Source organism: Colwellia sp. M166 (genome assembly GCF_024585285.1).
Classification (GTDB): Bacteria; Pseudomonadota; Gammaproteobacteria; order Enterobacterales; family Alteromonadaceae; genus Cognaticolwellia.
The window spans coordinates 634,385-749,727 of the sequence record NZ_CP040755.1 but is presented as its reverse complement, the minus strand read 5'-3'; the positions used below and the strand labels follow the sequence as shown (position 1 = coordinate 749,727).

Sequence of the window (115,343 nt, the reverse complement as noted above, 5' to 3'; positions counted from 1 at the left end):
AATTTCGAGATCAGTTTTGATTCTACTTTTTCGGCAGGTACAAGCTGGCGAGTAGAAGATCGTAATTGGAATGATAATGTTGGTAAATCCAATAATATCAATAATGGCTTTGATTTTAGTCAATACCATCCGATATTAAATGTTAATCCAGATGCTGGCACAGTATGGAATGGTGCGGGTAGTTATTCTACTAATGGTGACAACGCTAACTTAAACTATGATGCAGGCGAAAGTTTCTCAAAGTTAATTAAAGGCTCCCACGAGCTTGATATACGTTATGACAACATCGGCTATTTTGGCCGCGCTATGTATTTTTATGATTTTGAAATGGTCGACGGTGATCGAGCTTGGACAAACCCAAGTTCAGGCAGGGTTAATGATCCATGTCGAGATGATGAAGCCAAAGATCAAGTGTGTCGTGATGTTCGTATGCTAGATTCTTTTGTTTACGGTGACTTTGATTTTGGTGACATGCCATTCTCGGTACGTGTCGGTCAGCAAGTGATTGGTTGGGGTGAAAGTACGTTAATATCTCATGGTATTAGTGAGATTAACCCAGTAGATATCGCACGATTAAGAGCACCAGGTGCTGAACTAAAAGAAGCCTTCATTCCCTTTGGCGCAGTATGGGCATCATTGGGCGTAACAGAAAATTTTAACATTGAAATGTTTTATCAATACAGTTGGGAAGAAACAGTATTACCTGCACCCGGTAGTTATTTCTCGACCAATGATTTTGCTGGTGATGGCGGTCAGTTTAACAATGTACAGTTAAACTTTGCCAGTAATCCTGATATGGACTTAGATTCGTTAATCACTAATTTGAACGTCTTAAGAGCTAAAATATTAGATGGTACTGTCGCAATGGCTGATGCCGGTGGTGCTTATGTTGGTGGTTTTCCAACCAAGGTAACACTACGTCAAGCCGATGCTAATAATGATCCTGAAGATGGCGGTCAGTACGGTTTAAAACTATCGTGGTTTTTACCTGAGCTCAATGATACTGAAATTAGCTTGTACCATATGAATTACCATAGCCGTCGCCCGGTTTTTTCAGGAATAACGGCTGATTTTACTCAAGCTGCTTTAGCTCACGATGTTGGGATGTTAGCTTCTACTGAAATTACTTATGACAACTACACAGATTTAAAAGCTTTTTCACGAGTAGAACTCGATTACATTGAAGATATTAAGCTGTATGCCTTAAGCTTTAACACTGCGATTGGCACCACATCCGTTGCTGGTGAAGTGACTTATCGTCAAGATGAGCCATTGCAAATAGATGATGTAGAGCTTCTATTTGCGGCGATGCCACAACAATTAGCTAATGACTTAAATCGACCTGAGTTAGATGGTATTTCTCAAATGCCTGTTTTTGCTGGTGGTTCACGTGCTAATGGTTACATCCTCTCTGATACCTTACAAGCACAAGTCACGCTAACAAATTTATGGGGGCCGTCATTTGGTGCCAGCCAAATGACAACTTTATTTGAAATCGGCGGTATTGATATTCGTGATATGCCTGATCAAGACGTATTACGTCTCAATGGTCCAGGTACTGGCAGAAATGGTGGTGTTGCAGGCAAAGAAGGCTTAGAACTGGCTTTACAAGATGGTGTTGAAACCAACCCATTCCCTAGTGCATTTGCATGGGGCTATCGTTTTATCGGAAAATTAGATTATAACGATGTTTTTGCCGGTATTAACATATCACCAAAAATTGTTTTTTCACATGATGTTAACGGTATTACGCCAGATCCATTATTTTTGTTTGTTGAAGACAGAAAGTCGATGTCACTAGGTTTAGGTTTCGATTACCAAAATCGTTGGTCGGCTGATTTCAGTTATAACAGCTTTTTTGGTGGCGTAGGTACGACTAATCAAATGGAAGATCGCGATTACGTGTCTTTTAACATCAAGTATTCAATTTAAGGCCGTATGAGGACTATTTTCATGAGAAATATTTTAAAAAATACATTTAAAAAGGCAACGCTAGTATCAATAGCGGTGACGGTAGCTTTAGCATCTACAAGCGCTAGCGCAAAAATTACGGAGCAAGAGGCTGCTAAATTACAAAAAGAATTAACGCCTTTGGGTGCTGTTCGTGCAGCGAATGCAGATGGTTCTATTCCAACGTGGACTGGGGGGATCACTTCAGCTCCAGCGGGTTATAAAGTCGGTGATCATCATGTTGATCCTTTTGCTGAAGATAAAGCACTCTATACCATTACTCACAAAAATCTTGGACAATACAAAGATTTACTTACACCCGGTCAGGTTAAGTTATTTGAAACTTATCCTGACACTTATAAAATGATGGTTTACCAGTCACGTCGTTCAGCCTCTTACCCTGAGCATGTTTATCAGGCAACATTTGACAATGCAACGAGAGCAGAATTAGTTGAAGGCGGTAATGGTATTGTTCAAGCAGCAATTGGTATTCCATTTCCGGTACCTAAAGATGGTTTAGAGGCTATTTGGAATCATATTTTACGCTATCGTGGTGAAAAAATTACTCGTGAAGGTGGTCAAGCTGCTCCAACATCATCAGGTGATTACACTTACATGGGCTTTGATGATCAGTTATTGATCCCTTACGGTGTTAAAGGCGTTAAAGCTGAAGAACTGCAACGCACCAATATTTTATTTAAATTTAAACAAAAAGTAACTGAGCCAGCTCGTTTAGCCGGTACGGCTTTATTAGTTCATGAAACTATGGACCAAATAAAAACACCTCGCCAAGCATGGACTTATAACACAGGCCAACGACGCGTTCGTCGTGCACCAAATGTTGCTTATGATGCACCAGGTACAGCGTCAGATGGTTTAAGAACTACCGATGATTTTGATATGTTTAACGGTGCACCTAATCGTTATAATTGGACGTTAAAAGGTAAACAAGAATTACTGATCCCTTATAACGATTATCGTTTACATAGTGATAATTTAAAATACGACCAAATCTTACAACCGGGTCATATTAACCCTGAACTTGTACGTTACGAAAAACATCGTGTATGGGTGGTTGAAGCTAACTTAAAGTCTGATACTCGACATACTTATAAAAAACGTGTCTTCTATATTGATGAAGATAGTTGGCAGGTAGCGGTTACCGATATTTATGATAACCGAGATGAATTATATCGTGTGGGTGTTGCTCATGGCATTAATTACTATGAAGTGCCAACGCAGTGGTCAACACTTGAAGTATTTCACGATTTACAATCTCGTCGTTATATCGCTATGGGCTTAGATAACGAAGCGAGCATGTATGACTTTTCAGCCGAATTAAATGATGTTGATTTTACTTCTTCAGCATTACGTCGAGAAGGTCGAAGATAGACAGATACTTTGATAAAACGGCTGGCCGATGGCTAGCCGTTTTTATTTCAAAGCTTTAAACGGTTATTTATAACCACCTAATTAATGTTAATTCCTCTGCTTTTAGCTAAACTCAAAGTAGAGGGTTGTATGGTATCGATGTGCATTTCATGCTCAACCCCTCTTTAACATCGTTATCTAATATGAGGTTTGCTACCTCTATTATTTAAATAAATGGAGCTAATATAGTAATTATGCGTCTTCTCGTTATTTTACTCAGTTTTCTTACTATCCCTATTATCAACGCGCAACCGCTAGACGCGAGACTTGCTCCACTAGCGAGTAAATCGCTGTTACTCGATATAATTGAAATTAATCAATCAAAATTAGTTGCCGTTGGCGAACGCGGTCATATTCTTCTTTCAAGTGATGGTGTCGATTGGCAACAAGCGCAAGTGCCCGTGCAAGTGACATTAACTGCGGTGTATTTTATTGATGAAATGCATGGCTGGGCCGTTGGTCATGATGCAACAATTTTGTCATCAAAAGATGGTGGAGTGTCTTGGCAAGTGCAACAACACCTACCTGAAGTTGAAAAACCACTTTTAGATGTCTTATTTTTTGATAGAAATACCGGGGTTGCTGTTGGCGCTTACGGCTTATTTTATCGCACTAATGACGGTGGACAACATTGGACTATTGAATATCATAATGAGTTTCTTTATCCGGAAGACCAAGCATATTTAGCGGAATTAAAGCTAGATGACGAAGTTGCCTATTTAGACGAACAAAGTAGTATTTTACCTCACTTTAACCGAGTTGTAGCTGATGGGAGAACATTATATTTAGCTGGAGAATTAGGCCTAATTGCAAAAAGTAATAATTTTGGCGTCAGTTGGCAAAGGCTTGATGAGATATACCCAGGCTCATTTTATGATATTGATCGTACGCAAGAAGGCAATTTAGTGGTTGTAGGTTTAAGAGGCCATATTTTTCGCAGTTTAAAAAATGGTACACCATGGCAAGCAAGCGATAGCCATGTTACCGCTTTACTAAGCAGTATTGTGTTGAGTGATGACCAACGGGTTTTTATCTTAGGTAATAACGGTGTGTTGTTAGAAAGTCGTGATGATGGTGCTACTTTTACTAAGCATGTGCAAAAGGATGGTAAAGCACTTATTGCAGGGGTTTGGTATAAAAATAAAATAATCGCTGTCTCTGATGTTGGCATCAAAACTATTAACATAACGAAGTAACTGTCATGAAATTTAATTCTATTATCAATGTTGTTGAAGCAACACTTTTCCGCCGTCGGTTAGCCGTCTTGGTATTTTTTATTCTTGCCAGTATATTTCTGTTGTTTCAAGCGACACAAATTAAACTTGATGCTGCTTTTACCAAACATATTCCGTTAAATCATAGTTATATGAAAACTTATCTCAAGCATCAAGAAAACTTTGGTGGTGCGAATAATGTGTTAATTTCCGTCTGTGACAGTAGTGGCGATATTTTTAACCCTGAGTTTTTTACCGCGCTAAAAGGCGTGCATGATAAGTTGTTTTTTATTCCAGGTGTTGATCGCATTCAGGTTAAGTCATTATTTTCACCTAGTACACGCTTTGTTGAAATAGTTGAAGACGGTTTTGCTGGTGGGCCCGTGATCCCGGCAAACTTTCAACCTAATGAAGCGGGTTTAGCGATTGTTAAAGGTAATATAGAAAAAGCCGGTATCGTGGGTAGTATTGTAGCCGACGATTATAGCTGTTCAATGGTCAAAACCTCGTTGATGGAAATTGACCCTAATACCGGTAAGAAACTCGATAGTATTGTCCTTGCCGAACAATTAGAAAATGAAATCCGTGGTGAATTTGAGCAAGGTAATATCTCAGTACACATCATTGGTTTTACTAAAATGGTTGGCGACGTTGCAAAAGGTGCGAAAGGGGTTGTTACCTTTTTTGCTATCGCTATTGCTATTACCACCTTGATGGTATTTTGGTTCTGTCGTTCACTTGCGCTAACTATTTTACCTATTTCTTGTTCTTTAATTGCTGTGGTTTGGCAGTTAGGTATGCTATCAACGCTTGGTTTTGGCTTAGATCCGATGTCGATATTGGTACCATTTTTAGTCTTTGCGATTGGTGTCAGCCATGGGGTACAGATGATTAACTCTGTCTCCAAAATGGTCAATAGCGGCAAAACAAGCAAACAAGCAGCGCAATTAAGTTTTCGCGTGTTGTTGGTGCCTGGCGGCATAGCGTTATTATCAGACACCGTTGGCTTTATGACTTTATTATCGATAGATATTGGTATTATTCGTGAGTTAGCTATTACCGCATCACTGGGTGTTGCAATGATTATCTTAACTAACTTAGTGCTACTGCCATTGTTAGTTTCTTATATTCATGTGCCGAGAAATAAAGCTAATAATGACGGCAAAAAAAGTTCGTCATCGGATGGTTTATGGCACTTTATGTCAGCATTCGCTACACGTAAGGTGGCAATATTTATTTTAGCTATCACGGCTGTACTTTATATTGTCGGTTACCAAAATGCACAGAATATGAAAATAGGTGAGTTGCATGCTGGTGCACCTTCGCTACATGAGGCATCACGTTATAACCAAGACACTTTTTTAATTACTGATAAATATGCCATTAGTGTCGATTATATGTCGGTTATCGTTGAAACCACGGCAGATGCTTGTACTTATTATGAACATATGGATGTTATTGATAGGTTCCAATGGCGGATGGAAAATGTTGCTGGTGTGCAATCAGCGGTTAGCTTAGCGTCTATCGCTAAAATTGTTAACTCGGGTTATAACGAAGGTAATCCTAAGTGGCGAGTTTTATCACGCAACCAACAAACATTAGTGCAGTCAATTGCACGCGTACCATCATCGAGTGGTTTGCTCAATAGTGACTGTAGTGCCATGCCGGTGATTTTGTTTTTAGAAGATCATAAGGCTGAAACTATCAATCGCGTGGTGGATGCGGCTAAACTGGTTGCTAATGAACTAGCGACTGATAGCTTATCGTTTAAACTTGCTTCTGGTCCTGTTGGCGTTATGGCGGCAACGAATGAAGCAGTAGAGGCGGCTCAAATACCTATGATGCTATACGTCTATGGTGCAGTTATCATTTTATGTTTATTAAGCTTTAGAAGTTTAAGAGCAACCATTGCCGTTGTTGTACCACTTTATGTAGTGTCAACATTAGCGCAATGGTTAATGACCGAACTTAATATCGGCTTAACAGTATCAACGCTACCGGTTATTGCATTAGGTGTTGGTATTGGTGTTGATTATGGTATTTATATCTTATCGACCATGAGTGTTAAACTTCGTAATGGTGCCACAGTACAAAGTGCTTATTTTGATGCTTTGAAAGAGCGCGGAAGTGCGGTGTTAATCACCGGTGTCACTTTAGCTATTGGGGTTTCAACGTGGTTTTTCTCTGATTTAAAATTCCAAGTCGATATGGGTATACTATTAACGTTCATGTTTTTAGTTAATATGATTGCCGCCATACTGGTACTACCAGCGATAGCCGCATTTTTATGGCGAGAGCGAAAATAAATGCTAATTAAATCAAAAAATAATAGTGCATAAATAAACAAGAAAATGACCGAAAGGTCATTTTCTATTTATAACTAATGAATAAATAAAAAATGTCCTCAAGCCAGTTACATAAATGCACAATTTTTAAAGTAATATATCTAAAATAGTGCTCGCAATCCCTTAAGATAGTTAATATGATCGCCCCATAGTCTATTCTTAGTAAAAAGAATCAAAAGACTAAAAATATAATAATCATTTCAAGCGTTTTATCCAAAAAGGAAAAAGGCATGGCGTTAGTAGACGGTTTACCCTCTGTGATACTTTCGAACGTAGCACAGTTAATACAACAAAAAGTTCCTGCGGCAACAGCTCCTCTTGTGAAACAATTTGCTGAGCTGCTTTATAAGAATATTTCAACCTTAGATTTAGATCATAGAAATGACAGCGACATGTACGGTGCCACACTAAGTCTTTGGAACACATTAAACGATCATCAAGATGATAAACCTGTGATCAAGGTATTTAACCCACAGGTATCAAAAAACGGTTGGAAATCAAGCCATACAATTATTGAAATAATTGTCCGAGACATGCCTTTTTTAGTTGACTCTGTACGCATTGCGTTAAGTCGACTAAATCTTACGCCACACTTAATGCTCAATTCGCCAATAAAAATTATTCGTGATCGTAGTAAAAATATTAAACAGCTTTCCGCCGCTGCTGATCAGTCATTTAAATCAACGTCTGTTGAAACGGTATTTTTTATTGAAATAGATCGTCAAAATGACGCGAAAGTATTATCGAATATTACTAAAGAACTACATTCAGTGGTGAGTGATATTGCCGTGACGGTTAATGACTGGCAGCCAATGCAAGCGCGTTTACGTAGTGTCATCAAAGAAGTTAAACAAGCGAAAGCGCTACCTTGTTCAAAAGCAGAGCATCAAGATAGCATTAGCTTTTTAGAATGGATGTTGGCAGACAACTTTACCTTGCTTGGCTATCGCTCTTACCATATTAAAATCTTAGAAGGCGATATGGCCTTGTCGACTGACGTTGAATCTAGCTTAGGTCTAATGAATCAGTATGACGGTAGTAAAGAACGTCTTATTTCTAGTTTAAGTGAATCGGCGCGAAAAATTGCTTTAGGCAGCAACTTACTTATTTTAACCAAAACCAATGCTAAATCACGTGTTCATCGTCCAGCGCATCTTGATTATATTGGCGTTAAACGTTTTGATGAAAAAGGCAATGTGATTGGTGAAGAACGCTTTGTTGGTTTATTTGGCTCAGCTTATTACACCAATAGCGCATTAGATTTACCATTAATTAAATCTAAAGTTATCGGTGTTTGCAACGACTCAGGCTTTGCTAAGGGTACGCATGCTTATAAAGCCTTAATCAATATTTTAGAAACTTACCCAAGAGATGAAATTTTACAAAGTTCGCCGAATGAGCTATTGAAAAATGTTATGGGTATATTTCAAATGCAAGAGCGAGATTATTCTGGCTTGTTTATGCGCCGAGATGCCTTTGATCGTTTTTATTCTTGTATGGTTTATGTGCCACGTGAGCGCTATAACACGGCATTACGTATTAACACTCAAAAGTTACTACAAGAGGCGTTAGGTAGTAAAGAAGAAGTAGAGTTTACCACTTACTTTTCAGAATCAGCGCAAGCACGTACACACTATATCGTTAGAGTTAACTCGACAAAAGCAGACATTAATGTGAAAGAAATAGAAAAGAACTTAAATCATGCAGCGCGCAGTTGGGATGATAATCTGGCCGACGCCTTAAATTCGCATAAAGGTGAAGCGAAAGGCAAGGCATTAAGCCGTAAATATGCGAGTTTTCCACAAGCTTACAAAGATGAAGTACTTCCAGGTACTGCCATTGTAGATATTGAAAAATTTGAAGCTTTATCTGCAGATAACCAATTAGAAATGTTGTTTTATCAGCCACAAGAAGAAGATGCTGATAGCCGCTTTGTAAAATTAAAGCTATTTCACTCAGGTGAGCCATTACATTTATCTGATGTTTTACCGATGTTGGAAAACTTCGGCCTACGTGTTATCGGTGAAAGTCCTTATGCAGTTAAAACTGAAAATGGTGAAGTTTATTGGATTTTAGACTTCTCGATGTTACTAACTGGTAAAGGTAAGTTTAACTTAGAAATAGTACAAAGTTTATTTCAAGATGCTTTTGCAAAAGTATGGTCTGGACGATTAGAAGATGATGGTTTTAACCGACTTATTCTAGGTGCTGAGCTTGGTGGTCGTGAGGTATCTATAGTACGTGCTTATGCTAAATATGAGCGTCAAATTGGTGGTACTTTTAGCCAAAACTACATTGAAGATACGTTTGCACGCTACCCGAGTATTGCTAAATTATTAATTAAATTATTTAATTTACGTTTCTCTCCGGCTAAAAAAATCAATGAAAAAGCGATAGAGAAAGTACTTACCAGCGTTGAATCTTCACTTGATAGTGTTGCCAACTTAGATGACGATCGCATTATTCGTCGCTTTGTTGAAATGATAAACGCGACTATCCGTACTAACTACTTTCAACCGCATCCTGAAACAGGTGAGAAGTCTTATATTTCATTTAAGATTTTACCAGCGCAAATTACAGATGTGCCTTTGCCGCTGCCTAAGTTTGAAATATTTGTTTATTCACCGCAAGTTGAAGGTGTACATTTACGTGGTGGTAAAGTTGCTCGTGGTGGCTTGCGTTGGTCTGACCGCCGTGAAGACTTCCGCACTGAAGTATTAGGTCTAGTTAAAGCACAACAAGTTAAAAACACGGTTATTGTGCCCGTTGGCGCAAAAGGTGGTTTTGTTTGTAAGCAGTTACCTAATGGCGATAGAAATGCAATTTTTGAAGCGGGCAAAGAGTGTTACCGCACCTTTATTCGTGGCTTATTAGATATTACTGATAATATTGTTGCCGGTGAAATTGTACCACCGGTAAATGTTGTGCGTCATGATGAAGATGACCCGTATTTAGTGGTAGCAGCTGATAAAGGCACGGCAACTTTTTCTGATATTGCCAACAGTATTTCCGATGAATTTAATTTTTGGTTAGGCGATGCTTTTGCCTCAGGTGGCAGTGTAGGCTACGACCATAAAGGTATGGGCATTACTGCTCGAGGTGCTTGGGAATCTGTTAAACGCCATTTCCGTGAAATGGATATTGATTGCCAAACCACTGACTTTACCGTTGTTGGTATCGGCGATATGGCAGGCGATGTGTTTGGTAATGGTATGTTGTTATCAAAACATATTCGTTTACAAGCTGCGTTTAACCACTTACATATCTTTATTGATCCAACGCCAGATGCCGCGACTACTTATGTCGAACGTGAACGTTTATTTAATCTTCCAGGTTGTTCTTGGGAAGACTTTGATATGTCATTAGTATCTGAAGGCGGTGGTTTATTCAATCGCTCTGCTAAGTCAATCAAGTTGACGCCGCAAATTAAGAAAATGATTGGCACGCAAAAACAATCCATGGCGCCTAATGACTTAATTCAGGCTTTATTGAAGATGAAAGTTGATTTGTTGTGGAATGGTGGCATCGGCACATACGTTAAAGGCTCTAAAGAGACTCATTTAGAAGTCGGAGATCGCGCTAACGATTCACTGCGTATTAATGGTGTAGAGCTACAAGCTAAAGTGGTTGGTGAAGGCGGTAACTTAGGCTTAACGCATTTAGGTCGTATTGAATTTGCTGCGAAAGGCGGCAGAATTAATGCTGATTTCGTTGATAATGCCGGTGGTGTCGATTGCTCTGATAATGAAGTAAATATTAAAGTTTTACTGAACGGTTTAGTGCAAAATGGTGACTTAACGGTTAAACAGCGTAATAAAATTCTTTATGATATGACTGATGAAGTCGGTGATATTGTTATTGAAGATTGTTATCGTCAAACGCATTCGCTTTCAATCACAGAATTACGTGGCGGTAGCGCATTAAAAGAGCAAGCACAATTTATTACTGAATTAGAGCGTGCAGGTAAGTTAGATAGAGCATTAGAATTTATTCCAAGTGATGAAGAAATTGCCGAACGTTTGGCTTTAGGTAAAGGTTTAACACGTCCAGAGCTTTCGGTCTTACTTGCTTATAGTAAAATGGTGTTAAAAGAAGAGCTTGTTTGCCCTGAAATTACTGATAATGAATTTCATCAAAGCTTGTTAATTGAAGCGTTTCCAAAGCAGTTGCAAGATAACTACAGTGCGCAAATGCAAGATCATCCACTACGAGCTGAGATTATTGCCACTAAATTAGCCAATAACATTGGTAATGATATGGGCTTTAACTTTGTTAATCGCATGAGGGAAGAAACGGGGGCCACAACCTCTGAAATTGCTAATTGTTATGCGATGGCAAGTGCAGTGTTTGAATTATCAGACATTTGGAAACAGATCAGCGATTTAGATAATAAAATCTCTACTGCAATTCAAACTGAAATGTTATTTCAATTACGCAGAACAGTACGTCGTGCAACGCGTTGGTTCTTACGTCACCGTAATAAGTCGTTAAACATTGCAGAGTCAATTGAATTTTATCATGCAACATTTGCTGAGCTTTCAAACAATATAACTAGCTATATGGTTGAAGATGAAGCCACGCAAATTAAACGTGTGGAAGATGATTTAATTAAAGCCGGTGCGCCTAAGTCGGTAGCCTTGAGAATTTCACTGCTGAGTACATTATTCTCAGTGATGGATTTAGCTGAAATTACAAAATCTGAAGATGTGTCAACTGAACTTGCGACCGATCTATATTTTAAATTGGGTGCAAGATTGGAATTACATTGGTTCTTAGACCAAATTACTTCTCAACCTGTCTCTAATCACTGGCAAGCGCTTGCCAGAGCGTCATTCAGAGAAGAGCTTGATTGGCAGCAACGTTCATTAACGTCAGTGATATTACGTGGTAATAAAGGCTCAACTGATGTTGATGAAATGTTAGAAACTTGGTTTGCTGATAGTGCTCAGCCACTTGAGCGTTGGCAGCATATTTTGGCTGATTTTAGAATTGGTCAAACTCATGAGTTTGCTAAATTCTCGGTAGCACTACGAGAACTAATGTTGTTAAGTTTACACTGCGACCCAGTGAATTAAGTGTTAAGATCCCCGCTATGAGCGGGGATTTTTTTGTCTTCAAATTGATGTTCATATGATCTCTATGAACGTTCAGTATTTAATTAAGTTAAAGAGGTACTATGTTTTATTCAGCTATTCGTAAAGTGTTTTTTAAATTTGATCCAGAAGCAATTCACGAGTTGTCGATTAAAGGTTTTAAAGCAACCGGCGCTACACCGCTTAATATGCTTTATAAGCAAACAATACCTGATAAACCGGTCGAAGTTATGGGTATTAAGTTTCCTAACCCTGTTGGTCTTGCTGCTGGTTTGGATAAAAATGGTGAATGTATTAAAGCCTTTGAAGCATTAGGTTTTGGTTTTATTGAAATAGGTACCGTAACACCAAGACCTCAACCGGGTAATGATAAACCTAGAATTTTCAGACTGCCCGAAGCGAATGCCATCATTAACCGTATGGGCTTTAACAATAAAGGTGTTGATTATCTAGTTGATCAAGTTATTAAAGCAAAATACCAAGGTGTTTTAGGTATTAACATCGGTAAAAATAAAGACACACCAGATGAGAATGCTAAAGATGACTATATACACTGCATGCGTAAGGTTTATGATTTTGCTAGTTATATTACGGTGAATATCTCATCACCGAACACCCCAGGTTTACGTTCATTACAATATGGTGAAGCATTAAATGAATTATTATCGGCATTAAAAGCTGAGCAAAGGTCATTAGCAGATAAATTTGGTAAATATATTCCTGTTGCGGTAAAAATAGCACCAGATTTAAATGCTGATGAAGTCGAATCAATTGCTGAGAGTTTAATTGCTAATAATATTGATGGTGTTATTGCGACTAACACGACATTAGCTCGAGATAAGGTTGCCCATTTAGCCTTTGGCAATGAGCAAGGCGGCTTGAGTGGCGCGCCAGTAAAAGATAAAAGTACTGAGGTTATTAAATTGCTTTCGAAAGCACTTGATAATAACTTGCCTATTATTGGCGTTGGTGGCATTGCTTCTGGTGCTGATGCAGAAGAAAAAATAGCAGCGGGTGCAAAGCTAGTGCAAGTGTATACGGGTTTTATTTACCAAGGCCCTAAATTAATTAAAGAAATTGTTCATACATTGAAGTAATACCAAGCGCTTCCGCCATCATTAAACACGATAACAAGTCATGTCTAATGCTATGATGATTTAAGGTCTTTCTGTTGAAAGGCCTTTTTTGTTTTTCATTATTTGCTTAACTGACTTAATAATATCAACACCTTGGCTGGTGTTTGATAGTATATTCGTTGGGTTTATACATTTATAATATGAAGATAGGCTAGTACTAAAAACATCAGCTTTATCATTCATATTTGAGCAAGAGTAAAATATAATGACACAAACAAGAGCATATTTGAGAGACTTTCTATTAGCTTGGTTTGAACAGTATTTACCCGGTAGTTCTATATTGTGGTATGACATATTAGTACTTTTATGGATTGCCATTTTTGCCGTAGCGCTGCATTTTATATTAAAAGCATTAGCCAAGCAGTTCCTCAAAGGCCATTTTTTGACTTTAGAAAGTGATCAGCCTGAGAAAAGTTACACCGCTAAGTTAGTGCTATGCTTGGTAAGACGAATTTCCTTTGCCTTTCAGGGCGCTGTTATTGTGATTCAAGCTAATCTTTGGCTGGTAAAAGAAGCGTTTTTTTTACATGTTGTTAAAGTGGTAACTGATCAATGGATCATTATATTTTCGTTATTGTCATTATTTACGCTACTAGATATCTTCCAAGCTATATCCGATAAACGCTCCAATCGGGTGCCGTTTCCTCTCAGGGGGCTTTTACAAACCATTAAACTTATTGCCAGTGTATTAACCGGTATTCTTGCAGTGTCGCTGCTGATGGACAAATCACCGTTAATCTTACTCAGTGGTTTAGGTGCTTTATCTGCCGTGCTGTTGTTGGTATTTAAAGATCCTATTTTAGGCTTAGTTGCCGGTATACAGTTATCAGCTAATAACATGCTTGCAGTCGGTGATTGGCTTGAAATGCCTAAATATGGCGCGGATGGCGATGTGGTAGATATAGCACTAACCACCGTAAAAGTAAGAAACTGGGATAAAACAATCACCACTATTCCGACTTATGCGCTTATTTCTGATTCATTTAAAAATTGGCGGGGCATGTCTGAATCAGGAGGCAGAAGAATTAAGCGCAGTATTCATTTAGAAATGAGTAGCGTTTGTTTTTTAGATAACCAGCAGCTTGGGGAACTGAAAAAAGCACACTTATTAAGTGACTATCTCGCGAGCAAAGTATCAGTTATTGAAAAAGACAATATCGATAAAAAAGTTGATATGAGTGTTCTACAAAATGGTCGACGGTTAACTAATGTCGGAACCTTCAGGCAATATTTAGTATCATTCTTGAAAAACCATCCCGATATTCATCAAGGTATGACCTTGATAGTGAGACAATTAGAGCCGACTTGCAATGGCTTACCTATGCAAGTTTATGCTTTCACGAATACTACCAGTTGGAATGCTTATGAGGATATTCAATCTGATATTTTTGACCACATTATTGCCGTACTACCAGCATTCTCACTGAGAGTTCATGAATCACCTACGGGTAATGATATTAGGTTGTTAGCTAAATAATAGAATTACCAGCTACAGTCGCGTGAATATATGCTGATATAGTATTACGCTGAGTGCTCACTTAGCTGTTTAGATAGAAAAAACCATATGCAAATGCAGTAAAATCTGGGGGGAAGCAGCGGAGCGTTAAGTCAGCATAGTTTGATATACTTTGTGATGGTATTATTAATAATGACTTGAATTTTAATTAATTAGTCTCAATAAAGAAGGTATACCGAGGCTTAATCATTGTTGGAAACAATAATGGTCTATGTTACGATTATTGGATGTTAATTATGTCATATATTCAAATTACTAACTTAGTTGCGAAGTTGTCCATTATATGGATGATGCCTGTTCGCGCCTTTCCCATTTAAGGACGACTAAGCGCTACTTTTACTTAGTCGTCCATCCCCAGCAAATAACGCTTGAACTAATACCATCATCACAAATATAGCTTACTTTATTACTGTTAACTTGGCTTGATTTTGATACCTCAGTTCGAGATTGAGAGAATGATATGCATAATAATTTTTGGGATTATCTCTATCAAACCTTTGAGTTAATCGAAAATATGAATAATGAAAACCAAGACCTGCTTTTGCAAGTTAATGCTAGATTGGAAACAATAGAATTGTTATATGCTCGACACTTTGATCCAGTCGATTCATATGAAGAGTTCGTTGCTGTTAAACTCATTAATGCAATTTCACAGGCGATAAAAAGGCAATAGCATGGCGGATTCACCTATTAATGTATTGTTTAGTCGAGAATATTCAAAACTTAAAAGTGCTGTTAATGTTTTGCCCTTAGAGCGATTCACGGTTATTGCTTGTCCGGTATTTGATATAACAGCGGTTGAAAAAAATCAACAACTGCAAGCTGACTTTACACAGGTGTTAAGCAGTGACTATTTAATTTTTACTTCTCAATATGCAGTAATTGAAACTATTGCATATCTGAAAACGTTGGGCATAAGCAGTGCACAACTAAAAGCCATAAAAACCTGTGCAGTAGGCCCCGTAGTTGCTCGACAATTGGCTGAGCATGGCTTAACTGTTGATTTGTTGCCTGAGTTATATACGGCAGAATCATTAGCTGATTTATTCCCTGTGGTTACGGGCAAGAGATTAAAAATATTCTTTCCTAAAGGTGATAGAGCGGCACGAAAGTTAGAGCATGTACTGAGTGAGAAAGGTTATAACGTAGTTGCGCCTATTATTTATAAAACGGAGTTGCGTAGCAGCCTTGATAGGCAATCTCAAGCATTATTTAATGCCAAAACTGTTGACTGTTTTGCCTTTACATCGCCATCATCAGTAATGGCTTTAACGGCAATTTTAGATAGTGCTAATAACCGTAAAGCTTTAAAAAATTCAGTTATTTGTGCCATTGGAACAACAACTTATCAGGCGTGTTTAGAAGCCGGATTAACCGTTAGCATTATGCCAAATGAGTATACTATTGAAGGATTGGCACGAGCGATAGATAGCTTCTATTTGACAGCTAATTGTCATTAATTTGAAGATGAGTTTTTCACTAATTACTGCTGTTACCTCAACGAGCAATAAGGTGTTTTTAGCGGATAAAGGTCAAAATAAAGGCTGAAATTTGCCATTGAATAAGATTTAACAAGGACATGCAAACTTGAAAAGCGGTAATAGCCCAATTTAAACATCAAGTTAAGTAAATTGACAGTAATGAATTTTTTAAATGTAATTAATTTACAAAAGGAAAGGTATATATGATTAAACCTAAAATAATTATAAGTGATAATGATTACGACGGCTTACATTCGATGCTAGAAAAAGAAGTTTACGCACCATCACATGATTTACTGATTGATGAATTAGAGCGGGCAAAGATCGTTGATAAAGCAAAGTTGCCTGAAAATGTGGTACGAATGAATTCAACCGTGACATTTACTATACTTGCTTCACAAAAAACCTTTGCGCTGAAACTTGTTTACCCGAAAGATACTGCTGAAAGTGGCACTTTATCTATTCTTACGCCAGTTGGAAGTGCCTTGATTGGCCTTTCTATTGGACAAGAAATAGAGTGGCCGCTAGATAAAAATAGATCGACCATTGTTCATATCGACTCTATTACCTAACAGACAGCTAGATTATTATTTTAATCGATAATATCAAATTTATACCTTCGATATGTTTTTTGCCGTTTATCGCCTTTAGGGCTTTACGTTAACTGTATTTAACGGACGTTATTAAAAACCGCTATCGAAGGTCATATCAGACGATGTTCACCGCAGCTATTCACTTCTACTTAACTTCAATAATGATTTTTTCGCTACTATCAGGCGACATTACCTACTCAATGGCTGACTATTATACCAATTATACTAAGTTTCTTCCCATTCAGTGACGTTTAAAAGGTTTAGCGGCAAGGCATTGATTAAAGATAAGGGTTATTCTCGACAACTGCTCCTGCGTTGTTCTAATGACTGACATCCCTGTGAGAACCTTTTCGAAATCAACAACATGGCCTGTAAGCCTTTTAAAATCAGCCTTTGGGGCTTACTAGCGATTCGATAGCCGCCGATAATTTCTTTTATATAAATAACGATATTCAAAAACATGATCGCTGTTCTCAAACTGCTGGTAAGCGCTGAGAGAGGACAAACTTAACAGCTTGGGTATTAGATATATCCCTGCTTTTGGCGATTTATTTTTTGTATGTAATAGATCACTAATGGAAAGCGTCTTACTGGGCGTTATTTGTTGTAATAAGCACTATAAAAGTTATTACAACGTCAGCACAAATCATCCTAATTGCCAACACTTAAGTTACATGATACAAATATAGTGGCTTATTAAATAAGCAATTAACAATAAAACTACAAGGATTTCAGGATGAGACAAGTAATTGCATTTTCACCTAGTATTATTGTGAGCGCAACACTCGCATTATCAGCCGGCTTTACAGCAACAACTTATGCTGCTGAAGAAGCTCAAAAAATTGAACGCATTGAAGTGACAGGTTCTCGTATTAAGCGTACCGATATGGAAGGACCTTCTCCGGTTCAGTCAATCGGTAGAGAAGATATCGAAAATAAAATATGGGCTATGACAACCTTCAACAATTACTCGAAAGAATGCCGGTCGCAGGTAGCGGTACTTTCTCTACACGTGGTAACAACCAAGATTCAACCGCCAATGGCTCTGCTGCTGTTAGTTTACGAGGCTTAGGTGCCGATGCAACCTTGGTACTGATTAATGGCCGTCGTGTTTCGGTCAGTGCATTTGCTGAAGGTATTACTAATTCATTTGTTGATATTAATAGTATTCCAGTTTCTGCAATTGAACGTATTGATATTCTAAAAGATGGAGCTTCTGCTATTTATGGCTCTGATGCCGTAGCTGGGGTAGTTAATGTCATTTTGAAAAAAGACATTGATGGTGTCGAGCTTAACTTGGGCTATGGCGGTACCGATGGACCTAATTATGAAGAAACAACCGCAAGTCTTGTCTGGGGTACTACGAGTGAAAAAAGCAGTGCCTCTATTATTATTGATTACTTTAAAAATACCTCACTTTCGTCAAATGAAATGGGCCGTTTAGGGACTGCAAACCAAGCACCTTATGGGGGCGAAGATTTTCGTTCATCTCGTGGCTTTCCAGGTTACTTCTATGTTGATGAGGTTAAAACAATCGATCCAGATTGTCCCGCTGATAAAGCAACGGCTAGTGGTAGTTGCTTATTTGATTACGGCTCATATGGCTATATTGCCCCAGCTTCAGAGCGTATTGGCGCTATTTCACAATTTGAATATCGTTTTGACAACGGTATAACAAGCTTTTTAGAAATGGCTATTCAGCATAATAGCTCTGTGGCAGCGGGTGCCCCAACACCACTTGATGAAGATGCTGGCTTAACTGTTCCAGGCAGTCATCCAGATAACCCTTTCGGTGAAGATATTGCCATTGGTCGATACCGAACCGTAGATGCGGGGGCACGTCAATGGGATATAGAGTCAGACACCTTACGTTTGGTTGCTGGTTTAAGAGGTGAAATTAACGATTGGAGTTGGGAAACTGCAGTACAGAAAGGCCGCAGTAGATCCATGCAAACAGGCGATCGCACGCAAGGTTGGGTTCGAACTGACTTTTTACAGCAAGAAATTAATGCCGGTAACTATAACCCGTTTGGTGGCACCTTTAATGATCCTGAGGTTATCGACAGAATAACAACAAGCTTAGTACGCCGTGGTGAGTCGCACATGACATCATTTGATGCCAATATTACTGGTGAGGCTTTTAATTTTGGCGATGGTGTCGTTATGATGGCTGCCGGGATTGAATATCGTGAAGAAGATGTCAATGATATTCCGGATGATCAGTTTCAACGCGGTTTAATTTTTGGCACTGAATCAGTGTCGGCATCGGCTGATCGTGACCAATATGCCGCCTATGTAGAATTCTCTATTCCTCTTTCTGATAGCTTAGAGTTGCAACTAGCAGGACGCTATGATGATTATAGTGATTTTGGTACGACAACCAATCCTAAAGTAGCGTTTCGTTGGGCTCCAAGTGATGAGATAACCGTACGTGCTTCCTGGGCACAAGGGTTTAGAGCGCCTTCATTAGCTCAAATAGGCCTAGGTCCATCACAGAAGAGTCAATTTTTTGTTGATACCGAGCGTTGTGAGCAAACGGGATTAGATTGCCAAGCATTAGATTATAATATTGAATTTTCAGGTAACCCAGACTTACAAGCGGAAGAATCTGAGTCGTGGAATGTCGGTTTTATCTGGGCTCCTGAGGCTGATTTTGGCATAAGTGTTGATATTTGGAGCATTACTCAAGACAACAAAATTGATGAAGAAGAGTTTGGTCCTATTTATGCTGCAGAATGTGGCAACCAAAACAGTACCATATGTGTTCGCTTGCCTGCTACCGGTGGTGCAAGTTTAGGCACAATACAGAAAGTACACAGCACCTTTAAAAACTTATCATCACAAGAAGTGTCAGGTATTGATATTTCAACGAATTACAATCACTCACTTGATGATTTAGGTTTACTAAAATTCAATTTAGAGTGGGCCTATCAAGATAAGTTTGAAAAAGACGGTCGTGACTACACTGGTGAATATGGTTATCCTGAACATCGTTGGATTTTCTCAACAAACTGGGAGATTGGTCAATTTAATACCAATATAAATATTAGTTATGTTGGCGAGTTTGAAGATACACCCGACATCGATTTCGATGGTAATTTAGATTTTGATAGCAACACATCTCGGATGATTGATTCACAAGTCTTGGTAGATTTACAAACTTCTTACCATGTTACTGAATTTACTAAAGTGTCATTAGGTGTAAATAACTTATTTGATGAAGAGCCACCGTTTGCTATCGGTGATGGTGATGGTGATTTGTACGGTTATGCCTCGGGTGTACATAACCCTCGTGGTCGCTACCTCTATACTAAAGTCAGTCTTTTATTCTAAACCTAAGCTATAAGAATGCTTATTTATTCAATGCCGTTCATGTCAAATGAACGGCATTTTTTATCGAATATTTTGGCTTTTAAGTTAAAATTTTTCTGTTGATAGATTAATTGAACAATTTTATATTAGGGGTTTTGCGCAAAAGCCCTATTAGGGGGATTGCCAAAATCAGGGGTGATAAATCATCAAGAATTTGTTTTATAAGATTAATATTGAATTGGTAAGTGATTTAAATTGCGGGGAATCTTCATTGTTGAGTGAATTAATCTATTTCAATAACAATATCGGAAGTAGGGTATGCACAGCAAGTCAGAATTTCTCCAGCACCAATAAATGCCAGCGGGTACTCATTATATTCCACCGTGCCTTTTTTCAATGTACAACGACAAGCACCACAAAAACCATCTCGACAATGAAAGTGTGATTCGACGTTTTCTCGTTCTAAGCTATTGAGGATATTTTTGTCTTCATCGAGGAACGCAATTTTGCGTTCCTCGATCGTAATACTAAACGACATAGGAATTAAAAATCGAAGTCTTCAAAGTCGTCACTCGAAACCGATGAGTCTACTTGACCGACTAAGTAGCTAGAGATCTCAGTTTCTTGTGGGGCAACTTGTACGTTGTCACTGACAAGGTATGAGTTCATCCAAGGTAGTGGGTTACTTTTGATATCAAACGGTGCTTCAAAGCCTATTGCCGCCATACGTTGATTACTGATGTACTCAATGTATTGTTTTAAAATGGCCGCATTAAGGCCAATCATAGAACCGTCTTTAAATAAGTAGTCAGCCCATTCTTTTTCTTGCTCAACCACATCCATGAAAATTTGTTTGCCTTGCTGACGTAATTCTGTGGCAATTTCTTGCATTTCAGGGTCGTCTTTACCTGACATCCAGTTGTTAAGAATGTGCTGGGTACCGGTTAAATGCAATGCTTCATCACGGGCAATAAGCTTGATTATTTTTGCATTACCTTCAAGTAATTCACGTTCAGCGAAAGCGAATGAACAGGCAAAACTGACATAAAAGCGAATAGCTTCTAAAGCATTTACCGAACATATCGCTAAAAATAAGCGCTCTTTAAGTTTACGTTCGCTAACTGCAATGGTGTTACCGTCAACTTCGTAGCTGCCAGGACCTTGTGATTGCAACAACTGTGTGGTGATAATGACAGAATCGAAGTACTTAGCGATGCTTGATGCGCGTTTTAATATCGCTGGATTTACCATGATATCGTCAAATACTTCACTCGGATCTGAAAATAGATTACGTAAAATGTGCGTATATGAACGCGAATGAATAGTCTCACTAAATGCCCACGTTTCGACCCAAGTTTCTACTTCAGGAAGTGAAACAAGTGGCAATAAAACCGCATTCACCGAACGTGCTGCCATTGAATCAAGTAGCGTTTGATATTTTAAATTAGAAATAAAAATGTGTTTTTCAGAGTCTGTTAAGCTCTGCCAATCAGCGCGATCTTTTGAGACATCAATTTCTTCAGGGCGCCAAAAGAACGATAATTGCTTTTCAATCAACTTTTCAAACGCCATAAAACGTTGTTGATCGTATCGTGCAACATTAACACTGTTTCCCAAAAACATTGGCTCTAACAAGGCATTGTTAGGTGTTTGGTTAAACGTAGTGTACGACATTTATTTCTCCTTGAAATAGCACCGAGTCATGGTGATATTTCGTCACTTAATGGGTATTAATCTAGTTTTATACGGGTTATCACTATTTAAATCAGCAGGCAAAAAAAGAGGAAAACTTGGTGTTTCCCTCTTCGTTGTGCACTAGATTTTACAAGCGCCGCCTGCACAATCATCGTCTTCAACTTCGATTTGACTGTCAGCTGCACCATCACGCGTGTTGTGGTAGTACATGGTTTTAACGCCTAACTTATATGCCGTTAAAATATCTTTTAACACTTGTTTGATCGGCACTTTTCCACCTTCGAAACGAGCAGGATCATAATTAGTATTAGCTGAAATAGTTTGGTCAACAAATTTTTGCATAATACCCACGAGTTGTAAGTAGCCTTCATTACTTGGAATATTCCACAGTAATTCGTAGTTATCTTTTAAACGTTGATATTCAGGTACTACTTGCTTTAATACCCCGTCTTTACTGGCTTTAATGCTGATCAAACCACGAGGTGGCTCGATACCATTAGTAGCATTAGAAATCTGTGAAGATGTTTCTGATGGCATTAGTGCTGAAACCGTTGAGTTTCTCACGCCGTGCTCTTTAATACTGGCACGTAGCGCTTCCCAGTCTAAGTGTAATGGCTCACCGGTAATGTTATCGATTTCTTTTTTATAAGTATCGATAGGTAATATACCTTGAGATAAGCGAGTTTCATTAAACTTAGGGCAAGCACCTTGTTCAATAGCTAATTGGTTTGACGCTTTTAGCAAATAGTATTGAATCGCTTCAAAGGTACGGTGAGTTAAGTTGTTCGCACTACCGTTTGAATAATAAACGCCATTTTTCGCTAAATAATAAGCGTAGTTAATAACACCGATACCTAAGGTACGACGGCCCATCGTTGCGGTATGTGCAGCAGGTACTGGGTAGTCTTGATAATCTAACAAGTTATCTAAAGCACGTACCGCTAAATCAGCTAAGCTGTCTAATTCGTCAAGGCTATCAATAGCACCTAAGTTAAATGCTGATAACGTACATAGGGCAATTTCACCATTAGGATCATTAACATCTTCCATTGGCTTCGTCGGTAACGCAATTTCTAAACATAAATTACTTTGACGGATTGGCGCAACAGTAGGATCAAACGGTGAATGGGTATTACAGTGATCGACGTTTTGTAAATAAATACGACCAGTGCTTGCACGTTCTTGAGCAAACAAGGTAAATAATTCAATGGCTTTAATACGCTTCTTACGAATTGAATCGTCAGCTTCGTATTTAACATACAGTGCTTCAAACTTGTCTTGATCTTCAAAGAATGCATCGTACAAACCAGGCACATCGCTTGGGCTAAACAAGGTGATAGATTGACCTTTGATCAAACGTTGATACATCACTTTGTTAAATTGTACACCGTAATCTAAATGCCGAACGCGGTTTTCTTCAACACCACGGTTATTTTTAAGTACTAATAAGCTTTCAACTTCCAAGTGCCATAGTGGATAGAATAGGGTAGCTGCGCCGCCACGAACTCCACCTTGAGAACAACTTTTCACTGCTGTTTGGAATAGCTTGTAAAACGGAATACAACCGGTATGAAATGCTTCACCGTTACGTATAGTACTGCCTAATGCACGAATACGACCGGCATTGATGCCAATACCTGCACGTTGAGAAACATATTTCACAATAGAGCTAGATGTTGCATTGATAGAGTCTAAGCTATCGCCACACTCAATTAATACACATGAAGAGAATTGACGTGTCGGCGTACGTACACCTGCCATGATAGGCGTTGGCAATGACAACTTAAAGGTTGAAATAGCGTTATAAAAACCTTTTACATAGTCTAAGCGAGTTTCTTTAGGGTATTTCGCAAATAAACACGCGGCTACTAAAATATAAAGAAACTGGGCACTTTCATAGATTTCACCGGTAACACGGTTTTGAACCAGATATTTACCTTCAAGTTGCTTAACCGCAGCGTAGCTGAAGTCTAAATCACGGCTGTGCTCAATAAAACTCTCTAATTGCTCGAACTCTTCAGCGCTATAATCGCTCAGTAAATGCTGATCGTATTTACCGGCAGTAACTAAAGCTTGAACATGAGGATAAAGCTTAGGTGGTTCAAATTGGCCGTAAGCTTTTTTGCGGAGATGAAAAATCGCAAGTCGAGCTGATAAATATTGGTAATCAGGCGTTTCTTCAGAAATTAAGTCTGCGGCTGACTTAATGATGGTTTCATGAATGTCTGCGGTTTTAATACCATCGTAAAACTGAATATGAGACTTAAGCTCAACCTGAGACACAGAAACATTGTCTAGCCCTTCAGCAGCCCAGGCAATAACCTTATGAATTTTTTCTAAGTCGATGGGTTCTTTTGAACCATTGCGTTTTGTAACAAAAAGTTTGTTATTCATGAATGACCTGTAAATCTATTTATTGTTTTAATCACCCGACAATGGGGGTGAATTATGATAATTGCCTCAAGCAGACATTATTACGAGATAAATCGTATATCATTCAAACATCAGTGAATGAAAAATGCACTATATCTTGGGGTTTTAAAAAAACTAATCACAAGATAGTGAGGTTTGCATGACAATGCAAGCGATATAAATTTTCGTTTTTTGGTTGATTTTTTTAGAGTAAAAGTTATGTTAGTAACAACTAACTTAGTAAGGCTTTTTAATTTTGATTTTTCTAAAACGCAATGCTTATTTTAGATTTTTTTTTAACATTAAATTATTTTTATTTAATTTTTATGGTTTATATGTCAAAAGGATATATAAAAATATATTTACATACTATTCAATGGTTTATGTTTTTAGTTTAAATCTTGAACGCTTTAATTGACGACTGATTATTTTATCAACGCTTAAAGATCAAATTAAGATCCTAAATAGAATAAATACACTAAGTTGATGATGTTTTTAATGACAAACCGTAAATTTTTAACAGATGGCGTTATTTGGGTGAATATGGATTTTTATTGCTAAAGTCCAATCTAATATCATCAGCTTATTAAGCTATTGAAAGGTTAATAATCGGGGGTATACGCTAGGTAAATTAGCACGACGGGTAATGGGATAGGCGTGCTAGCTGTTAAAGACTACTTTATAAAGGCGAGTAAATCGGTTGGCGATTCGATAATGTGATCGGCTTGCCAAGTTTGACAGTCCTCATCAGCCAGAATATAGCCCCAATTAGCGACAAAGGTTTTCATTAGCGCGCTATTACCGGCCTGAATATCACGCAGGGCATCACCAACGTAGAAACACTGTTGATTGTTGACATTGATTTGCTGACAGGCATGTAAGATTGGCTCAGGATCTGGTTTGCGTTTTACTAAGGTGTCGCCACCGACCATCACGGCGCAGTTTGCAAACTCAGGGTAATATGGCATTAGTGTTTTGGTTAAGCCTTCAGGCTTATTAGTAATGATGCCCCAAGGAATATTGTTGTCTTCTAATTGTTGCAATAATTCAGCGACACCAGGATAAAGACAAGTATGTTCTGCAATATTTTGCTCGTAGTGATCTAGAAACTGTTGGCGTAAGCTTTCATAGTTATATTGTGCAATGTCGTCGCCAAACCCTAAGTTTAATAACCCTAGCGCGCCGTCTGAGGCGATGGGACGATAATCTTTGGCCGCTACGTTCGGTTTTTTATAGGTGTTAAGGACGTGATTTAGCGCCGCACCTAAGTCATCAGCAGTATCTAGCAAGGTTCCGTCTAAATCAAAAAGTACCGCAGCTATTGAGTTTGCTGAATTTTCATTGGTTGACATAACATCACTCTATTTTATTATTATTTAAATGGGGAAAAATAACACCAATGTTGAAGAATGAACGTCGGCGCATAAATAGTTTACTATCGTGATTAAACGCGTTGACAACAAAGTATGTAGTTAACATCAAGTGAAGATGTTAGCTTATGATTCTCAGTGATTGGATTGTAATGAATTCCCGCGGCATCAATACATTTTAGCTCAAATGACTCAGCCCATGAAATGAGGGTTGAAGGGCGAATAAAGCTGTTGTGATCGTGGGTGCCATTTGGCACAAGTTTAAATACTTTTTCGGCAGCAACTATCGCTAACAGATAAGCTTTTAACGACTTATTTAAGGTCGAGAAGAACACGTAGCCGCCAGGTTTTACCATGTCTGCACAAGCATTAACGATTGAAGCAGGGTCTGGCACATGCTCAAGCATTTCCATACAAGTGACGACATCGTAGTGCTCTGGCTGCTGTTGAGCTTGTTCTTCGGCAGTAATTTTAACATAGTCAACCTTAACACCCGCTTCTAAAGCATGCAGTTTAGCGACGTTTAAAGGCTCTTGCCCCATATCAATGCCAGTAACCTGTGCCCCCAATTGCGCTAAGCTTTCGGCTAAAATACCGCCACCACAGCCAACATCGATAATTTTTTTATCGAAGATGTCACCAACATGTTGGCAAATGAATTGACGACGTAAAGGGTTAATTTGATGTAGCGGTTTAAAGTCACCATCAAGTTCCCACCATTGGCTGGCAACTTGTTCAAATTTAGCTATTTCATCTTGATTAACATTTAAAGGCTTGGACATGGCTACTACTATTATTTGTCTTGTCGATATTGGCGATTCTAAACCAATAATTACGGCAAGCCTAGCGTGAAAATTGATTCAGCTTAAATAAAGTTAAAATGATATTGTTTTTATCCATTGTATATTTATAAGTAACCTGAGTTCGGGATAATAAATGCTTCTCTAGCAGCTGTTTCTCCTAATTTTTACACTTAATTCACTTACAATTGACGCGCGAACTAAGAAGAATGATCAAAGTATAAATTTAACTCACTGTTTTGAATTGTAATTAATTTTTATAAAATAATGCTTATCCCAAATTCAAGTTAAGTAGATGAATACCCTTCCCATCAGTATATTAATGTCGGTGTTAAAGGGGCAATGACGATAAAATATACGCTTGAGCATGATATGTGCCTAAAATGCGAACAATGGCGAGAATAAAAGTCATTTTTAAGCTAATAATTGATGAAAAAAATCTTTGAAATCAGATTGGTATTGGCAATATAGCGAATATCTAGCATTTACTTGAAACTTTAGTGTTTTAACGGCAGAATTAAGCAAAATAAAGCGGTAGGGCATGAGAAATATTTATGCTAGTATGCCGTGTTAATTAAAAATAATAATTTCGAAATTTTCTGAATTAGATTTACGTTAAGGGATACCATCAATTTATGACCGATTTGGCGAATAATATTGCTCCTGTCAATATTGAGGATGAGCTAAAAAGCTCCTATTTAGATTACGCAATGAGCGTTATCGTAGGTCGTGCACTACCAGATGTGCGTGATGGATTAAAACCAGTGCATCGTCGCGTTCTTTTTGCGATGAATGTTTTAGGTAACGACTTTAACAAGCCGTATAAAAAGTCAGCACGTGTTGTTGGTGATGTTATCGGTAAGTATCACCCGCATGGTGATACGGCTGTGTACGATACCATTGTACGTATGGCCCAAGATTTCTCATTACGCTATATGCTGGTTGATGGTCAAGGTAACTTTGGTTCTGTTGATGGTGATTCAGCAGCAGCAATGCGTTATACCGAAATTAGAATGTCGAAAATCGCTCATTCAATTTTAGCCGACTTAGATAAAGAAACTGTTGATTACGTGCCTAACTACGACGGTACGGAAATGATACCAGCAGTTATGCCAACACGTATTCCTAACCTATTGGTTAATGGTACTTCTGGTATTGCCGTTGGTATGGCGACAAACATTCCGCCACATAACTTAACAGAGGTTATTAATGGCTGTTTAGCGGTAATAGAGAATGGCGATATAAGCTTTGAAGAGCTTTTAGAGTTAATTCCAGGACCTGATTTCCCAACGGCTGGTATTATCAGTGGTCGTGCAGGTATACAAGAAGCTTATCTTACCGGTCGTGGTAAAATTAAAATTCGTGCGCGCGCTAGAATTGAAGTCGATGAAAAATCGGGTAAAGAAACCATTGTTGTGTTCGAATTGCCTTATCAAGTTAACAAAGCCCGTTTGATTGAAAAAATGGCTGACTTGGTAAAAGAAAAACGCTTAGAAGGCATTTCTGCCTTACGTGATGAGTCTGATAAAGACGGCATGCGTATGGTAATTGAAGTGAAACGTGGCGAAGTAGGCGAGGTTATTTTAAATAACTTGTATAAGCTGACGCAAATGCAAGTTTCGTTTGGTTTGAATATGGTGGCATTAACTAACGGCCAACCTAAATTATTCAGCTTACGTGAAATGCTTGATGCCTTTATATTGCATCGCCGTGAAGTTGTAACACGCAGAACCATCTTTGAATTACGTAAAGCACGTGAACGCGCACATTTACTTGAAGGTTTGTCGATTGCACTTTCTAATATTGACCCAATTATTGCGTTAATTAAGAACTCACCAACGCCAAGTGAAGCAAAAGAGCAATTACTAGCAAGAGGCTGGGACTTAGGTCTTGTGTCTGACATGCTAGCTGCTGCTGGTGACGATGCTGCTCGCCCTGAATGGGTAGAAGAAGAGTTTGGTATTCGTGATGGACAATATTTCTTAACACCACCACAAGCACAAGCTATTCTAGATTTACGTTTACATAAGTTAACGGGTCTAGAACACGAAAAAATCTTAAGTGAATACAAAGCATTATTAGAAGTTATTGCTGAATTACTTCATATTTTAGCGACACCTGCACGTTTAATGGAAGTGATTCGTGAAGAGCTTGAAGCGATTCGTGATGAATTTGGTGATGAGCGTCGTACTGAAATTACTAATGCTTCACATGATTTATCAATGGAAGATTTGATCACTGAAGAAGATGTCGTAGTAACACTTTCACATGAAGGTTATGTTAAGTATCAGATATTAAGTGATTACCAAGCACAACGACGTGGTGGTAAAGGTAAAGCCGCAACTAAGATGAAAGAAGAAGATTTCATTGAGCGTTTACTTATTGCTAATACCCACGATACCATTTTATGTTTCTCAGACCGCGGTAAACTTTATTGGTTGAAAGTATTCCAATTACCATTAGCCAGTCGTACTGCGCGTGGTCGTCCAATTGTTAATATTTTACCGCTTGAAGAAGGTGAACGTATTACGGCAATTTTACCTGTACGTGAATATGAAGAAGATAAATTCATTATTATGGCAACAGCCTCTGGTACTGTGAAGAAAACAGCGTTAACCGCTTATAAAAATCAACGTGCAAACGGTATTATTGCCTTGAACTTACGTGATGACGATACCTTAATTGGTGTTGATATTACGAATGGCGATAATGACATTATGTTGTTCTCTGATGCCGGTAAAGTCGTCCGTTTTAACGAGAAAAAACGTGATAGTGAAACGGGTGAAATAAAAGTTGATCCCGAAACTGGTGAACAACAATGGGCATTAAAACCTATCGGTCGTACCGGTACAGGTGTACGTGGTATCAAGTTAGAAGGCGATCAAAAAGTAGTATCATTGATAGTGCCTAAAAACGATGGTCCGATCATGACTATCACTGAAAATGGCTTTGGTAAGCGTACGGCACTTGATGAGTATCCGGCTAAGAGTCGTGCTACTAAAGGGGTTGTTTCAATTAAAGTTAGTGAGCGTAATGGTCCTGTTGTTGGCGCTGTACAAGTTGAAGAGCAAGATGAGATCATGCTGATCACTGATAACGGTACGCTAGTTCGTACCCGTGTTGATGAAGTTAGTGTTATTGGTCGTAATACCCAAGGTGTTCGTATTATTCGTACGATTGAAGGGGAACATGTTGTTGCCTTACAACGTATCGACGAAATAGAAGAAGTTGAAGTCTTCGACACAACTGAAGAGGGTGAAGAACTTTCAGCTCAATCAGTCGAAGGGGAAACAGTTGATACACCGGAAGCAAAGATTGAGGGTGAGAACCAAGACTCAGCACTCAATAATGACGATACTCCAGAGTAACCGTTGTTAACATAGAAAAGGCGGTATTTACCGCCTTTTTTTATGGGTAAATTTTACTTAACTGGGCAAATTTGTTGATTTAATTAACATAAAATAGTTATATCAAAGTTTAATTAAGAATTGATGCCAGAAACCAATAATGTATGCTGTGTAAGCAATGCGTTAAGGGTTTAAAAGTTAACATATAATAATAAAAGTCATTTTATGGCGGTGTGCTATTAGCGAAAAATTCAGTGGTTAGTTTGGCTTTCATTGAGTCAAATAAACAAAGCAAATTACTTAGAGAAGGGTGTAGTGTTTAATGTCTAGTGTTTACAATTTTTGCGCAGGTCCTGCGATGTTACCTGTAGATGTCATGAAAAAAGCGCAAAGTGAGTTTTTAAACTTTGCTAGGACCGGTAGCTCTGTAATGGAACTCAGTCATCGAAGTAAAGAGTTTATTGCTGTTGCGGAAAAAGCCGAAGCTGATTTACGTAAGCTAATGGCGATACCTGAAAATTATAAAGTATTGTTTTGTCATGGCGGTGGCCGTGGTCAATTTTCGGCCGTGGCATTGAATTTATTAGGTACGTCTAAAAAAGCTGATTATATTGTTACTGGGGCTTGGTCTAAATCTGCCGCAGAAGAAGCCAGCCATTATGGTGATATCAACGTGATTAATGTCATGGATAATGTCGATGATGTTCAACGTGTAAGACCAAGCAGTGAATGGCCAATTAGTCAGGATGCAGCTTATGTGCACTATTGCCCGAATGAAACCGTTGATGGCATTGAGATTTTTGATGTACCAAACACCGGAGATATTCCGCTTATTGCTGATATGTCATCGACTATTTTATCGCGTGAATTTGATGTCAGTAAATTTGGGCTCATTTATGCTGGTGCGCAAAAAAACATTGGTCCTTCAGGCTTAACCTTAGTGATTGTTCGTGAAGATTTACTGGGCAACGCTCATATCGATACACCTTCAATCATGAATTACCAAGTATTAGCGAAAAATGGTTCTATGTATAACACGCCACCGACTTATGCATGGTATTTAGCGGGGCTTGTATTTGAATGGTTACTCGCTAAAGGCGGTGTTAGTGCTATTGCTGAAATTAATGCACAAAAAGCACAATTACTTTATCAATATATTGATGAAAGTGAATTTTATAGCAACTCAATTACTCCTGAAAATAGAAGTTTAATGAATGTGCCTTTTTGGCTAGTTGATGATGACTTATCTAATGAGTTTTTAGTGCAAGCACAAGAACAAGGATTATCGGCGCTGAAAGGCCACCGAATGGTTGGCGGTATGCGGGCAAGTATTTATAACGCGATGCCTATAGAGGGTGTAGAGGCGTTAATTGATTTTATGAAAAAATTTGCAGCAGGAGTTAAGTAATATGGAGCAACTAACCTTACAGCCCATTGGCAAAATACATGGTGAAGTATTTTTGCCAGGCTCAAAGAGTTTATCTAATCGTGCATTACTGATAGCCGCGCTTGCTAATGGCGAAACTAAAATTACCAATTTGTTAGTCAGTGACGATATCAACTATATGCTGACGGCATTAAAAACATTGGGTGTTCAATATAGCTTAAGTGACTGTGGCACAGAGTGCACAGTCATTGGTAATAACGGCTTTTTTAGTGCTAATGAAATTTTAGAGTTATATCTTGGCAATGCAGGTACAGCTATGCGTCCATTATGTGCAGCACTTGCTGCTAGTGAAGGCGAATTTATTTTAACTGGTGAGCCCAGAATGAAAGAACGACCTATTGGTCATTTAGTCGATGCGTTAACTCAGCTTAATGCCGATATTGAATACATGGAAAACAAAGATTATCCACCGATAAAAATTAACGGTCGAGAGTTAGCTGGAAGTACAGTAAAAATTGATGGTTCGATTTCAAGTCAGTTTTTAACCGCTATTTTGATGGTATCTCCATTACTTAAAACCAATACCCATATTGAAATCAACGGTGAGTTAGTCTCTAAACCGTATATTGATATTACCCTCGATATTATGGCTAGATTTGGCGTAACAGTGCAAAACAACGACTACCAATCTTTTACAGTCAAAGGTAATCAATCTTATCAAGCGATTGAAAAATATATGGTTGAAGGTGATGCGTCATCGGCTTCCTATTTCTTAGCGGCTGGCGCTATAAAGGGTGGAGAGATCACAGTCCACGGCGTGGGTAAGCTCAGTGTTCAAGGTGATAAGTATTTCGCTGATGTACTTGAAAAAATGGGTGCAGAAGTCATTTGGCATGATGAGTCGATAACTGTTATTGGCAAGCCTCTTATTGCTGTGGATATGGATATGAACCATATACCTGATGCAGCAATGACGATAGCAACAACAGCACTGTTTGCCAAAGGCACAACAACAATTCGAAATATTTATAATTGGCGAGTAAAAGAAACCGATCGTTTAACGGCAATGGCCACAGAGTTAAGAAAAGTTGGCGCGACAGTTATCGAGGGCGAAGATTACATTACTATAACACCACCAGTGACGTTACAGCATGCCAATATTGATACTTATAATGATCACCGTGTTGCTATGTGTTTTTCGCTAGTGGCATTAAGTGATACGCCGGTAACCATTAATGATCCCAAGTGTACGGCTAAAACATTTCCCGATTATTTTGATAAGTTATCCCAAGTCTCTTTTTAAAGTGTCAGAGAATAACTTTTTTAGGCGATTTTGTATGATAAATCCCGTATAATGCCGCCGATTTTCGACTTTAGGAGATAAATATATGCAGGAAAGCATACCAGTCATTACTATTGATGGGCCCAGTGGGGCAGGTAAAGGAACGGTTGCGCGTATTGTCGCTGAACAATTAGGTTGGCACTTATTAGACAGTGGTGCAATTTATCGTGTGCTAGCGGTTGCCGCACAGCATCATCATATCAGTGTTGATGATGAGGACTCTTTATTACCCGTAGCTGCGCATTTAGATGTACAGTTTCAAATTTGTAGTGAAGGAGAAGGTAAAGTTATTTTAGAAGGCGAAGATGTTTCGAATGCAATTCGTACTGAAGAAATTGGTGCTTTAGCATCCAAGGTTGCCGCATTTCCTCGTGTTCGAGAAGCGCTGTTAAGGCGTCAACGTGCTTTTAAAGTTGCCCCTGGATTAGTTGCCGATGGTCGTGATATGGGCACAGTAGTTTTTACACAAGCGCCAGTAAAAGTATTCTTAACGGCCAGTGCTGAAGAAAGGGCACAAAGAAGATTTAATCAGTTGAATGCAAAAGGCTTTGATGTTAAAATCGGGCGCCTTTTGGATGACATACGTCAAAGAGATGAGCGAGATCAAAACCGTAAGGTGGCGCCGCTTGTTCCTGCAGAAGGAGCATTAATTATTGATTCTACTAAACTTTCTATTGATGAAGTGGTTAGTAAAATCTTGTCATTTAGTAATGATAAATTAATGTAAACGAAGTAATAATGCTTCAAAATAACCTAAGGTAAGGATGCGTTAGGTCTTATTAACAACCCCATGAGACATGTATGTTGATTGGATTAACTCTGAGTTCATAGACAAATTATGACTGAAAATTTTGCACAACTTTTTGAAGAAAGTTTAAAAACAATCGAAACACGCCCTGGTTCAATCATTAAAGGGACTGTAGTAGCCATTACTAAAGACAACGTTTTAGTTGACGCTGGCTTAAAATCTGAATCTGTTATTTCAATTGACCAATTTAAAAGTCTTACTGGTGAAGTTGAAGTTTCTGTAGGTGATGAAGTTGATGTATCACTAAAAGCTACAGATGATGGTTTCGGTGAGACTATTCTTTCTCGTGATGACGCAAAACGCCATGAAGCTTGGCAAGTGCTTGAAAAAGCATATGAAGAAAAAGAAACTATTATCGGTGTTATCAACGGTAAAGTTAAAGGTGGTTTCACAGTTGAAGTTAGCAACATCCGTGCTTTCTTACCTGGTTCATTAGTAGATGTACGTCCTATTCGTGACACTACTCACCTTGAAGGTAAAGATTTAGAATTTAAAGTTATTAAGCTTGATCAAAAGCGTAATAACGTTGTTGTATCTCGTCGTGCTGTTATCGAATCAGAAAGCAGTGTTGAACGTGATGAACTTCTTGCTTCTCTTGCTGAAGGCATTGAAGTTAAAGGTATCGTTAAGAACCTTACTGACTACGGTGCATTCGTAGACTTAGGCGGCATTGATGGCCTACTTCACATCACAGATATGGCTTGGAAACGTGTTAAGCACCCAAGCGAAATCGTAAATGTTGGTGATGAAATTCAAGTTAAAGTATTGAAATTCGATCGTGAGCGTACTCGTGTATCTCTAGGTATGAAGCAGTTAGGCGAAGATCCATGGGTTGCTATCGCTAAACGTTACCCTGAAGGCGCTAAGCTTACAGGTCGCGTAACTAACTTAACAGACTACGGTTGTTTCGTTGAGATCCAAGAAGGCGTTGAAGGTTTAGTTCACGTTTCTGAAATGGATTGGACTAACAAAAACATCCACCCATCTAAAGTTGTTAACTTAGGTGATACGGTTGAAGTTATGGTACTTGAAATTGACGAAGAACGTCGTCGTATTTCTCTTGGCCTTAAACAATGTATCCCGAACCCTTGGGAAGAGTTTGCTAAAAACTTCAACAAAGGTGATAAAGTATCAGGTAAGATCAAGTCAATCACTGACTTTGGTATCTTTATTGGTCTTGACGGCGGCATTGATGGTCTTGTTCACTTATCTGATATCTCATGGGCTGGCGGTGAAGAAGCTGTTCGTGAATATAAGAAAGGTGATGAAATCTCAGCTGTGGTACTTCAAGTTGACCCAGAGCGCGAGCGTATCTCTTTAGGTGTTAAACAAACTGAAGATGATCCGTTTAATCAATATCTTGCAGATAACAAAAAAGGTGCTATTGTTACAGGTAAGGTTATTGAAGTAGACGCTAAAGGCGCTAAAATTGAATTAGCTGAAGGCGTTGAAGGTTACCTTCGTGTTGCTGATATTTCACGTGAGCGTATCGAAGATGCGACGACTGAATTATCTGTTGATGACAGCGTTGAAACTAAGTTTGTTGGTGTTGATCGTAAGAACCGCACTATCAGCTTATCAATCAAAGCTAAAGATCAAGCAGACGAGCGTGAAGCTATGGATACATTGAACCAAGCTCCAGAAGATACTTCTGGTCTAAGTGCAATGGCTGAAGCGTTTAAAAACGCTAAACTTTAATTCCTAGCAATACCAAGCGAAGAAGAGCTGCTTTAAAGTAGTTCTTCTTATTGTTTAAATCCGATGGCGCGAAGCTATAGTGAACACTGGAGGTCAAATGACCAAATCAGAACTCATTGAAAGATTAGCAGAAAAATTAAATCATTTAGCTGCGAAAGATGTAGAACAAGCTATTAAAGAAATTCTTGAAATGATGGCGCACACTTTGTCAAAAGGTGAACGTATCGAAATTAGAGGTTTTGGCAGCTTTTCGTTGCATTATCGTGCTCCTCGCGTGGGACGGAACCCAAAAACTGGCGAGTCTGTAGACCTTGACGGTAAATATGTTCCACATTTTAAACCTGGTAAAGAATTACGTGAAAGAGTAAATCTTTCAATCGCGTAATTGCAGAATTGATGAATAAACGGCATGCTATCAGCATGCCTTTTTTTTATGTTGTTTTGGACAAACTATCATGCGCCTATATATCACCGTTATCCTTTTTCTTCTTTTGTTAGCCATTGCCTTTATTTTTGGCAGTCAGAATGACCAAGTACTGACCTTAAATTATTTAATTGCTAAAACGAATCTTTCAGTCGCTGCTGCAGTAAGCTTATTTACCACGATAGGTTTTGTGCTCGGATTATTGTTTGCTCTATTTTGGAAATTATTGCGAATGATAAAGCCAAAGAAAAACACTGAGCTACCTATAGGGAAGAAGTCTTAGTATGCTAGGGTTATTATTTTTATTGCTACCTGTAGCTATGGGATATGGCTGGTTTATGGGGCGTAATAGCGTTAAGCAAAACGATCATAGTGCTCAACAAGAACTCTCGATTAAATATTCTACAGGCTTAAATTACTTATTTTCTAATCAACAAGATAAAGCCATTGATTATCTACTTGAAGCCTTAAAAGTTGAAGATGATACCGTTGAAGCTCACTTTGCCATGGCCAATTTGTTTAGGCGTCGCGGCGAGCTCGATAGAGCATTAAAAGTACATGAGCATTTAGTGCATCAAAAGCATTTACCCAACAGTGCTAAACAACAAGCGGTGTTTGAACTTGCGAAAGATTTTCTCAGTGCAGGGCTATATGATCGTGCTGAATCGATGTTTCATAAGCTGCTAAAATCAAAAAACTATGGTTTGAAATCTTTAACTTCCCTAATGCAGATTTATCAATCGACTAAAGATTGGCAGCAAGGCATTGCACTTAAAAAAGCAATTTCGAAAACTCGTGATAGCAAACTGTTACATGCTTTAGCGAATTTTTATTGTGAGTTGGCGACTTTAGCCTTAGAAAAAGATCAGTTTATTGAAGTTATTGAGCTGCTTGATAATGCCTTGAGCCATGATCCCAACTCTTCTCGAGCGAATTGGTTGATGGCACAGATTTATGAAAATCATCAACAGTATAATGAAGCTTGCCAATGTTATAAAGCTATTTATGAACAAGATAAAGAGTTTTTTCCTGATGTAATTGAAAAAATGTATCTTTGTTATCAAGCACTTGATGCAGAAGATGATTTTTTTCTATTTATTAAAAAGGTTTACGAAGAAACCGGTAGTACATCTGCGCTTATAAAGTATTTAACTCATATCGAACATGTTAAAGGCGTTAATTCGGCGAAAAAATTTATTTTATCAGCATTAAAGCGTCGTCCTACTATTCGTGGTTTTAAGCATTTTGTCAAAATGCAAATGACAGGCAATGAATCTGTCAATACCTCAGAAAATCTTGAGGTTATTCGTGAGTTGGTATCCGCTTATTTAAATGTTAAACATCGTTATAGTTGCAGAACTTGCGGTTTTAATTCCAGTACCCATTATTGGTCATGCCCATCATGTCATGATTGGGAGCAACTAAAACCTGTACGTGGTTTAGATGGTGAATAATCCCATACTTTATAAAAATGGCCTTAGATAATCATTAGTTGAACAGTACTAATGCCAAGGCGTAAGAGTTATCGTAAAAATAGTTACCTATTGAGGAAAATAGCATGATAGATGCAAAAGTTGTCGTAGCCTTAGATTTTGATAATAAAGATGAGGCATTGTCTTTTGTAGATAAGATACAACCGAGTGATTGTCGGTTGAAAGTGGGCAAAGAAATGTTTACTCACTTTGGGCCTGAATTTGTCAGAGAACTTGTTAACCGAGGCTTCGACGTTTTTCTTGATTTAAAATTTCATGATATTCCTAATACCGTTGCAAAAGCGGTTGCCGCGGCTGCCGATTTAGGTGTTTGGATGGTGAATGTTCACGCCTCTGGTGGCCTTAAAATGATGGAAAAAGCTAAAGAAGCATTATTGCCTTATGGCGATAAAGCACCACTATTGATTGCTGTTACGGTGTTAACCAGTATGAGTGAGGAAGATCTTGCCGGCATAGGCATCACGCGCTCACCAGCAGAGCAAGTACAACATTTAGCTATCTTAACTAAAAAAGCGGGTTTAGATGGTGTGGTTTGTTCTGCAATGGAGGCTGAATCATTAAAGCAATTGCTAGGGCAAGAATTTAAGCTTGTTACTCCTGGCATACGACCAGCAGGTGCTAATGCCGATGATCAAAAGCGGATTATGACGCCTGAACAAGCGCTAGCTGTTGGTGTTGATTATTTAGTGATTGGTCGTCCGATCACCAAAACGGAAAATCCGCATACGGTATTACAAGCAATCAACTTATCAATTAGCCAGCTTTAGCCCATCAACGACTATTTTTATATCGGCTATTTGACAAATTACCTTAAGACTTCTAAACCTAATAAAGCGAATTATTATCTATGATAATTTGCTTATATGGATATTAACTATTAGAAGGAGAATACAATGAAAAAGCACATCTATTATTTTCTCATCATCTTAATTACCGTAATATCATTGCCACTTCGAGCTACCGACATTAATGGTGCGTCAGAGACGATTTCCACTCAAGAAGTACAAGTTGTAGATATTAATAAAGCTGATATTGATACTTTGGTTTTATTGAAAGGTATTGGAAAAAAGCGAGCCAAAGCAATTGTTGCCTATCGTGAGTTACATGGTGAGTTTAATGCTATTGATGATTTACTGAATGTTAAAGGTATAGGCCAGAGAGTGTTGGATAAAAATAAAGCAAGGATAAAATTATAAAGTATTAGTCTGATTTAGACGAGAATGCGTGTCACTTATATAGATACGCATTTTTTATCTTTTTTTTAGGGTAGTTATATCCTATTTCCCTGGTCGCTTTAGATATTTTTTGGTACATAGATGAAAGCAAAGGCATATTTACTTTACATAGAAGGAAGTTTTACCAAGCAATAGCGAGCTATTGGGCGTAAAATAACGCTGATAGGCGCTTAAATAGTATGGTTGAGTAAAGTAGCTTAACCCGAACTGGGGTTAATACCAATGCTAATAAATTTCTTCCCACTCAGTGAAATTTAACAGGCTTAGCGGCACCAGTTCACTGTTCCGAACTGAACCTAAGTACCTACATTCATGTAGGCAAGATATTGAATTGAAGATAATGGTTATTCTTGACAACTGCTCCGGCGTTGTTCTAATGACTGACATCCCTGTGAGAACCTTATCGACATCAATAACGCGGCCTGTAAGTCTTTTAAAATCACCCTTGGGGAGCTTGCCAGCGATTCGATAACCGCCGATAATTTCTTCCATATAGAATAACTATATTCAAAAAATGATCGTTGTTCTCAAACCGCTGGTAAGCGCTGAGAGAGAACAAACTTAATAGCTTTGGTATAAGTATTGAGTTCTTTGTATGGTTAACGGTATGAGTTAGGTTGAGGTGTCTATTTGTCAGCTCTTTTTACAGTTGTAAAGTATTAATATATTAAAATATTTTTAACCTTTGAATTTTAAGGGTATTTGTTTATTGGTATTATATTTGCTTAACTCAAGCATAGGATATAGAGAATAGTCGTTATATTCTATCAATTTACTGACCCATTAAGGGCTTAAGGATGTAGTATGAGTTCTAAAATTTTGAATGTTATTTTATTTTGCCTATTGTCACTTTTTATCGCTGAAAAAGGAAATGCAGGATTGATTGTTGATGACTTCTATTCTGACAATAAGGGTATTCAATGGCAGTATATTGGAAGTTTTGATTTAGCCATGGGCCCTAAACTTTATGGCTCAACTACACCTACACCTGTGCCTTATAATGGTATTGAAGCTGCAGTGTTAAATTTTGGTCCTTTATTAGCAGGCGAAGAGTATGCGCTAAGTTCTAATAACGTTGCTAGTTATGCTAATAACATAGGTAGTTTTATTGTAAATCATAAAGCTTGGTATGATTCTTATGACTTTACTATGGGTTTACATGAAGCAAATGAATCTTTGCTAGCAAATAATGCTGGCGGTCTAGCATATGATGAAATTGGTGATATATCTGCCTTTATTAAGGATAGAGCACTTTTAGGAGATAATATTAATCACGTTTTTAAATCTGTTGCAGTACCTGAACCTTCTTCTTTTACTATCTTACTTTTAGCGTTAGCCGCATTGACAATACGTCGTTTAAAAAGTTAATTAATAAGGTCCTAATAACGTTATTGCTCAATGCTGTTATTAGGACTTGATTATTTATAATATAATGTGTGTAAATTATATTTATTACTTACTCATTTTACCGCGCTGAAGAATAAAATTGTCCATCCAATCTATCACTATTGTATTAAATAGTATTAAATGCTATATGTGATAATTTACTTCTTATCCAACCGCTTCAATGTTTTTCATATCACTTTATATGTGATAAATCAGATTATTAGGGATATTGTTTATGAAAATTTATACGAACCCAAAAAGTGGCCAAATTATTAATGTCAAAGGTGAAGTTCGCATAGATTCAGTTGATAATAATTTATTGAAAATAGGTGAGGTAGTTGATCCCGGCACTGTGCTTATATTCGAAGAGAATAGCGAAGTCACTTTGTCCTATAGTGATGGTAGTCAGCAACGCGTGTCTAACCAGAATATTGACCTAGCTGAAGACGTCCTTGTTGATACTATATCCAAACAAGAAAATGTAGGCATTTTAAATAATTCTGATGTAAATAGTATTCAAGATGAAATATCAGCAATTCAAGCATTAATTGCTTCAGGCGAAGATGTTGAGTTGCCTGAAACTGCAGCAGGTTTAGTTGCAAATGAAGGTACAGATTTTGTTTCGCTCGACAGGACAGGTGATGAAACACTGGCTCAAGCAGGCTATGAGACGACTGAAATTAATAACAACTTCCTTTTTGTCAACAGTACAGATCCTGAAGATAATGGTCTGAATACTACTGATAGCGTAATAACATCTCCTTCTATACTTGACGATAATGAAGTGGTTAGTACAGCAGAAGATACCCCGATTTCAGGCAATGTCTTGGACAACGCGACCAGTACCGATGCGCCTCTGTCGGTAACCGGCTTTACTATTGCTGGTGTGACTTATGCCATTGGCTCTACGGCGGTCTTAGCCGAAGGTGAGTTAACCTTAAATGCCGATGGCAGTTACAGCTTTGTGCCCAATGCTGATTACAACGGTCCAGTGCCGGTGATCAGCTATACCGTGGTAGACGCTGTTGGTGATGTTAATAATTCAACGTTGACTATCTCAGTGACACCTGTGTCTGATTTACTTGACGATAATGAAGTGGTCAGCACAGCAGAAGATACCTCGGTTTCAGGCAATGTCTTGGACAACGCGACCAGCACCGATGCGCCTCTGTCGGTAACCGGCTTTACTATTGCTGGTGTGACTTATGCCATCGGCTCTACGGCGGTCTTAGCCGAAGGTGAGTTAACCTTAAATGCCGATGGCAGTTACAGCTTTGTACCCAATGCTGATTACAACGGTCCAGTGCCGGTGATCAGCTATACCGTGGTAGACGCTGTTGGTGATGTTAATAATTCAACGTTGACTATCTCAGTGACACCGGTGTCGGATTTAGTTGATGATAATGAAGTGGTCAGTACAGCAGAAGATACCCCGATTTCAGGCAATGTCTTGGACAACGCGACCAGCACCGATGCGCCTCTGTCGGTAACCGGCTTTACTATTGCTGGTGTGACTTATGCCATTGGCTCTACGGCGGTCTTAGCCGAAGGTGAGTTAACCTTAAATGCCGATGGCAGTTACAGCTTTGTGCCCAATGCTGATTACAACGGTCCAGTGCCGGTGATCAGCTATACCGTGGTAGACGCTGTCGGTGATGTTAATAATTCAACGTTGACTATCTCAGTGACACCGGTGTCGGATTTAGTTGACGATAATGAAGTGGTTAGTACAGCAGAAGATACCTCGGTTTCAGGCAATGTCTTGGACAACGCGACCAGTACCGATGCGCCTCTGTCGGTAACCGGCTTTACTATTGCTGGTGTGACTTATGCCATTGGCTCTACGGCGGTCTTAGCCGAAGGTCAGTTAACCTTAAATGCCGATGGCAGTTACAGCTTTGTGCCCAATGCTGATTACAACGGTCCAGTGCCGGTGATCAGCTATACCGTGGTAGACGCTGTTGGTGATGTTAATAATTCAACGTTGACTATCTCAGTGACACCGGTGTCGGATTTAGTTGACGATAATGAAGTGGTTAGTACAGCAGAAGATACCTCGGTTTCAGGCAATGTCTTGGACAACGCGACCAGTACCGATGCGCCTCTGTCGGTAACCGGCTTTACTATTGCTGGTGTGACTTATGCCATTGGCTCTACGGCGGTCTTAGCCGAAGGTGAGTTAACCTTAAATGCCGATGGCAGTTACAGCTTTGTGCCCAATGCTGATTACAACGGTCCAGTGCCGGTGATCAGCTATACCGTGGTAGACGCTGTTGGTGATGTTAATAATTCAACGCTGACTATCTCAGTGACACCTGTGTCGGATTTACTTGACGATAACGAAGTGGTTAGTACAGCAGAAGATACCCCGATTTCAGGCAATGTCTTGGACAACGCGACCAGTACCGATGCGCCTCTGTCGGTGACCGGCTTTACTATTGCTGGTGTGACTTATGCCATTGGCTCTACGGCGGTCTTAGCCGAAGGTGAGTTAACCTTAAATGCCGATGGCAGTTACAGCTTTGTGCCCAATGCTGATTACAACGGTCCAGTGCCGGTGATCAGCTATACCGTGGTAGACGCTGTCGGTGATGTTAATAATTCAACGTTGACTATCTCAGTGACACCGGTGTCGGATTTAGTTGACGATAATGAAGTGGTTAGTACAGCAGAAGATACCTCGGTTTCAGGCAATGTCTTGGACAACGCGACCAGCACCGATGCGCCTCTGTCGGTAACCGGCTTTACTATTGCTGGTGTGACTTATGCCATTGGCTCTACGGCGGTCTTAGCCGAAGGTCAGTTAACCTTAAATGCCGATGGCAGTTACAGCTTTGTGCCCAATGCTGATTACAACGGTCCAGTGCCGGTTGTGACGTATACCGTGGTAGACGCTGTTGGTGATGTCACCGATTCAACGCTGACTATCTCAGTGACACCGGTGTCTGATTTACTTGATGATAACGAAGTGGTTAGTACAGCAGAAGATACCCCGATTTCAGGCAATGTCTTGGACAACGCGACCAGTACCGATGCGCCTCTGTCGGTGACCGGCTTTACTATTGCTGGTGTGACTTATGCCATTGGCTCTACGGCGGTCTTAGCCGAAGGTGAGTTAACCTTAAATGCCGATGGCAGTTACAGCTTTGTGCCCAATGCTGATTACAACGGTCCAGTGCCGGTGATCAGCTATACCGTGGTAGACGCTATCGGTGATGTTAATAATTCAACGTTGACTATCTCAGTGACACCGGTGTCGGATTTAGTTGACGATAATGAAGTGGTTAGTACAGCAGAAGATACCTCGGTTTCAGGCAATGTCTTGGACAACGCGACCAGCACCGATGCGCCTCTGTCGGTAACCGGCTTTACTATTGCTGGTGTGACTTATGCCATTGGCTCTACGGCGGTCTTAGCCGAAGGTCAGTTAACCTTAAATGCCGATGGCAGTTACAGCTTTGTGCCCAATGCTGATTACAACGGTCCAGTGCCGGTTGTGACGTATACCGTGGTAGACGCTGTTGGTGATGTCACCGATTCAACGCTGACTATCTCAGTGACACCGGTGTCTGATTTACTTGATGATAACGAAGTGGTTAGTACAGCAGAAGATACCCCGATTTCAGGCAATGTCTTGGACAACGCGACCAGTACCGATGCGCCTCTGTCGGTAACCGGCTTTACTATTGCTGGTGTGACTTATGCCATTGGCTCTACGGCGGTCTTAGCCGAAGGTCAGTTAACCTTAAATGCCGATGGCAGTTACAGCTTTGTGCCCAATGCTGATTACAACGGTCCAGTGCCGGTGATCAGCTATACCGTGGTAGACGCTGTCGGTGATGTTAATAATTCAACGTTGACTATCTCAGTGACACCGGTGTCGGATTTACTTGACGATAATGAAGTGGTCAGTACAGCAGAAGATACCCCAGTATCAGGCAATGTCTTGGATAACGCGACCAGCACCGATGCGCCTCTGTCGGTGACCGGCTTTACTATTGCTGGTGTGACTTATGCCATTGGCTCTACGGCGGTCTTAGCCGAAGGTGAGTTAACCTTAAATGCCGATGGCAGTTACAGCTTTGTGCCCAATGCTGATTACAACGGTCCAGTGCCGGTGATCAGCTATACCGTGGTAGACGCTATCGGTGATGTTAATAATTCAACGTTGACTATCTCAGTGACACCTGTGTCTGATTTACTTGATGATAACGAAGTGGTTAGTACAGCAGAAGATACCTCGGTTTCAGGCAATGTCTTGGACAACGCGACCAGCACCGATGCGCCTCTGTCGGTAACCGGCTTTACTATTGCTGGTGTGACTTATGCCATTGGCTCTACGGCGGTCTTAGCCGAAGGTGAGTTAACCTTAAATGCCGATGGCAGTTACAGCTTTGTGCCCAATGCTGATTACAACGGTCCAGTGCCGGTGATCAGCTATACCGTGGTAGACGCTGTCGGTGATGTTAATAATTCAACGTTGACTATCTCAGTGACACCGGTGTCGGATTTAGTTGATGATAATGAAGTGGTCAGTGTCGCTGAAGACGGGCTATTAAATGGCAATGTCTTGGACAACGCGACCAGCACCGATGCGCCTCTGTCGGTGACCGGCTTTACTATTGCTGGTGTGACTTATGCCATTGGCTCTACGGCGGTCTTAGCCGAAGGTGAGTTAACCTTAAATGCCGATGGCAGTTACAGCTTTGTGCCCAATGCTGATTACAACGGTCCAGTGCCGGTGATCAGCTATACCGTGGTAGACGCTGTCGGTGATGTTAATAATTCAACGTTGACTATCTCAGTGACACCTGTGTCGGATTTAGTTGATGATAATGAAGTGGTTAGTACAGCAGAAGATACCCCGATTTCAGGCAATGTCTTGGACAACGCGACCAGTACCGATGCGCCTCTGTCGGTAACCGGCTTTACTATTGCTGGTGTGACTTATGCCATTGGCTCTACGGCGGTCTTAGCCGAAGGTGAGTTAACCTTAAATGCCGATGGCAGTTACAGCTTTGTGCCCAATGCTGATTACAACGGTCCAGTGCCGGTTGTGACGTATACCGTGGTAGACGCTGTTGGTGATGTTAATAATTCAACGTTGACTATCTCAGTGACGCCAGTTAATGATGCTCCACTAGCAACCGATGATAGTTTTTCTGTTGAAGAAGGAGGTATCGTAACGGGTAATATTATCAGCCATGATGATGGCGATGGCGCTTCAGATCATGATGGTGGCGATGGTTCGATATTATTAATAACGCAAATTAATGGAATAGACCTAGTATTTGATGTTGATGGTAATGCAACAGTAAGTATTGATGGTGGCATTTTAATTATTAATGCTCAAGGTGATTTTACATATGAGAATAGCGAAGGTTTTGTTATTGGCTCTGGTTACCCAAGTTTTGACTACACCTTAAGTGATGGAACAGATATTGATATTGCTACAGTGACTATCACTGTAGATGATACTTCACCTGTTGCGGTAGATGATAATAATTATATTTCATATTACGACAATAACGGATTAAGTATTGGGCGTGGAGTTCAAGGCAATATTATTAATCGTGCTAGCTCTGGTGATAGATCTGATTCATCCGCCGACGGTACTATCATCTTGACACAAATCGAATATGCTGGGCAGGTGTATGCATTTGATGCAAGCCATACGTCTTTCACTATAGTGACTGATTTCGGTACGCTAGTCATTAATGATTCCGGCGCTTATATCTTTAGAATACCATCAGGTATAGACATCAATACTTTTCCTCCAATGCTAGAATTTACTTATACTATTCAGGATGGAGATACGCTGAATCCTGAAACTGATGATGCAACATTAACGATAAACCTCAATCATAGAGCGTCAAGCAATAGTCTAGAAGACTCTACATCATCTGATGGTGAGCTTATTGATTTATCTTATAGCGAACAAAGTGCCGATGTAATGTCCAATCCGGAGTTAACATTAGCCCAGACAAATTATCAGTCAGTAATTGAGTACGACTTAAGTGATTTATTAGTCGAAGAAAATAATATCAGCTTTGAAGAGTCTATAGCAACTGCGGAAGGCCCAGAAAGCAGTGCGTTAAATTTAGGTAAGGGCAACGAAAATATAGATTTTCCGGTTGATGATTTACTGACAGCTGAGAATGTAGAACCCATAAAAGGGGAATTTGATATTGTACCCATCGTAACTAATGGTTTCTTAGATGAAGGTGCAATACTCATTAGTGATGCTGCCCCAGAGAATACACCATTACCAATTGATCTTGACTCTACGGATACTTTATAATTAAGTAGAGAATATTTGTAAATGATTACAATGGCCTAATGATATAGTATGTAAATATATCATTAGGCTATCGGTTTGTATTAAAGGATCAAATAATTCGTGCAATCAACTGTATCACCATCAAGTCAATGGAAAATTCACGCTTCGCAAAAGTTAAGTGCCGATCCGTTATTAGATAGCCTTGTGCTACTTACTGAGCATTTTGGTAATCCATGTTCTGCTGATGCACTTTCCGCTGGTTTGCCCCTGACAAGTACAAATTTAACACCTGAGCTTTTACCGCAAGCAGCCTCACGTGCTGGTTTGAGTGCTAAATTAGTGCGTAAAGGTTTGAATGAATTACCTTCAATGCTACTTCCTTGCATTCTGATGCTAAAAAATAAAAAAGCTTTAGTCTTACAAGAACTGGATATTGAAAAAAATGAAGCGATTGTTTCTCTGCCTGAAACGGGCGGAAAAGCACAACTAACTATTGAAGAATTAGAATCAAACTTTGTTGGTTATTTATTTCTAATTAAACAGCAATACAGAGGTGATAGAAACTTTGACGTCCATATCGATAATAGCAATGAGCATTGGTTATGGCAAAAAATTAAAAATACATCATCAATTTACCGAGACGTAATTATTGCATCAGTGATGGTAAACTTATTTGCGTTAGTTTCACCACTTTTTATCATGAACATCTATGACAAAGTAGTGCCAAATTTAGCCTTTGAATCCCTTTGGGTTTTAGCTATAGGCGCAACAGTTGCTTATATATTTGATTTGGTTTTAAAACAATTACGTGCTTATTTGATTGATGTTGCAGGAAAGAAAATTGATATTGAAGTATCTTCAAAACTGTTTGCCAAAGTCATTGGGGCTCCACTTGAAAAACGCTCATTAAGTGTTGGAGGTATGGCCAAACAACTCAGCGAATTTGATAATATCAGAGAATTTTTGTCTTCAGCGACAATAAGTGCATTGGTTGACTTACCCTTCGCTATTCTTTTCATGTTATGTATTTGGTTAGTTGCAGGTGATCTGGTGATGTTTCCACTGATTGCTTCAGTATTGATTATAGGTTATACCTTGTTAAATCAATCTAAATTGCGTAAAGCTATTGATGAAAGTAATCGCTTTTCTAGTCTCCGACATGGGCACCTAATTGAATGTTTAAGCTCTTTAGAGTCCATTAAAGCTAATGGTGCTGAAGGTGTTGTGCAAAATGCATGGCAACAAATGATTGGGCATACAGCAACTTGGTTACTTAAATCTAAAATGATCACTAATTCAGTGCTAAATTTTGCCAGCTTTATTGTGCAAATATCTGTCATTGCTGTTGTAGTGTTGGGAGTTTATCGAGTATCAGAAAACTTAATTTCGATGGGCGGAATTATTGCAGCAGTGATGTTAACCGGTAGAGCGATATCTCCTATTGCCAAACTTGCAGGCCTAATGACTCGCTCCAATCAAACATTAAGTGCATTAAAACAACTTGATACCTTAATGGCGCAAGAAGGTGAATTTGAAGATAAAGCGCATTTGGTTAGCCGTACGACGCTTTCGGGCAGTATCAATGCTGATAACATTAGTTTTACTTACCCCAATAGCGATCAGCGCTCTTTACAATCAATATCATTAAACATTAAAGCGGGAGAAAAAATAGCGATTGTTGGCCATAATGGCTCAGGTAAGACTACCTTGGCAAAATTACTGTTGGGTCTATATCAACCGACGAAAGGCACCATACAATTTGACGGTTTGAATCATCACCAAATACATCCAAGTGATTTACGCCGCAATGTCGGTTATTTACCGCAAGACATAACATTATTTCATGGCACTATTCGTGATAATATTCTTTTTGGTACTCGACAAGTAACAGAATATCAACTGATCAGAGCTGTACAGCTTTCAGGTGTCAATGTATTTACTGACAATGATAGCCAAGGACTCGATCAACAAGTAGGAGAAAGTGGCAGTTCATTATCTCGCGGTCAAAGACAATCGATTGTTTTAGCAAGAGCGATACTTAACTCACCACAAATTTTATTATTAGATGAACCAACAGCAAGCCTCGATGCTCGGGCGGAAAAACAATTTATTCAATCGATCAATGCGACAGCCCAAAATCGAACCATGTTACTCATTACTCATAAAATGGATCTATTAAAGTTAGTTGACCGTATACTTGTTTTGGATAAAGGAAAACTAATCATAGATGGCCCCAAAGATGCGGTAATAACGCAATTAAAAGCCGGTAAATTTAATCAAGAGTCAAATTCATGAAAGTTAGTCAACAAGATTTAGAAATGGCTGATGATGTTTATGGCGCGATGTTAACTGAGGTGCCAAGTTTACATCGCTTAACAATTTGGGCAATGGCCACTTTAATTTGTAGTTTTTTGATTTGGGCATACTTTTCAGCATTACAGCAAGTCACTTCAGGTACAGGCAAAGTTATCCCTTCAACACAAGTGCAAATTATTCAAAGTCTAGATGGCGGTGTATTACAAAAACTTTTTGTACAAGAAGGTATGCAGGTTAAGAAAAACCAGCCAATAGCCAGTATCGATGACACGCGTTTTCGATCAGACTTTGCTGAGCAAAAGCAAGAAGTCGATAGCTTAAGAGCTAATGTTATTCGTCTTAGAGCTGAACTATCGAGTATTTTAATTGGTAATAATACCCAATGGCAGCGACAAATAGAAATTAATAAAAACATTCCAGTTTATCCGAAAGACTTAGAGCAGAATGCGCAATTGATGGTGGCAAGACAAAAAGAAGAGTACTCGGAAAGGCTTGATAATTTAATTAATCAACTCGCTATTCAAGAGCAAAAAATCCAGCAAAGAGAGCAAGAAGTTGCAGAACTAAATTCAAAAATTAGCACACTACAAATTAGTTATAAAATAGCCAATAAAGAACTTGATTTGACTAAACCGTTAGCCGAAAAAAATATAGTTTCCAAGATTGAACTTTATAAATTAGAACGGAGTGTAAATGATCTTAAAGGCGAGTTAAGTGCTGTTCGATTGCTATCTCCTAAGTTAAAATCAGCTTTACAAGAGTCGATATTAAATCGACGAGAAACCGTACTGGTTTACAGAGCGGAAACCAGAGCTGAGCTGAATGAATTACAGAACAAATTATCGCGAATTAATGAGTCACAAGTCGGTGCACAAGATAAGGTTACTAAAGCTCTCATATTATCCCCTGTTGTAGGAACAATTAAAACAATAAAAATAAATACCTTAGGCGGGGTTATAAAACCTGGTGAAACAATAGCTGAAATTGTTCCGACAGAAGACAAACTGATGATTGAAGCAAAAATAAAACCGCGTGATATTGGTTTTATTTACCCAGGTCTACCTGCGGTTGTTAAAATTACAGCTTATGATTTTGCCCGTTATGGTGGCTTAACGGGTAAAGTAGAACATATAAGCGCAGATACTACGCTCGATGAAGACGGTAACAGTTTTTATCTGATAAGGGTTCGTACACAAGCATCGAGCATTAAAAATAAGCAAGGGGACGAAATGCCCATTATTCCTGGCATGTTAACACAGGTTGATGTTATCACAGGTGAACGAACCATTTTGGAGTATATCTTAAATCCTATATTACGGGCCAATGAAGCAGCATTAAGGGAGCGATAGCGCTTAATTAATAATTAATAATAAGACAAGTATGGAATATTTATGAATAGCCTTATGTTTATTTTAAACAAAAAAACAATGCTGAGTGTATTAGCTTTATCCTCATTGTACTCTGTTAACCTCAATGCGCAGAGTTTAGAACAAGCCGTTGCCAGTGCCCTTGATAGCCATCCTGACATTCGCCAATCTTTTGCTCGTTTTAAAGCAAAGGAAGAAGATGTTAATCGAGCCTCTGCAGGTTATTTACCGACTATTGATCTAACCGCAGGCTATGGATATGAGTATACAGATACCCCCGCGAATAGAAGAACCTATGGTGATGGAAAAACAGAATTAGCCCGTGGTGAATTTGGTATCAGTATAAAACAAATATTGTTTGACGGTATGTATACCAGCAGTGAGGTAAACCGAACTCTATTCGAAGCAAGTGCAGAGCAATGGACATTAGTTGCTAATGCTGAAGATCTTGCGTTACAAGTAAGTAAAGCCTATTTGAACTATCTCAAAACAAACCAGTTGATTAAGCTATCAGAAAATAACATCGCATCGCATCAAGAAATTTATGAACAAATAAAAGAACGCACTGACTCAGGCTTAGGAAATATTGCCGATTTATCTCAAGTAACAGGGCGTTTAGCACGAGCACAATCAAATATGATATCCGCTCGTAATAATCATCTTGATGCCAGAACGCAATTTATCCGTTTAACCAACGTACAACCAGACAATCTTGTACTACCAGTACCAGATGCCGACATGTTACCAAAAGATAAAACAACGGGCTTAAATGTCGCGATTAAGTCTCATCCTGTGATCAAATCAGCACAACAAGATATTAAGGCCGCACGCTCATTTAAAAATGCAGTACAATCTAATTATTTTCCAAAATTATCACTAGAGTTAGCCGCTAATTCTGATAATGATATTGCCGGTGAAAGTGGTATTAATCGACTTGGAGCTGATGTTGGAGGTCATAGAAATGATGTCACCGCGATGGTGCGATTAAGATACAACTTCTACTCTGGCGGTAAAGATATCGCTAATGAACGTAGTGCAGCTTATAAAGTATCAGAAGCACAAGAAATTAATTATAGCGCTCATCGTCAAGTCACCGAAAGCTTCGGTTTAGCATGGAATGCTTTTGAAATGTTAGCATTACAAAAAAAATATATTAAACAACATGTTATTACAGCAAAAGATACCCAGGTAGCCTATAAACAGCAGTTTAACATTGGTCAACGAAATCTACTCGACTTGCTTGATACAGAAAACGAACTGTTTCAAGCACGTAAAGATTATTTAGATGCCAGTTTTAACGAATTAAGTGCAAGGTATCGTTTATTAAATGCTACCGGGCAGTTACTTGATTCCTTAAGAGTAACACGTTCATCAGCTTGGAAAGGCGAACATGAATATGGGCAAGGAGCATATCATGACTAATTTACCATTGATCCACTTTATACCGAGGTCAAAATATTTACCTATTCTGTTCAGTGCAATGTTTATTATTGGTTGTGCTGATACTCATATCGTGACATTAAATGCACCTGTTGAGCAATTACATAACTTACATGATTATGATAGTGATGGTGTTATTAAAGTGCGTGATAAATGTGCTGAAACCATCTTTGGTGCAAGCATTGATAATTATGGTTGTGGTATAAAAAGCACTAAAATTACCGCTTTTGAAGTCGACATTAAGTTTGCTAACAATTCTGCGGTGATCCCAAGTTCTGCTTATGCAGAGATAGAAAAATTAGCTAAAATCCTAGACGAACATCAAGAAGTACATGTGTTAATTGAAGGGCATAGTAGTAAAGTAGGCAGTGCCTTGTTCAATAAAGCTTTGTCTGATGAGCGTGCGAAAGCCGTTGCTTATGTTTTGATAAATGACTTTAATATTGATAAAAATCGTATTTCTTCAATTGGTTATGGTTCTGAGCGTTTGAAAGAAACAGAAAACAGTGAATACGCCCATGCTGAAAATCGTCGCATCATAGCTGATTTACTGTATACGCAAAATGTTGATGAACTTAAATGGACTATTTATACGGTAGATGAAGTCAATTAACCTTTAATGAGTAATATAAAAGCAAAAGCTACCTTCAGGTGGAGATTACCCGGCCAGATACTTCTGATAACATTGTTGTGCTCGTCGGATATTTTTGCTCAAGCAACGCCAGCCCTCGATGAAAACAAAATCGTCGCATCATTAGAAGAAAACTACGGTAAGAGAGCAGGTAAAAGAGGGCAAGCTTGGTTTAAGTTAATGCGAAAAAATACTGATAAATCCACGCAAGAAAATTTAACTAAAGTAAATCAATTCTTTAATATGTTTAGGTTTATTGAAGATAGCAAACTCTGGGGCGTGAGTAATTATTGGGCAACGCCTATTGAGTTTATTGGTGTCAATGGCGGAGATTGTGAAGATTACTCTATTGCCAAGTACTTCACCTTATTAGAACTTGGTATACCAGATGAAAAAATGAGGATCACTATGGTCAAAGCGGTACAACTTAATCAATACCATATGGTGCTAGCGTACTACGAAACGCCTAGTGCTATGCCATTAATTTTAGACAATCTCGATGGTAATATTAAACCAGCAAGTGAGCGTAACGATTTGATCCCTATCTATAGTTTTAATGCAAGTCAGCTTTGGTTAAATAAAGAAAAAGGTCGTGGGATCCTTAGCGGAAAATCTTCACGACTTAAGCTTTGGCAAGACTTAAGACAGCGTTTGTCGACTGCCAAACTGAAACAACCTAAGCTAAAAATGGAGTTTTAAGAATATGACCCTCTCTAGAGAAATAAACTCATTACTATTTGGACTTTTTTTATTAGTAATGTCGAGTTTAGTTTATTTTCAATTTGCACAAACCCGTGATTTTATGAATCAGCAAATGGCATCTGATTTAAATAACACAATGACATCGTTAGGATTAATGCTGAAACCACATATAGAAACTGGTGATATGGCTACCGCTGAAACCTTAGTTAATGTTATTTTTGAAGGTGGATTTTATCGCAAAGTTACTCTGAAATGGTTGGTTGATGGTAAAGAACAAATTTGGGAAAATCCTGTCGTTATTCAAGGAGTGCCTCAATGGTTTATTAATCTAGATTTATTCGAAGAGCAATCTAGGCAAAGTTTAATCACCTCTGGTTGGATGCAACTGGCAACATTGGAAGTTGCAGGACACCCTGCACTCGGCTATCGAGAATTATGGCGAGTGATGAATGATACGATAATGGTATTATCATTACTTTTTATCAGCTCAATTATTATTCTTAGAATTCGATTAAACCGTATCTTAAAACCTTTACATAAAGTTGCGCTGCAAGCGAAAGAAATAGCACAACGTAAATTTGGACATGATATTGAGCTGCCAAAAACCACGGAATTAAGAGATGTTGTCGGTGCTATAAACTCGATGTCAAGACAACTAAAACAGATATTTACTAGGTTAGATGAAGAAGTACATGAATTAAAAGAAGATAAATTTATTGATCAAGTTTCTACTTTACCTAACCGTCAATACTTATCTGGGCAAATTAATAACTGGTTAAATGAACCAGGTTTTGGTGGCCTTATTTTAGCGAAATTTGACTGGCTTGATGACATTCACAGCAAATATGGTTACCAAGGTCGTGATGAGATCATCCGAGTGTTATCTAATAGAATGACCGCAGAATTACCTGAGATTGCTGAAAGTATTATCGCGCGTATTTCCAACGCTGAATTTGCCTTTTTGATCACTAAAGCAGAACATCATAAAATTGGCCTTTATTTACAATCATTAATTAGAATAGTTAATCAGGAACTTATAAAAGCCGGTTGCCCAGCAAATACTGGTTTTGCTTTGGGGGTGAGTCAGCGAATCGACAACATGAACAGTTCTGATTTATTATCACAGTCAGATAACGCCTTACAACAAGCACAGCGAGAACATAAAATAAGTCATTGGATTGATGCCGATCAACCACAAAAATATAGTCGTGAACAATGGCGTAGTAAACTTGTTGATGCTATTCATAACAACCATTTTCTTTTTCAATGGCAAGCCATTTTAAGTATGAACAGCAAAAGGGTGTTACAACGTGAAATATATTGTCGTTTAAATATTGATGATCAAATTGTTACAGCGTCTGAATTTATGCCTTTTATTGAGTTGTTATCCTTAGGTTCACAGCTTGATCGCTGTTTATTGAACACTATAGAACAAAAAGAAATTCTTGCATTAGCTAAAGAAGGTGTAGCGATAAACTTAACGCATGACAGTCTCCAAGATCCTGAATTTATTCATTGGCTAGGTGATTTCTTAAAGCGCTCTGCATATGCAGAACGAATTTTATTTGAAATTCCAGAGTCTGCGGCAATAAGTTCGTTTGAACATTGCTATCAATTAGCCGAAATAGTTCGCTCGGCAGGTGCCAAAATGGGTATTGATCAATGTGGTCGTCAAATTGGCTCTTTGGAATATTTACAAAAACTACAGCCGAATTATATTAAATTAGATCAGTCCTTTGCTTACTATGAAAAATTAAATCAAAGCAAAGAATTATGTCGGGCATTATTAAATGTTGCGAAAGGTTTAAAAATTGAAGTGATAATTACGGGTATAGAAGATAAAGAACAATTGGTGAATTTTAGTTCATTAAAAGCTGATGGTTATCAAGGCTACATTTCACCAGTTGAAGATGTTTAAGTAACACATAGGGGGCGGATGATTTTGTTGTAACCCCCCATAAGGTTTAAATTTATAATCCTTCCAAATATGATGAATTTTAGTTATAAAAAAGCCAGTTAATTTACTGGCTTTTTAGGTGTTTTAGCTGACACACTTTAAATATCTGGGAAAAGATTTATAACAAACTATCCAAAGTTAATTCCATCATATCTTTAAAGGTTGTTTCGCGTTCATCTGCAGTTGTTTGCTCTCCGGTTTTGATATGATCGCTTACAGTAAGTACCGTTAATGCTTTTTTACCATATTCGGCAGCAACACCGTATAAACCTGCTGCTTCCATTTCAACCGCTAGAATGCCGTATTTTTCCATTAAGGCAAACATTTCGGCTTGTGGTGTGTAAAATAAATCCGCAGTAAAAATATTACCTACGCGAATTTTTTTGCCGGTTTTTTCTGCAGTTTTTACTACTTTATGTAGCAAGTCAAAATCAGCGGTGGCGGCAAAATCATAACCATTTAAGCGTGAGCGGTTAACGTTTGAGTCTGTGCTTGCTGCCATACCAATAATAATATCACGTACTTTTATATCATCACGTACTGCGCCACAAGAGCCAATACGAATAATACTTTCTACGCTATAATCTTTATATAGTTCAGTTGCGTAGATTGAAATAGAGGGGACGCCCATTCCTGAGCCCATTACCGAAACAGGCTTACCTTTGTAGGTACCGGTATAGCCAAACATATTACGTACGCGTGTGACACACTTTGCGTCATCAAGAAAATTTTCGGCAATATATTTTGCGCGTAATGGATCGCCTGGCATAAGTACCGTTTTGGCGAAATCGCCGTCGTTTGCTTCTATGTGTGCTGTTGCCATGAGTGTTAACCTTTGTTAATGGTGTTTCAATCACAGTAAGTTTCTAGCCATTGCTGATATTTGATATTATGCAGCCGCTATCAAGGGTGTTTTACTGATATGTCTTTTAAATATTTAAAGTCGAATTCTAACTGAAAAAGCGTTCGATGATCCAGTGATAACCTACACTACCGATATAAATGCCGAAAATTCCAGCAATACCTGATAAAACAGGCGGTGCAGGGATAGGCAATTTGAGTAATGAAAATACTAAACCGACAACGATACCTGTTATTGTCGCAATAATAACTTCAAACACGTGTTCTCCTAGTTGATTGTCAATCGCATATTTTAACCTGATATTAACAAGAGCAACAACGGGTACTAGCTGTTATTTAATACTTTCTGTTTTAATGCTGTTTTTTCACTGTTTGATAAAAAGGCCGCTTTCAAAGCATTTTCTTGTAACTGCTGTATATCTTTGTCGGTAAATCCTAGAGTATTGCGCGCTACAAGGTATTCATTTTTTAGTTCTATCCCTTGTACGCCAGGATCATCAGTATTTAAACAAACCAATAAACCTTTTGCTAAAAAGTGTTTAATTGGGTGTTGTGATAAGTCCTTTATAGTGCCGGTTTGAAAATTTGACGTTAAACAAGATTCAATCACAATATCATGCTTTTGCATATAATCCATTAGCTTCTCATCTTGATGACAAGCAACGCCATGGCCAATCCGTGTCGCGTGTAAGTGGTTTATTGCCTGCCAGATACTTTCAGGACCAGCAGCTTCACCGGCATGTACGGTAACATTGAGATCTGCTTGTCGAACTTGTTTAAAGTGTTCGACAAACATCTCACCAGGAAAGTTGTATTCATCGCCAGCTAAATCAATAGCAATCAAATGTTGTTTATGAGTCAGTAGGGCATCTAACTCAGCTTGGCACTTTTCAACGCCAAAAGTTCGGCTCAAAATACCAATTAGATTAATTTTAACATCATATATTTTACATGCAGCATTTACACCATCGACAACAGCGGCAACAACATCAGCAACCACTAGATTATTCTTCATGGCCATATAATAAGGCGAAAAGCGTAATTCGGCATAATGAATACCGGCGTTAAAGGCATCTTCAACATTTTCAAAAGCTATACGCTTACAATCATCTAGATTTTTAAGTACGGCAACGCCCCAATCAAGTTTACTGAGAAAAGCTAATAAGTCGCTTTCACTGCCTTGAATTTGTACATGAGGGATAAATGCTTGAAAATTAGTTTCTGGTAAAACAATGTTATGTTCATGTGCTAATGCCCAAATGGTTTCCGGGCGAATATTACCGTCTAAATGGCGGTGTAAATCAATTAATGGTAGGTGAGAATGCGTCATAGTTATTGGTAACCTATATGAATGTGTTTGATGAAAAATAGACAAAAGTATTATAGAACTAAACTGAGTTACTTTGCTTGCTTGTCGAATAAATTTATTATACTGCTTTTTTCGTATTTTAGGTTGCTATTAGCCGGAGAACACTGATAAATTATCTCTGGGACTAATCATCTAGGTGTCTAGACGTAAATATAAAATAGCATTTCAGTATAAAGAGAAATAATTATGGTTGAGCAAACCGACGACGTTCGTATTAATAAAATCAAAGAACTTTTACCTCCTATCGCGTTACTTGAGCGATTTCCTTCATCAGAACAAGCAACAAAGTCGGTGTTTGCTGGCAGAAATGCCATCAATAGAATTTTCAATAACCAAGATGACCGCTTACTGGTGGTCATTGGTCCTTGTTCGATACATGATCCTGAAGCGGCACTGGAATATGGTCAGCGCTTAGTTAAATTACGGGAAAATTATCAAGGCACTCTCGAAATTGTCATGCGTGTATATTTTGAAAAGCCAAGAACCACTGTTGGTTGGAAGGGACTGATTAACGACCCTTATATGGATAATAGCTTCAAACTTAACGACGGTTTACGTATCGGTCGTAAGTTATTACTGGATTTAAATAATCTAGGTTTACCTACCGCGGGTGAGTTTTTAGATATGATCACCCCGCAGTACATGGCTGACTTTATGTGTTGGGGCGCTATTGGCGCACGCACCACAGAAAGCCAAGTACACCGCGAGTTAGCGTCAGGTTTATCTTGTCCTGTCGGTTTTAAAAATGGTACCGACGGAACCATTAAAGTCGCGATAGATGCTATTGGCGCTGCCAGTGCTTCACATCATTTTCTCTCAGTCACAAAATACGGTCATTCTGCTATCGTGGAAACGACGGGTAATGAAGATTGTCATATTATTTTACGTGGCGGTAAAACCACAAATTATGATGCTGAAAGTGTTAACACCGTTACCGAACAATTAACTAAATCAGCCTTAAATACTAATATCATGATTGACTTTAGCCATGCTAATAGCAGTAAGAAATTTGCAAACCAAATGCTAGTTTGTCGTGATGTTTGCCAACAAATGGCCAATGGTAATCAAGATATTTTTGGTGTTATGGTGGAGAGTCATTTAGTTGAAGGCCGTCAAGATCTTGTTGAAGGTAAAGTACCTACTTATGGTCAAAGTATCACAGATGCTTGTATTGGTTGGCAAGATACTGAAACCTTATTAGCTGAACTGGCTCAGGCAGTCGTTCAGCGTCGAGAGAAGTCGTCATAGTTATTAACTGATAGTTGACATTAACATTGAGCTTAATATGAGAAAAATAGTAAAAGTAGCTAGAGTCTCTGCTTTTACTATTCTTAAACTTAGCTGACAGTCATGCTGTTTAAGTGAGGCTTTATACTACTTAGACTGAACTATTTAGCTGTTGCTTCAAGCAGACCATTTTAGACCTTATCTGAGTTGGTTTTTCTGCCAATAACCCCATTATTAAATATACAACTTCATTTATTGAGCAAAACTATTTTTAATGACTTGAGGTTAATTATACCAAGTCTATTAAGTTTGTTCCCACTCAGCGCTTACCGTCGTTTTGAGAACAACGATCATTTTGTGAATATAGTTATTCTATATGAAGGAAATGATCGGCGGTTATCGAACTGCTGGCAAGCTCCAGAAGGGTAGTTTTAAAAGGCTTACAGACCATGTTATTGATTTTGACAAGAGAATAACCATTACCTTCAATCAATGCCTTGCCTGCATGGATGTAGGTACAGAGGTTCAGTCTGGGACGGTAAGCTGTGCCGCTAAAGCTTTTAAATTTCACTGAGTGGGAAGAAACTTAGTAAAATTGGTATTATTACTCTTAATCAAATCACCATTTATCGCGAGAAAGTAACCACTCGTCGTTGTTTAGCGGTGATAATGTAAAGCAGTGTAAAGAACATTGTTTGCCTCAATGTCGAGTCATATTATAGTTAAGCAAAGCTCAGAATAAGTTATATACGTCAATGTCACGAGTTTTGCTCGTATCAACATTGCCTGTATGCAGGTTATTGATTTTTATCTAGAATAAAAAAGCGTAAGTTTGTCACTAATAACCCGTAATTAAGGACATAAACTTACCTTGATTTAGTCAAACTTATGATATTGATAAATAAAATGTATTAACACTTTAATAGTTTTTTAATTTTAGATTGTAATATAAGTTTTTTTTTTGCTTTTTTGCACGTCTATTATGCTGAGTTATGGCCTAATTAAAATGATGTTAATTGTATTTGTGAGGGAAGATTTTGAGAGTTCGTTCAAATAGAGCTATAAACGAGTTAGATAACGTAAGAAAATCTAGTCAAAGGTTAAGGAAAATAGCACCTATAAAATTCAATTCTATTGCTGTCGCTTTACTTACCGTCTTGCTCAGCGCTTGTAGTACACCCAGTGGTTTAGCCGACAATAAGGCAAAAAATACTATCGGGCGAAATATGCCCGCGCAATGGCAAGCACAACCAACACAATTTTCGACAGCAAGTGCAGTTTCAGACGGTTGGTTAAAAAGCTTTAATGATCAGGCTTTAGAGCAAATTATCGCACACGCATTAGGGCATAATTTTCAATTAAATGCCGATCGCCTTAATGTCCAACTTGCTAAAGAGCGCTTAAAAGTGACTACAGCAACAGATTTTCCTGAATTATCTCTGTCATTAGACAGTTCAAGGCGTAAACAAGTGGATGATAATACAACAAGTTATCAAAGCAGCGCTGATCTCAGTCTCGACTTACGTTATGAGCTGGATTTATGGGGTAAGTTGTCTGATCAGCAAAACCAGAGTCGATTGAATTACGCTGCAGCCCAAGCAAATTTTCAACAAAACCAACTCAATCTAGTGGCCAGTATTAGCCAAGCGTGGTTTGATTTAATCCAAGCTCAGCAACTACTTAATTTATATCAAGAACGTGCAGATAATTTGCAACATCATTTAGCCATGATCCAATCATCGTATCAACTGGGATTAAATGATGCGCTTGATGTATACCTAACTAAGAATACAGTTAATCAAGAGCTTGCGCGTGTTGCTGAGCAGCAACAAACACTTAAAGTTAGCAGTAGGGCACTTGAACTTCTGCTGGGTGACTATCCGCTAGCGAAAAAATTGAGTAAGCAACGTCTGCCATTAATTAATGATGAAATTAAACTTGGCTTACCTGCTCAACTATTAACTCGTCGTGCTGATATACAAGCAAATTGGTTAGAGCTTTTAGCCTTAGATGCCGGCTTAGCTGTCGCGCATAAGCAACGCTTTCCAAGTTTTAATTTAAATGCCAGTGTCAGTGATAACGGTGATCAACTCAGTAATCTACTTGATAGTGGTGCATTAGCCTGGTCACTCATTGGTAGTATAACAAGCCCTTTATTTAATGCAGGTCGTCTTGAATCGCTTGAACAACAAGCAAAACTAACGGTTGAACAAAAAGAGCAGCAATATTTACAACAGGTTTATCAAGCCTTTGCTGAAGTTGAAAATAGCATCAGTGAACGAGATTCTCTGAATCAACGTTATGCTTATTATTTAACCGCACAAGACAATGCTTTAGCGGCGGAAAAACTATCATTTGATCAATATCTACGTGGTTTAGTGACTTACACCACAGTGCTCGAATCGCAACGCCGCTCTTTTGACGCACAAACTATCGTGATCCAATTAACTAACCAGTTACTGCAAAATCGCATTGAAATTTACCGTGCTTTAGGTGGCAATTATCTTAATAACAGCTATCAAGCACAGCAACAGTCTAAGAGTGTAAAGAGCTTATTACCAGCATCGTTCACTCACCAAAAAAGCATGGATAAATGATGACAATAAAAATAAAAAAACTACTCCCTATTATGGTTTTATCTGCATTGGTATTCGCAGCGTATATTGTCAGCAGTAACCCACCAACAGCAAAACGCGGGCGACCAAGTGCTACACCACAATTGAGTGTGCAAGTGCAAAAATTAACCCGTAGCGATTTAGCGCTCACCATTGATAGCTATGGCACCATTCAACCGCGCACGCAAAGTAAGCTTTTACCGCAAGTTTCAGGGCAAATTATTAGTATTAGTCCAAAATTTCGTGCCGGTGGTTTTTTTGAGCAAGGTGATATTTTAGTACAATTAGATCAACGAGATTTACTCGCCGAAGTAAAAATTTCTCAAGCAAGTTTATTCAGCGCTAAACAAAACTTAAGTGAAGAGCAAGCGCGTGTTGAACAAGCAAAACAAGACTGGCAGCGTTTGGGAAATAGTGAACAAGCACCTGATCTTGTGTTGCGTAAGCCACAATTGTTAGCAGCACAAGCAACTGTTTTATCAGCACAAGCGAGTTTAGCGAAAGCTAAGCTTGCGCTTGAGCGTAGTGATATTGTTGCGCCATATACTGGCCGAATTTTAAATAAATCAGTCGATGTCGGGCAAGTAGTAAGTGTCGGCACTGAATTAGCTGAAATTTATGCGGTTGATTATGTTGAAATTCGCTTACCACTGAAAAATAAAGATCTACCTTACATGATATTACCTGAGAACAGCCGCTTTGAAGATGAAACTACTCAGGATCAACCAGCAGTAACTATATATTCCGATCTTGCTACTCGTCAAAGTTGGTTCGGTAAAGTGGTTCGAACTGAAGGTGCTTTTGATGAAGCATCACAACAGTTATTTGTTGTCGCCCAAATTGATGACCCTTATGGCAAAAATGATAGTGACAGCATGCCATTAAAAATTGGTCAATATGTCAGTGCAAAAATTGCTGGTAAGGTTATCAAAAAAGCGTTAACCATCCCTAATAGAGCTATTTATCAAGGTAGCTATGTTTATGTCGTTGAAGATAACTTATTAAAAAGAAAAAATATTACTATTGCATGGCAAAATGATGAAGTGGCGATGATCAAAACAGGCGTAGAGACAAATCAACTGTTGGTACTAACGCCACTAGGACAGGTAACCTCGGGCACTATTGTTAATGTTAGTAGTATTGATGGCCAAGATATTACCACTCAGAGTAAGCCTAAAAAGCGAATGAATCAAAGCAATAAAGCCGAAGGGAAAAACAAGGGGGCTGACAAGCGTAAGGATCGAGTTGAAAAAACTCAAGGAGCTGAGTCATGATAGCTTGGTTTGCAAAAAATCATGTCGCGGCGAACTTGTTGATGATAAGCATTTTATTGGCCGGTATATTTTCAGTAAAAAGCAGTATTCCATTAGAAGTTTTTCCTTCATTTGAATCAGAAATTGTCAATGTTACCGTAGTATTGCGGGGCTCAACACCTGAAGATGCTGAGCAAGGTGTTGCTATTCGTATTGAAGAAGCTGTGCAAGACTTACAAGGCATTGAAGAAATTACTAGCACTTCAGTTGAGGGGGCTGCAACGGTGCGTATTGAAGCTGACTCATCAACCGATGTTCGTGATTTACTCGCGGATATTAAAAGTCGAGTTGATGCCATCAACACCTTTCCAGTAGATGCAGAAAAACCGGTTATTGCTATCGCCCAGCGTATTCGTGATGTGATCTCAGTGACCATATCGTCTGAATATGGTGAAAAAGAAATACGCGAATTTGCTGAACAAGTTCGTGATGACTTATTGCGCTTACCGCAAGTAACACAAGTGGCACTTGATGCTGTGCGTGATTATGAAATAAGTATCGATGTTAATCAAAGCAAGCTTGAGCAATACCAACTAACCCTTGCTGAAATTTCCACCGCTATCAGTAACAGCTCTGTTGATATTTCAGCGGGTAACGTTCGTACTGACGGTGGTGATGTTTTAGTACGTAATATTGGTCAAGCTTATCGACGTGATGAATTTGAAAAAGTGGTGATCAAAACTAATACCGACGGTACTTTTCTATATTTAGAAGATATTGCGCAAGTGAATGATGGTTTTGAAGAAACACCTTTACGGGCGCGCTTTAATGGCCAACAAGGAGCACTAATTGATGTTTTTCGCATCGGCAATCAAAGTGCTATTGATGTCGCTGATGCGGTAAAAAACTATATTGATGAACGCCAAGACACCTTGCCACAAGGCTTTGTGTTAAGTTACTGGGATGATGATTCTGAGATTGTCAAAAGCCGTCTTAATACTTTGATCACTAATGCCCTACAGGGTGGCTTTTTAGTTTTATTATTACTGACCTTATTTTTACGTCCTTCAATTGCATTTTGGGTATCTATCGGTATTCCTGTGAGCTTTATGGGTGCGTTTATTGTTATGCCATTTTTTGATATTTCAATTAATATCATGAGTTTATTCGGTTTTATATTGGTACTTGGTATTGTTGTCGATGATGCCATAGTCACCGGTGAAAATATTTATCGTCATACCCAGACCGCCTCTAGTGGTCTTGAAGCCGCAATCAAAGGCACTGAAGAAGTGGCAACGCCGGTCACCTTTGGTATTTTGACTACGGTAGCCGCTTTCTTACCTTTAGCTTTTATCGAAGGGCAACGTGGAGCGTTATTTGCGCAAATTCCGGTAATTGTTATTCCAGTCCTGTTGTTTAGCTTAATAGAGTCCAAATTTGTTTTACCTTCACATTTAAAGTCATTACGTTTACGTAGCGAAAGCACTAAACAATCAAAGTTTAGCGTTTGGCAGCAAGGTTTCGCCGACGGTTTTGAAAATGCGATCTTAAAATATTACAAACCCTTATTAGCGTTGGCAATTAAAAATCGATTAACCACTATAGCGTTATTTGTTGGCGTGTTTATTTTGATCCTTGCGTTTATTATGAGTGGTTGGACACGCTTTGTGTTCTTTCCTCGTATAGCCAGTGAAACAGCCCGTGGCAATATTACGATGCCGGTAGGCACTAGCTTTGATGTGGTTGATGCCTACGTTGATAAAATGTCTAAAGCAGCAAAAATATTACAAGATAAATATCGTGATGAAAATGGTGAAAGTATTATCTTAAATACTTTAGCGATCACCAGCGAAGAGAAAGGTCGAGTGCGTTTTGAGATCGTACCAGCAGATGAAAATGACAGTGGTATCGGTACCGCACAATTAGTTAAAGAGTGGCGAGAGCTCATAGGTCCGCTGCCAGGTGCTGAAAGTGTTACCTTCAGGGCTGAACTTGGACGAGGTGGTGATCCTATCGATATTCAACTTTCAGCGACAGATTTAAAAACCCTAGAAAAAGTAGCGGAAGAAGTTAAAGCACGAATACGCACTTATCCAACGGCATTTGAAATCGCGGATAGTTTATCTAACGGTAAAGAAGAGTTACAAATAGAGCTCACGGCACAAGGTTACGCTATGGGTATGAGCAATGCTTGGGTAACTCGACAAGTCAGGGATGCTTATTTTGGTTCACAAATACAACGTATTCAGCGCGGACGTGATGATGTACGTGTGATGTTACGTTTTCCATTATCAGAACGGCAGTCGATTTCAAAACTCAATGATATGTTGATTAATACACCGACTGGCGGCAAAGTTCCTCTGTCACATGTGGCGACATTAAAACCGGGTAAAAGTGCTTCGGCCATTAAACGTATTGATCGCTATCGAACTGTTAATGTCACGGCTGATATTGATAAAAACACTACTAATATGACGATACTAAATGCCGATCTTAAACAATTTCTAACAGAATTAATGAACAAATACCCTGGGGTGTCGTATAGCCTTGAAGGTGAAGCACGAGAACAAGCCGATTCTTTTAGTAGCCTTGCATGGGGTTTGGTATTTGTGTTTTTCATTATTTATTGTTTGTTGGCGATACCATTTAAATCTTATGTACAGCCACTTATCGTAATGTCAGTGATCCCGTTCGGCGCTATTGGCGCGATTGTTGGCCACTGGATCATGGGTATGGATTTAACCATTATGAGCTTATTGGGCTTAATGGCCTTAATAGGGGTGGTGGTTAATGACAGTTTAGTTTTAGTGGATTTTATTAATGCTAAAGTACGTTTAGGAGAGAAAGCACATGATGCGGTATTAATGGCAGCTCAATCACGTTTTCGGCCTGTTATGTTGACCTCATTAACCACCTTTATTGGTTTAATGCCACTATTGTTTGAAAAAGCGACACAAGCACAGTTTTTAATACCTATGGCGGTTTCACTGGGTTTTGGTATTATCTTCGCAACGTTTATCACCTTGATACTGGTGCCAGTAAATTACTTACTGGTTGAAGACATGAAAAGCTTAACTTCTCGTAGTAAAGAAAAGTTAGTTAATCAGTTAAGTTAGCCAATACGTAACTTAGTTTAAATAATATTACTCAAGCGGATGACATTTTACTTTGTCATTCGCTTCACAATCGTTAAACTATCAAGAAAATACAACCACAGCATAAGGCTAAATCATGGCTGATAATAAAGCGCCAGAAGAAACCATATTTTCCAAAATTATTCGCCAAGAAATTCCAGCTCCGTTACTTTTTCAAGATGAACTCGTGACAGCATTTCGTGATATTACTCCACAAGCAAAAAGTCACATTTTAATTGTCCCTAACAAACTTATACCAACGGTTAATGATATCGAGCCAGAAGATGAGTTAACTATTGGCCGAATGTTCACAGTTGCAAAAAAATTGGCAAAAGCAGAGGGCATAGCTGAAAATGGTTATCGTTTGATCATGAACTGTAACCAAGATGGCGGCCAAGAAATTTATCATATTCATATGCATTTAGTGGGTGGTCAACCGCTAGGGCGAATGTTAGCGCCTAAGTAAGCTTTAATTTAGCGTAGATAATTTAACGCTGACAGTAATTAAGTTAATGATAATCAAATCTAACTTATAGCGTAAAATTCAGCTTTTACACTGTACATTTAAATAAATATTGTTAGTATGCATATCGAACCAAGGGGTGCCTGGAAATCGTTAACGATTTTTAATGGCTGAGATGCGAAGCGAACCCTTAGAACCTGAACCGGATAGTACCGGCGTAGGAATGGTTACGCTAATCGCCTATCATTCTGTAAAATTACACTTTGCTGTTAGCATAGCTGCAAGCAATGATAATTCTACAGTTTGTTACTGAGCAGCTCTCTAACTTCCCACATGCCGGATCCCATAACATATTCTTAATCGAATTTATGAGATCATAATGAACATTTCTAAATCTTCTATATCGATAGCAATTACAACAGCTTTAATATCTTTATCGAGCGTAGCTCAAAGCAACTCAGTGGATGACATTGAACGCATAACAGTCACTTCTAGTTTTAATAACCAACCTTTAGCGCAAGCTCCAACCAGTGTGGCTATTATTGGTGAACAACAAATTAACGATCAAGCAATTCAACATTTTGAAGAATTAATTAATAGTGTTGCCAACTTAAACTTTTCTGGCGGAACTTCTCGTCCAAAATACTTACAAATCCGCGGTGTCGGGGAGCGTTCAGAATATCGTGGTGCGCCAAATTCATCTGTTGGTTTTATCGTTGATGATATTAACCTCTCCGGTTTGGGAATGGCTGCGTCAATGTACGACGTGCAGCAAGTTGAAGTCTTAAGAGGGCCACAAGGTGCTCGATATGGCGCCAACGCACTGGCGGGACTGATATATATCAAATCAAACGATCCTACTCAAACACCAGAGCATGGTTTTAAAGCCACAGCAGGTAATGACGATTTATTTAACCTAGCGGGTTATAGCGCTGGTGCCATTACTGACAAGCTGAGTTATCGAGTTTCAGTAGAGCAGCATCAACAAAATGGCTATCGAGATAACGTTTATCTTAATAAAGATGATACCAATGCAATTGATGAGTTCTCTGGTAAGTTTAAACTGCGTTACATTGCCAGTGATGATCTTAATATCGATTTTACCTATCTATTTGCTGATAACGACAATGGTTTTGATGCCTGGACACTCGATAATAATGGCTTTGATACCACTACTGACGATCCTGGTGTTGATAAACAAAAATCTCACGGTGCAGCGTTAAAGTTTAGTTATAACGGTTTATCTTTTGCTAGCTTTGATGCTATCACTAGTTACACCACGACTGAACATCAACACGGTTATGACGGTGACTGGGCTAATGATGATTACTGGGCTAGTAAGTCGTGTATCGATGACGATGTTGCTGCTCCTTGTGAATATAACTATCTCTGGAACAAAACGGCAAAAAGAGATGTATGGTCGCAAGAATTTAGGTTGACCTCAAATGAATCGTCTCGTATTTTTGATAATACAACAGCATGGCTGGTAGGCGCTTATATCAGTGAGCTTGATGAAAGTAACGATTTAGACTCGTCATATAATGGTTGGCCAGATGAGGTTGTTGACTCTGAATACTCAGCCAGTAACTATGCTGTATTCACTCAACTAGATAGTATTTTATCTTATGGGCATCAGCTGTCTGTAGGTTTACGTATTGAAAATCGCTCAGCAGACTATTCAGATAGCGTGGGTGACAAGTTTGACCCTTCTGAAACTATGTGGGGTGGTCATATTGCTTTAAGTAAAGCGATAAACAGCGAACAATCTGCTTATATCCGTATCGCGCAAGGCTATAAAGCGGGAGGCTTTAATATGGGCTTACCAGCGCAATTAAGCCAATATAAAGAATTTGATACAGAAACTTTGGTTAACTACGAGTTTGGTGTGCAATCAACTTTATTAGAAAATACCTTAAGCAGTCGTCTAGCGGTATTTTATATGGACCGTAAAGACCAACAAGTTAACGCTTCTCAACAAAATCCAGATAAGCCTCAGCAGTTTACTATTTACACAGCTAATGCGACAAGCTCAAGCAGCTATGGTTTAGAGCTTGAACTAAAATACCAAGTTAGCAATAATTTATCGATTGATTCTACTATCGGCTATTTAAAAGCAACTTATGATGACTATGCTTATCAAGATAAGTATGGCGCAAATATCGATATCTCAGGTCGAGAGCTTGCACATGCACCTAACTATACTTTTAGTTTGGGTGCCACTTATCGTAATGATGACGGTCTGATGGCAAATATAAACTGGACAGGTAAAGACGAATTTTATTTCTCAGATAGTCACAGTGAAAAGGCGGCAAGTTCAAACTTACTGAATGCTAAAATAGCTTATGAATTTTCTGATTGGTCCGTTTCACTTTGGGCGAGAAACTTAACTGATGAAAAAGTAGCAACGCGCGGCTTTTTCTTTGGTAATGAACCTGACCTAGACTGGACTGCAAAGAAATATGTCCGTTACGGCGCGCCAAGACAAGTTGGTGTAACCGTAGATTATAATTTTTAATTTGCTAAGTTAAGCCATAACTTAACGTATTTAGTGAACTTATTTTAAATTAAAAATGTGTGTTTTGTTGAACGCTGGCCTCAGCAAAGCACGCTAAATGATTAAGAGCAATGTGAAGGAAAGAGTAAAACCATGAAAGTATCAATTGAAATTAGTCTATATCCGCTTGCAGAAGAAAAATTTAAAACTGAAATTTGGACCTTTATTAAACGTTTACGCTTGGTTGAAGGACTGAATGTAATTACCAATGGCATGAGTACACAAGTATTTGGCGACTACGACTTGGCCACTAACCATGTTATGGCGGAAATTAAACATGTTCATCAAACACTTAATGCTGCAGTATTTGTTTGTAAGTTTATTGGTGGTGACCGATCTGTTGTTGAAGCCGAGTCATAATGGCAAGTTCCATCAGTGCAGCCAATGAAATAGTAAATTATTTTACCACCTTGCCAATATTAGAGCTGATTGCTGTTGCAGCATCTTTGTTGTATGTGCTGCTGGCAGCAAAAGGCAATATATGGTGTTGGCCCGCGGCTATCTTGAGCACTGTGTTATATACCGTCATTTTCTATGATGTCTATTTATTGATGGACAGTGCTTTACAACTCTATTATTTATTGATGGCGGTGTATGGTTGGTTTTGTTGGCAGAAAAATATCAAAAGTAAAAAAAACACCGCTAAAGCACTGCTTTATAGCCAATGGACGATACAACGACATAGCAGCATTATTCTAGCTTTAACGCTACTATCTTTAGCTTTAGGCTGGTTAATAGCAAACTATACACCGGCACATTTCCCTTATCTTGATAGTGCAACAACCGTTTTTGCGGTATTTGCTACCTATTTAGTGACGCAAAAAGTACTAGAGAATTGGTTATATTTCATTGTCATTGATTTTGTTTCAATTTATCTCTATATCGAAAAATCACTTGTGCCTACGGCAGCACTATTTAGCGTTTATGTTGTGCTGGCGGGTTATGGTTATTGGCAATGGCGTAAGCAATATAAATTACAATTTAACCAAGATCAGTCTGAACTCTATAGTCGCCATTCTGTGACCGGATAAGTGGCAGCTTTAGTTTAATTTAATCGAGTTTGACAGGAAATTGTTTTGAGCCTTGACCATGAGAATATGCCGATATTAGATGAAACGCACAAAAAACTCGCGCTAGAGCTATGCCAGTTACCTTGCTTTAATTCACTAACAATCGATAACATTGCTGTTATTGACGTAGGATTAAGCCAATCCTGCTTTCAAGTTGATGATACAAACCAGCGCTATTTTGCCAAATATCTCACTGGTAGCTATGTTGAAACCACGGCTAGTCAGATAGCTGCATTTTATGGCATTGCACCCAAGGTAGTTTATGCCGGTAATAACTGGTTAGTTACTGAATTTAAAGTTGCTCAGGAGCTTAATACAGCTGACTTATCTGAAAATGAAAAGATAACACTCATGCTCACCATGTTAGCTCAATGTCATCAAATTGATGAGCACAGTGATAGTCAGCATCACAATGAGCAACTTGATAGCGTCTTTTATAAAGCAAGTCATTTGACTTTCAACTCAGCAGTTAGCTCGGCAGGGGCTACGTCACTCAAGCCGATAAGAAAGCAGAAAGATAAGTTATCAGCCTTACCTAAACTTAATGTTACAGCAGTGATAGATGATTTATTGCAGCAGCTTGAACTCAGCGACCAGCAAAACCAACAACTGAAACAGCTATCTAAAAAATTAATGCAAAACCTTAACAAAGCTAATGAGCAAGCGGGTAATATCAGGCAAGTATTTTGTCATGGTGACGCTAATTTTAGTAATGTTTTGCTCGTTAAAAATAACCTTAGTTCACCCAATACTCATGACTATTTATTGGTGGATTTTGAATGTGCTTGTATTGCACCTATCGAATATGATTTAGCAATGATGATGGCGGTAAACGGCATTGAAGCCAATAAAATTGAGATCATTTATCAGCTTTATCTGCAGGGATTAACCGCGTTAAATAAACAGGGGAATGCCCATGAAATTGTCGACAATTCTTCCGTTGAGCTGATGAATGTTAAGAGCTTATCATCTAAGTTGGTTACGTGTTACTATGACTTGTCTATTTTAATCAATGGCTTATGGTACTTTGTAGCGTATCAGTCTCGACAGCAACTAAAATACAAAAACTTGGCACTTAAGCAACTGCAGCTGCTGGCAAAAAGCTATCCTGAGTTATACCAATTCTAATAAGTTTCTTCCCACTCAGTGAAATGAGATAAGGTGCCTAGATCCTACGACTAGTGGTAGTGCTAGAATAGCGTGCTTAGCGCATAATTAACCTAAGATTATTAAATGGTTATATTGTGTGAATTGGAAAGAGTTTATTGAAAACAGAAATCGCTTATTTTGGTTGGTACATACTGCTGGCTGGTGTGGTTTTGCCTTGGTGCATTACTTAGGTTCTTTACTGCACGATTTACGTGATATTTTTCTGATCATCATTTTACTAAATGCCTACGCTGGTTGGCTATTCACCGTACCGCTAAGATATATTTATCGCCGTATTTGGAATTTTACCCCGTTAAAAATTGCCATTGTGGTTATATTAACTTCCTATTGCACCGGCGTGTTATGGCAAGTAGTTAAAAATATCAATTATTGGGAAATATATAAACATGGCTACCGACCTGATTTTTGGTTGTTTTATACAAAAAATAGCCTGTTATCATTCTTCATTATTTTAAGTTGGAGCGGCCTATATTTTGGTACTAAATATTACCAAATGCTGCAAAAAGAAAAACAAAATGTCTTACGTGCGAATACTGTTGCTCATCAAGCGCAGCTAAAAATGTTGCGTTATCAACTTAACCCGCATTTTTTGTTCAATACCTTGAACGCAATTTCAACTTTAATCTTAGTAAAAGAGAATAAAACCGCGAATGCTATGGTAACTAAATTAAGTGAGTTTTTACGTTACTCTTTAGATAAAGACCCAATGAAGCGGGTAACACTGAACAGTGAGTTGCAGGCATTAAGGCTTTATTTAGATATAGAGCAAGTGCGCTTTGAAGAACGTTTACAGGTTAATTTTGATATTGCTGGCGATTGTAAATTGGCATTAGTGCCTAGCATGATCTTGCAGCCGTTAGCTGAAAATGCTATTAAACATGCGGTAGCGGTACAAGAACAAGGCGGAGAAATTAAGGTTGCTGTCTATCGTTTTGCAAATGATTTACTAATTGAATTATCGGATAATGGCCCCGGCGCAGAAATTAAAAATGGTAATTTATTTCGTGAAAATGGTGTTGGTTTAGTCAATACCCGTGAACGCTTGCAAGCATTATATCAGAATGATTTTTCTTTAGTTGTTGCCAACAATGTACCAACTGGTGTTAAAATCAGTATACGAATTCCCTATGAAGTTGGCCATCCAGTATGAGCAAGCAGCTCTCTACCATTATTGTTGATGATGAACCCTTAGCAAGAAAAGGCCTTGCGGTGCGTTTGGAAGATCATAAAGATATCGACATTATTGCGCAGTGCACCAATGGTCGAGAAGCCGTTGAAGCTGTAAGGGCTTATCAACCGGATCTGATGTTTCTTGATATTCAAATGCCAGGCTTAAACGGTTTTGAAGTTGTTGAGGCGATTATCGAGCAGGGCTTATCATTGCCTATGGTGGTATTTGTTAGCGCTTTTGACCAATATGCGATGCAAGCTTTTGAAGTCCATGCTCAGGACTATTTGCTCAAACCAGCCGACGAGCAGCGTTTGGCACAAACCTTAGACAAAATACGTTTGAGCATTAATAGTGAAGTCAATGCGATACATAAATCGAAACTGATACGTTTAGTCAGTGATGTTACTGGTAATGACTGTGATAAAATTTTGCAGGAATTAGAAAATAACGAGCCGGTTAGCATTTCAAGTTACTCTGACGTTTTAGCGATTAAAGATGCAGGTGAAGTCAGTAGAGTACCGGTCAAAGATATTTTATGGATAGATGCTGCTGGTGATTATATGTGTGTACATACCCACGATAATACCCATATTTTGCGAAAAACCATGAAACAACTTGAAGAAATTTTAGATCCTCGGCGTTTTTTACGTAGTCATCGCTCAACTATTGTCAACAAAAGTTACATTGATAAGTTTTGCAGCCAACTCAATGGCGAATATTATTTAGTGATGACCAATGGCAAAGAGTTAAAAGTTAGTCGCAGTTATAAAGAAAAAGTCAAAAAAGCGGTAGTGGCTTAACGCAGCGTTACGCTATTCTACCCATTAATTCAGTATCAGTACTTTTCTTAAATAAACCTTTTCTTTAACAGACCCACGCGTTTGGAGTTTTCTCAATGAACAGTATTGATCTCTTTGTAAAAAACTGGGCCAACAAGCAAGTGATGAGCCCGATAGCACGTGCTGATATTTCAGCGCTTGAAGCACGATTAGCGGCAACATTACCAGAATCGTATAAATATCTATTATTGCATTATGGCTTAGTACATTCACCGAACGTACTGACTAAAATATGTGATTTGGGTGTCGATATCAGCGAAGTACAAGACTTTTTAAGTCTCGAAGATGTTTACTCATTATCTAAGCTTTATGAAATGACTGGGATGCCGAAAGGGCATATTTTGTTTGCCTCAGATTGTAAAGGCAATATGTTCTGTTTCAAACTAAGTGATTGTGGAACGAACAACCAAGAGGTTCCTGTGTGGTTTTATAATCATGACTTACGTACAGTTAGCCTAGTGGCAGATACTTTTAGTGCTTGGCTCGATCGTTTTAACACGCTTTAATTTATTCAGAATAACCTACATTTAAATCGTTGTTAATTATACACATAAGACCGTAATCTGATAATCATAAATGATGATTGGTATAAAATGATACTCGGTATAAGTGATGTTATACCAAATGTAATAAGTTATCGATCAATTTTAAGCGAGGGTAAATTTTCAAGAATAAGGCGCTTGATTGAGTAATAGCTAGCTATTGTGATTGAAAGCAACGCAGTTATTGGAGATTTAAACCGCCTTAAAATGATCAATTGTTTATTTCAATTGGTATTATATAGTTAAAAAAATAGTCGAACACGCTTTCTTATGTGTCGACTATTTTTCAACTATGTAATATTAATACTAATTTCAGTAAAGCTTCAGTATGTAGCTTTAGCCGCTACCTTTACTCATTCACCTCGACTAAAAGCAATGCTGTTAGCTTAACTTGATAATTAAACGTGCTGCAGCTTCACTTGAACTTGCTGGATTCTGCCCACTGATAATATCGCCATCTTCAACCACAAAAGAAGCCCAGTCGTCACTTTTTTGGTAGTTAGCCCCTAGTTTAATTAATTCATCTTCAAGTAAAAAAGGCACAATATCAGTTAGCTGTACGGCTGCTTCTTCACTATTAGTAAAACCAGCGATTTTTTTACCTTTGACGATGGCATCACCATTAGCATCCTTAACATTAAGCAATACAGCAGTTGCATGACAAACCACTGCTACAGGTTTATTTTGTTTAATAAATGCTGAAATCAAAGCAATTGAGTGCTGATCGTTGGTTAAATCCCACATTGGGCCATGGCCACCAGGATAGAAAACAGCGGCATAGTCATTGGCATCAATCAAATTGAGCTTTTTAGTATTTGCTAATACTGCTTGGCTAGCGCTGTCTTGCTCAAAGCGACGAGTAGCATCAGTTTGAAAGTCAACTTCTGCACTTTTTGGATCTAGTGGTGGTTGTCCACCTAAAGGTGATGCCAGTGTAACATTGAAGCCAGCGTCGACTAATTGATAATAAGGCGAAGCAAATTCTTCTAACCAAAATCCGGTTTTTTCTCCGGTATCGCCCAATTTGTCATGTGAGGTTAATACCATTAATACTGCTGTTGAAAGTGCTGAATTCTTTGTAGTCATGTTAATTATCCTACGCTTTTATAAGCGACTTGTCGGTGAGCATGAAATAGTGAAACGACCTTATTTGCCGTTTCAGCTGGTACTTATTTGTTGATGTAAACGAGTATATGCTCAATCAATATTTATACAATGCTGATAAAATTGATAACTTTGTTTTAATAATTGATACAATGGCTTTTCCGCTACGTAATATCCGGCAAGTAGCCCATGCTTTGTTTTTTTGGTAGCAATATTTTACGAGTATCGTAGTGCTGTTAATCGGTAGTCGGTGTGTTAAAGCAAGTGGCAAGTCATTAAACAAGTAGGAGACGTGAGTGGATATTTCTTTCGAGCAGTTGAAAAGCATGGTGGTTTTTTCCCATGTCGTTGAACAAGGTAGTTTTAGTGCGGCAGCAAAGCATATTGGCCTCTCTAGGGCTGTAGTAAGCTACCATATTAAAAAACTTGAGCGACAGCTTGGCATTACGCTTTTAAATCGTTCTACACGCTCTATTGCCCTGACAGAAGCAGGAAGTAATTATTATCAACGTTGCCGTATTATTGCTCAACAGGCGAGTGCTGCGAATCAACAAATTGAAAATATTAAAAATGAACCAGAAGGCCTGTTAAAAATCACTTGTCCGGTGAGTGTTGGACTACATACCATTGTGCCCGCGCTAGATAAGTTTCGTAAAATCTATCCAAAAATTGAACTTGATCTGATGTTAACAGATGAAGTGGTTAATATTGTTAAAGAAGGTATTGATCTGGCCATCAGAGGAGCACCTTTATCGGATTCTGGTTTACAAGCGCGTAAACTTGCCGTGCTTGCAACCTGCCTTTGTGGCTCTCCTGCATATTTTCAACAATATGGCCGTCCCGAACAGCTCAATGAATTAAGCCAACATCATTGGATTATTTATAAACTGACCAGTAATAAAATAAGCTTAGAAAAAGCCGGACGAAGTTACTCATTCGAGGTGAAAGGTACAATCGCGACGAATAATGCGACAGCAAGAACGGCTTTCGTTGAAGGCGGACATGGCTTAGCACGCATCCCTATGTATGACGCTTGGCCAAAGATTAAAGCTGGACGTTTGCAAACCATATTAGATGACTATCAAGCAAAGCCGATAGACGTTTATGGAGTTTTTCCGCCAGGTGCGGCTAACTCTAAAAAGTTGCGGTTATTAATCGATTTTCTTAGCCAATTTTTTACCCAGCAACAGGCTAATTTAGCGACAAGCTGAGGTAATGAGCTTATAGAAGCTAACTTGCGATAGCTAAGATAAGTGCTGTGCAGTTAAGGCTAAAATATTCTCTTGTGCTTGTACTAAACTTTCGCTGACGCCTTGTTGATGCATAATGGCGATTGGTAAGGCAACATGGGCTATGGTATTGCTTTGTTCGGCAATCATGATATTGGATTGTCCAGATATAATGGCCTGTACGGCAGCAACGCCCATCTTGGTCGCTAAAATTCTATCCTTAGCAACTGGTGAGCCACCGCGCTGTACATGACCAAGAATACATGGCGTACAATCGATTTTAGCTATGGTTTGTAATTGTTGAGCGAGCGCTGAAGCGCCACCTCGCCATAAATTTTCGGCAAGCACGATAATATAACTCGCGTGACGATTCGCTTGTGCTTGTTTAATTTCCTTGGCAAGTGCTTTTAGCTTCTCAGCTTCATTATGATTAGCATTTTTATCAAATGAAAAGTTCTCAAATGAAATGATTTGTTCAGCGGCACAGGCAATACCAACATTAAAAGCGATATGACCACTGTGCCGGCCCATTAATTCAACAATAAAAATTCGCTCAAATGCTTCTGCTGTGTCGCGGATTTTATCAATAGCTTCGATAGCGGTATTAATCGCCGTAGAAAATCCTATAGTAAAATCAGTACCATCAATATCATTATCTATGGTACCGGGGATACCGATAACTTGCCCAGACCACTGTTTTTGTAAAGCAATTAAACCGGTAAATGAACCGTCGCCTCCAATGACAATTAAGGCATCTATTTGTGCTTTTAATAGTGTACTAGTGGCTTGTGCTATGCCTAATGTTGTTTCCATCGCCGGGCAGCGAGCACTTTTTAAGATAGTGCCGCCGCGATGGATAATATGACTAACATCTTTTAGGCCTAGCGGCACTGAAACATCGTCAATCAAGCCATTAAAGCCGGCATAAAAACCAGTCACCTCTAGGTGATAATGCTGTGCAGCGATAACAATAGCTCGAATAGCCGCATTCATGCCTGGAGCATCACCACCACTGGTTAAAATGGCAATTTTTTTTACTGTTTGAATATTTTTTTGCATAACTTCCTGCTGATGACTAACCGATAACTAAAATTTAACAAGCTTATCTAAACTAACAATTGTTGAGCAAAAGTAAAAATAGTTTTCTTTTAAAGCACGCTTATCTTAATGTAAGTCAATAACAGTTTTATCATTTTATATAATTAAGCGACATAAAGTGTGTAAAATTTACCATATAGGACTTTGATGAATAATTTCAGAACTAATTTACTGGCGTGTGTACTGGCAATTCTTGTCTCTGGTTGTGGTTTTCGTTTTATCTATAATCATTTAGATTGGTGGGCAAATTGGTATCTTGATGACTATGTCACCTTGACTGAATTACAACAGCAAGCTTTTGATACGTCTTTCGAAGCGTTACACGACTGGCATCGTACAACACAACTACCTCTTTATGTTAAACAGCTAAAGGCACTACAATTTTCGATCAATAATGACCTAGGTGAACAGCAAGTAGCAGAAAACTTAACCCAATTACTTGAGCATTGGCAAAATATTTTAATTGCTGTTGAACCTAAACTACAACCTTTAGCTTTTAGTTTATCAGCTAAACAAAAACAACAATTACTCTTGGCATTAAAAGCCGCACAGCAAGAGCAGATCGACGATAATGAAATGCTTACTCAACAACAATGGTTTGAAGTACGAGCTGAGCAGCAAATAGATCAACTTAAAGCCTGGTTTGGTAGGTTAACACCAAGACAGAAAGAACAAGTTAGCTTGCTGAGTCAATCTTATCAGCGTTCGTTCGAACCTAGAATGAACTATCGTCAACATTGGACTAATCAATTTGCTGAACTGCTAAATGCGGAGCTACCAGAGCACCAATTCAAGTTTGAGTTCTATCGCTTGTTCGTTAATGGTCGCAGTTTACGAGATGATAATTTAAATGCTATTACTAAAAATAATAATCAGCTATTTGCCCGCATTTTTGTTTACATGGCCACCTCAGCAACAGACAAACAACGTAAACGTATTAATAAAAAAATTAATACGGTTGTAGGTGATTTAAATTACTTGATTGCTAATGACTGACTTAGTCAGTAGTAAAGTGTCTGTTGAAAGTATTTATTCTGAGGTTAAAAATCGAAAAATAAAAGGTAACATTTACGCTCAATGCCAGTCAGTTAAGCTGACTGGCATTTTCTTTTTTATGGGGGTACTTAGATGGTTTTGGCTTCACCCATCGGGGATATCTTCTCGTCTAGTTGGAAGCTTAAATAAGACCAGTGTATTGAGTAAGTGCTGCCAGTGTATTGGAATGTTCCCTGGACTCATTATAGATATTGATGAGAAATACTGAATGACAGCCATCGAACTGCTAGAGAAACTTAGCTGGTTAGGCCATATCCCTGTGACTGTTGCTGCCATCGTCATTATTCTTCGTATTAAATTATAGGCGAGTAACACACCCCATAGCTCCTGACGTACCATGTCTGGACGCTTACTTCTCAAATGGTATGCGCTATCAAGCATGGTTTTTTTGATTTCTCGAAATCCAAGTTCTATCTCCCAACGATGACAGTATAATTCAACAATTTCATTGCATGGAAAACGCAATCTATCCGTCATCGAGGTCAATATACGGTAGCTTTTGCCCTTGATTGTTTTACTGATTAATCTCGCTTTAATCGTTTCAGGAACATCGGGAAAGTTTTTTTGTGCATGCTTGGTTGTTTTCAATTCAATGATATGATCATTTTTACCCGCGCTAGAGATGATTTCATACTGTAAGTCGGGCCTTGCTGGTATCAGCCAGTGCCTCATACTCCCAGTTTGGTGCCAACGATTTAACAGGCCTAAAGAATAATATCCTTTATCAAACATAGTTAGTGAATTATCTGGTGTACGTTCAATTAAACGCTCAGCTAATTTCATCTCGTTGGTTTTATAGTTATCAAACTCGCTACTGAGTAGTTGATGGCTGGTCAATTCCATATGACAGACCATGCGTATTTGAGGAAAGGCTGTATCACCATATTGGTTGCTACCAGAAGAGAATGCTTTACGATTGTCAGGCGTGTCGGCTGTTCGCCACACAACACCGTCAACCGCTAATAGATTCAAACCATTCCATGTTTCGAATGACTGTTGCTTATACATTGATTGAGCAGATTTATTGAAAACCTGTTTAACGGCGTCATCACCTAACCTTTGTCTCGCTTGTACCATTGCACTTGGAGCAACGAGTTGGTTTTTGCCAGGTAGCATGATATCTAGCTTATTGGCGATATTCCAAACCGATTCTTTTCGAAATAATGCCATGCCAATAACTGACCACAAAACAGCCTCAAGCGGTAACCTTCGCTTACGAACGGTAGCAATCCCTGCTTGTTGAAAGCCTTGTTCAATGATTTCAGGGTCAAGAATTTCTGATAATTTTTCAAAGGTATGGTATCGGTTGCTTTCTTCAAGTGTTGCTTGCAGTGCTTGTTCTATATTCACAAAAAAAATCCGTAGTTAGTTTCCTAACTACGGATTTTGCATGATCGTTTGGATCGGTCAACAGGTCATTTTCTTAACTGATCGGCATTGAACATTTACGCTACCTTTTTAATTACATTGCTTGGTATAGAACGGTTTGATATTAGACCATTAGGCAAAATGTTTTTTCGCTAAAGTTAAAATCTTTAAAGTATTGGTTGCACCAACCGTTTCCATCAAATCACCATGGGTTAATATCACTTTATCACCGGTTTTTAATTCAGAGCCTTTAGCGACAAGCGCTAACACGTCTTGAGCCAATTTATCATCATTATCACAACTAGTAGAGTCATAAGAAACCGGGTAAACGCCACGATAAATCGCTGTTTTAGTCAACGTTTTACTGTGACGTGATAGTGAATAAATAGGTAAGCCTGATGAAATACGTGACATGATTTTGCTAGTTTGGCCTGATTCGGTTAAAGCGATAATCGCTTTAACGCCATCTAAATGGTTTGCCGCATACATTGCAGACATAGCAATAGTTTCAGAAACTTCAGCAAAGGTCATTTCAACGCGATGTTTAGAGGTAGTAATCGAGCTTTCCTTCTCGGCACCAATACATACAGCGGCCATAGCCTTAACAGTTTCAACAGGATATTTACCTGCGGCTGTTTCTGCAGAAAGCATTACGGCATCAGTACCATCTAGTACGGCGTTAGCCACATCCATGACTTCGGCACGTGTTGGCATAGGTTGCTCAATCATGGTTTCCATCATTTGTGTCGCCGTGATCACTACGCGGTTCAATTGACGGCTACGTGCAATGATGTGCTTTTGTTTACCAACTAAAGCAGCATCGCCAATTTCAACACCAAGATCGCCACGTGCAACCATAACAACATCAGAGGCTAAAATAATACCATCGAGTACTTTATCGTCGTTTACCGCTTCAGCACGTTCAATTTTTGAAACTAAGCGGGCGTCACAGCCGGCTTCTTGAGCCAATAAACGCGCTTCGCGCATATCAGCTGCGTCACGTGGAAATGATACGGCAAGAAAATCGACATTAATTTTTGCGGCTAATTTGATATCTTCTTTATCTTTGTCTGTTAAAGCAGGGGCTGTAAGACCACCACCTTGTCGGTTGATACCTTTGTTGTTTGATAAAGGTCCACCAACCGTGACTTCAGTAAAAACGGATTGGTCTTTGGTTTCAAGTACACGTAGTTGCACACGGCCATCATCAAGCAATAAAATATCACCAGGGATGACATCTTGCGGAAGTTTCTTGTAATCAATGCCGACTTTTTCTTGGTTACCTTCACCTTTCCCTAAGGCGGCGTCTAATTCAAACTTATCGCCAATGGCAAGTCTGATCGGACCATCTTTAAAGGTTGAAACACGAATTTTAGGCCCTTGTAAGTCACCTAAAATACCAACATAAATGCCAAGCTCTTTTGCTAATTCACGTACGGTATTGGCACGGTTGATATGATCTTGTGGAATGCCGTGAGAGAAATTCAATCTAACAACATTTACACCAGCAGCAAGCACTTCTTTTAATACAGCTCTTTCGTCAGTTGCCGGACCTAAGGTCGCGACAATTTTGGTTCTTCTAGGCATGATAATCCTTAAATTTATGCAATATTTTACTTTAAAACCACTATAGATAAGCTACCAATAGCAGAAAATTAATCTTTACGTTCAAAACGAGAACTACGCAAACTGTCTTTAACTTTCTTCAAATTATCTCTAAATTTTGTGCCACGGCGCAAAGTAAAGCCGGTAGCCAAACAATCAATTAAGGTGAGTTGAGCAATACGTGATGCCATGGGCATATATAAGTCGGTATCTTCGGCAACATCAACTGATAGTACAATATTACACTCTTTCGCTAATGGTGTTCCTGCGGTGGTAATACCAATAACAGTGGCATCATTTTCACGGGCTAAACTGGCAACATCAACCAATGATTTAGTGCGACCAGTGTGGGAGATAACGACCACAACATCACCTTGACGACTATTTATAGCACTCATACGTTGCATTAATATGTCATCAAAATAAACCACAGGGACATTAAAGCGAAAAAATTTGTTTTGTGCATCATGAGCAACAACCGCTGAAGCACCTAAACCAAAAAAGGAAATTTTATTGGCTTGGGTAAGTAGGTCAACGGAACGGTTGATTGTTGATGTATCAAGACTTTTACGGGCAAGTTCAAGGTTGGCCATAGTCGATTCGAAAATCTTTGAGGTGTATTCTTCCGCCGAATCATTTTCATCTACATGGCGATTAACGTAAGGTGTACCATTAGCTAAGCTTTGTGCTAAATGCAGCTTAAAATCTGGATAACCTTTAGTGTCTAGTCGTCGACAAAAGCGATTCACTGTCGGTTCACTGATATTAGCTTGTTTAGCCAATGCCGCGATACTGGCATGAATGACGGTACTTGGCGATGATAATATAACTTCAGCCACCTTACGCTCAGACTTACTGAAAGTATCTAACTCGTTGGCGATCTTTTCTAATATATTCATTGCGTTTAAGCCTTAACGGATTACTTAACTGGTACTATACTAACCAAATCTAGTGTAACTGTAATTTATTTTCTGCTTTAATAACAGAAATTATGAAAATTTATTTCATATTTAAGGCTAATATAAAGCAAAAGTGTCAAAATTAGCAAATATTTAATCAATTTTCAGCTCGTAACCGTACTTAAGCACGCTATTTTCTATTGAAATACGATAAATGTAGTAAAATTACATAAAATGCTTTACTACTGACGCTATAGTCGATAAATTAACTTTAAATGTAGTTTAGTTACAATAAAACTAATATAGATAAAATAATTGAGAACAGATGCTATGAAAAACATAGATTGCCCGTTAGCAAACGAAATTGTTATTTTTGGAGCGCTTGGAGATTTATCTCGTCGTAAACTTCTACCTTCTTTATATCAATTAGAATTAGCCGGCTTGTTGAGTGACGATACCCGTATTATCGCTGTTGCACGAGATGATCTCACCCTTGCGCAATTTAGCCAACAAATTGACGAAAGCTTAAATGAATTCATCACTGAAGCATTAGATAGCAATACAGTGACCAAGTTTCTAGCTAAATTGGTGTATCAGCAGCTTGATTTTAAAGAGACAAAATCTTACAGCAAACTAGCAAAAACCTTAGTTTCAGCAAATGCTGCACGTGTTTACTACTTTTCAACACCACCGGCTATTTATGGTGATATTAGTGAAGGCTTAAAGTCAGCCAAATTAATTAATGATGTCGATAGAGTGGTCATGGAAAAACCTATTGGTCATTGTTTAGAATCATCAAAAGTGATTAATGATCAGGTGTCTCGTTACTTTAACGAAAATCAAATTTACCGCATTGATCACTACTTAGGCAAAGAAACGGTGTTAAATCTGTTGGTATTACGTTTTGCTAATACACTTTTCACCAATAACTGGGATCGAAACTGTATTGACCATGTACAAATTACCGTCGCTGAAAGCGTTGGTATTGAAGGCCGTTGGGGCTTTTATGATGAAGCAGGGCAAATGCGTGATATGGTGCAAAACCACTTATTGCAAGTGCTGTCGTTATTAGCGATGGAGCCACCGGCAGACTTAAGTGCTGATAGTATTCGTGATGAAAAGTTAAAAGTCATTAAAGCGCTTAAACCTATTACTCGCCAAAACGTTAAAGAAAAAACTGTGCGAGGTCAGTATGCAGATGGTTACCTAAATGGTGTTGCAGTACCTGGTTATTTGAATGAAGAGGGCGCTAAAGCCAATAGCGCTACGGAAACTTTTGTTGCGATAAAAGCTGAAATTGATAATTGGCGTTGGGCTGGCGTGCCATTTTACCTTCGTACAGGTAAGCGTATGCCACAAAAACACAGTGAAATTGTTGTGCATTTTAAGCAGCAAGCTCATAATATTTTTAGCGAAAGTTATACCGATTTACCATCAAATAAGTTGACCATCCGCTTACAACCCGATGAAGGTGTAGAGCTTGAAATGATGAATAAAATTCCGGGTATTTCATCGCAAATGCAAATTCACGAAAATAAATTAGATTTAAGTTTCTCGCAAGCTTACGATAACCAACGCGTTGTTGATGCTTATGAGCGCTTAATTCTGGAAGTGATTAATGGCAACCAGTCGCTATTTGTTCGCCGTGATGAAGTTGAAGCTGCTTGGCAATGGGCGGACAGCATTATTGCCGCGTGGAAAGCAACTCATGATGCCCCTAAACCCTATGCAGCTGGTTCTTGGGGGCCTGTTTCATCAATTTCTTTAATTGCACGCGATGATCGCCAATGGGTGGAATAATGTATCAATTTAATGAATTTGAACAACGCGAGCTACTTGATAGTGCGCTTGCAGAGCAGGTTGCCAACTTACTTTCTGCAGCTGTAAAAATCAAAGGTAAAGCCAGCCTAGCCGTTTCTGGTGGTTCAACACCGAAAGGCTTTTTTCAAGCCTTATCGAAGAAAAAAATTGCTTGGCATGCCATTACTATCACTTTAGCAGATGAACGTTGGGTTGATATTGACTCTACTGACAGTAACACTAAGTTAGTACATGAGTATTTATTACAAAATGAAGCAATCAAAGCTAAGTTTTTCCATTTGAAGCAGGGTGAGGCGCTCACCGAGGAAACCTTAGCAGATTTAAATCTAGCGGCTGAGCAACAGTTATTGCCTTTAGATGTGCTTATCTTAGGTATGGGCGAAGACGGTCATACCGCCTCGTTGTTTCCTTGTAGTGATGAAATAGTGCAATGCTTAGCACTTGATAGCGAAGCACTCTTAAAAGTTGTACCAAAAACGGCGCCATATCAGCGTATTAGTTTTAGTTTTGCTGCCTTAGCTAAAAGTAAAACTACCTTTTTACATATTAGTGGCGTCAGCAAAAAGCAGGTGTTAGCTAAAGCTATTGCCGGACAGGAATGTAAAGAAATGCCAATTAGGGCTTTTCTACAAGCGCCAGACGTTAATACACAAGTTTATTGGGCGGAATAATGATGAATAAAAATGTTATGAATGAAAATGTTTTACGGATCACACAACGCATTATCGACCGAAGTAAAGCCACTCGTGCTGCTTACCTTGATAAAATTGCGGGTGAAAAATCAACGACTGTGCATCGCGCTAACTTGTCTTGTGGCAACTTAGCTCATGGTTTTGCCGCGTGTGGTAAAGATGACAAAGCAACATTACGTGGTGTTAACCATTCTGATGTCGCTATTGTTTCGGCTTATAATGACATGCTTTCTGCACATCAACCGTATCAGACTTACCCTGACATTATTAAAGCGGCAGTTAAAGAAACTGGTGGTGTAGCACAATTTGCCGGTGGTGTACCGGCGATGTGTGATGGTGTTACACAAGGGCAACCGGGTATGGATTTAAGCCTGATGAGCCGTGATGTTATTGCGATGTCGACGGCTGTTGCGTTGTCACATAATATGTTTGACGGCGCACTTATGTTAGGTATTTGCGACAAAATAGTCCCAGGACTAATGATCGCCAGTATGACATTTGGTCACTTACCAACGGTATTTGTACCTGCGGGTCCTATGCCCTCTGGTTTACCAAACAAAGATAAAGCTCGTGTACGTCAACAATATGCTCAAGGCGAAGTGGGCGAAGAAGAGTTATTAGCAGCTGAGTCTGCGTCTTATCACAGTGCCGGTACTTGTACTTTCTTTGGTACGGCAAATTCTAATCAGTTAGTGGTTGAGGTGATGGGTTTACATTTACCTGGTGCTTCATTTATCGCACCAAATACAGCTTTACGTGAGGAATTAACGAAAGCTGCGGCAAGACAAGTTACACGTTTGACACAGCAATCGGGTAATTATATGCCAATTGGTAAAATGATTGATGAGCGTTCATTCGTTAATGCCATTGTTGCCTTGTTAGCAACAGGGGGTTCAACGAACTTAACCATGCATATCATCGCTTTTGCTAAAGCTGCAGGGGTTATTATTAACTTCCAAGATTTTAATGATTTATCTGACGCAGTGCCGTTATTAACGCGTATTTACCCGAATGGACATGCTGATATAAACCAATTTCAAGAAGCGGGTGGCATGGCATTGTTATTCAAAGAACTTATTGATGCTGGTTTGGTACATGAAGACGTTGAAACTATTTGTGGTCGTGGCTTAACGCGTTATACCCAAAAACCTATTTTAGAAAATGGCAAATTACTCTGGGTTGACGGCGCAACAAGTTCAGGCGATAGCGAAATCATTGCAACAACAGCAAATCCTTTCAGTAGCCACGGCGGCTTAAAAGTTATGAAGGGTAATTTAGGGGTTTCAGTATTAAAAACCTCATCATTGCGTGAAGGTAGTTTTGTTATTAAAGCACCTGCTGTTGTTTTTGAAGATCAACATGAACTTGATATTGCCTTTAATGCCGGTGAGCTAGATAAAGACTTTATTGCCGTGGTTCGTTTTCAAGGGCCAAAAGCTCGAGGTATGCCTGAATTACATAAACTCACGCCGCCATTAGGTGTGTTACAAGATAAAGGCTTTAAAGTTGCCTTAGTGACGGACGGTCGCATGTCAGGTGCGTCAGGTAAAGTTCCTGCGGCAATTCACTTATGCCCTGAAGCCTTAGATGGTGGTTTGATCGCAAAAATACAAACGGGTGACATGATTTTACTTGATGGTGAAAGTGGCGAGTTAACCTTGTTAGTTGAAGAAAGCGAATTATCAAAGCGCGAAAACTCAGTATTTAAGGTTAATGGCCATCATCAAGGCATGGGCCGTGAATTGTTTGGTTTCATGCGACGTAATCTTAGCTCTGCTGAAACCGGTGCTTGTTCACTATTCGACGATGGCATAGAGAGTGAGATCTAACCATGATAGGTAATGAAATCAACATTATTGCTGACATTGGTGGCACCAATATGCGTGTTGCGCAGATCAATGAACAGGGCAATATCTCAAATATTGAAATATACGCATGTGCTGATTATGCAGGGCTAGCAGAAGTGCTAACAAATTTTTTGACCCAACATCAATTGCTTGGTAAAAAAATTAATGCTTGTTTAGCCATTGCATGTCCGGTTGATAAAGATTTAATTGTCATGACTAACTTGCCTTGGCAGTTTTCTCAGCAAGCGTTAAAAGCACAATTACACTTGCATCAACTGGTGTTGATTAACGACTTTACAGCCATTGCTCATGCTATACCGCAATTATCGGTTAAGCAAAAAGTGCAAATTGGTGTTGGTGACGTTATTAACGGTAAACCAATCTCAATTTGTGGTCCAGGTACGGGTTTAGGTGTTGCCAATTTAGTTGCGATAGATACTGCTTGGCATAGCTTGAGCGGTGAGGGCGGACATGTCGACTTTGCGCCTGTTGATCAACAGGAAATAGAAATTTTAAAATTCTTAATGACCAAGTATGCACGAGTTTCATATGAACAGTTACTCTCTGGACTAGGTTTAGAACAAATATATCAAGCACTGAGTTTCATTAAAAACGGTATGGCTTCGCAGTTATCAGCAAAAGAAATCACCACTAACGGTTTAGCCAATCATTGTGAACTATGTGCTGAAACTCTTGCACAATTTTGCCGTGTGTTGGGCAGTTTTGCCGGTAATCTTGCTTTAACGCTCGGTAGTTATGGCGGCGTTTACATTGCAGGCGGAATTGTCCCTCGTTTTATTGATTACTTCCAAACCAGTGATTTTAGAATGAGATTTGAAGCAAAAGGGCGTATGTCGGGCTCTAATCAACCTATTCCGACCTTTGTCGTTACGGAAGAACAACCCGGCTTACTCGGCGCTTCTGCATATCTTAAACAGTTTATGTCAGACCAAAATAAAACAACTAACACAATCAAGAATTAAGAGGGATTATGACGTTATCAAATAATTGGCAAATGCAGCCATCGGATCTTTTTGCCATGGGTCCAATAGTTCCTGTGTTGGTGATAAAAAATGTTGAAGATGCACTGCCAATCGCAGAAGCACTACTTGCAGCCGATATTAAAGTGCTCGAAGTAACATTACGGACACCGGCAGCGCTAGATGTGATCAGCATTATCGCAAAGCATTTACCTGAAGCAGTCATTGGAGCAGGTACAGTAACCAACCGTGACTTGTTACAAAAATCTTACGACGCAGGGGCAAAATTTGCTATCAGCCCTGGCTTAACGAAAGATTTATTACAAGCAGGAAAAGAAGGTAACCTTGCCCTGATCCCGGGTATTTCTTCAATTTCAGAGCTAATGGATGGTATTGATAGTGGCTATGATCACTTGAAATTTTTCCCAGCAGAAGCTTCTGGCGGTGTGAAAGCCATTCAATCGATTGGAGGGCCATTTCCTGATATTAAGTTTTGCCCAACAGGCGGAATTAACTTAAATAATGTCCGTGATTATTTAGCATTACCTAATGTTTCATGTTGTGGTGGTTCATGGTTAGTATCGGATGAGATTATTAAGCAAGCTAACTGGAAAGAAATTACCCGTTTAGCTAAACAAGCGTTAGCACATGTAAAGTAATACCATGAAACATTAGCTAGCCTCATTGCTAGTCAAATTTATAGAGCCAGGCAATAGACTGGCTTTTTTATTGCTCGAAAGGGCAAGCGCACGAATGAGCGTACTATCCTAAGTATTTGATTGATAATGCTCGAAATAAGCAAATATCTAAATTTTGTTGTTTTATTTCATTAATGTCAATACTGACACAACACTATTGAGTCATACCTCGTTATAAAGCGATATCAGATAGCTTTGCATTGATTATAGTCTCAGAGCTAAGTCCTGAGATTATGAGGTTATATTGAACACAAAAAAAGCCAGAATTTATTCTGGCTTTTAGTTTTTATTCGCTGGTATGTTAATGCGAAAGCAATAGCTTTACGATGTTGAGATATAGGTCGCTAAGTCTAAAATTTTATTAGAGTAGCCAATTTCATTATCGTACCAAGAAACGACTTTAACAAAGGTATCTGTTAACGCGATACCCGCTTCAGCGTCAAATACAGAGGTACATCGTTCACCGATAAAGTCATTCGATACAACCGCATCTTCGGTGTAACCTAAAATACCTTTTAATGCACCTTGAGAAGCGCTTTTCATCGCGGCACAAATTTCTTGATAACTCGCCGGCTTTTCCAAATTCACCGTTAAATCAACCACAGAAACATTCGGTGTTGGTACACGAAAGGCCATGCCTGTCAGCTTGCCATTTAGCGCTGGAATAACTTTACCAACAGCTTTAGCCGCACCTGTAGATGATGGGATAATATTTTGACCGGCACCACGACCACCGCGCCAATCCTTTGCAGACGGGCTGTCAACCGTTTTTTGTGTTGCTGTCGTTGCATGTACTGTTGTCATTAAGCCATCTTTGATGCCCCAATTATCATTAAGTACCTTAGCAATAGGGGCTAAACAGTTTGTCGTACAAGAGGCATTTGAAACAATATCTTGTCCGGTATATTCCGTGTGATTAACTCCCATGACAAACATTGGTGTATCATCTTTGGATGGTGCTGAAAGCACAACTTTTTTAGCACCGGCAATTATATGCTTACGGGCGGTTTCGTCAGTTAAAAATAAACCAGTAGACTCAACTACAACGTCTACATTCACTTCATTCCATTTTAAATTTAAAGGATCACGTTCTGCTGTTACACGGACATTTTTGCCATTCACTATTAATTGGCCATTAACTACATCAACTGTGCCATTAAAACGGCCATGAGTAGAGTCATATTTGAGCATGTAGGCAATGTAATCAACGTCAATTAAGTCGTTTATAGCGACTATTTCAACATCTGTTCTAGCAAATGCTTCTCTAAACACGAATCGACCGATACGACCAAAACCGTTGATACCTACTCTAATTGTCATAATAAAACCTTAAAATTATTTATGTAGTAAAATTACATCATTTACAGAAAAATACAAGGGTTATATCGATATTAACGACTTTTATTGATTTAATTCTTGTTTTATTACATTTATTTGTTGGGGTGGGCTTTATTAAGGCTAGTTACCTTCAAATCTATATGTTTTTATTTTCAGTTATTATGTGTTTTTTTTGCTTGTGATGTATCGCTAGGTTTTTCGTGCGGGTTGTACTACTCGAACAGTACTATGAGATGCGTAATAAAGTACAGTGTGACTTTTCTAGCGTATATGTTTAGCAGGTGAAAGCAGTCGATTAAATTATCATACCAATGCTACTAAGTTTCTTCCCACTCAGTGAAATTTAAAAGGCTTAGCGGCACAGCTTTACAGTCCCAGACTGAGCTTCAGTACCTACATCCATGCAGGCAAGGCATTAATTGAAGATAATGGTTACTCTCGACAACTGCTCCTGCGTTGTTCTAATGACTCATATCCCTGTGAGCACCTTGTCAAAATCAATAACACCGACGGTAAGCCTTTTAAAATAATCCTTGGTAAGCGCTGAGAGGGAACAAACTTAATAGACTTGGTATCAGTTTTGTTGCTATCGATTAAGTGGTCGATTAAGTGGTCGATATTTAGGAAGTAATAAACACTCCAGCTAAGTGATAAAAAAGTACTTAGCTGGAGTGTTAACTTGAGTTAGATACCTTGAAGCAAAATTTTAACTATGTGGTGATTTAAATTTACCGGCAATAATTTTGTTTAATGTTGAATTTGCTACCTTGTCTAAGAACTCATGATTTAAACCACTGCCTTTGGCGTAACTATCGAGGCTTTTATCGGTTATGTTGGTGTCTTCTGGATTATATAAATGTAATATTTTTGACCAAATATAAGCTTGCTTATGCTCTTTTTTATCGGCAAAAATACTGGCGATCGATTTAAATATTTCAGTATCAAGCGTGGCATCGCTTTCATAAAGCTCAAGGGCATGGTATAGCAACTTTAAGGTTTTATTAGGATCACGTTTAGCATAAAAGCTCGCTAAGTTAACTTGTCGATTTGGCTTTTCTAGTAACTCATTACCTTCTAGAGCAACAAACTTCGCTAATGAATGCTCATTTAAGTAGCGAGACCAATGAAAAAATAACAGATCAGGGTGTTCAGAATTACGTGTTGCCAACGATATTTCTTTTATTTTTTCTTGTGCTTTCATGACATTATTAATGCGTATGGTCTTTTTAATTTTTAATTTTATATGCTCAATCTTTGACGCATGCGCCATACACTTTGCATAGCCTTCATAAGCAATAAGTTGTTGAAATTTATTGCTATCGTTTGCTTCAACTTTGTCCGCTAAATTGGCAAAACCAACGGCTATGCGCTCTCGCTTACACCAAGTGTCTTCTTGAAACTCCAGACAAATTTCTGGATTCTGTTCACATAACTCAGCAAAATTAGGTCCGTTTTCACAAGCCATTAATACACATAATGGTAAAATGCTGGCAATTTTATAAAATGTCATATTTTTCTCTATTATACCCCTGAAAAACGTCTGTAACTGGTGGCGAAATAATTCGTGTTAGATTACAATATGCGCCGCATTTAGTTATTACTAATAGTTAGTTTAAATTAATAATAGCCCATCGTTCAATTGACTGAAATAAAAGGTTTACGCAATGACTTCTCATCTTGAGGAACAATATCAAACTAGTTGGCAAGAACGTCAAACATTCGCTGAAAACATGCAGCCGATCATCGGACAATTATTTAGAAATAACGGCATCGAAATTTCTATTTATGGCCGCCCACTAGTAAATGCTTCTGCTATTGACATTATTAAAGCACATAAATCAGTGGCTTTACACGAAGAAAATAAATTACGCTTACGTGAAAGTTTCCCATTCGTGCAAGCATTAGCTAGCATGTCATTGGCACCTGCGCGCATTGATGTGGGTAAGTTAGCTTATCGCTATTTATTTAAAGGTGAAGCGAACGGCTTGTCAATTGAACAATTTTTAGAAAAAGAATTAAGCACTATTGCAAAAGATACCGACCTGCAAGAATCTAAAGATGTTGTACTTTACGGTTTTGGCCGTATAGGTCGTTTATTAGCACGTTTGTTAATTGAACGAGCCGGTCCAAACGCTAAATTAAATTTACGTGCTATTGTTATTCGTCCAGGTAAAGAAGATGATTTAGAAAAGCGTGCTAGCTTACTTCGTCGTGACTCAGTTCACGGTGCCTTTAACGGCAGTATCACTATTGATAAAGAACATAACGTTATTAAAGCTAATGGCGCTTTTATCAAAATCATTTACGCTAAATCACCTTCAGAAATTGATTACACTGCATACGGTATCAACAATGCGCTAGTGGTAGATAACACCGGTATTTGGAGCGATGAAGACGGTCTTGGTCAACATCTTCAATCTAAAGGTGTTGCTAAAGTGTTGCTTACTGCACCAGCTAAAGGCGATATCAAGAACATTGTTTATGGCGTAAACGAAGATATGATTTTATCTGAAGATAAGATTGTTTCTGCGGCCAGTTGTACAACTAACGCTATTACTCCAGTACTTAAAGCGTTAAACGACGAGTTTGGTATTCGTAATGGTCACGTTGAAACTGTGCATTCTTATACTAACGATCAAAACTTAATTGATAACTACCATCCTGCGCCTCGTCGCGGTCGTAGTGCGCCATTAAATATGGTTATCAGTACTACAGGTGCTGCTAAAGCCGTAGCTAAAGCATTACCAGAATTGAAAGGTTTATTAACAGGTAACGCAATTCGAGTTCCTACACCAAACGTTTCAATGGCTATCATGAACTTGAACTTGAAAAAATCGACAGACAAAGCAGCATTAAATGATTACTTACGTCAGATTTCTTTGAACTCTAAGCTTCAAAATCAAGTTGATTATACGGCTTCTACAGAAATTGTATCGACCGATTTAGTGGGTTCTCGCTATGCAGGTGTTGTTGATTCACAAGCAACAATTGTTGACGGTGATCGCGCTGTACTTTACGTATGGTATGACAATGAATTTGGTTATAGCTGTCAAGTTGTACGTGTTATGTTAGCCATGGCTGATATCAACGTACCGACATTACCACTAACTTAGTCAATGGTATTTAACAGCGCTTAGCTTCTTAAAGCTTGCATGTTTGAAAAGCGTTTACCTTTTAGGTAAGCGCTTTTTTATTGCAATTTTTCAAATAAGATTAAAGTTAGTCATTAGAGTGCCGATATAATCCTATAGTGAGTTTAATTATGAGTAGAAGGTGAGGTTGAATATGTCAATTGAATTAAATGCAAATAGCGCTGTATCATTAAATACAGATACAGCAGTTGGACTTAAAACTGCAAATTTAGTTAAGTCACAAAAGGAGTTGGAAGGTCAAATGGCATTAGATTTAATTGCCACAGCGGTTGTTGATAATATTAGTTTACCCGCATCAGGCAATAGCGGGCAAAATATTAACATTAAAGTTTAAAGCTAAATAAACTCAGTTTATATACAACGAGCGGGCTTAGGCAGCCCGGCATATTTAGTCGCTTGTTTGGCCGGACCTTGCTTAAATAAACGATATAAATAGCGGCTGCTGGCTTTTTCTTCACCAAACTCAGCTTTCATCGCTTTGGTTAAGGCACGAATAGCGGGTGATGTATTGTAAGTTAAGTAAAACTCTCTAACAAAACGAATAACTTCCCAGTGTGCTTCTAAAAGTTCTATCTCATCACTTTCGGCCAATAAAACTGCCACCTCTTCATTCCATTGGGTAAAATCGAGTAAGTAACCTTGCTTGTCGGTCGCTAATTGAGTGTTGTTATATTGTATTGTCATGACCAAGTAATTGAATTGTCGAATGTAAAAATAAGTTTAAGCACATCATCAAAGCTAATGGCAGTAAATAATGCCTGTTCACTGTTTTGTGCCCGAGCACTTGCGTGTAGGCTAACGTAGTATACCGTTATTTCAGCTTGCTTTGTTAGCGCCTCGAGTAGTAATGGATGCTGCAAATTATAACAACCGTCGTCCATTAATAATATAGCATCTTGTGGCAAGCTCATATTTAAGCATTGTGATAAGGTATTATTGGTAAAACCTGAATTTCTAATTATATGTAACATTGCCATGTTAAAACCTGTAAATCACTTGATGTGAATGTAAGTGCTGGCTGAACTCCGCTGTCGTTAATACTTGTATATTATCGATATGAAAATTAGCGGGTAAGTTTCGTTCGGTTAATGATTCTTGGCAAACATAAATATTTTCAATGTCATAAAACGCTAATGCTGAAAATGTTTTTAAATAATCTTTAATCTCAATTGATGAGGCATTTTGACTCCCGATCATCTGAAATACACCATCGCCAATAAAAAATAATGAAGTGGCTTGTTCAAATGAGCCAAATATTAATGCTGCATCTAGTGCTTCTTTCCCGGTAGCGCTCGAAAAGGGCGCTTGGGTATTAACAATAGCAACCGTCTTAGTCGCTTGCGTTAGCTCTGTCATTATAATTGCACCACACGTTCGGCTTTATTGGTTAACTCAACTAACTCACCTAAACCTGATACCGTAAAGGCGGCATCAATATTAGAATGTTCATCACTACTTAATTCGTCACTTAAACCACGTTTTTCAGCTGCTGTAATACACAAATATAGTGGTACATTATAGTCGTTATTGAGTTGCTGCCATCGGGATAATGCTTGGAACTCATCGCTAGGTATTGATAAGTGCTTAGCTGCATTTAACACACCATCCTGATAAAAAAACACGCCAATAAGTTTTATATTATTCTCAATTGCCGTCTGCACAAGCTTAATTGCGCTTGTGGTTAAATTACTATTTGGCGGTGTAGTAACCACCAAAGCTAAAGTGTTCTGCATAATCGCCTTACTTAAAAACAGATAATAAAAAAGCCTCAATAGTGAGGCTTTATATTTTATACGTAGAGTATAAACAATTACTAATCACATTTAATGATTTTTAACTGCTAATTAGTCATCGCCACCGAAAACACCTAACAGGCTTAACAAATGTACGAAGATATTATAAATATTCAAGTATAGAGAAACAGTTGCACGAATGTAGTTTGTTTCACCACCGTGAATAATACGGCTAGTATCAAATAAAATCAAACCAGACATGATCATAATAATTGCAGCACTAATTGCTAAAGATAACGCAGGTATTTGGAAAAATATGTTTGCTACCATGGCAATAACAGCAACAATTAAACCTACCATTAAAAAACCACCCATAAATGAGAAGTCTTTTTTACTGGTTAACGCGTAGCCAGAAAGTGCAAAGAAAATTAATGCCGTACCACCTAATGCTTGCATAATTAATGAAGCACCGTTTGGCATTGCAGCATAATAGTTAAGCATTGGTCCTAAAGAGGCCCCCATTAAACCAGTAAAGGCAAAAATCCAAAAAATACCACTCGCTTTATCGGCATTCTTATTAACAACAAATAATAAACCGAATGAAACTAAGGTCATTACTAGGGCAGCCATATGAGACAAGCCCATTGCCATAGAAACACCAGCCGTTACGGCACTAAACGCCAAAGTCATCGAAAGTAACATATAAGTATTTTTCAATACCTTGTTAATTTCAATCGCTGAACTTCTACTAGCATTTAAACTAATATTTGATTGCATAAAATTTCCTCTAAGTTCGCTAATTATATTTTTTAGATATGGTCAAATGTCAAAAGTTCAAGGATGAATCAAATATTTAACCTTTACTCTGACACTACAAGTTAAAATTAACCACAAACCATATTGACATATTATGGCATGCTATTTTTTTAATTACTATCTTTAACATAGCTGATATTCATCAATAAATTGTCAAAGTTTGTAACAGTCATTATTGTGCCGAATACGAATAACTCCGCTCAATGAATTATTTAGGTTTTAATGGTTAGCATTGCTGCCAAGCAACACCAAGTTTTTCGTAGCTGTCGATAACTTCCTGCTTTCTATAGCAATTGCTACTGTGATCATTGATCAAACCTGCCGCTTGTAAATGCGCATAAATAATCGTCGAACCAACAAACTTAAAGCCACGTTGCTTTAAATCTTTACTTAAGGTATCTGATATTGGCGAGGTAGCAGGGTAGTCCCCCAACTCTTTTACACTATTGACTTGCACCTTATTATCAACGAAAGACCAAATGTAGTTAATAAAACTGTCAAACTCCTGTTGAATTGCGATAAAGCACTTTGCATTATTGACTGTCGCGGCAATCTTACCTTTATGGCGAATAATTCCAGCATCTAGCACTAAACGAGCTTCATCTTCAGAAGTGAATTTTGCAACTTTATCGACATCAAAATTGGCAAAGGCTTTTCTGTAGCCATCACGTCTTTTTAAAATTGTGTACCAGCTTAATCCTGCTTGCGCAGATTCAAGCACAAGGTATTCAAACATTTTATTATCATCTAGTACGGGTACGCCCCATTCTTCATCATGATAAGCAACATAATCTGGCTTTGATGTATCAAGCCATGGGCAACGGCAAGGTTTTTTTTCACTCACAAACTTTCCTTAAATGTAAAAACTGACAGTATTTGTTTAAATAAATGGCAAATTGTTGATTTTTTTAGCAAACAAACTTTTTTATAGAATAAATGCTTTACAAGACAATATCGAGTCTTTAATATTCGCCTCGTTCTGAAGCAGCAATGCTTTTTAACTTCAGGTGAGATGGCTGAGTGGTCGAAAGCACCGGTCTTGAAAACCGGCAAGGGTTTGTAGCCCTTCTAGAGTTCAAATCTCTATCTCACCGCCACATTCAGAAAAGCCCGTTACGAAAGTGACGGGCTTTTTGCTATCTGAGCGTTTATTTTAGAAAGAGGTTTGTAGCGCTAAACCTTCGAGTAGAGTTCAAATCTCTATCTCACTGCCACATTAAGAAAAGCCCGTTACGAAAGTGACGGGCTTTTTGCTATCTGAGCGTTTATTTTAGAAAGAGGTTTGTAGCGCTAAACCTTCGAGTAGAGTTCAAAGCTCTATCTCACCGCCACATTAAATAGAAGCCCGTTAATCAAAAGATTGACAGGCTTTTTGCTTACTGAATATAAAAAATATTATTAATGGGAATGCAAAATATCCGATCTCAACAGTGAATGTTGTTGATTAAGGTCAAGTGAAATCTAGAAAATATGACTATTGATATTCAGTCGAGTTACATCAGTAGTAAGATAACGGCCTTTATTTCAAAACTAAGTTGTTACCATGATAGAAGATCTAAATAGCCGCTACGGCTTAACTCCTGTGCATAGCGAAGTTGTCGAAGCATGCAAAATTGTTAAACCATGCCATGCCTTAGATATGGGCTGTTCAAATGGTCGTAATGCTCTGTATCTCAGCCAACTCGGGTTTAATGTTACCGCGATAGACACCAATGCAGGGGCTATTGATATGCTGCAAAGTATTAGTCTTGAACAAAATATGAATAATATTAAGCCGCAGGTGTACGATATTAATAATGCAAGCCTTAGTGAAGACTATGGTTTTATTTCCTGTACCGTAACGTTAATGTTTATCGACCCATCTCGTGTTGATGACGTTATAGCTGATATCCAAAAGCGAACGCTGTCTGGAGGCTATAACTTAATTGTATGCGCCATGAGCACTGAAGAGCACCCATGCCCAGTACGCTTTCCATTTACCCTAAAAACGGGGCAATTACGTGAAGCTTATGATGGTTGGGAATTTATTAAGTACAATGAAGATGTTGGTACTATGCATAATGGGGCAAAATTACAGTTTGCGACTATGTTAGCGCGAAAACCTGACTAAAAAACTAATTGCCAGTATCTACAAATATAACCGTGCTATGGCCACATATTTACTGAGACAAAAGCCAAATACCTAGAATTAAAAGTAGATAATTCATTACTTTTAAAAACAGTTGTTTATCTAAATGTTGATTAATTTTAACCCCTAGCCAATTACCTAGGAACGCTAAAGGAAAAAAAGCCAGTGCGGTTAATATCGTATCAAGTGATAGTAGCCCTAAAGAAACAACAGCGATTAATTTAACAATGTTCATGATGGCAAAAAAGGCGGCTGCGGTTGCAACAAATTTCGTTTGCGCTAAACCTATAGCGGTAAAGTAGATGATTAAGGGCGGGCCGCCGGCGTGAACTAATGTACTGGTTATGCCTGACGTTGCAGACATAACATACGCGCCGAAGCGATTATTAACCAAGCTGAGTTGCCGTTTTTTAAAGCCCATATTTTTAACCGCAAAGGCAATACAAATAAAGGCGATAAAAAAACGTAGATGATCTGCGTTAACAAAGTCCATCAGTAAATTAGCGCAGACAATACCGATAATGGCGCCGGGTATTAACTTGGCCAATAGCGCTTTGTCCCACTTTTTCCAAAAAATTTTTACGCTCATCATATCTGCGATAATCAGCAAGGGTAGCATCAAGGTTATTGCTTCAATAGCGCTGAATTTAAACATTAAAATCGGTACGGCAAATATGCCAAGTGCACCCGCAAAAGCTGATTTGGAAATACCAATAAGTAACACTACACTAGCGATAAGTATTATTGCTGATATTTCCATATTAATTACAACTTTGCCTTTATTAAATTATTTAAACTCAACTTTCTATTTCCAAACATCCATAAGTTAAACGATGGGTAAATCAAACCATAGCGCTTCAACACCTGAGTGTGCATTTATTTCTAGTACTTGTTCGGCTTCAACCGCAAAGCCATCACCGGCTGAAAATTGTTCAGTGTTAGCTTTTAATTGGCCTTTAATGATATGTAAATAGCCAATACGTTGTTTGGTGTTAAAGGTAATATCTTCACCTTTTTTCAACACTAAACGTGACAAGCTTGCATCTTGGTTGATTGACAAAGCGCCGTTATCACCATTAGGGTTAACTAATGAGGTTAATTGACCTTTTTGGCGAATACTCTTTTGCTGATAACTCGGTTTAATGCCGGTGATATTAGGTTGTATCCAAATTTGCAAAAATTTTACTTTATCTTTTTTTGAAGCATTAAACTCAGAGTGCATTACACCACGACCAGCACTCATACGCTGCACGTCACCGGCAGGTACTTTATAGCTGTTTCCAGTACTATCTTCGTGTTGTAGCGCGCCTTCGATAACATAGGAAATAATTTCCATATCGCGGTGACCATGTTCACCAAAACCTTTACCTGGCATAACCATGTCATCGTTGATTACCCGTAACACCGAAACACCCATATGTTTTTTGTCGTAGTAATTACCAAACGAAAAACTATGTTTGCTATCTAACCAGCCAAAATTTGCTTTGCCTCGATCTGCTGACTTTCTAATATATTTCATGGATAAACGCCTTCAATTGATTTACTTGAAGTGATTATATCGTTCTTATTTACAGCTTAAAATTAGCATTATTAGTATATGTTATTCGTATTTTAAGAATGTTTATAAAGTCCTTATTGTTAAGTGTTTTGCAAGTTCAGGCATTGTAACCTCAGCTCTGTTATAAAACTTCTAGCGGCAGGGCCAAGTGAGTCACCATCTTTAAATGTAAGATAAAGTTGGGTAGAGCGTTGTCTATTCTCATTTAACTTTAAGGGTATTAGTTGCTTATTGTTCAGGTGTTGCTCAATTAAGTTAACAGGTAACCAAGCAAAACCTAAGCCCTGACAAATCATGTCAATTGAACTTTGCAAATGGCTAACTGTCCAGCGCTGATTTGCTTCTAGCCAGCCTTCACTGACTTTGTTGTCTTTATTTAGCTGTGCTGAATCTCGCACCACTATTTGTCGGTAAGACTTCAGGTCTTCTAAGCTGAGCTTGCGCTTAAGTTTATGCAAAGGGTGAGTAGGGCTAGCAACAGCGTTAAAGGTGATATAGCACAAGCTTTCACTAAAGCCAGCACCTAGCGAAATAGGTGATATAGCAATTTCAACATCATCCTTACCTAGTAACTCACTAGCGCCGCTGAGTATGGTTTCAATTAATTCAATTTGCAGTAAAGGATATTGTACGGAAACATTTTCAAGTACTTGATATAACACCGAGCGAGGAAATATTTCATCAACAGCAACTTTTAGTTTAGTTTCAATGCCTTGGCTTAAGGTGTGGCCAATAGCTTCAATTTTCCTAGCTTCTGCTAGTAAATAATCTGCCCGTTGCAACATTAATTGACCGGCTTCTGTTAATACTGTTTTTCGGCCAACTATTTTGAATAGCTTTACATCTAATGACTCTTCTATTTTGCTAACCGCATTATGAATACTTGATTGGCTTTTATGAACACCTTGTGATGCTTGATTAAAACCACCAAATTCAACTACCGCATGAAACATACGCCATTGTTCTAGAGAAATCCTCAGCATTTTACACTCGCTTAATTTGTTATTGGCGCTGTTGTAACAGCATTTTTGTCACTATCTTCACAAGGGCTACCGTCACTATTACGACAAGTGTTTAGCTTATCTTGCTCTGCTTTATCTGTGCTTAACACTTGTTTTAAATCTGCAGTGCGTTGTCTTACCGCGATACCGTAGCTGTGATCATCACCCCATAAGCTAGCTAAAGCGACTAATGATTCGTTATCATGCCGGGCGAATATTCTACCCGCGCGTTCAGCATTTTTCTGCTCATTACCTAACAATGCCAGAGCTTCGACCCCTAGATTAAGCGCGGAATCAAAGGTTTCGCGTTTAAAAGCAGTAATGCCAAGATTCATTAATTGGTAGGCATGGCGACGATCAATTGCCCGCGCGACAATTTTTAACCCAGGGTAGTGCTTTTGGGCCAGTGTCGCTATTTCCAGTATTTTATCCGCATCATCAATTGCTATCACTAGCAGTTGTGCTTCATTAGCGCCTGACGCTTCTAGCAAGTCTTTACGTGCTGCATCACCATAAAAAACTTTGTTGCCAAAACGTCTTAATAGTTCTATTTGGCTCGGGCTATGGTCCAAAATTGATAAATGATAACCTTGTGCTGTCAATAAACGACCAATAACTTGACCAAAACGACCATAACCCGCAATGATGACATTTTTAGTGGCTTCTATTTTTTCAGGTTCATCAAAGGCTTGCTGTGCGTTATCTTCTCGGTTGATTATTTTTTCATAAAACATCAATAGTAAAGGGGCCATTAGCATAGATATAGCAACTACTAAGGTGGTTAACTTGGTTTGTTCAACAGTCAGAATTTCTAGTGAGCTGGTGAGAGAGAGCAAAACAAAGGCAAACTCTCCACCTTGCGCTAGGGCCAATGTGAACAGCAACTTTTGTTTGCTTTTAATGTTAAAAACGTAAGCAAGGGCATATAACACCAATGCTTTAATGACAATTAAACCCATGACAAAGATCATGACGTTGCTAAATTGCTCAATTAATAGCGGAAAATCGATTGATGCCCCTACAGTGATAAAAAATAACCCAAGTAATAAACCTTTAAAAGGTTCAATATCAACTTCTAATTCATGTCTGAATTCACTTTCTGCTAATACTACACCGGCTAAAAATGTGCCCAGTGCTGGTGATAAACCAATTTTTTGCATAACGACAGCAATAACGATCACTAAAAATAAGGCAAAAAGGGTAAACAGCTCGCGCAAGCGTGTTTCCGCGATATAACGAAAAAGTGGTGCAGAAATATATCGACCAGAAAAAATGATCGCGGCAATGGTCGCTAAAGATATTAATACCTGAGCGTAAACAGGTAAATGTTCAATTAAATTGCTATGGCTGGAGGCAACATGGCTAATTTCAGTAAAGGCTAGCAAGGGCAATAATGCTAAAATCGGAATAACGGCAATATCTTGAAATAGCAAGACTGAAAAAGCATTTTGTCCCGCTTCTTGTTTGATCCAACCTTTTTCAGCTAAGGTCTGTAATACAATTGCGGTTGATGATAACGCAAGCATTAAGCCTATAGCTAAAGCCGTTTCCCAGCGTAAGTTTAAAATAAAATAGCCAACAACAAAAAATAGCGAACTTGTCAGCAAAACTTGCAGTCCACCTAAGCCCATAATGGAATGCCTAAGTTTCCATAACCTTGAAGGTTGTAGCTCTAAGCCAACTAAAAACAACATCATCACCACACCGAACTCAGCAAAGTGCATAACATCAGTTTGATCGCCAACAAGTCCGAAGGCAAAAGGCCCAATAATAATACCTGCAATGAGATAACCTAGCACAGAGCCTAAGCCTAATCGCTTTGCAATCGGCACAGCGACAATGGCTGCGGCTAAATAGATGACTGCCATTTCTAACATATGATTCTCTTTTTAATAATGTTAATTAACAACTGCATTTTTATAATGTTAGTACTTTTTTTAATATACATAACCTTGGTTTAGCTCTTAATCTATTCACCTCTCTACACTGTATTATACCCACAGCTTAGCGCGTTAATCTTATTAATCAGCTTGCGTTATTTATGCTGAACGTTTAATTGTGTTAGTTTTAAACGATTTGTGTGTAAATTGGTCTTTTCTGTTAATCGCTCGTTCAAAAGCTCAGGCAAATTGGCTTTAGACAATGTACTTGTTAGAATATTTAGCGCGTAATTGACGAGTAAATGATCCTGATCTAATTACCTAGAAAGATTTATAGAAGCTTCACTTATCAGTAATCGAATAATAAGATAAGCTAAGTCATCGTAAACCTTTACTAAATTAGCACTGACGCTAGTGCTAAGAGTTGATTGTTCGCCAGACTTACTCAGAGATATGACTAAATAAAACTCAGTATTTTAGCTCATCATTTACTATGAGCTAAATGTAGGACAAAATCCCTTTTCCATGCAATGTCAGAATCATTAAAAATGATGTCATCAGGTTGATAGTAAGGGGTTATAACATCGTGTCGTAAGGTTTCAGCAAGGCCGGTTTAGTTTTGGTTATTTATATTCAGTTTACATTTGGTTTTTTGAGAATAAAATAACTGTAACGTCCTAATTAAAATGCACATTAAGGGTTGTCGTGATTTCAAAATTACCTCGCTGGGTAGAATATGGTTCATTTTTGCTTGCACTCATTGCTGGGCTTGTTAATGCTATTGGCTTACTTGGGTTTAAACATCAATCTATTTCACATTTATCAGGCACAGCCACACTGATTGGCACCGGTATGTTCAATTCAACGGCCTCGGATGTACTGCATTTATCAATCGTTATTGTTAGTTTTGTTATTGGTGCTGCGATATCCGGTTATTTTTTACGTAATGGGGCTTTAAAGTTAGGCCGTAATTACAGTGGCTTACTTTATGTTGAAGTGATATTTCTTCTTGGTGCGACATACTTCTTAACCAATGACTCTCTTAACGGCCATTACTTAGCTTCAGCAGCTTGTGGACTTCAAAATGCACTTGCGAGCACCTTTAGTGGCGCTATTATCAGAACCACTCATGTTACCGGTATATTTACCGACTTAGGTATTATGTTAGGAGCTAAGTTGCGGGGCGAAGTGTTTGATAAACGCAAAGCACTGTTGTTAGTTTTGATTATTACCGGTTTTATCATGGGCGGTACTTCAGGCGCATTCTTTTTTAGCCTTTATAAATTCCACGCGTTATTTATTCCTGCGGGCTTATGTTTGTTATTGGCTTTATCGTATTCACTCTACAATGCCAAGGTCAGCAGTTAAACCTAGTCGTCATTTTCAGCAGCTCTGTGCAGCGCTTAATAGTCACGCTCGTTTGAAAACTATTTGGCGTCAAGTGACACAATTGCCGCTAGTCCTTGGTAAAATGTACTTACAGTGCATAATTTTCTGATGTTCTCACGCTGATTTTATACTTATCCCGAAAAAGTTTTGGTAGAATTGCCGCATTGAAATTTAGCTAAGGAATTGAACTTTGTTTGCTGGTCGCTTTAATCATATAAGTTTTAAAGGTGATATATTTGGTGGTGTCACAACAGCAATTATATCTTTACCTTTAGCACTCGCTTTTGGTGTTGCCTCTGGCGCAGGTGCTGAAGCCGGGCTTTGGGGCGCCATTTTAGTTGGCCTTTTTGCGGCTTTATTTGGTGGTTCAACCTCGTTAATATCTGAGCCTACGGGTCCAATGACCGTGATCATGACGGCGGTTCTCACCAGTATGATGGCAAAATACCCAGAATCAGGTATGGCGATGGCCTTTACCGTTGTGATGATGGCGGGGGCTTTTCAAATTTTAATTGGTACGCTCAAACTTGGCAAATATGTCACTTTAATGCCATACAGTGTGGTTTCTGGCTTTATGTCAGGTATTGGGGTTATTTTAATTATTTTGCAGTTATCACCACTGTTAGGACAAGCGGCTCCGGCCGGCGGTGTTTTAGGCACTATTTCAGCGCTACCTAATATTTTATCGAATATTAATTTTAGCGAGTTACTATTGGGTATTTTAACGCTAGCGGTGTTGTTCTTTTTCCCAAAACACTATCGTAAATATGTGCCTCCTCAGTTGGTAGCGCTCGTTGCCATTACCTTATTATCCGTTATATTTTTTGATACTGACAGCATACGACGTATCGGTGAAATACCCGCCGGTTTACCCTCAATTGTTATCCCACACTTTAATGCCGATATGTTTATGACCATGATTGTCGATGCACTGGTACTAGGCACATTAGGTTGTATCGATACCTTATTAACAGCGGTTATTGGTGATTCATTAACCCGAACCGAGCACGACTCAGACAAGGAGCTTCGCGGACAAGGCCTTGCTAATATGATTTCTGGTTTATTTGGCGCATTACCTGGTGCGGGTGCCACTATGGGCACAGTAACAAATATTCAGGTTGGCGCTCGTTCACCTTTATCAGGCATTGTTAGGGCGCTAGTACTTGCCTTAGTGGTGTTAATTGCGGGCGGGTTAACAGAGCCTATTCCTATGGCTGTACTAGCTGGTATTGCAGTTTATGTCGGTTTTAATATTTTAGATTGGAGTTTTATACAACGCGCACATAAAGTCAGCTTACAAGGCATGATGATCATGTACGGCGTAATGCTACTTACCGTGTTTGTTGACTTAATTGTTGCAGTAGGGCTTGGCGTATTTATTTCTAATATCATTATTATCGAGCAATTAAGTAGAGAGCAAGCAAGACAAGTAAAAGCCATTAGTGATAACGATCAAGATGTTGTGCCATTAACAGACAGTGAACGTGTGTTACTTGATAGAGCCAATGGCAAGGTGTTGTTTTTCTATTTATCAGGACCAATGATTTTTAGTGTTTCAAAAGCTATTTCTCGTCAACATAGCCGTGTAGGTGACTACCAAGCTATGATACTAGATTTAACCGATGTACCTATGTTTGACGTTACCGTAGGCTTAGCACTTGAAAATGCGATTAAAGATGCGCAAGAAGCAAACTGCGCTGTATTCTTACTTTGTCCGAATCAACAAACTCGACAACAATTGGCTAAATTCGAATTATTAGACAGAGTACCTAAGGAAAACGTTTATGATTTTCGTCATGAAGCACTTTTAGCATCATTAGCCTATGTTGAAAGTCTCTCGAGTGATGTGAGTTAATTGATGGTGTTTTAGCCCAGTATTATTTGTCGATAACTCAGATAAACAAAATAGCAACAAAGTATGCCAACAGCGGTAAAACTTACATTACATTTTACCGCTGTTGGCTATCGCTTAATATCATAAGTACTTACCCAAAAATTATAAAATTGACATCCGCCGATTAATCTAAATTATCATACTCTTAACTGTAGTTAATCAAAATCTCATTCAAGCTTTAAGCGCTTATTCTGTTCTATCTGATAGTAATCTAACGATTATAATCAGCTTGAACGGTCACTCAAAAATCACTTGAACGACTGTTCATAGATCTTTATAGTAGAGGCAACGTTAAGAACCGACATTCCAGATCTAAACAATTGATAGGTTAAGTATGATTAAATTTTATTTTCACCCAACACCAAATCCAATGAAAGTTGCTCTGTGCTTAGAAGAGTTAGCCTTGCCTTACGAGTTGATACCTGTAGACACCTTAAAAGGGCAGCAACATACAGCTGAATATCGGGTAATGAATCCAAATGGTAAAGCACCAACAATTGTCGATAATGGCAAGAGAGTATTCGATTCTAATGCTATTTTAATGTACTTGTCTGAAAAAACAGGATTATTGGCAGGTAAAACAGAAGATCGTAGTGAAATGCTTTCATGGTTAATGTTTTTAGCTACAGGTTTAGCACCATTTTCTGGTCAATCAGTACATTTTAGACACGCAGCTCCTGAACAAGTACCTTATGCTATTAATCGCTACTTATTTGAAGCTAAACGCCATTATGAAGTGTTAGAAATACATCTGGAAGGGCGTGAATATATTGTCGGCGATGAATATTCAATTGCTGATATTTCTGCTTGGGGCTGGATTGATAAAGCAACCGTAGTGTTAGGTGAAGATGGTTTAGCAAGTTATCCAAATTTAAAACGTTGGTTTGAGAGTATTAATACTCGACCTGCAGTGGAAAAAGCACGAAACATTGCCAAAGATATAGCATTTAAATCAGATTTTGATGATGAAGCTGCCCGCGCACTTTATCCGCAAAACTTCACCGAATAAGCATAGAATTTTAGGACTCATAAAATGAAAGAACAATATACACCCCCTACAATATGGACTCATGACGCTGAAAGCGGTGGTAAATGGGCAAGTATTAATCGCCCAGTTTCTGGTGCTACACATACCAAAATACTCCCTGTTGGTGAACATGCTTTGCAGTTATACTCAATGGGTACACCCAATGGGCAAAAAATCACTATCATGTTAGAAGAACTACTTGCCCTTGGTAAATCTGCTGAATATGATGCCCATATGATTAAAATTACTGAAGGTGATCAGTTTTCATCAGGCTTTGTTGATATTAATCCTAACTCTAAAATTCCTGCTTTGGTTGATCATACCCCTGATGGCGCTGAGACTGTATTTGAATCTGCGTCAATTTTAGTTTATTTAGCCGAGAAATTTTCAGCCTTATTACCTGAAAAAAGTACTCAGCGTACACAAGTGATGAATTGGTTATTTTGGTTACACGGCTCTGCTCCTTATTTAGGGGGCGGTTTTGGCCATTTCTACGCTTATGCACCAGAAAAATTTGAATATGCTATTGATCGTTTTACCATGGAAACAAAACGCCAATTAGATGTATTGGACAAACAGTTAGCTAAGCATGAATTTATTGCCGGTGACGAATATAGCATTGCCGATATAGCCACTTGGCCTTGGTATGGTAATTTAATTTTAGGTAAGCTTTACGATGCAAAAGATTTTCTACAAGTTGCAGACTATAACCATATTCAACGTTGGGCTAAAGCTATGCTAGCTAGACCGGCTGTGCAACGTGGTTGCATTGTTAATCGAACCTGGGGAGAAGCTTGGGAACAGCTTGAAAATCGCCATAGCGCTGAAGATATCGATAACGTTTTAGCGCTTAAACCAGTTTAGGTGACGAGCAATAGCTTTAAATGATAAAATTAAAAATTGAGTAACATTATTGTTACTCAATTTTTATCATTTATTTATTATTAAGCAAGAGACTATTAAGTAGATATGAGTACGAAAGCAAAATTTGATCGCGCAGAGGTGATTGAAAAAGCCAAGAACCTTTATTGGGAAAAAGGCTATCACGCCACATCAATGAGAAACCTACAAGATGTTATCGATATGCGTCCTGGTAGCATTTATGCGGCTTTTGGAAGTAAAGATAACTTATTTAAAGAAGCTTTAAATTGTTACGCTCAAGAAAGCACTGAGCATCTTGCTAACTGCATTGCAGCAGAATCTAAAGTACTGGAAGGGCTTAAATTATTCATAAATAGCGTAGCAATATGCAATGGAGATTCAGCGCCAAATGGTATGTGCATGATCGTTAAAAGTATTGCAGAATTGACACAAAACGATAGTCCTGAGTTACTTGCCGTAGCAAAAACAATTTTAGTCAACGTAGAGGCGTCGTTTACTGATATATTTCGTCAAGCCATCAGTAACGGTGAAATCAAAACAGATAAAGATCCCGCAGAATTAGCCCGTTTTTTTCAAATTCAGCTTATTGGTTTGAAAACCTATGCGCAAATTGCAAATAATAGCTCAGTAATAGAAAAATTTATTGATGATATTTTTAATCAATTACAAGATTAACCATGATTTACATCTGTAGTGCCATTTAATTGCATTGGTAAAACTTATCATTATTATTTAACACTACCATCTAATAACGTTTACTGTGATCTCCGATAACGTTAGGTTTGCCATCAATAAATTAAGATCGCTTTGTGCGCATTGGTGCATAAACGAAATTAGAATAACTAACTCGCTTTTGCAGAAATTTAGAATAATAAAAAAGGCCTGCTTGCGCTTTCAAAGCCTGATACTGAACCATATAATGGTTGTTGAGTTAAAATAGTTTTTTTCCGCTAACTTTATCCGTTATGAAATAATAAACGAACTTGAGAAAAGTAAAATAACCTCAACGTTGTTATAATCCATGGCACCGCAACAGTTGATAATTTTGATATAATTCTTATATTTGAACCATCGATAGCATTTAAAACAGGAAAGTATTTAGTGGTTGAAAGTATTGTATTAATGTTTGAAAATATTGTCTTAGTGGTATTTTTTTCTTATTTATTTGTAGCCACCTATCTTTGTAGTCTCAGTTCTGGCAATCGCTTAAGTCATAAACTACTTGCAGCTTATTTACTGGTTGTAGTCATTGATTTGAGTAACATCATATTTAACGACTTTTACCAAGCATATCCCGATCTAGATATGCTCAGATATAATATTTCACTGTTTATGGGGCCTACTTTATACCTTTATGTTAAAGCAGCTATTTATGATGACTTTACATTAAAAATTAAACACTTACTGCACACCATTCCTTACTTCATAGCTTGTCTCGTGATGATACCCAATTTTTTCAGTGTAGATAATGCTTCAAAACAGCTTTGGTATGACAACTTCACTGATGTGCCTGAATTAACCTTTATTCATTTCATGACGTCTATACTACTGGGCTTTTACCTTTTTTTTATTTATAAACATATAATAAGGTATCGAAAATTTGTTGTAGAAAATTACTCTGATGCAGATAGATTAAACAAACGTTGGTTAACCCAACTGATATTTTTGTTTACTCTGATCTATCTCATAGGTTTAGGGAGAATGTATTTTAGGTTCTCTATTTACCAAAATTATGAATATGAAAGATTAGTGCAACTAATCATGATTATTTTGGCGTTATTGAGTATTTGTTGGATATTGTGGCAAGCACTGCATAAACCCAACCTATTTACCGGAGTAAGTTCAACCATAGAAGTTATTGATGAACTGGTTGCGAGCCAAGAAAACTCAAGTGATCCTACGATTAGTGTTATCGAAACTGAAAAATATGATGCGATTGTTTCAAGGTTAAGGGACTACATGCAGCTGCGCAAACCTTTTTTAGATCCCTCTTTGAGCGTAGAAACTTTGGCAGAACAAATTAATCTACCTAGCAGTGAACTTTCACTTACTATCAACAGAATCATTGGGCAACATTTTTTTGATTTCGTGAATTCTTATCGAATCAATTTAGCTGCCGAAATGCTGCTCACAGATGAGCAACAACAAAAAACGGTATTAGAGATCTTGTACGAGGTAGGGTTTAATTCAAAATCATCGTTCAATACCGCCTTTAAAAAACACCTTTTGATGACACCTTCTCAATATCGAAAATTACATTCATAAATTATCAAGAAGAATGAATTAATTTTCATTAATCGCTCTACCCCAATATAAATGTAAGGTCCGACTTTTTTAGTCGGTCGAATTCTCATGAGAACTACGCCATTATAGCCTTCAATGTTAACGCCATTTCGATTTAACGAAAGGTGGAACGATCGCCCAATAACGACTGCCTCCATGACTAAGTTAGGAGGGAAATATTTACTATTGGGTTTCATGTTTAGTATATAAAGGATAAAAAATGAGCAGGTCAATTGGTTATAATACAGCAAAGTTTATGAAAGCTAGTGTACTTTCACTAAGTCTATTAGTGGGGCTAACAAGTAGTTTGGTACAGGCCGACGAAATAGACGATTTTCTGCGTGCTGAAATGCTCGAAAGAAAAATTCCAGGTTTACAACTGGCTGTTGTTAAAAATGGAAAAATAATTAAAACCGCCAGTTATGGACTCGCTAACATTCAAGATGCTGTTGCGGTAGACGATGACACGGTATTTTCGATTAACTCAATTACTAAAGCATTTACCGGTGTCGCGGTAATGCAATTGGTTGAACAAGGTAAACTTGAACTATCAGCCAAAATCTCTAAATATTTAGCAGATTTACCCGTTGAGTGGCATAACGTCACAGTAAAACAGTTATTGACCCATACTTCAGGGCTTCCAGATATTATGAACGGTGACACGGGTAAGTTAATTTCTAATGAGGGTGCAAAGGCGTCATGGGAGTTGGTTAAACAACGACCGCTAGATTTTGCAGCCAATAGCCAGTTTAGTTATAACCAAACGAATTATTTGCTGATAGGTAAAATTATCGACAGTGTGAGTGGTCAAAATTTTATTGACTATATAACGCAAAATCAATTACGCAAAGCAGGCATGAAAAGAACTGAAGAAGCTGGTTTTTCAAACCTTCATGACGTTATAGCGCACTCGGCGCGTCGTTATACTTATTATTATGGAGCGGGGGAAATTGCTAACGTAAAAGCGATTGACTTCCCTGAGTTTCTTCGTACTGCGGCAGGCATGAGTTCTAGCGCTAAAGAAATTGCTACTTGGGTAATTGCCTTACAAAACGGAGAACTCTTAAGTAAGCCTTCAAGTATCGAGACTCTATGGACACCAGCGGTACTCACTAACGGTAAAACAAAAGGTTTTAATAATTTGTTAAATGGTTATGCATTAGGATGGCCTGTAGTTGCTAGGCATGAACATCCAGCTGTTGCGCCTTCAGGAGGGAATCGTGCCGCATTTTTTGTTTACCCAGAAGATGATCTGTCTATTGTGGTACTCACCAATTTAATGGGCGGCCTTCCATCACTCTTTATCGATGAAATTGCCGGTTTTTATATTCCTCAAATGAAAGCGGAAAATGGTTTTGGTTTGCCTCCTGCCATAAAAACACTCTGGAAGTCTTTAGAGTCAAAAGGATATGAACAGGCGGTTCAGGTTGTGAAAGAGTTGCAGAAGACTCATCAACTAAAGCTTGAAGAGGACGAGTTAAATACCTGGGGTTATAAACTGATTGAGCAAAAGAAGAAAAAACAAGCGCTAGCCATTTTTAAATTGAATACCTATCTGTTCCCCTTAAGTGCTAATACACACGATAGCTTGGCGGAAACTTATTGGTTGTTAGGTGATACAGATAAAGCAGTTGAGCATTATAAAAAAGTACTTGGGTTAAAGCCGGATAATAAATACGCTAAAAAACAATTAAAAAAGCTTAAAAAAACCTAAAAATGGAATGTTTCATTTTATACATCAAAGCAGTAATACGTAGAGAGTAAAGCTTTTTATAGTTCTTTGATATTATCTGTGGTTGAAGGTTTGTGGTATAGCGGTAATTTGGTAGGTGTTCTAAAGTTAATATTTGCCTTGAATTTAGCTTCTATTTAAAGACAAACAAGGATAACAGTGCTGTCATATCATTCAAATATGACAGCACTAAAATGAATTCTACCTGAACAAAGATTGCTCAAAACAGATTTGGTAAGTTGTCGGACTTTGCAAAACAAACAACAACATGTGCCAAATAACTCCATCATTTAGGGAGACGTTAGAGGTATAAAATCTAATCCGAATTAACTGTAATATCCAACCAGCTAATGACTATTTTAGGCTCCTTGTGACTGCTAGATATAGTGATTTTGTTTCGAAAATCATGACCGCTTGCTGCCCCTGAACTGTCGTTATAGTACTAAAATCTTAGGACTTCAAAGTGGCCAGAAGTTTACGTTAGCCGTTTTCAATTTATCCAAAGACAACAGTCCTAATAAGGCAGACATAACCTGGTATAGTTCGATGTCACTCGCTATCAGATGCAAAGGCAATTGAGTGGCAATGGTGCTAGAGGCTTTTCAATTAACCACAGTTTACATGAATAAATCAATGTGTTGTCAACATTAAGCCAAGCATTCCTAAAACAAATCCCAGTAAGGCACCCATGGGTGGTGCCCAATGTTTTTCTAACTTAACTTGTGGTGCTAAATCTTGGAAGATAGAGTAAAGAATACCACCAGAAGCAAACAACATAATCGCTGAGATAGCCTGCGGAAATTCTGACAGCCAAAAGTAGCCAGAAACACCAGAAATAGGGCCCAGTATCGCCATTAACGCAAACACCGTAATAATTTTTTTAGGTTTATACGCCGCGGTTGAATTTAATTCTCGATAAGCACTAAAACCTTCAGGTAAGTTTTGTAGGGCAATAAGGGCTGCCAGTAAATAGGCATTACTACTGCCAGTAGCAAAAGCAGCGCCAAGAGCAATAGATTCAGGAATAAAATCAGACAACATAGCTGCAAGTTGGCTAGCTGGTGTATTGATTTTTTTAAGAAAAATATCGAGCAGCATAAAACAAACAACACCTGAGAGAAACCAAATACTTGCCGATACTGGTTTAAGGTTAGCAATACCCTCCGGCACTAAAACCAAAGCGACAGCAGATAAAAGTGCACCACCACCAAAAGCGGTAATGCCATGTCTTAACTCGTCTTCAATCCACTGATTATCAATTTTTTCTAAGTACGCTAACACTGCCCCTAAAGCCATGGCTAAACCGGCAAGCAGGGAGCATGTGATAACAATTAATAAAGTGTTCATGTCTACATCCATCATGCGCTAATTATTTTCGACGGCAGTTAAAAATGGTTCTAATTCAGTAACACTGACCTTAAGCTTTTCAAGTGGTTACGTCAACAATGCCGGCAGAGAACTTTAAGCTCAACTGGAAGATAATGATTGGATTTATCTCAGTGAAACGCTCAATTCAATAGCCCATTCAATAACAATTATTTCGTGGGCTAAGTTAACGTTAATAAGCTTGTGAATAGCCAACTCAATATAGTTTCATGTCAATAAAGCAAATAATTGTAACGTGATGGCTGGGCAATATTTAATATTATTTTTGTGCTTTAAAAATTTCGTTTAATTTTCCTGCTAGACGAACGCCTGCTTTCGACAATTGCTGATTTAATAAAGGCGTGTTTTTGTAAGCGTATTGGTAGCCTATCTCCATGTCTTCTGGGAGGTTATATACATTTCCTCTAATAGATTTTGAGTCTTTAGCCCAATCTAGGTAATCCGACTTTTGCCAAGATTCTACAGTATCTTGAGGATAATTATTTAAAAATTCGGCATATTCGCTATATGACAGTTTTTGATGCGCTATCAATGATGTATCCCATACAGCATGAAGTCTGGTATCTTTTCCAAACCACTTAACGGTAATGTCATTGCCGCCACGGTCATCCCTGCGACCCACATGCAGCGGTTGATGTATATCACCAGTAAAATGAATAAAAAATGCCAATGCTTGCCACTTTTCTTCACGCGTAAGTGTCTTGTCTCTCAGTTGAAGTTCATAGTCAGATAAAGCTTTTAAAATATCGCCTTCTTTAGAACGAGTAAATCCATCAAAGGACTCATCATCATCGACAGAAACATAATGCCAAGGTTTTGCAAAGTCCCAGTGTTTATCTGAACGTATTTCATCAGGCCAAGTGGCTAATTTTGCTAAAGGATCACCATTAGTTATTTCCATAAGGGCAGCTTTAGCTTCAGGGGTTAAGTGTTCTTCTGCTATATCGGCAACAATACGGTGCCCATTTTGGCCAAGTGCTAATGTAGAAGTACTTAAAAATGATAGTAAGAGTATTGCACTGGCGTTAATTTTGTTTCTCATCTACAGAGTCCTAGAAGATATTATTTGTGCAGTAAGTACTAAAGCACATATTTACGGGGTAATTTACCTACTTTATCGTTAACTGACCATAACCATTGATAATATTTATTCATATATAAGTTAGATTGTAACTTTAAGCAGAGGTGATTATAAACAATGGTAAAGGTATAACCGCAGAACTTTATCTCGCTTACGGACAACTTATGAGTACGTGAATTTAGGCAATAAAAAAGCCTTGTAAAAACAAGGCTTTAATATTTTATATTTGGTCGGAGTAGCAAGATTCGAACTTGCGACCTCACGTCCCCCAGACGCACGCGCTACCAAGCTGCGCTATACCCCGAATGATAAGCTTAATGGGGATAAAAGCTTATCATTGTATAATAATGATTTACGCTTCAAATGCAATTAAAAAACACATTCTACTCGCTAAGCGACTAATTATTGTACGTTATTTCCTTGTTTACTGAATTGCTTGATAAAGTGCACGCCATCAATCATCAGTGGAAAGTCAGGTTTAGCGGTAATTGGCGCGGTAAGTTGAATAGAATAGCTTTGGAAATTACCATTTTGGTCAACAAACATTGACTTGTCTTTATTAAAAACGACGATGCCATTATCCATAGTATTAGCAATAATACGGTCATGACTTAACTCTTTAATATCGGTACCATTACTATAACTTTTAGCTTCAACATCACATGATAGCCAGCGCTTAATTAATGTCGGCTGTACATCCATGTGGCTAGTTAATTTGTCAATAGATCTGTTTTTACTTTCAGGTAAAACCAGTAGCGCTGGTTTAATGGATAAACTTGTGTCAAACGTATGATTGCCAATCGAGCTGATCCATAGAATATCTTTTTGCTGCTTCTTATTTTGCGCTGATATCAAGGCGTCTAAAAATAATTCAAACTGATAACTATTATTACCTTTAAAATAGAACAAATGTAAACCCGGTGCGTAGCTATTAAGTTTATCGGCAAATATCAAACTTGAAATGTCATCTAACTTTGTTTTCTCTGGAAATAATTTATCTGTTAGCGTGAATAAGCTCATGTCATTTACAGGTTGTTCGTTGCTACTTTCACCGACAACGGTAAATGATTTTGCTAAATCTTTCCTCGCCATAATTTGCAATAGCAAAGGTTGTGCTTGTTGTTCTGTTAGCGCTTTTTTATAGATACTTGGCAAACTATAAAACAGGTTAAACCAAGCCTCTTTTGGTAACGCGTTATCGACATGATTATCAAGCGAGAGCTTGCCTTGCTTGATTCTATGCTTAATTTTATCTAATTGCTTAACTTGCAATGTTTGATCTGATATCACCATAAAAACAGATTGTTTTAATGCGTTATCGCTCGGGCATTGCCCTTGGTAAGTCGGGTATTGAGGCACTGAATCCGTAAAGGCAAGTGGGCTGGTTCGGCGAGCAATATAGTCAACTTCATCGAACATGCCATATTTTGTTAATAGGGTTTTAGCGGTTGATGGGTATGACAACGGTAATACGGTATCTTGACGTAATACGTCATATTCAAGGTTAGCGTCAGCCCATATATGAACAATGTGACTTAAAAAGAAAAAGGCCACTAACGGGATAACAATGAACCTGGCAAAAATTGTTTTTTGTAATTCTTTTAAATGCTTCCATGCATAGTTTGAGGTGATTAGTTCAAAAGATAAAATCACCATGGTCAGTACTAAACTAACAAACCAAAATGCACGACTATTTTGCTGTATTTCATTACTAATAAGCTCAAGTATCGGGGCACTTGAAGAAATATTTAAATGGTAGCCTAATCGTGTGTAGATATATGCGTCGAGTAATAATAGTAATAACTCGGCGGTAAAAATGATAGAAGCGACAACCCGTATAAACCTCGTTCTTGGAAATAATAAGGTGATCGGGAACAAAATGAGTACAAAACTCATAAAAGTTAAAAACGCCATGTGGCTTAACCACGTCGTAACCAAATAGGTTTTACCTAATAAGGTGTCAGGCATCGACTCACTTAATATATAAATAGACGATAATAATATCGCAGCAATAATATTAAAAAAGGTGAACCAATGGCTCCAGCTAACTAACTGTAATAGGCGCTTACTATAGGGTTTTGATTCAAATGAAACCATTGCGTCGTTTAATTCTCTTATTATTGTTTGTCATTGTCGCTTTCAAGTTATACGTTTTATTTAGATTTTTGTATAGATTGTTTTAATGCACCGGCAAAATTGTTTACTATAACTTCACGTTGCTCTTCTGGAATATTATTTATAATAATTTCTGTCAGGGTATTTCCTAGGCACATCAGCGCTAGATCAGGGGTTGCAGACTCTTTTACGAGTACATTATGCAAATCTTTAATAATTTTTTCTACACGTTCGTTGGAATACTTGGATACAATAGGCATCTTAAACACTTAATGGTAATTTAATAAACAGACTTAAGTTTATCAAATGCCCGAACAATATAATACTGACCTTTATCTATGAGTTTAATAATTTCGAACATTGCACTGCATTTTTTATCAAAAAAAGAAGAAACTGGTGAAGTTTTACTCAGGTTAGGTCCTGAAGATGTCGCCGCAAGCAGCAAAATTGAAAGTTTTGTTGATGCCTTACATAAAATTTACAACAGTAAAGGCAGTAAAGCATATGGACATTTTTCTTCCATGCCAGCTGAGGGCGATAGCGCTCGTTTTGTTGACATTATGGAAAGCTACTTGGGCGATGTACATAGTTTTCACCAATTTAGCAGCCAAGCAGCAAATTTACTTAAAAACGAATTAGAAAAATACGATCTTGCTGAAACTGGCTATTTAATTGTTTGTCATTACGAGTATATGGGAGGCCGTTATTTACTAGCCGCTATTATTCCAATTTCAGAGCATTACTCTGTTGACGGTGAATTAAATATTTCTGCCGATCAACATTTAGACACCAGTAAATTACAGCTAGCCGCTCGTATAGACTTGTTTGATTATCAAGATAATGCTGAAGGTAATCGTTATATTTCTTTTATTAAAGGCCGTGCGGGACGTAAAGTTTCTGACTTTTTCTTAGACTTTTTAAGTTGTGAAGAAGGTTTAAACGCAAAAGAGCAAACGCAAACATTAGTACAAGCAGTAGAAGACTTTGTTGCGGTTAATCAATTTGACGCTGATGAAAAACAACAAACGCGAAAAGAGTTATTAACTTACTGTAAAGAGCAAAAAGAGTCAGCCCAAGATGTATCGTTACAAGAACTTGGCAATGTCATCAAAACTGAAGAAA

The 115,343-nt window shown here is 38.5% G+C and carries 87 protein-coding genes, 2 tRNA genes, 2 pseudogenes and 1 riboswitch (2 of these 92 running past the window's edge); of the genes and pseudogenes, 60 read left to right on the top strand and 31 right to left on the bottom strand.

Annotation, left to right across the window (positions count from 1 at the left end; all coding sequences use genetic code 11):
- The 11 genes and pseudogenes from FGD67_RS03385 to FGD67_RS03335 all read left to right on the top strand — a co-directional run.
- A protein-coding gene (locus FGD67_RS03385) for a DUF1302 domain-containing protein (protein WP_257173702.1) crosses the window boundary here: on the top strand, nucleotides 1-1,932 show its 3' portion. It extends 114 nt beyond the left edge of the window; 1,932 of the gene's 2,046 nt are visible here — the last part of the coding sequence; the start codon falls outside the window, past its left edge; its stop codon occupies nucleotides 1,930-1,932.
- Nucleotides 1,933-1,953: 21 nt separating this feature from the next.
- Nucleotides 1,954-3,342 carry a DUF1329 domain-containing protein gene (locus FGD67_RS03380; protein ID WP_257173701.1) on the top strand — a complete coding sequence of 463 codons (1,389 nt, stop codon included), beginning with the start codon at nucleotides 1,954-1,956 and terminating at the stop codon, nucleotides 3,340-3,342.
- A 233-nt stretch (nucleotides 3,343-3,575) separates the two neighbouring features.
- Entirely contained in the window at nucleotides 3,576-4,577 is a 1,002-nt protein-coding gene (locus FGD67_RS03375) for a YCF48-related protein (RefSeq protein ID WP_257173700.1), read from the top strand.
- Nucleotides 4,578-4,582: 5 nt separating this feature from the next.
- Nucleotides 4,583-6,901, top strand: coding sequence for an RND family transporter (locus tag FGD67_RS03370; protein WP_257173699.1), 2,319 nt, complete (start codon nucleotides 4,583-4,585; stop codon nucleotides 6,899-6,901).
- Nucleotides 6,902-7,170: 269 nt separating this feature from the next.
- Nucleotides 7,171-12,015: an NAD-glutamate dehydrogenase gene (locus tag FGD67_RS03365; protein ID WP_257173698.1), complete on the top strand. Its 4,845-nt coding sequence runs from the start codon at nucleotides 7,171-7,173 to the stop codon at nucleotides 12,013-12,015.
- Nucleotides 12,016-12,116: 101 nt separating this feature from the next.
- Nucleotides 12,117-13,130 (top strand): quinone-dependent dihydroorotate dehydrogenase, encoded by a 1,014-nt coding sequence (pyrD, locus tag FGD67_RS03360; protein ID WP_257173697.1) that lies wholly within the window; start codon nucleotides 12,117-12,119, stop codon nucleotides 13,128-13,130.
- Between the two features lie 244 nt (nucleotides 13,131-13,374).
- On the top strand, nucleotides 13,375-14,646 hold the full coding sequence (locus FGD67_RS03355) for a mechanosensitive ion channel family protein (protein ID WP_257173696.1): 1,272 nt from the start codon (nucleotides 13,375-13,377) through the stop codon (nucleotides 14,644-14,646).
- 499 nt (nucleotides 14,647-15,145) lie between these two features.
- Entirely contained in the window at nucleotides 15,146-15,358 is a 213-nt protein-coding gene (locus FGD67_RS03350; protein WP_257173695.1) for a hypothetical protein, read from the top strand.
- A gap of 1 nt (nucleotide 15,359) precedes the next feature.
- Entirely contained in the window at nucleotides 15,360-16,145 is a 786-nt protein-coding gene (locus FGD67_RS03345) for a uroporphyrinogen-III synthase (protein WP_257173694.1), read from the top strand.
- A 224-nt stretch (nucleotides 16,146-16,369) separates the two neighbouring features.
- Complete coding sequence (gene rnk, locus FGD67_RS03340; protein WP_257173693.1) at nucleotides 16,370-16,738, top strand: nucleoside diphosphate kinase regulator; 369 nt, start codon at nucleotides 16,370-16,372, stop codon at nucleotides 16,736-16,738.
- A gap of 757 nt (nucleotides 16,739-17,495) precedes the next feature.
- Nucleotides 17,496-20,092: pseudogene (locus FGD67_RS03335) on the top strand (TonB-dependent receptor plug domain-containing protein).
- Between the two features lie 262 nt (nucleotides 20,093-20,354).
- On the opposite strand, the gene yfaE reads toward FGD67_RS03335, so the two are convergent.
- The 5 genes from yfaE to ubiG all read right to left on the bottom strand — a co-directional run bounded on the left by yfaE (nucleotide 20,355) and on the right by ubiG (nucleotide 26,330).
- Nucleotides 20,355-20,609: a class I ribonucleotide reductase maintenance protein YfaE gene (gene yfaE / locus FGD67_RS03330; protein WP_257173692.1), complete on the bottom strand. Its 255-nt coding sequence runs from the start codon at nucleotides 20,607-20,609 to the stop codon at nucleotides 20,355-20,357.
- Nucleotides 20,610-20,614: 5 nt separating this feature from the next.
- On the bottom strand, nucleotides 20,615-21,745 hold the full coding sequence (gene nrdB, locus FGD67_RS03325) for a class Ia ribonucleoside-diphosphate reductase subunit beta (RefSeq protein ID WP_257173691.1): 1,131 nt from the start codon (nucleotides 21,743-21,745) through the stop codon (nucleotides 20,615-20,617).
- Nucleotides 21,746-21,886: 141 nt separating this feature from the next.
- Nucleotides 21,887-24,160, bottom strand: coding sequence for a class 1a ribonucleoside-diphosphate reductase subunit alpha (gene nrdA / locus FGD67_RS03320; protein ID WP_257173690.1), 2,274 nt, complete (start codon nucleotides 24,158-24,160; stop codon nucleotides 21,887-21,889).
- Nucleotides 24,161-24,852: 692 nt separating this feature from the next.
- On the bottom strand, nucleotides 24,853-25,530 hold the full coding sequence (locus tag FGD67_RS03315; RefSeq protein ID WP_257173689.1) for an HAD family hydrolase: 678 nt from the start codon (nucleotides 25,528-25,530) through the stop codon (nucleotides 24,853-24,855).
- Between the two features lie 92 nt (nucleotides 25,531-25,622).
- Nucleotides 25,623-26,330: a bifunctional 2-polyprenyl-6-hydroxyphenol methylase/3-demethylubiquinol 3-O-methyltransferase UbiG gene (gene ubiG, locus FGD67_RS03310; RefSeq protein WP_257173688.1), complete on the bottom strand. Its 708-nt coding sequence runs from the start codon at nucleotides 26,328-26,330 to the stop codon at nucleotides 25,623-25,625.
- A 653-nt stretch (nucleotides 26,331-26,983) separates the two neighbouring features.
- On the opposite strand from ubiG, the gene gyrA reads away from it, so the two are divergent.
- The 10 genes from gyrA to FGD67_RS03260 all read left to right on the top strand — a co-directional run bounded on the left by gyrA (nucleotide 26,984) and on the right by FGD67_RS03260 (nucleotide 38,043).
- Entirely contained in the window at nucleotides 26,984-29,716 is a 2,733-nt protein-coding gene (gene gyrA / locus FGD67_RS03305; RefSeq protein WP_257173687.1) for a DNA topoisomerase (ATP-hydrolyzing) subunit A, read from the top strand.
- 301 nt (nucleotides 29,717-30,017) lie between these two features.
- Nucleotides 30,018-31,103, top strand: coding sequence for a 3-phosphoserine/phosphohydroxythreonine transaminase (gene serC / locus FGD67_RS03300; protein WP_257173686.1), 1,086 nt, complete (start codon nucleotides 30,018-30,020; stop codon nucleotides 31,101-31,103).
- Nucleotide 31,104: 1 nt separating this feature from the next.
- Entirely contained in the window at nucleotides 31,105-32,385 is a 1,281-nt protein-coding gene (gene aroA / locus FGD67_RS03295; RefSeq protein WP_257173685.1) for a 3-phosphoshikimate 1-carboxyvinyltransferase, read from the top strand.
- Nucleotides 32,386-32,470: 85 nt separating this feature from the next.
- Entirely contained in the window at nucleotides 32,471-33,151 is a 681-nt protein-coding gene (gene cmk / locus FGD67_RS03290) for a (d)CMP kinase (protein ID WP_257173684.1), read from the top strand.
- Nucleotides 33,152-33,262: 111 nt separating this feature from the next.
- Nucleotides 33,263-34,930: a 30S ribosomal protein S1 gene (gene rpsA, locus FGD67_RS03285; RefSeq protein WP_257173683.1), complete on the top strand. Its 1,668-nt coding sequence runs from the start codon at nucleotides 33,263-33,265 to the stop codon at nucleotides 34,928-34,930.
- Nucleotides 34,931-35,027: 97 nt separating this feature from the next.
- Nucleotides 35,028-35,315 carry an integration host factor subunit beta gene (gene ihfB, locus FGD67_RS03280; protein ID WP_257173682.1) on the top strand — a complete coding sequence of 96 codons (288 nt, stop codon included), beginning with the start codon at nucleotides 35,028-35,030 and terminating at the stop codon, nucleotides 35,313-35,315.
- 70 nt (nucleotides 35,316-35,385) lie between these two features.
- Nucleotides 35,386-35,637, top strand: coding sequence for a LapA family protein (locus tag FGD67_RS03275; RefSeq protein ID WP_257173681.1), 252 nt, complete (start codon nucleotides 35,386-35,388; stop codon nucleotides 35,635-35,637).
- A 1-nt stretch (nucleotide 35,638) separates the two neighbouring features.
- Nucleotides 35,639-36,808, top strand: a complete 1,170-nt coding sequence (gene lapB, locus FGD67_RS03270; RefSeq protein WP_257173680.1) for a lipopolysaccharide assembly protein LapB — start codon at nucleotides 35,639-35,641, stop codon at nucleotides 36,806-36,808.
- Between the two features lie 104 nt (nucleotides 36,809-36,912).
- Complete coding sequence (gene pyrF / locus FGD67_RS03265; RefSeq protein ID WP_257173679.1) at nucleotides 36,913-37,614, top strand: orotidine-5'-phosphate decarboxylase; 702 nt, start codon at nucleotides 36,913-36,915, stop codon at nucleotides 37,612-37,614.
- A 126-nt stretch (nucleotides 37,615-37,740) separates the two neighbouring features.
- Nucleotides 37,741-38,043, top strand: coding sequence for a ComEA family DNA-binding protein (locus tag FGD67_RS03260; protein ID WP_257173678.1), 303 nt, complete (start codon nucleotides 37,741-37,743; stop codon nucleotides 38,041-38,043).
- Between the two features lie 264 nt (nucleotides 38,044-38,307).
- Here the strand turns inward: FGD67_RS03260 and FGD67_RS03255 are convergent, their stop codons facing one another.
- Entirely contained in the window at nucleotides 38,308-38,574 is a 267-nt protein-coding gene (locus FGD67_RS03255) for a hypothetical protein (protein WP_257173677.1), read from the bottom strand.
- A gap of 312 nt (nucleotides 38,575-38,886) precedes the next feature.
- Here FGD67_RS03255 and FGD67_RS03250 point away from each other — a divergent pair, with 312 nt between their 5' ends.
- The 8 genes from FGD67_RS03250 to FGD67_RS03215 all read left to right on the top strand — a co-directional run bounded on the left by FGD67_RS03250 (nucleotide 38,887) and on the right by FGD67_RS03215 (nucleotide 54,122).
- A complete protein-coding gene (locus tag FGD67_RS03250) occupies nucleotides 38,887-39,450 on the top strand; it encodes a PEP-CTERM sorting domain-containing protein (protein ID WP_257173676.1) in 564 nt (187 codons plus the stop codon).
- A 253-nt stretch (nucleotides 39,451-39,703) separates the two neighbouring features.
- Nucleotides 39,704-45,769, top strand: coding sequence for a retention module-containing protein (locus tag FGD67_RS03245; protein WP_257173675.1), 6,066 nt, complete (start codon nucleotides 39,704-39,706; stop codon nucleotides 45,767-45,769).
- A 99-nt stretch (nucleotides 45,770-45,868) separates the two neighbouring features.
- Nucleotides 45,869-48,043, top strand: a complete 2,175-nt coding sequence (locus FGD67_RS03240; RefSeq protein WP_257173674.1) for a type I secretion system permease/ATPase — start codon at nucleotides 45,869-45,871, stop codon at nucleotides 48,041-48,043.
- The gene (locus FGD67_RS03235) at nucleotides 48,040-49,413 is read left to right on the top strand and encodes an HlyD family type I secretion periplasmic adaptor subunit (RefSeq protein ID WP_257173673.1); all 1,374 of its coding nucleotides are present in this window, start codon (nucleotides 48,040-48,042) and stop codon (nucleotides 49,411-49,413) included. The genes FGD67_RS03240 and FGD67_RS03235 overlap by 4 nt, the downstream gene beginning before the upstream one ends.
- A gap of 42 nt (nucleotides 49,414-49,455) precedes the next feature.
- Nucleotides 49,456-50,853, top strand: coding sequence for a TolC family outer membrane protein (locus tag FGD67_RS03230; protein WP_257173672.1), 1,398 nt, complete (start codon nucleotides 49,456-49,458; stop codon nucleotides 50,851-50,853).
- On the top strand, nucleotides 50,846-51,484 hold the full coding sequence (locus tag FGD67_RS03225; protein WP_257173671.1) for an OmpA family protein: 639 nt from the start codon (nucleotides 50,846-50,848) through the stop codon (nucleotides 51,482-51,484). The genes FGD67_RS03230 and FGD67_RS03225 overlap by 8 nt, the downstream gene beginning before the upstream one ends.
- 6 nt (nucleotides 51,485-51,490) lie before the next feature.
- Nucleotides 51,491-52,201, top strand: a complete 711-nt coding sequence (locus FGD67_RS03220) for a transglutaminase-like cysteine peptidase (RefSeq protein ID WP_257173670.1) — start codon at nucleotides 51,491-51,493, stop codon at nucleotides 52,199-52,201.
- A 4-nt stretch (nucleotides 52,202-52,205) separates the two neighbouring features.
- Nucleotides 52,206-54,122 (top strand): EAL domain-containing protein, encoded by a 1,917-nt coding sequence (locus tag FGD67_RS03215; RefSeq protein WP_257173669.1) that lies wholly within the window; start codon nucleotides 52,206-52,208, stop codon nucleotides 54,120-54,122.
- 157 nt (nucleotides 54,123-54,279) lie between these two features.
- On the opposite strand, the gene deoD is transcribed toward FGD67_RS03215, so the two are convergent.
- The 3 genes from deoD to add all read right to left on the bottom strand — a co-directional run bounded on the left by deoD (nucleotide 54,280) and on the right by add (nucleotide 56,352).
- A complete protein-coding gene (gene deoD, locus FGD67_RS03210; protein ID WP_257173668.1) occupies nucleotides 54,280-54,984 on the bottom strand; it encodes a purine-nucleoside phosphorylase in 705 nt (234 codons plus the stop codon).
- 127 nt (nucleotides 54,985-55,111) lie between these two features.
- The gene (locus FGD67_RS03205; protein WP_077288375.1) at nucleotides 55,112-55,282 is read right to left on the bottom strand and encodes a XapX domain-containing protein; all 171 of its coding nucleotides are present in this window, start codon (nucleotides 55,280-55,282) and stop codon (nucleotides 55,112-55,114) included.
- 65 nt (nucleotides 55,283-55,347) lie between these two features.
- Nucleotides 55,348-56,352, bottom strand: coding sequence for an adenosine deaminase (add, locus tag FGD67_RS03200; RefSeq protein WP_257173667.1), 1,005 nt, complete (start codon nucleotides 56,350-56,352; stop codon nucleotides 55,348-55,350).
- A gap of 225 nt (nucleotides 56,353-56,577) precedes the next feature.
- Here add and aroG point away from each other — a divergent pair, with 225 nt between their 5' ends.
- From aroG to FGD67_RS03140, 12 genes are all read left to right on the top strand, one after another.
- Entirely contained in the window at nucleotides 56,578-57,639 is a 1,062-nt protein-coding gene (aroG, locus tag FGD67_RS03195) for a 3-deoxy-7-phosphoheptulonate synthase AroG (RefSeq protein WP_257173666.1), read from the top strand.
- Nucleotides 57,640-58,655: 1,016 nt separating this feature from the next.
- Entirely contained in the window at nucleotides 58,656-60,215 is a 1,560-nt protein-coding gene (locus FGD67_RS03190; RefSeq protein WP_257173665.1) for an efflux transporter outer membrane subunit, read from the top strand.
- A complete protein-coding gene (locus FGD67_RS03185; protein WP_257173664.1) occupies nucleotides 60,212-61,507 on the top strand; it encodes an efflux RND transporter periplasmic adaptor subunit in 1,296 nt (431 codons plus the stop codon). The genes FGD67_RS03190 and FGD67_RS03185 overlap by 4 nt, the downstream gene beginning before the upstream one ends.
- Nucleotides 61,504-64,602: an efflux RND transporter permease subunit gene (locus FGD67_RS03180; protein WP_257173663.1), complete on the top strand. Its 3,099-nt coding sequence runs from the start codon at nucleotides 61,504-61,506 to the stop codon at nucleotides 64,600-64,602. Before FGD67_RS03185 ends, FGD67_RS03180 begins: the two co-directional genes overlap by 4 nt.
- 115 nt (nucleotides 64,603-64,717) lie before the next feature.
- The gene (locus tag FGD67_RS03175; RefSeq protein WP_257173662.1) at nucleotides 64,718-65,086 is read left to right on the top strand and encodes an HIT domain-containing protein; all 369 of its coding nucleotides are present in this window, start codon (nucleotides 64,718-64,720) and stop codon (nucleotides 65,084-65,086) included.
- 122 nt (nucleotides 65,087-65,208) lie between these two features.
- Nucleotides 65,209-65,324: riboswitch (TPP riboswitch) on the top strand.
- A 138-nt stretch (nucleotides 65,325-65,462) separates the two neighbouring features.
- Nucleotides 65,463-67,598 (top strand): TonB-dependent receptor, encoded by a 2,136-nt coding sequence (locus FGD67_RS03170; protein ID WP_257173661.1) that lies wholly within the window; start codon nucleotides 65,463-65,465, stop codon nucleotides 67,596-67,598.
- A gap of 132 nt (nucleotides 67,599-67,730) precedes the next feature.
- A complete protein-coding gene (locus FGD67_RS03165; protein ID WP_257173660.1) occupies nucleotides 67,731-67,997 on the top strand; it encodes a hypothetical protein in 267 nt (88 codons plus the stop codon).
- Entirely contained in the window at nucleotides 67,997-68,668 is a 672-nt protein-coding gene (pnuC, locus tag FGD67_RS03160; RefSeq protein WP_257173659.1) for a nicotinamide riboside transporter PnuC, read from the top strand. The genes FGD67_RS03165 and pnuC overlap by 1 nt, the downstream gene beginning before the upstream one ends.
- Nucleotides 68,669-68,713: 45 nt before the next feature.
- Nucleotides 68,714-69,835: a phosphotransferase gene (locus tag FGD67_RS03155; RefSeq protein ID WP_257173658.1), complete on the top strand. Its 1,122-nt coding sequence runs from the start codon at nucleotides 68,714-68,716 to the stop codon at nucleotides 69,833-69,835.
- Nucleotides 69,836-69,953: 118 nt separating this feature from the next.
- Entirely contained in the window at nucleotides 69,954-71,027 is a 1,074-nt protein-coding gene (locus FGD67_RS03150) for a sensor histidine kinase (protein ID WP_257173657.1), read from the top strand.
- Entirely contained in the window at nucleotides 71,024-71,848 is an 825-nt protein-coding gene (locus tag FGD67_RS03145; RefSeq protein WP_257173656.1) for a LytTR family DNA-binding domain-containing protein, read from the top strand. The genes FGD67_RS03150 and FGD67_RS03145 overlap by 4 nt, the downstream gene beginning before the upstream one ends.
- 95 nt (nucleotides 71,849-71,943) lie before the next feature.
- Entirely contained in the window at nucleotides 71,944-72,393 is a 450-nt protein-coding gene (locus FGD67_RS03140; RefSeq protein WP_257173655.1) for an SMI1/KNR4 family protein, read from the top strand.
- 417 nt (nucleotides 72,394-72,810) lie between these two features.
- On the opposite strand, the gene FGD67_RS03135 is transcribed toward FGD67_RS03140, so the two are convergent.
- On the bottom strand, nucleotides 72,811-73,515 hold the full coding sequence (locus FGD67_RS03135) for a type 1 glutamine amidotransferase domain-containing protein (RefSeq protein WP_257173654.1): 705 nt from the start codon (nucleotides 73,513-73,515) through the stop codon (nucleotides 72,811-72,813).
- A 314-nt stretch (nucleotides 73,516-73,829) separates the two neighbouring features.
- Here FGD67_RS03135 and FGD67_RS03130 point away from each other — a divergent pair, with 314 nt between their 5' ends.
- Nucleotides 73,830-74,744, top strand: coding sequence for a LysR family transcriptional regulator (locus FGD67_RS03130; protein WP_257173653.1), 915 nt, complete (start codon nucleotides 73,830-73,832; stop codon nucleotides 74,742-74,744).
- Between the two features lie 33 nt (nucleotides 74,745-74,777).
- Here the strand turns inward: FGD67_RS03130 and FGD67_RS03125 are convergent, their stop codons facing one another.
- Nucleotides 74,778-75,821 (bottom strand): ATP-dependent 6-phosphofructokinase, encoded by a 1,044-nt coding sequence (locus tag FGD67_RS03125; RefSeq protein WP_257173652.1) that lies wholly within the window; start codon nucleotides 75,819-75,821, stop codon nucleotides 74,778-74,780.
- Nucleotides 75,822-76,007: 186 nt separating this feature from the next.
- Between FGD67_RS03125 and FGD67_RS03120 the strand changes: the two genes are divergently transcribed.
- Entirely contained in the window at nucleotides 76,008-76,856 is an 849-nt protein-coding gene (locus tag FGD67_RS03120) for a DUF6279 family lipoprotein (protein WP_257173651.1), read from the top strand.
- 88 nt (nucleotides 76,857-76,944) lie between these two features.
- Here the strand turns inward: FGD67_RS03120 and FGD67_RS03115 are convergent.
- From FGD67_RS03115 to FGD67_RS03105, 3 genes and pseudogenes are all read right to left on the bottom strand, one after another.
- Nucleotides 76,945-78,266, bottom strand: a pseudogene (locus FGD67_RS03115) (IS4 family transposase).
- 150 nt (nucleotides 78,267-78,416) lie between these two features.
- Nucleotides 78,417-79,871 (bottom strand): pyruvate kinase, encoded by a 1,455-nt coding sequence (gene pyk, locus FGD67_RS03110; protein WP_257173650.1) that lies wholly within the window; start codon nucleotides 79,869-79,871, stop codon nucleotides 78,417-78,419.
- Between the two features lie 68 nt (nucleotides 79,872-79,939).
- The gene (locus tag FGD67_RS03105; protein ID WP_077288394.1) at nucleotides 79,940-80,788 is read right to left on the bottom strand and encodes a MurR/RpiR family transcriptional regulator; all 849 of its coding nucleotides are present in this window, start codon (nucleotides 80,786-80,788) and stop codon (nucleotides 79,940-79,942) included.
- Nucleotides 80,789-81,118: 330 nt separating this feature from the next.
- Between FGD67_RS03105 and zwf the strand changes: the two genes are divergently transcribed.
- The 5 genes from zwf to FGD67_RS03080 are packed head-to-tail and all read left to right on the top strand — an operon-like array spanning nucleotide 81,119 to nucleotide 86,787.
- The gene (zwf, locus tag FGD67_RS03100; protein WP_257173649.1) at nucleotides 81,119-82,588 is read left to right on the top strand and encodes a glucose-6-phosphate dehydrogenase; all 1,470 of its coding nucleotides are present in this window, start codon (nucleotides 81,119-81,121) and stop codon (nucleotides 82,586-82,588) included.
- Nucleotides 82,588-83,280: a 6-phosphogluconolactonase gene (pgl, locus tag FGD67_RS03095; RefSeq protein ID WP_257173648.1), complete on the top strand. Its 693-nt coding sequence runs from the start codon at nucleotides 82,588-82,590 to the stop codon at nucleotides 83,278-83,280. Before zwf ends, pgl begins: the two co-directional genes overlap by 1 nt.
- Nucleotides 83,281-83,297: 17 nt before the next feature.
- Nucleotides 83,298-85,130 carry a phosphogluconate dehydratase gene (edd, locus tag FGD67_RS03090; protein WP_257175057.1) on the top strand — a complete coding sequence of 611 codons (1,833 nt, stop codon included), beginning with the start codon at nucleotides 83,298-83,300 and terminating at the stop codon, nucleotides 85,128-85,130.
- A 2-nt stretch (nucleotides 85,131-85,132) separates the two neighbouring features.
- Nucleotides 85,133-86,131, top strand: coding sequence for a glucokinase (locus FGD67_RS03085; protein WP_257173647.1), 999 nt, complete (start codon nucleotides 85,133-85,135; stop codon nucleotides 86,129-86,131).
- Between the two features lie 8 nt (nucleotides 86,132-86,139).
- Entirely contained in the window at nucleotides 86,140-86,787 is a 648-nt protein-coding gene (locus FGD67_RS03080) for a bifunctional 4-hydroxy-2-oxoglutarate aldolase/2-dehydro-3-deoxy-phosphogluconate aldolase (RefSeq protein WP_257173646.1), read from the top strand.
- 360 nt (nucleotides 86,788-87,147) lie between these two features.
- Here the strand turns inward: FGD67_RS03080 and gap are convergent, their stop codons facing one another.
- Nucleotides 87,148-88,146 (bottom strand): type I glyceraldehyde-3-phosphate dehydrogenase, encoded by a 999-nt coding sequence (gene gap, locus FGD67_RS03075; RefSeq protein WP_257173645.1) that lies wholly within the window; start codon nucleotides 88,144-88,146, stop codon nucleotides 87,148-87,150.
- A 724-nt stretch (nucleotides 88,147-88,870) separates the two neighbouring features.
- Nucleotides 88,871-89,674, bottom strand: a complete 804-nt coding sequence (locus tag FGD67_RS03070; protein WP_257173644.1) for a DUF2989 domain-containing protein — start codon at nucleotides 89,672-89,674, stop codon at nucleotides 88,871-88,873.
- A gap of 154 nt (nucleotides 89,675-89,828) precedes the next feature.
- Between FGD67_RS03070 and FGD67_RS03065 the strand changes: the two genes are divergently transcribed.
- Complete coding sequence (locus FGD67_RS03065; protein WP_257173643.1) at nucleotides 89,829-91,277, top strand: glyceraldehyde-3-phosphate dehydrogenase; 1,449 nt, start codon at nucleotides 89,829-89,831, stop codon at nucleotides 91,275-91,277.
- 172 nt (nucleotides 91,278-91,449) lie between these two features.
- Entirely contained in the window at nucleotides 91,450-91,650 is a 201-nt protein-coding gene (locus FGD67_RS03060) for a hypothetical protein (RefSeq protein WP_257173642.1), read from the top strand.
- 17 nt (nucleotides 91,651-91,667) lie between these two features.
- Here the strand turns inward: FGD67_RS03060 and FGD67_RS03055 are convergent, their stop codons facing one another.
- From FGD67_RS03055 to FGD67_RS03030, 6 genes are all read right to left on the bottom strand, one after another.
- Nucleotides 91,668-92,000: a TusE/DsrC/DsvC family sulfur relay protein gene (locus tag FGD67_RS03055; protein ID WP_257173641.1), complete on the bottom strand. Its 333-nt coding sequence runs from the start codon at nucleotides 91,998-92,000 to the stop codon at nucleotides 91,668-91,670.
- Nucleotides 91,997-92,293 (bottom strand): sulfurtransferase complex subunit TusB, encoded by a 297-nt coding sequence (gene tusB, locus FGD67_RS03050; protein ID WP_257173640.1) that lies wholly within the window; start codon nucleotides 92,291-92,293, stop codon nucleotides 91,997-91,999. Before tusB ends, FGD67_RS03055 begins: the two co-directional genes overlap by 4 nt.
- Nucleotide 92,294: 1 nt before the next feature.
- Entirely contained in the window at nucleotides 92,295-92,672 is a 378-nt protein-coding gene (tusC, locus tag FGD67_RS03045; protein WP_257173639.1) for a sulfurtransferase complex subunit TusC, read from the bottom strand.
- Nucleotides 92,672-93,049: a sulfurtransferase complex subunit TusD gene (tusD, locus tag FGD67_RS03040; protein WP_257173638.1), complete on the bottom strand. Its 378-nt coding sequence runs from the start codon at nucleotides 93,047-93,049 to the stop codon at nucleotides 92,672-92,674. The genes tusC and tusD overlap by 1 nt, the downstream gene beginning before the upstream one ends.
- 111 nt (nucleotides 93,050-93,160) lie before the next feature.
- Complete coding sequence (locus FGD67_RS03035) at nucleotides 93,161-93,826, bottom strand: Bax inhibitor-1/YccA family protein (RefSeq protein ID WP_257173637.1); 666 nt, start codon at nucleotides 93,824-93,826, stop codon at nucleotides 93,161-93,163.
- Nucleotides 93,827-94,091: 265 nt separating this feature from the next.
- Complete coding sequence (locus FGD67_RS03030; RefSeq protein ID WP_257173636.1) at nucleotides 94,092-94,709, bottom strand: DNA-3-methyladenine glycosylase I; 618 nt, start codon at nucleotides 94,707-94,709, stop codon at nucleotides 94,092-94,094.
- Nucleotides 94,710-94,871: 162 nt separating this feature from the next.
- Here FGD67_RS03030 and FGD67_RS03025 point away from each other — a divergent pair.
- A tRNA-Ser gene (locus FGD67_RS03025) sits at nucleotides 94,872-94,962 on the top strand.
- 446 nt (nucleotides 94,963-95,408) lie between these two features.
- Entirely contained in the window at nucleotides 95,409-95,975 is a 567-nt protein-coding gene (tehB, locus tag FGD67_RS03020) for a tellurite resistance methyltransferase TehB (RefSeq protein WP_257173635.1), read from the top strand.
- A gap of 49 nt (nucleotides 95,976-96,024) precedes the next feature.
- On the opposite strand, the gene FGD67_RS03015 is transcribed toward tehB, so the two are convergent.
- The 4 genes from FGD67_RS03015 to FGD67_RS03000 form a co-directional block, all read right to left on the bottom strand.
- The gene (locus FGD67_RS03015; RefSeq protein WP_257173634.1) at nucleotides 96,025-96,753 is read right to left on the bottom strand and encodes a sulfite exporter TauE/SafE family protein; all 729 of its coding nucleotides are present in this window, start codon (nucleotides 96,751-96,753) and stop codon (nucleotides 96,025-96,027) included.
- A gap of 66 nt (nucleotides 96,754-96,819) precedes the next feature.
- Nucleotides 96,820-97,512: a pirin family protein gene (locus tag FGD67_RS03010; RefSeq protein WP_257173633.1), complete on the bottom strand. Its 693-nt coding sequence runs from the start codon at nucleotides 97,510-97,512 to the stop codon at nucleotides 96,820-96,822.
- Nucleotides 97,513-97,631: 119 nt separating this feature from the next.
- The gene (locus FGD67_RS03005; RefSeq protein ID WP_257173632.1) at nucleotides 97,632-98,534 is read right to left on the bottom strand and encodes a LysR family transcriptional regulator; all 903 of its coding nucleotides are present in this window, start codon (nucleotides 98,532-98,534) and stop codon (nucleotides 97,632-97,634) included.
- Nucleotides 98,535-98,545: 11 nt separating this feature from the next.
- Nucleotides 98,546-100,429: a monovalent cation:proton antiporter-2 (CPA2) family protein gene (locus FGD67_RS03000; protein ID WP_257173631.1), complete on the bottom strand. Its 1,884-nt coding sequence runs from the start codon at nucleotides 100,427-100,429 to the stop codon at nucleotides 98,546-98,548.
- Between the two features lie 708 nt (nucleotides 100,430-101,137).
- Here FGD67_RS03000 and FGD67_RS02995 point away from each other — a divergent pair.
- The 7 genes from FGD67_RS02995 to FGD67_RS02965 all read left to right on the top strand — a co-directional run bounded on the left by FGD67_RS02995 (nucleotide 101,138) and on the right by FGD67_RS02965 (nucleotide 109,621).
- A complete protein-coding gene (locus FGD67_RS02995; RefSeq protein WP_257173630.1) occupies nucleotides 101,138-101,800 on the top strand; it encodes a YoaK family protein in 663 nt (220 codons plus the stop codon).
- 211 nt (nucleotides 101,801-102,011) lie between these two features.
- On the top strand, nucleotides 102,012-103,676 hold the full coding sequence (locus FGD67_RS02990; RefSeq protein WP_257173629.1) for a SulP family inorganic anion transporter: 1,665 nt from the start codon (nucleotides 102,012-102,014) through the stop codon (nucleotides 103,674-103,676).
- 373 nt (nucleotides 103,677-104,049) lie between these two features.
- Nucleotides 104,050-104,724 carry a glutathione S-transferase family protein gene (locus tag FGD67_RS02985; RefSeq protein ID WP_257173628.1) on the top strand — a complete coding sequence of 225 codons (675 nt, stop codon included), beginning with the start codon at nucleotides 104,050-104,052 and terminating at the stop codon, nucleotides 104,722-104,724.
- Between the two features lie 24 nt (nucleotides 104,725-104,748).
- Nucleotides 104,749-105,606, top strand: a complete 858-nt coding sequence (gene yghU / locus FGD67_RS02980; RefSeq protein WP_257173627.1) for a glutathione-dependent disulfide-bond oxidoreductase — start codon at nucleotides 104,749-104,751, stop codon at nucleotides 105,604-105,606.
- Between the two features lie 105 nt (nucleotides 105,607-105,711).
- On the top strand, nucleotides 105,712-106,299 hold the full coding sequence (locus tag FGD67_RS02975) for a TetR/AcrR family transcriptional regulator (RefSeq protein WP_257173626.1): 588 nt from the start codon (nucleotides 105,712-105,714) through the stop codon (nucleotides 106,297-106,299).
- 447 nt (nucleotides 106,300-106,746) lie between these two features.
- Nucleotides 106,747-107,889 (top strand): AraC family transcriptional regulator, encoded by a 1,143-nt coding sequence (locus FGD67_RS02970; RefSeq protein WP_257173625.1) that lies wholly within the window; start codon nucleotides 106,747-106,749, stop codon nucleotides 107,887-107,889.
- A 238-nt stretch (nucleotides 107,890-108,127) separates the two neighbouring features.
- Nucleotides 108,128-109,621 (top strand): serine hydrolase, encoded by a 1,494-nt coding sequence (locus FGD67_RS02965; RefSeq protein ID WP_257173624.1) that lies wholly within the window; start codon nucleotides 108,128-108,130, stop codon nucleotides 109,619-109,621.
- 648 nt (nucleotides 109,622-110,269) lie between these two features.
- On the opposite strand, the gene FGD67_RS02960 is transcribed toward FGD67_RS02965, so the two are convergent.
- From FGD67_RS02960 to FGD67_RS02940, 5 genes are all read right to left on the bottom strand, one after another.
- Entirely contained in the window at nucleotides 110,270-110,986 is a 717-nt protein-coding gene (locus FGD67_RS02960) for a ZIP family metal transporter (RefSeq protein ID WP_257173623.1), read from the bottom strand.
- A 298-nt stretch (nucleotides 110,987-111,284) separates the two neighbouring features.
- Nucleotides 111,285-112,067, bottom strand: a complete 783-nt coding sequence (locus FGD67_RS02955; protein WP_257173622.1) for a S1/P1 nuclease — start codon at nucleotides 112,065-112,067, stop codon at nucleotides 111,285-111,287.
- Nucleotides 112,068-112,333: 266 nt separating this feature from the next.
- Nucleotides 112,334-112,410 (bottom strand) — tRNA-Pro (locus FGD67_RS02950).
- A 98-nt stretch (nucleotides 112,411-112,508) separates the two neighbouring features.
- The gene (locus FGD67_RS02945) at nucleotides 112,509-114,203 is read right to left on the bottom strand and encodes a DUF3413 domain-containing protein (protein WP_257173621.1); all 1,695 of its coding nucleotides are present in this window, start codon (nucleotides 114,201-114,203) and stop codon (nucleotides 112,509-112,511) included.
- 56 nt (nucleotides 114,204-114,259) lie between these two features.
- The gene (locus FGD67_RS02940; protein WP_257173620.1) at nucleotides 114,260-114,481 is read right to left on the bottom strand and encodes a DUF1414 domain-containing protein; all 222 of its coding nucleotides are present in this window, start codon (nucleotides 114,479-114,481) and stop codon (nucleotides 114,260-114,262) included.
- Nucleotides 114,482-114,559: 78 nt separating this feature from the next.
- On the opposite strand from FGD67_RS02940, the gene yejK reads away from it, so the two are divergent.
- Nucleotides 114,560-115,343 carry the 5' portion of a nucleoid-associated protein YejK gene (gene yejK, locus FGD67_RS02935; protein ID WP_257173619.1) on the top strand. Its footprint extends 314 nt past the window's final position, so only the first 784 of its 1,098 coding nucleotides appear in the window; its start codon is at nucleotides 114,560-114,562; its stop codon lies off the right edge, out of view.

Excerpts from the sequence above, each read along its gene's own strand:
- ihfB (WP_257173682.1), top strand. The coding sequence starts at position 35,028 with ATGACCAAATCAGAACTCATTGAAAGATTAGCAGAAAAATTAAATCAT.
- FGD67_RS03245 (WP_257173675.1), top strand. The coding sequence starts at position 39,704 with ATGAAAATTTATACGAACCCAAAAAGTGGCCAAATTATTAATGTCAAA.
- FGD67_RS02965 (WP_257173624.1), top strand. The coding sequence starts at position 108,128 with ATGAGCAGGTCAATTGGTTATAATACAGCAAAGTTTATGAAAGCTAGT.
- add (WP_257173667.1), bottom strand. The coding sequence starts at position 56,352 with ATGACGCATTCTCACCTACCATTAATTGATTTACACCGCCATTTAGAC.
- deoD (WP_257173668.1), bottom strand. The coding sequence starts at position 54,984 with ATGGCAACAGCACACATAGAAGCAAACGACGGCGATTTCGCCAAAACG.
- tusB (WP_257173640.1), bottom strand. The coding sequence starts at position 92,293 with ATGGCAATGTTACATATAATTAGAAATTCAGGTTTTACCAATAATACC.
- FGD67_RS03220 (WP_257173670.1), top strand. The coding sequence starts at position 51,491 with ATGAGTAATATAAAAGCAAAAGCTACCTTCAGGTGGAGATTACCCGGC.
- FGD67_RS03135 (WP_257173654.1), bottom strand. The coding sequence starts at position 73,515 with ATGACTACAAAGAATTCAGCACTTTCAACAGCAGTATTAATGGTATTA.
- FGD67_RS03140 (WP_257173655.1), top strand. The coding sequence starts at position 71,944 with ATGAACAGTATTGATCTCTTTGTAAAAAACTGGGCCAACAAGCAAGTG.
- FGD67_RS03145 (WP_257173656.1), top strand. The coding sequence starts at position 71,024 with ATGAGCAAGCAGCTCTCTACCATTATTGTTGATGATGAACCCTTAGCA.
- FGD67_RS03105 (WP_077288394.1), bottom strand. The coding sequence starts at position 80,788 with ATGAATATATTAGAAAAGATCGCCAACGAGTTAGATACTTTCAGTAAG.
- FGD67_RS03175 (WP_257173662.1), top strand. The coding sequence starts at position 64,718 with ATGGCTGATAATAAAGCGCCAGAAGAAACCATATTTTCCAAAATTATT.
- FGD67_RS03060 (WP_257173642.1), top strand. The coding sequence starts at position 91,450 with ATGTCAATTGAATTAAATGCAAATAGCGCTGTATCATTAAATACAGAT.
- FGD67_RS03165 (WP_257173660.1), top strand. The coding sequence starts at position 67,731 with ATGAAAGTATCAATTGAAATTAGTCTATATCCGCTTGCAGAAGAAAAA.
- FGD67_RS02955 (WP_257173622.1), bottom strand. The coding sequence starts at position 112,067 with ATGAGAAACAAAATTAACGCCAGTGCAATACTCTTACTATCATTTTTA.
- FGD67_RS03345 (WP_257173694.1), top strand. The coding sequence starts at position 15,360 with ATGGCGGATTCACCTATTAATGTATTGTTTAGTCGAGAATATTCAAAA.
- aroA (WP_257173685.1), top strand. The coding sequence starts at position 31,105 with ATGGAGCAACTAACCTTACAGCCCATTGGCAAAATACATGGTGAAGTA.
- ubiG (WP_257173688.1), bottom strand. The coding sequence starts at position 26,330 with ATGTCCAAGCCTTTAAATGTTAATCAAGATGAAATAGCTAAATTTGAA.
- FGD67_RS03225 (WP_257173671.1), top strand. The coding sequence starts at position 50,846 with ATGACTAATTTACCATTGATCCACTTTATACCGAGGTCAAAATATTTA.
- FGD67_RS02945 (WP_257173621.1), bottom strand. The coding sequence starts at position 114,203 with ATGGTTTCATTTGAATCAAAACCCTATAGTAAGCGCCTATTACAGTTA.
- FGD67_RS03215 (WP_257173669.1), top strand. The coding sequence starts at position 52,206 with ATGACCCTCTCTAGAGAAATAAACTCATTACTATTTGGACTTTTTTTA.
- FGD67_RS03085 (WP_257173647.1), top strand. The coding sequence starts at position 85,133 with ATGATAGGTAATGAAATCAACATTATTGCTGACATTGGTGGCACCAAT.
- FGD67_RS03230 (WP_257173672.1), top strand. The coding sequence starts at position 49,456 with ATGAATAGCCTTATGTTTATTTTAAACAAAAAAACAATGCTGAGTGTA.
- FGD67_RS03070 (WP_257173644.1), bottom strand. The coding sequence starts at position 89,674 with ATGACATTTTATAAAATTGCCAGCATTTTACCATTATGTGTATTAATG.
- FGD67_RS03315 (WP_257173689.1), bottom strand. The coding sequence starts at position 25,530 with ATGTCAACCAATGAAAATTCAGCAAACTCAATAGCTGCGGTACTTTTT.
- gap (WP_257173645.1), bottom strand. The coding sequence starts at position 88,146 with ATGACAATTAGAGTAGGTATCAACGGTTTTGGTCGTATCGGTCGATTC.
- FGD67_RS03005 (WP_257173632.1), bottom strand. The coding sequence starts at position 98,534 with ATGCTGAGGATTTCTCTAGAACAATGGCGTATGTTTCATGCGGTAGTT.
- zwf (WP_257173649.1), top strand. The coding sequence starts at position 81,119 with ATGAAAAACATAGATTGCCCGTTAGCAAACGAAATTGTTATTTTTGGA.
- FGD67_RS03000 (WP_257173631.1), bottom strand. The coding sequence starts at position 100,429 with ATGTTAGAAATGGCAGTCATCTATTTAGCCGCAGCCATTGTCGCTGTG.
- FGD67_RS02985 (WP_257173628.1), top strand. The coding sequence starts at position 104,050 with ATGATTAAATTTTATTTTCACCCAACACCAAATCCAATGAAAGTTGCT.
- FGD67_RS03365 (WP_257173698.1), top strand. The coding sequence starts at position 7,171 with ATGGCGTTAGTAGACGGTTTACCCTCTGTGATACTTTCGAACGTAGCA.
- FGD67_RS02940 (WP_257173620.1), bottom strand. The coding sequence starts at position 114,481 with ATGCCTATTGTATCCAAGTATTCCAACGAACGTGTAGAAAAAATTATT.
- yghU (WP_257173627.1), top strand. The coding sequence starts at position 104,749 with ATGAAAGAACAATATACACCCCCTACAATATGGACTCATGACGCTGAA.
- FGD67_RS03035 (WP_257173637.1), bottom strand. The coding sequence starts at position 93,826 with ATGCAATCAAATATTAGTTTAAATGCTAGTAGAAGTTCAGCGATTGAA.
- gyrA (WP_257173687.1), top strand. The coding sequence starts at position 26,984 with ATGACCGATTTGGCGAATAATATTGCTCCTGTCAATATTGAGGATGAG.
- FGD67_RS03080 (WP_257173646.1), top strand. The coding sequence starts at position 86,140 with ATGACGTTATCAAATAATTGGCAAATGCAGCCATCGGATCTTTTTGCC.
- FGD67_RS03125 (WP_257173652.1), bottom strand. The coding sequence starts at position 75,821 with ATGCAAAAAAATATTCAAACAGTAAAAAAAATTGCCATTTTAACCAGT.
- FGD67_RS03120 (WP_257173651.1), top strand. The coding sequence starts at position 76,008 with ATGAATAATTTCAGAACTAATTTACTGGCGTGTGTACTGGCAATTCTT.
- FGD67_RS03015 (WP_257173634.1), bottom strand. The coding sequence starts at position 96,753 with ATGGAAATATCAGCAATAATACTTATCGCTAGTGTAGTGTTACTTATT.
- pgl (WP_257173648.1), top strand. The coding sequence starts at position 82,588 with ATGTATCAATTTAATGAATTTGAACAACGCGAGCTACTTGATAGTGCG.
- FGD67_RS03355 (WP_257173696.1), top strand. The coding sequence starts at position 13,375 with ATGACACAAACAAGAGCATATTTGAGAGACTTTCTATTAGCTTGGTTT.
- cmk (WP_257173684.1), top strand. The coding sequence starts at position 32,471 with ATGCAGGAAAGCATACCAGTCATTACTATTGATGGGCCCAGTGGGGCA.
- FGD67_RS03350 (WP_257173695.1), top strand. The coding sequence starts at position 15,146 with ATGCATAATAATTTTTGGGATTATCTCTATCAAACCTTTGAGTTAATC.
- nrdB (WP_257173691.1), bottom strand. The coding sequence starts at position 21,745 with ATGTCGTACACTACGTTTAACCAAACACCTAACAATGCCTTGTTAGAG.
- yfaE (WP_257173692.1), bottom strand. The coding sequence starts at position 20,609 with ATGTCGTTTAGTATTACGATCGAGGAACGCAAAATTGCGTTCCTCGAT.
- FGD67_RS03065 (WP_257173643.1), top strand. The coding sequence starts at position 89,829 with ATGACTTCTCATCTTGAGGAACAATATCAAACTAGTTGGCAAGAACGT.
- rpsA (WP_257173683.1), top strand. The coding sequence starts at position 33,263 with ATGACTGAAAATTTTGCACAACTTTTTGAAGAAAGTTTAAAAACAATC.
- FGD67_RS03180 (WP_257173663.1), top strand. The coding sequence starts at position 61,504 with ATGATAGCTTGGTTTGCAAAAAATCATGTCGCGGCGAACTTGTTGATG.
- tehB (WP_257173635.1), top strand. The coding sequence starts at position 95,409 with ATGATAGAAGATCTAAATAGCCGCTACGGCTTAACTCCTGTGCATAGC.
- pyk (WP_257173650.1), bottom strand. The coding sequence starts at position 79,871 with ATGCCTAGAAGAACCAAAATTGTCGCGACCTTAGGTCCGGCAACTGAC.
- FGD67_RS03055 (WP_257173641.1), bottom strand. The coding sequence starts at position 92,000 with ATGACAATACAATATAACAACACTCAATTAGCGACCGACAAGCAAGGT.
- FGD67_RS03260 (WP_257173678.1), top strand. The coding sequence starts at position 37,741 with ATGAAAAAGCACATCTATTATTTTCTCATCATCTTAATTACCGTAATA.
- rnk (WP_257173693.1), top strand. The coding sequence starts at position 16,370 with ATGATTAAACCTAAAATAATTATAAGTGATAATGATTACGACGGCTTA.
- FGD67_RS02975 (WP_257173626.1), top strand. The coding sequence starts at position 105,712 with ATGAGTACGAAAGCAAAATTTGATCGCGCAGAGGTGATTGAAAAAGCC.
- nrdA (WP_257173690.1), bottom strand. The coding sequence starts at position 24,160 with ATGAATAACAAACTTTTTGTTACAAAACGCAATGGTTCAAAAGAACCC.
- FGD67_RS03170 (WP_257173661.1), top strand. The coding sequence starts at position 65,463 with ATGAACATTTCTAAATCTTCTATATCGATAGCAATTACAACAGCTTTA.
- FGD67_RS03380 (WP_257173701.1), top strand. The coding sequence starts at position 1,954 with ATGAGAAATATTTTAAAAAATACATTTAAAAAGGCAACGCTAGTATCA.
- FGD67_RS03185 (WP_257173664.1), top strand. The coding sequence starts at position 60,212 with ATGATGACAATAAAAATAAAAAAACTACTCCCTATTATGGTTTTATCT.
- FGD67_RS03275 (WP_257173681.1), top strand. The coding sequence starts at position 35,386 with ATGCGCCTATATATCACCGTTATCCTTTTTCTTCTTTTGTTAGCCATT.
- FGD67_RS03370 (WP_257173699.1), top strand. The coding sequence starts at position 4,583 with ATGAAATTTAATTCTATTATCAATGTTGTTGAAGCAACACTTTTCCGC.
- FGD67_RS02960 (WP_257173623.1), bottom strand. The coding sequence starts at position 110,986 with ATGAACACTTTATTAATTGTTATCACATGCTCCCTGCTTGCCGGTTTA.
- FGD67_RS02970 (WP_257173625.1), top strand. The coding sequence starts at position 106,747 with ATGTTTGAAAATATTGTCTTAGTGGTATTTTTTTCTTATTTATTTGTA.
- pyrD (WP_257173697.1), top strand. The coding sequence starts at position 12,117 with ATGTTTTATTCAGCTATTCGTAAAGTGTTTTTTAAATTTGATCCAGAA.
- edd (WP_257175057.1), top strand. The coding sequence starts at position 83,298 with ATGAATGAAAATGTTTTACGGATCACACAACGCATTATCGACCGAAGT.
- FGD67_RS03255 (WP_257173677.1), bottom strand. The coding sequence starts at position 38,574 with ATGGAAGAAATTATCGGCGGTTATCGAATCGCTGGCAAGCTCCCCAAG.
- FGD67_RS03375 (WP_257173700.1), top strand. The coding sequence starts at position 3,576 with ATGCGTCTTCTCGTTATTTTACTCAGTTTTCTTACTATCCCTATTATC.
- lapB (WP_257173680.1), top strand. The coding sequence starts at position 35,639 with ATGCTAGGGTTATTATTTTTATTGCTACCTGTAGCTATGGGATATGGC.
- pnuC (WP_257173659.1), top strand. The coding sequence starts at position 67,997 with ATGGCAAGTTCCATCAGTGCAGCCAATGAAATAGTAAATTATTTTACC.
- FGD67_RS03010 (WP_257173633.1), bottom strand. The coding sequence starts at position 97,512 with ATGAAATATATTAGAAAGTCAGCAGATCGAGGCAAAGCAAATTTTGGC.
- serC (WP_257173686.1), top strand. The coding sequence starts at position 30,018 with ATGTCTAGTGTTTACAATTTTTGCGCAGGTCCTGCGATGTTACCTGTA.
- FGD67_RS03250 (WP_257173676.1), top strand. The coding sequence starts at position 38,887 with ATGAGTTCTAAAATTTTGAATGTTATTTTATTTTGCCTATTGTCACTT.
- FGD67_RS03235 (WP_257173673.1), top strand. The coding sequence starts at position 48,040 with ATGAAAGTTAGTCAACAAGATTTAGAAATGGCTGATGATGTTTATGGC.
- tusD (WP_257173638.1), bottom strand. The coding sequence starts at position 93,049 with ATGCAGAACACTTTAGCTTTGGTGGTTACTACACCGCCAAATAGTAAT.
- aroG (WP_257173666.1), top strand. The coding sequence starts at position 56,578 with ATGGTTGAGCAAACCGACGACGTTCGTATTAATAAAATCAAAGAACTT.
- pyrF (WP_257173679.1), top strand. The coding sequence starts at position 36,913 with ATGATAGATGCAAAAGTTGTCGTAGCCTTAGATTTTGATAATAAAGAT.
- tusC (WP_257173639.1), bottom strand. The coding sequence starts at position 92,672 with ATGACAGAGCTAACGCAAGCGACTAAGACGGTTGCTATTGTTAATACC.